The sequence below is a fragment of the Paraburkholderia sp. SARCC-3016 genome (assembly GCF_031119615.1).
GTDB lineage: Bacteria > Pseudomonadota > Gammaproteobacteria > Burkholderiales > Burkholderiaceae > Paraburkholderia.
The window spans coordinates 1-112883 of record NZ_JAVHZD010000005.1 but is presented as its reverse complement, the minus strand read 5'-3'; the positions used below and the strand labels follow the sequence as shown (position 1 = coordinate 112883).

Annotated in this window: 109 protein-coding genes and 3 pseudogenes (1 of these 112 running past the window's edge); 59 read left to right on the top strand and 53 right to left on the bottom strand. The window is 63.9% G+C overall.

What is annotated here, in order from left to right; genetic code table 11:
- Positions 1-2385, bottom strand: the 5' portion of a protein-coding gene (locus QYH69_RS07125) for an FAD-binding and (Fe-S)-binding domain-containing protein (protein WP_308831297.1). 651 nt of this gene lie to the left of the window's left edge; 2385 of the gene's 3036 nt are visible here — the first part of the coding sequence; it begins with the start codon at positions 2383-2385; the stop codon falls past the left edge of the window.
- Between the two features lie 297 nt (positions 2386-2682).
- On the bottom strand, positions 2683-2937 hold the full coding sequence (locus QYH69_RS07120; RefSeq protein ID WP_075160201.1) for an H-NS family nucleoid-associated regulatory protein: 255 nt from the start codon (positions 2935-2937) through the stop codon (positions 2683-2685).
- Positions 2938-3476: 539 nt separating this feature from the next.
- Here QYH69_RS07120 and QYH69_RS07115 point away from each other — a divergent pair.
- Positions 3477-4115, top strand: a complete 639-nt coding sequence (locus tag QYH69_RS07115; RefSeq protein ID WP_308831190.1) for a LysE family transporter — start codon at positions 3477-3479, stop codon at positions 4113-4115.
- Here QYH69_RS07115 and QYH69_RS07110 read toward each other — a convergent pair.
- The 3 genes from QYH69_RS07110 to QYH69_RS07100 all read right to left on the bottom strand — a co-directional run bounded on the left by QYH69_RS07110 (position 4090) and on the right by QYH69_RS07100 (position 7685).
- Positions 4090-5760 carry an acyl-CoA synthetase gene (locus QYH69_RS07110; protein WP_308831189.1) on the bottom strand — a complete coding sequence of 557 codons (1671 nt, stop codon included), beginning with the start codon at positions 5758-5760 and terminating at the stop codon, positions 4090-4092. The genes QYH69_RS07115 and QYH69_RS07110 overlap by 26 nt on opposite strands.
- Before the next feature lie 151 nt (positions 5761-5911).
- Entirely contained in the window at positions 5912-6220 is a 309-nt protein-coding gene (locus QYH69_RS07105) for a hypothetical protein (RefSeq protein ID WP_075160198.1), read from the bottom strand.
- A gap of 208 nt (positions 6221-6428) precedes the next feature.
- On the bottom strand, positions 6429-7685 hold the full coding sequence (locus QYH69_RS07100) for a M23 family metallopeptidase (RefSeq protein WP_308831188.1): 1257 nt from the start codon (positions 7683-7685) through the stop codon (positions 6429-6431).
- 588 nt (positions 7686-8273) lie between these two features.
- Here QYH69_RS07100 and QYH69_RS07095 point away from each other — a divergent pair.
- Complete coding sequence (locus tag QYH69_RS07095) at positions 8274-8903, top strand: LysE family translocator (RefSeq protein ID WP_308831187.1); 630 nt, start codon at positions 8274-8276, stop codon at positions 8901-8903.
- 242 nt (positions 8904-9145) lie between these two features.
- Entirely contained in the window at positions 9146-10123 is a 978-nt protein-coding gene (locus QYH69_RS07090; RefSeq protein ID WP_308831186.1) for a 2-dehydropantoate 2-reductase, read from the top strand.
- Positions 10124-10247: 124 nt separating this feature from the next.
- On the opposite strand, the gene QYH69_RS07085 is transcribed toward QYH69_RS07090, so the two are convergent.
- The 3 genes from QYH69_RS07085 to oxlT form a co-directional block, all read right to left on the bottom strand.
- Complete coding sequence (locus tag QYH69_RS07085) at positions 10248-11699, bottom strand: aldehyde dehydrogenase family protein (protein ID WP_308831185.1); 1452 nt, start codon at positions 11697-11699, stop codon at positions 10248-10250.
- A gap of 53 nt (positions 11700-11752) precedes the next feature.
- On the bottom strand, positions 11753-12781 hold the full coding sequence (locus QYH69_RS07080) for a LysR family transcriptional regulator (RefSeq protein ID WP_308831184.1): 1029 nt from the start codon (positions 12779-12781) through the stop codon (positions 11753-11755).
- 104 nt (positions 12782-12885) lie between these two features.
- Entirely contained in the window at positions 12886-14223 is a 1338-nt protein-coding gene (gene oxlT, locus QYH69_RS07075) for an oxalate/formate MFS antiporter (RefSeq protein ID WP_308831183.1), read from the bottom strand.
- Between the two features lie 375 nt (positions 14224-14598).
- Between oxlT and QYH69_RS07070 the strand changes: the two genes are divergently transcribed.
- Together QYH69_RS07070 and QYH69_RS07065 are read left to right on the top strand one after the other, a co-directional pair.
- Positions 14599-15543 (top strand): LysR family transcriptional regulator, encoded by a 945-nt coding sequence (locus QYH69_RS07070; RefSeq protein ID WP_308831182.1) that lies wholly within the window; start codon positions 14599-14601, stop codon positions 15541-15543.
- A 99-nt stretch (positions 15544-15642) separates the two neighbouring features.
- Positions 15643-15945: a hypothetical protein gene (locus QYH69_RS07065; protein WP_075160191.1), complete on the top strand. Its 303-nt coding sequence runs from the start codon at positions 15643-15645 to the stop codon at positions 15943-15945.
- A gap of 86 nt (positions 15946-16031) precedes the next feature.
- Here the strand turns inward: QYH69_RS07065 and QYH69_RS07060 are convergent, their stop codons facing one another.
- The 4 genes from QYH69_RS07060 to frc form a co-directional block, all read right to left on the bottom strand.
- Positions 16032-16805: a hypothetical protein gene (locus QYH69_RS07060; protein ID WP_308831181.1), complete on the bottom strand. Its 774-nt coding sequence runs from the start codon at positions 16803-16805 to the stop codon at positions 16032-16034.
- A 44-nt stretch (positions 16806-16849) separates the two neighbouring features.
- Positions 16850-17665 (bottom strand): fumarylacetoacetate hydrolase family protein, encoded by an 816-nt coding sequence (locus QYH69_RS07055; RefSeq protein WP_308831180.1) that lies wholly within the window; start codon positions 17663-17665, stop codon positions 16850-16852.
- A gap of 89 nt (positions 17666-17754) precedes the next feature.
- The gene (locus tag QYH69_RS07050) at positions 17755-19947 is read right to left on the bottom strand and encodes an acetate--CoA ligase family protein (RefSeq protein WP_308831179.1); all 2193 of its coding nucleotides are present in this window, start codon (positions 19945-19947) and stop codon (positions 17755-17757) included.
- 148 nt (positions 19948-20095) lie between these two features.
- Positions 20096-21343, bottom strand: a complete 1248-nt coding sequence (frc, locus tag QYH69_RS07045) for a formyl-CoA transferase (protein WP_308831178.1) — start codon at positions 21341-21343, stop codon at positions 20096-20098.
- A gap of 456 nt (positions 21344-21799) precedes the next feature.
- Here frc and sucC point away from each other — a divergent pair, with 456 nt between their 5' ends.
- Together sucC and sucD are read left to right on the top strand one after the other, a co-directional pair.
- The gene (sucC, locus tag QYH69_RS07040; protein WP_308831177.1) at positions 21800-23059 is read left to right on the top strand and encodes an ADP-forming succinate--CoA ligase subunit beta; all 1260 of its coding nucleotides are present in this window, start codon (positions 21800-21802) and stop codon (positions 23057-23059) included.
- 1 nt (position 23060) lies between these two features.
- Positions 23061-23939, top strand: a complete 879-nt coding sequence (gene sucD, locus QYH69_RS07035; RefSeq protein ID WP_308831176.1) for a succinate--CoA ligase subunit alpha — start codon at positions 23061-23063, stop codon at positions 23937-23939.
- 188 nt (positions 23940-24127) lie between these two features.
- Here sucD and QYH69_RS07030 read toward each other — a convergent pair whose 3' ends face one another.
- Together QYH69_RS07030 and QYH69_RS07025 are read right to left on the bottom strand one after the other, a co-directional pair.
- Positions 24128-24850 (bottom strand): GntR family transcriptional regulator, encoded by a 723-nt coding sequence (locus QYH69_RS07030; RefSeq protein WP_308831175.1) that lies wholly within the window; start codon positions 24848-24850, stop codon positions 24128-24130.
- Complete coding sequence (locus QYH69_RS07025) at positions 24828-25052, bottom strand: hypothetical protein (protein ID WP_075160184.1); 225 nt, start codon at positions 25050-25052, stop codon at positions 24828-24830. The genes QYH69_RS07030 and QYH69_RS07025 overlap by 23 nt, the downstream gene beginning before the upstream one ends.
- 641 nt (positions 25053-25693) lie before the next feature.
- On the opposite strand from QYH69_RS07025, the pseudogene QYH69_RS07020 reads away from it, so the two are divergent.
- Positions 25694-26983: pseudogene (locus QYH69_RS07020) on the top strand (OFA family MFS transporter); the annotation flags it as partial.
- Positions 26984-26993: 10 nt separating this feature from the next.
- Positions 26994-27122, top strand: coding sequence for an oxalate:formate antiporter (locus tag QYH69_RS07015; RefSeq protein ID WP_308831174.1), 129 nt, complete (start codon positions 26994-26996; stop codon positions 27120-27122).
- Between the two features lie 117 nt (positions 27123-27239).
- On the opposite strand, the gene QYH69_RS07010 is transcribed toward QYH69_RS07015, so the two are convergent.
- The 4 genes from QYH69_RS07010 to QYH69_RS06995 form a co-directional block, all read right to left on the bottom strand.
- Positions 27240-28457 carry a sensor histidine kinase gene (locus QYH69_RS07010; protein WP_308831173.1) on the bottom strand — a complete coding sequence of 406 codons (1218 nt, stop codon included), beginning with the start codon at positions 28455-28457 and terminating at the stop codon, positions 27240-27242.
- Positions 28458-28538: 81 nt separating this feature from the next.
- Positions 28539-29300: an ABC transporter permease gene (locus QYH69_RS07005; protein ID WP_308831172.1), complete on the bottom strand. Its 762-nt coding sequence runs from the start codon at positions 29298-29300 to the stop codon at positions 28539-28541.
- The gene (locus QYH69_RS07000; protein ID WP_308831171.1) at positions 29297-30226 is read right to left on the bottom strand and encodes an ABC transporter ATP-binding protein; all 930 of its coding nucleotides are present in this window, start codon (positions 30224-30226) and stop codon (positions 29297-29299) included. Before QYH69_RS07000 ends, QYH69_RS07005 begins: the two co-directional genes overlap by 4 nt.
- 69 nt (positions 30227-30295) lie before the next feature.
- Positions 30296-31864 carry an alkaline phosphatase family protein gene (locus QYH69_RS06995; protein WP_308831170.1) on the bottom strand — a complete coding sequence of 523 codons (1569 nt, stop codon included), beginning with the start codon at positions 31862-31864 and terminating at the stop codon, positions 30296-30298.
- A gap of 483 nt (positions 31865-32347) precedes the next feature.
- Here QYH69_RS06995 and QYH69_RS06990 point away from each other — a divergent pair, with 483 nt between their 5' ends.
- Positions 32348-32755, top strand: coding sequence for a DUF3564 family protein (locus QYH69_RS06990; RefSeq protein ID WP_308831169.1), 408 nt, complete (start codon positions 32348-32350; stop codon positions 32753-32755).
- A gap of 51 nt (positions 32756-32806) precedes the next feature.
- Here QYH69_RS06990 and katE read toward each other — a convergent pair whose 3' ends face one another.
- Positions 32807-34909, bottom strand: coding sequence for a catalase HPII (gene katE, locus QYH69_RS06985; RefSeq protein WP_308831168.1), 2103 nt, complete (start codon positions 34907-34909; stop codon positions 32807-32809).
- Between katE and QYH69_RS06980 the strand changes: the two genes are divergently transcribed.
- Positions 34903-35103 carry a hypothetical protein gene (locus tag QYH69_RS06980; protein WP_308831167.1) on the top strand — a complete coding sequence of 67 codons (201 nt, stop codon included), beginning with the start codon at positions 34903-34905 and terminating at the stop codon, positions 35101-35103. The two genes, katE and QYH69_RS06980, sit on opposite strands and share 7 nt — an antisense overlap.
- Here the strand turns inward: QYH69_RS06980 and QYH69_RS06975 are convergent.
- Positions 35100-35477: a DUF3022 domain-containing protein gene (locus tag QYH69_RS06975; protein WP_308831166.1), complete on the bottom strand. Its 378-nt coding sequence runs from the start codon at positions 35475-35477 to the stop codon at positions 35100-35102. The two genes, QYH69_RS06980 and QYH69_RS06975, sit on opposite strands and share 4 nt — an antisense overlap.
- 176 nt (positions 35478-35653) lie before the next feature.
- Between QYH69_RS06975 and QYH69_RS06970 the strand changes: the two genes are divergently transcribed.
- The 4 genes from QYH69_RS06970 to QYH69_RS06955 all read left to right on the top strand — a co-directional run bounded on the left by QYH69_RS06970 (position 35654) and on the right by QYH69_RS06955 (position 39844).
- The gene (locus tag QYH69_RS06970; RefSeq protein WP_308831165.1) at positions 35654-36040 is read left to right on the top strand and encodes a hypothetical protein; all 387 of its coding nucleotides are present in this window, start codon (positions 35654-35656) and stop codon (positions 36038-36040) included.
- 205 nt (positions 36041-36245) lie between these two features.
- A complete protein-coding gene (locus QYH69_RS06965; protein ID WP_308831164.1) occupies positions 36246-37364 on the top strand; it encodes a ligase-associated DNA damage response exonuclease in 1119 nt (372 codons plus the stop codon).
- A complete protein-coding gene (locus QYH69_RS06960; RefSeq protein WP_308831163.1) occupies positions 37361-39073 on the top strand; it encodes an ATP-dependent DNA ligase in 1713 nt (570 codons plus the stop codon). Before QYH69_RS06965 ends, QYH69_RS06960 begins: the two co-directional genes overlap by 4 nt.
- A 189-nt stretch (positions 39074-39262) precedes the next feature.
- Positions 39263-39844: a TetR/AcrR family transcriptional regulator gene (locus QYH69_RS06955; RefSeq protein ID WP_308831162.1), complete on the top strand. Its 582-nt coding sequence runs from the start codon at positions 39263-39265 to the stop codon at positions 39842-39844.
- 165 nt (positions 39845-40009) lie between these two features.
- Here the strand turns inward: QYH69_RS06955 and phaP are convergent, their stop codons facing one another.
- Complete coding sequence (phaP, locus tag QYH69_RS06950; protein WP_308831161.1) at positions 40010-40567, bottom strand: TIGR01841 family phasin; 558 nt, start codon at positions 40565-40567, stop codon at positions 40010-40012.
- 59 nt (positions 40568-40626) lie between these two features.
- Entirely contained in the window at positions 40627-40827 is a 201-nt protein-coding gene (locus QYH69_RS06945) for a hypothetical protein (protein ID WP_308831160.1), read from the bottom strand.
- Between the two features lie 377 nt (positions 40828-41204).
- Between QYH69_RS06945 and QYH69_RS06940 the strand changes: the two genes are divergently transcribed.
- Positions 41205-41624 carry a GFA family protein gene (locus tag QYH69_RS06940; RefSeq protein WP_308831159.1) on the top strand — a complete coding sequence of 140 codons (420 nt, stop codon included), beginning with the start codon at positions 41205-41207 and terminating at the stop codon, positions 41622-41624.
- 82 nt (positions 41625-41706) lie between these two features.
- Here the strand turns inward: QYH69_RS06940 and QYH69_RS06935 are convergent, their stop codons facing one another.
- The gene (locus QYH69_RS06935) at positions 41707-41859 is read right to left on the bottom strand and encodes a DUF6496 domain-containing protein (RefSeq protein WP_308831158.1); all 153 of its coding nucleotides are present in this window, start codon (positions 41857-41859) and stop codon (positions 41707-41709) included.
- A 198-nt stretch (positions 41860-42057) separates the two neighbouring features.
- On the opposite strand from QYH69_RS06935, the gene QYH69_RS06930 reads away from it, so the two are divergent.
- The gene (locus QYH69_RS06930; RefSeq protein WP_308831157.1) at positions 42058-42633 is read left to right on the top strand and encodes a DUF1349 domain-containing protein; all 576 of its coding nucleotides are present in this window, start codon (positions 42058-42060) and stop codon (positions 42631-42633) included.
- Between the two features lie 141 nt (positions 42634-42774).
- A complete protein-coding gene (locus QYH69_RS06925; RefSeq protein WP_308831156.1) occupies positions 42775-43557 on the top strand; it encodes an alpha/beta hydrolase in 783 nt (260 codons plus the stop codon).
- A 49-nt stretch (positions 43558-43606) separates the two neighbouring features.
- Here QYH69_RS06925 and QYH69_RS06920 read toward each other — a convergent pair whose 3' ends face one another.
- Complete coding sequence (locus QYH69_RS06920; protein WP_308831155.1) at positions 43607-44500, bottom strand: LysR family transcriptional regulator; 894 nt, start codon at positions 44498-44500, stop codon at positions 43607-43609.
- A 157-nt stretch (positions 44501-44657) separates the two neighbouring features.
- On the opposite strand from QYH69_RS06920, the pseudogene QYH69_RS06915 reads away from it, so the two are divergent.
- From QYH69_RS06915 to QYH69_RS06900, 4 genes and pseudogenes are all read left to right on the top strand, one after another.
- Positions 44658-45920, top strand: a pseudogene (locus tag QYH69_RS06915) (MFS transporter); the annotation flags it as partial.
- Between the two features lie 166 nt (positions 45921-46086).
- Positions 46087-47061, top strand: coding sequence for an amidohydrolase family protein (locus tag QYH69_RS06910; protein ID WP_308831154.1), 975 nt, complete (start codon positions 46087-46089; stop codon positions 47059-47061).
- 201 nt (positions 47062-47262) lie between these two features.
- Positions 47263-47427: a zinc ribbon domain-containing protein gene (locus tag QYH69_RS06905; RefSeq protein WP_308831153.1), complete on the top strand. Its 165-nt coding sequence runs from the start codon at positions 47263-47265 to the stop codon at positions 47425-47427.
- A gap of 241 nt (positions 47428-47668) precedes the next feature.
- Complete coding sequence (locus tag QYH69_RS06900; RefSeq protein WP_308831152.1) at positions 47669-48448, top strand: DUF4410 domain-containing protein; 780 nt, start codon at positions 47669-47671, stop codon at positions 48446-48448.
- Positions 48449-48559: 111 nt separating this feature from the next.
- On the opposite strand, the gene QYH69_RS06895 is transcribed toward QYH69_RS06900, so the two are convergent.
- A complete protein-coding gene (locus QYH69_RS06895) occupies positions 48560-49483 on the bottom strand; it encodes a LysR family transcriptional regulator (RefSeq protein WP_308831151.1) in 924 nt (307 codons plus the stop codon).
- A gap of 423 nt (positions 49484-49906) precedes the next feature.
- Here QYH69_RS06895 and QYH69_RS06890 point away from each other — a divergent pair, with 423 nt between their 5' ends.
- Positions 49907-50962, top strand: a complete 1056-nt coding sequence (locus tag QYH69_RS06890; RefSeq protein WP_308831150.1) for a methyl-accepting chemotaxis protein — start codon at positions 49907-49909, stop codon at positions 50960-50962.
- A gap of 30 nt (positions 50963-50992) precedes the next feature.
- On the opposite strand, the gene QYH69_RS06885 is transcribed toward QYH69_RS06890, so the two are convergent.
- Complete coding sequence (locus QYH69_RS06885; RefSeq protein WP_308831149.1) at positions 50993-51400, bottom strand: hypothetical protein; 408 nt, start codon at positions 51398-51400, stop codon at positions 50993-50995.
- 454 nt (positions 51401-51854) lie between these two features.
- Between QYH69_RS06885 and QYH69_RS06880 the strand changes: the two genes are divergently transcribed.
- From QYH69_RS06880 to QYH69_RS06870, 3 genes are all read left to right on the top strand, one after another.
- Positions 51855-52073, top strand: coding sequence for a hypothetical protein (locus QYH69_RS06880; RefSeq protein ID WP_308831148.1), 219 nt, complete (start codon positions 51855-51857; stop codon positions 52071-52073).
- 214 nt (positions 52074-52287) lie between these two features.
- Entirely contained in the window at positions 52288-52536 is a 249-nt protein-coding gene (locus tag QYH69_RS06875; protein WP_308831147.1) for a hypothetical protein, read from the top strand.
- Between the two features lie 310 nt (positions 52537-52846).
- Entirely contained in the window at positions 52847-53296 is a 450-nt protein-coding gene (locus tag QYH69_RS06870) for a hypothetical protein (RefSeq protein WP_308831146.1), read from the top strand.
- Between the two features lie 92 nt (positions 53297-53388).
- Here QYH69_RS06870 and QYH69_RS06865 read toward each other — a convergent pair whose 3' ends face one another.
- From QYH69_RS06865 to QYH69_RS06855, 3 genes are all read right to left on the bottom strand, one after another.
- A complete protein-coding gene (locus QYH69_RS06865; protein ID WP_308831145.1) occupies positions 53389-53802 on the bottom strand; it encodes a DUF3331 domain-containing protein in 414 nt (137 codons plus the stop codon).
- A 258-nt stretch (positions 53803-54060) separates the two neighbouring features.
- On the bottom strand, positions 54061-55041 hold the full coding sequence (locus QYH69_RS06860) for an AraC family transcriptional regulator (protein ID WP_308831144.1): 981 nt from the start codon (positions 55039-55041) through the stop codon (positions 54061-54063).
- 146 nt (positions 55042-55187) lie between these two features.
- Complete coding sequence (locus QYH69_RS06855) at positions 55188-57518, bottom strand: PAS domain-containing protein (RefSeq protein WP_308831143.1); 2331 nt, start codon at positions 57516-57518, stop codon at positions 55188-55190.
- Positions 57519-57753: 235 nt separating this feature from the next.
- Here QYH69_RS06855 and QYH69_RS06850 point away from each other — a divergent pair, with 235 nt between their 5' ends.
- Together QYH69_RS06850 and QYH69_RS06845 are read left to right on the top strand one after the other, a co-directional pair.
- Positions 57754-58440 (top strand): response regulator transcription factor, encoded by a 687-nt coding sequence (locus tag QYH69_RS06850; RefSeq protein ID WP_083615395.1) that lies wholly within the window; start codon positions 57754-57756, stop codon positions 58438-58440.
- Positions 58441-58569: 129 nt separating this feature from the next.
- Complete coding sequence (locus QYH69_RS06845; protein ID WP_308831142.1) at positions 58570-58965, top strand: response regulator; 396 nt, start codon at positions 58570-58572, stop codon at positions 58963-58965.
- Between the two features lie 48 nt (positions 58966-59013).
- Here QYH69_RS06845 and QYH69_RS06840 read toward each other — a convergent pair whose 3' ends face one another.
- Entirely contained in the window at positions 59014-59451 is a 438-nt protein-coding gene (locus QYH69_RS06840) for a hypothetical protein (RefSeq protein ID WP_308831141.1), read from the bottom strand.
- Between the two features lie 67 nt (positions 59452-59518).
- Between QYH69_RS06840 and QYH69_RS06835 the strand changes: the two genes are divergently transcribed.
- From QYH69_RS06835 to QYH69_RS06820, 4 genes are all read left to right on the top strand, one after another.
- Positions 59519-60088 carry a TetR/AcrR family transcriptional regulator gene (locus QYH69_RS06835; RefSeq protein ID WP_308831140.1) on the top strand — a complete coding sequence of 190 codons (570 nt, stop codon included), beginning with the start codon at positions 59519-59521 and terminating at the stop codon, positions 60086-60088.
- Between the two features lie 57 nt (positions 60089-60145).
- Positions 60146-61027, top strand: coding sequence for an SDR family NAD(P)-dependent oxidoreductase (locus QYH69_RS06830; RefSeq protein WP_308831139.1), 882 nt, complete (start codon positions 60146-60148; stop codon positions 61025-61027).
- Between the two features lie 75 nt (positions 61028-61102).
- Entirely contained in the window at positions 61103-61792 is a 690-nt protein-coding gene (locus QYH69_RS06825) for an NAD-dependent epimerase/dehydratase family protein (protein ID WP_308831138.1), read from the top strand.
- Positions 61793-61898: 106 nt separating this feature from the next.
- On the top strand, positions 61899-62912 hold the full coding sequence (locus QYH69_RS06820; RefSeq protein WP_308831137.1) for a TIGR03571 family LLM class oxidoreductase: 1014 nt from the start codon (positions 61899-61901) through the stop codon (positions 62910-62912).
- A 17-nt stretch (positions 62913-62929) separates the two neighbouring features.
- On the opposite strand, the gene QYH69_RS06815 is transcribed toward QYH69_RS06820, so the two are convergent.
- On the bottom strand, positions 62930-63571 hold the full coding sequence (locus QYH69_RS06815) for a cupin (RefSeq protein WP_308831136.1): 642 nt from the start codon (positions 63569-63571) through the stop codon (positions 62930-62932).
- 226 nt (positions 63572-63797) lie between these two features.
- On the opposite strand from QYH69_RS06815, the gene QYH69_RS06810 reads away from it, so the two are divergent.
- Positions 63798-65066 (top strand): M20 family metallo-hydrolase, encoded by a 1269-nt coding sequence (locus tag QYH69_RS06810; protein ID WP_308831135.1) that lies wholly within the window; start codon positions 63798-63800, stop codon positions 65064-65066.
- A 91-nt stretch (positions 65067-65157) separates the two neighbouring features.
- A complete protein-coding gene (locus tag QYH69_RS06805) occupies positions 65158-65883 on the top strand; it encodes an urea carboxylase-associated family protein (protein WP_308831134.1) in 726 nt (241 codons plus the stop codon).
- A gap of 57 nt (positions 65884-65940) precedes the next feature.
- Here the strand turns inward: QYH69_RS06805 and QYH69_RS06800 are convergent, their stop codons facing one another.
- Positions 65941-66468, bottom strand: a complete 528-nt coding sequence (locus QYH69_RS06800; RefSeq protein ID WP_308831133.1) for a MarR family winged helix-turn-helix transcriptional regulator — start codon at positions 66466-66468, stop codon at positions 65941-65943.
- Between the two features lie 377 nt (positions 66469-66845).
- Here QYH69_RS06800 and QYH69_RS06795 point away from each other — a divergent pair, with 377 nt between their 5' ends.
- From QYH69_RS06795 to QYH69_RS06760, 8 genes are all read left to right on the top strand, one after another.
- Complete coding sequence (locus QYH69_RS06795; RefSeq protein ID WP_308831132.1) at positions 66846-68108, top strand: amidohydrolase/deacetylase family metallohydrolase; 1263 nt, start codon at positions 66846-66848, stop codon at positions 68106-68108.
- Positions 68109-68170: 62 nt separating this feature from the next.
- Positions 68171-70579: a xanthine dehydrogenase family protein molybdopterin-binding subunit gene (locus tag QYH69_RS06790; protein ID WP_308831131.1), complete on the top strand. Its 2409-nt coding sequence runs from the start codon at positions 68171-68173 to the stop codon at positions 70577-70579.
- Positions 70576-71406 (top strand): FAD binding domain-containing protein, encoded by an 831-nt coding sequence (locus QYH69_RS06785; protein ID WP_308831130.1) that lies wholly within the window; start codon positions 70576-70578, stop codon positions 71404-71406. The genes QYH69_RS06790 and QYH69_RS06785 overlap by 4 nt, the downstream gene beginning before the upstream one ends.
- Positions 71403-71939, top strand: a complete 537-nt coding sequence (locus QYH69_RS06780) for a 2Fe-2S iron-sulfur cluster-binding protein (RefSeq protein WP_308831129.1) — start codon at positions 71403-71405, stop codon at positions 71937-71939. Before QYH69_RS06785 ends, QYH69_RS06780 begins: the two co-directional genes overlap by 4 nt.
- Positions 71940-71993: 54 nt before the next feature.
- Entirely contained in the window at positions 71994-72779 is a 786-nt protein-coding gene (locus QYH69_RS06775) for an SRPBCC family protein (RefSeq protein ID WP_308831128.1), read from the top strand.
- A 5-nt stretch (positions 72780-72784) separates the two neighbouring features.
- Entirely contained in the window at positions 72785-74059 is a 1275-nt protein-coding gene (locus QYH69_RS06770; RefSeq protein WP_308831127.1) for a DUF1116 domain-containing protein, read from the top strand.
- 89 nt (positions 74060-74148) lie between these two features.
- Positions 74149-74526: an oxalurate catabolism protein HpxZ gene (gene hpxZ / locus QYH69_RS06765; RefSeq protein ID WP_308831126.1), complete on the top strand. Its 378-nt coding sequence runs from the start codon at positions 74149-74151 to the stop codon at positions 74524-74526.
- A complete protein-coding gene (locus tag QYH69_RS06760; protein ID WP_308831125.1) occupies positions 74523-75788 on the top strand; it encodes an amidase in 1266 nt (421 codons plus the stop codon). The genes hpxZ and QYH69_RS06760 overlap by 4 nt, the downstream gene beginning before the upstream one ends.
- Positions 75789-75794: 6 nt before the next feature.
- On the opposite strand, the gene QYH69_RS06755 is transcribed toward QYH69_RS06760, so the two are convergent.
- Entirely contained in the window at positions 75795-76352 is a 558-nt protein-coding gene (locus tag QYH69_RS06755) for a MarR family transcriptional regulator (RefSeq protein ID WP_308831124.1), read from the bottom strand.
- 444 nt (positions 76353-76796) lie between these two features.
- On the opposite strand from QYH69_RS06755, the gene QYH69_RS06750 reads away from it, so the two are divergent.
- From QYH69_RS06750 to QYH69_RS06735, 4 genes are all read left to right on the top strand, one after another.
- Positions 76797-77693, top strand: a complete 897-nt coding sequence (locus QYH69_RS06750) for a transporter substrate-binding domain-containing protein (RefSeq protein ID WP_308831123.1) — start codon at positions 76797-76799, stop codon at positions 77691-77693.
- 21 nt (positions 77694-77714) lie between these two features.
- Entirely contained in the window at positions 77715-78359 is a 645-nt protein-coding gene (locus tag QYH69_RS06745) for an amino acid ABC transporter permease (RefSeq protein ID WP_075160140.1), read from the top strand.
- On the top strand, positions 78356-79015 hold the full coding sequence (locus QYH69_RS06740; RefSeq protein WP_308831122.1) for an amino acid ABC transporter permease: 660 nt from the start codon (positions 78356-78358) through the stop codon (positions 79013-79015). Before QYH69_RS06745 ends, QYH69_RS06740 begins: the two co-directional genes overlap by 4 nt.
- A 104-nt stretch (positions 79016-79119) precedes the next feature.
- The gene (locus tag QYH69_RS06735; RefSeq protein WP_308831296.1) at positions 79120-79866 is read left to right on the top strand and encodes an amino acid ABC transporter ATP-binding protein; all 747 of its coding nucleotides are present in this window, start codon (positions 79120-79122) and stop codon (positions 79864-79866) included.
- A 2-nt stretch (positions 79867-79868) separates the two neighbouring features.
- Here QYH69_RS06735 and QYH69_RS06730 read toward each other — a convergent pair whose 3' ends face one another.
- The 6 genes from QYH69_RS06730 to QYH69_RS06705 all read right to left on the bottom strand — a co-directional run bounded on the left by QYH69_RS06730 (position 79869) and on the right by QYH69_RS06705 (position 85463).
- Positions 79869-80834 (bottom strand): glycosyltransferase family A protein, encoded by a 966-nt coding sequence (locus QYH69_RS06730; protein WP_308831121.1) that lies wholly within the window; start codon positions 80832-80834, stop codon positions 79869-79871.
- Between the two features lie 283 nt (positions 80835-81117).
- Positions 81118-82161, bottom strand: a complete 1044-nt coding sequence (locus QYH69_RS06725; RefSeq protein ID WP_308831120.1) for a sulfate ABC transporter substrate-binding protein — start codon at positions 82159-82161, stop codon at positions 81118-81120.
- A gap of 134 nt (positions 82162-82295) precedes the next feature.
- The gene (locus QYH69_RS06720) at positions 82296-82832 is read right to left on the bottom strand and encodes a cupin domain-containing protein (protein WP_308831119.1); all 537 of its coding nucleotides are present in this window, start codon (positions 82830-82832) and stop codon (positions 82296-82298) included.
- A gap of 206 nt (positions 82833-83038) precedes the next feature.
- Complete coding sequence (locus QYH69_RS06715) at positions 83039-83893, bottom strand: peptidase S11 (protein ID WP_308831118.1); 855 nt, start codon at positions 83891-83893, stop codon at positions 83039-83041.
- Positions 83894-83958: 65 nt separating this feature from the next.
- A complete protein-coding gene (locus QYH69_RS06710; protein ID WP_308831117.1) occupies positions 83959-84930 on the bottom strand; it encodes a peptidoglycan DD-metalloendopeptidase family protein in 972 nt (323 codons plus the stop codon).
- Positions 84931-85238: 308 nt separating this feature from the next.
- Positions 85239-85463 carry a hypothetical protein gene (locus QYH69_RS06705; protein WP_308831116.1) on the bottom strand — a complete coding sequence of 75 codons (225 nt, stop codon included), beginning with the start codon at positions 85461-85463 and terminating at the stop codon, positions 85239-85241.
- Positions 85464-85643: 180 nt separating this feature from the next.
- On the opposite strand from QYH69_RS06705, the gene QYH69_RS06700 reads away from it, so the two are divergent.
- Entirely contained in the window at positions 85644-86159 is a 516-nt protein-coding gene (locus QYH69_RS06700; RefSeq protein WP_308831115.1) for a BspC domain-containing protein, read from the top strand.
- Positions 86160-86222: 63 nt separating this feature from the next.
- Here QYH69_RS06700 and QYH69_RS06695 read toward each other — a convergent pair whose 3' ends face one another.
- Genes QYH69_RS06695 through QYH69_RS06685 form a run of 3 tightly spaced genes read right to left on the bottom strand, consistent with a single transcriptional unit; the run spans position 86223 to position 89735 of the window.
- Positions 86223-86960, bottom strand: coding sequence for an MmgE/PrpD family protein (locus tag QYH69_RS06695; RefSeq protein WP_308831114.1), 738 nt, complete (start codon positions 86958-86960; stop codon positions 86223-86225).
- Complete coding sequence (locus QYH69_RS06690; RefSeq protein ID WP_308831113.1) at positions 86953-88308, bottom strand: MmgE/PrpD family protein; 1356 nt, start codon at positions 88306-88308, stop codon at positions 86953-86955. Before QYH69_RS06690 ends, QYH69_RS06695 begins: the two co-directional genes overlap by 8 nt.
- Positions 88305-89735 (bottom strand): MFS transporter, encoded by a 1431-nt coding sequence (locus QYH69_RS06685; RefSeq protein WP_308831112.1) that lies wholly within the window; start codon positions 89733-89735, stop codon positions 88305-88307. The genes QYH69_RS06690 and QYH69_RS06685 overlap by 4 nt, the downstream gene beginning before the upstream one ends.
- A gap of 238 nt (positions 89736-89973) precedes the next feature.
- On the opposite strand from QYH69_RS06685, the gene QYH69_RS06680 reads away from it, so the two are divergent.
- Positions 89974-90693, top strand: coding sequence for a GntR family transcriptional regulator (locus QYH69_RS06680; RefSeq protein ID WP_308831111.1), 720 nt, complete (start codon positions 89974-89976; stop codon positions 90691-90693).
- 187 nt (positions 90694-90880) lie between these two features.
- Positions 90881-91852, top strand: a complete 972-nt coding sequence (locus QYH69_RS06675) for a hypothetical protein (RefSeq protein WP_308831110.1) — start codon at positions 90881-90883, stop codon at positions 91850-91852.
- Between the two features lie 146 nt (positions 91853-91998).
- Here QYH69_RS06675 and QYH69_RS06670 read toward each other — a convergent pair whose 3' ends face one another.
- Together QYH69_RS06670 and QYH69_RS06665 are read right to left on the bottom strand one after the other, a co-directional pair.
- Entirely contained in the window at positions 91999-92415 is a 417-nt protein-coding gene (locus QYH69_RS06670; RefSeq protein ID WP_308831109.1) for a DUF302 domain-containing protein, read from the bottom strand.
- Positions 92416-92528: 113 nt separating this feature from the next.
- On the bottom strand, positions 92529-93377 hold the full coding sequence (locus tag QYH69_RS06665; RefSeq protein WP_308831108.1) for a TlpA disulfide reductase family protein: 849 nt from the start codon (positions 93375-93377) through the stop codon (positions 92529-92531).
- A 329-nt stretch (positions 93378-93706) separates the two neighbouring features.
- Here QYH69_RS06665 and QYH69_RS06660 point away from each other — a divergent pair, with 329 nt between their 5' ends.
- Both QYH69_RS06660 and QYH69_RS06655 read left to right on the top strand, forming a co-directional pair.
- Complete coding sequence (locus QYH69_RS06660) at positions 93707-94324, top strand: glutathione S-transferase (RefSeq protein WP_308831107.1); 618 nt, start codon at positions 93707-93709, stop codon at positions 94322-94324.
- 23 nt (positions 94325-94347) lie between these two features.
- Positions 94348-96579 (top strand): pyridoxamine 5'-phosphate oxidase family protein, encoded by a 2232-nt coding sequence (locus tag QYH69_RS06655; protein WP_308831106.1) that lies wholly within the window; start codon positions 94348-94350, stop codon positions 96577-96579.
- 27 nt (positions 96580-96606) lie between these two features.
- Here QYH69_RS06655 and QYH69_RS06650 read toward each other — a convergent pair whose 3' ends face one another.
- From QYH69_RS06650 to QYH69_RS06640, 3 genes are all read right to left on the bottom strand, one after another.
- Entirely contained in the window at positions 96607-98067 is a 1461-nt protein-coding gene (locus tag QYH69_RS06650; RefSeq protein WP_308831105.1) for a mechanosensitive ion channel family protein, read from the bottom strand.
- 324 nt (positions 98068-98391) lie between these two features.
- Positions 98392-98802 (bottom strand): FKBP-type peptidyl-prolyl cis-trans isomerase, encoded by a 411-nt coding sequence (locus QYH69_RS06645; RefSeq protein ID WP_308831104.1) that lies wholly within the window; start codon positions 98800-98802, stop codon positions 98392-98394.
- A gap of 102 nt (positions 98803-98904) precedes the next feature.
- Positions 98905-100299 (bottom strand): mercuric reductase, encoded by a 1395-nt coding sequence (locus tag QYH69_RS06640; protein WP_308831103.1) that lies wholly within the window; start codon positions 100297-100299, stop codon positions 98905-98907.
- 267 nt (positions 100300-100566) lie between these two features.
- Between QYH69_RS06640 and QYH69_RS06635 the strand changes: the two genes are divergently transcribed.
- The gene (locus QYH69_RS06635; RefSeq protein WP_308831102.1) at positions 100567-100809 is read left to right on the top strand and encodes a hypothetical protein; all 243 of its coding nucleotides are present in this window, start codon (positions 100567-100569) and stop codon (positions 100807-100809) included.
- Positions 100810-100845: 36 nt separating this feature from the next.
- Here the strand turns inward: QYH69_RS06635 and QYH69_RS06630 are convergent, their stop codons facing one another.
- Positions 100846-101856: a LysR substrate-binding domain-containing protein gene (locus QYH69_RS06630; RefSeq protein WP_308831101.1), complete on the bottom strand. Its 1011-nt coding sequence runs from the start codon at positions 101854-101856 to the stop codon at positions 100846-100848.
- Between the two features lie 112 nt (positions 101857-101968).
- Between QYH69_RS06630 and QYH69_RS06625 the strand changes: the two genes are divergently transcribed.
- The 4 genes from QYH69_RS06625 to QYH69_RS06610 all read left to right on the top strand — a co-directional run bounded on the left by QYH69_RS06625 (position 101969) and on the right by QYH69_RS06610 (position 105358).
- Positions 101969-102283 carry an NIPSNAP family protein gene (locus QYH69_RS06625; protein ID WP_075160119.1) on the top strand — a complete coding sequence of 105 codons (315 nt, stop codon included), beginning with the start codon at positions 101969-101971 and terminating at the stop codon, positions 102281-102283.
- A gap of 22 nt (positions 102284-102305) precedes the next feature.
- Entirely contained in the window at positions 102306-103292 is a 987-nt protein-coding gene (locus QYH69_RS06620) for a D-2-hydroxyacid dehydrogenase family protein (RefSeq protein WP_308831100.1), read from the top strand.
- A gap of 129 nt (positions 103293-103421) precedes the next feature.
- Entirely contained in the window at positions 103422-104738 is a 1317-nt protein-coding gene (locus tag QYH69_RS06615) for an MFS transporter (RefSeq protein ID WP_308831099.1), read from the top strand.
- 224 nt (positions 104739-104962) lie between these two features.
- Complete coding sequence (locus tag QYH69_RS06610) at positions 104963-105358, top strand: hypothetical protein (RefSeq protein ID WP_308831098.1); 396 nt, start codon at positions 104963-104965, stop codon at positions 105356-105358.
- Between the two features lie 153 nt (positions 105359-105511).
- Here QYH69_RS06610 and QYH69_RS06605 read toward each other — a convergent pair whose 3' ends face one another.
- Positions 105512-105802 (bottom strand): DUF4148 domain-containing protein, encoded by a 291-nt coding sequence (locus tag QYH69_RS06605; RefSeq protein ID WP_308831097.1) that lies wholly within the window; start codon positions 105800-105802, stop codon positions 105512-105514.
- 523 nt (positions 105803-106325) lie between these two features.
- On the opposite strand from QYH69_RS06605, the gene QYH69_RS06600 reads away from it, so the two are divergent.
- Positions 106326-107060 (top strand): FadR/GntR family transcriptional regulator, encoded by a 735-nt coding sequence (locus QYH69_RS06600; RefSeq protein WP_308831096.1) that lies wholly within the window; start codon positions 106326-106328, stop codon positions 107058-107060.
- Positions 107061-107114: 54 nt separating this feature from the next.
- Here the strand turns inward: QYH69_RS06600 and glcF are convergent, their stop codons facing one another.
- From glcF to QYH69_RS06580, 4 genes are all read right to left on the bottom strand, one after another.
- A complete protein-coding gene (glcF, locus tag QYH69_RS06595) occupies positions 107115-108344 on the bottom strand; it encodes a glycolate oxidase subunit GlcF (RefSeq protein WP_308831095.1) in 1230 nt (409 codons plus the stop codon).
- A 79-nt stretch (positions 108345-108423) separates the two neighbouring features.
- Positions 108424-109491: a glycolate oxidase subunit GlcE gene (gene glcE, locus QYH69_RS06590; protein ID WP_308831094.1), complete on the bottom strand. Its 1068-nt coding sequence runs from the start codon at positions 109489-109491 to the stop codon at positions 108424-108426.
- Positions 109491-110990: a glycolate oxidase subunit GlcD gene (gene glcD / locus QYH69_RS06585; protein WP_308831093.1), complete on the bottom strand. Its 1500-nt coding sequence runs from the start codon at positions 110988-110990 to the stop codon at positions 109491-109493. The genes glcE and glcD overlap by 1 nt, the downstream gene beginning before the upstream one ends.
- Before the next feature lie 276 nt (positions 110991-111266).
- Positions 111267-112157, bottom strand: a complete 891-nt coding sequence (locus tag QYH69_RS06580) for a LysR substrate-binding domain-containing protein (protein WP_308831092.1) — start codon at positions 112155-112157, stop codon at positions 111267-111269.
- A gap of 172 nt (positions 112158-112329) precedes the next feature.
- Between QYH69_RS06580 and QYH69_RS06575 the strand changes: the two genes are divergently transcribed.
- Together QYH69_RS06575 and QYH69_RS06570 are read left to right on the top strand one after the other, a co-directional pair.
- Positions 112330-112692, top strand: a complete 363-nt coding sequence (locus QYH69_RS06575; RefSeq protein WP_308831091.1) for a hypothetical protein — start codon at positions 112330-112332, stop codon at positions 112690-112692.
- A 113-nt stretch (positions 112693-112805) separates the two neighbouring features.
- Positions 112806-112883: pseudogene (locus QYH69_RS06570) on the top strand (electron transfer flavoprotein subunit beta/FixA family protein); the annotation flags it as partial.

Here is a 112883-nt window from a genome sequence, read left to right as displayed (position 1 = left end):
CTCGAAACCGACACGCGTCAGCACATCGGCTGCCGCCGAGGCGATCTCGGGCGTGAAATGGTCGTTGAACGTATCGACCCACAGAATGACCTTATTTGCCGATGCACCGCGCGCGTTGAGCGCGCTGCCTGTATGGCCGGCTGCGTTTGAGGTCGTCTTCTGCTGCTGTTGCGCTGCGATCTGCCGGTACGTGCGTCGCGCAAATGCGGGCAGCCGGCGCGCCTGTGCCACGCCCGCGACCCATTTGCCGATCGGGCCGATCAGCGGCGCCGACGTCATCAGATTCGCGAGCGGCGCGAAGCGCGCGGCAAACGGCGCCCATTCGCCGATGCGCCCCATAAACCATGCTTGCCGCGGACGAGGATGCTTTTCATAGTAATGCGAGAAGAACTCGGCTTTATACGACGCCATATCGGTATGCGTCGGACAATCGGATTTACAGCCCTTGCACGCAAGGCAGGTATCGAGCGCCTCCTTGATCTCTTCGCTTTGCCAGCCGCCCTTGATCGTCTCGCCTTGCAGCATCTCCCAGAACAGATGTGCGCGGCCGCGCGTCGAATACGCTTCCTCGCGCGATGCGCGATAGCTCGGACACATCGTGCCGCCTTCGAGCGAGCGGCATTTGCCCATGCCGATGCAGCGCTCGACGGCACGCCGGAAGCCATCGCCCTCGCGGCTCGCGAATGTGAGCTTCGTTTGTATCGTGACGGGCTTGTACGTCGGACCCATGCGCAGGTTCTCATCGGCGCGGTAGGGATGCACGACCTTGCCCGGGTTCATCCGGTGCTTAGGATCCCAGATCGCCTTGAACTGCTCCATCGCCTGCATCAGTTCGTCGCCATACATCACCGGCAGGAATTCGGCCTTCGCCTGACCGTCGCCGTGCTCGCCCGACAGAGAGCCGCCGAACTCGACGACCAGATGCGCCGCCTCGCGCAGGAATTCGCGCCAGTGGCCGATGCTCTCGTGCGTGCGCAAGTCGAATGTAATGCGCGCATGCACGCAGCCGTCGCCGAAGTGGCCATATAGCGACGTCTCGTAGCCGTAACGGTCGACCAATGCCTGAAATGCGCGCAGATAATCGCCGAGCCGCATCGGGTCGACAGCAGCGTCCTCCCAGCCGACCACCGGATCGGGACTGCCGGGCTCGATCGTCAATGCGACCGCCGAGGCACCCGTCTCGCGAATCGACCACACCTTGTTTTGCAGCGCACGCGCCTCGACCAGCTTCGTCGACACATTGGGACCGGCCTGCCCTGCTTCGAAATAACGCGCCGCTTCCTGTGCGGCGTGCACAGCGGCCTCCTGCGTATCGGCGCCGAATTCGAGCACGACCCACGCATCGCCCGGCGGCAGCAGCGAAATTTCCTCGGCCTTCAGGCTGCGCGCCTGCAAGCCGCGAATCATCACGCGATCGAGTCCTTCGATCGCGATTGGCTTGAAGCGCATGAAATGCGGCACGGCATCGGCCGCGACGTAAATATTGTCGAAGCCGACCACCAGCATCACGCGCTGCGCCGGACTATGCACGAGGCGCACCTTCGCTTGCAGCGTGACAGCGCATGTGCCTTCGGTTCCTACGAGTGCGCGCGCAACGTTAAAGCCGCTTTCGGGCAACAGTTGATCGAGGTTGAAACCCGAGACACGGCGCTTGATCTGCGGGAATTTCGCGCGAATCTGCGCTGCGTACCGGTCGCGCAGCGCTTTGAGCGCCGCGTAGATCTCGCCCTGACGACCGCCTGCGGCAATGATGCGCGCGAGTTCGTCTTCGGATGTGGGGCCGACCCAGAAACGCGCGCCATCGTAAGTCAGCACTTCGAGTGCTTCGATGTTTTCGACCGTCTTGCCGGCCATGACCGAGTGCGCGCCGCACGAGTTGTTGCCGATCATGCCGCCGAGCGTGCAGCGGCTATGAGTCGCCGGGTCCGGCGCGAACGTCAGGCCATGTTGCTCAGCCGCGTCGCGCAACGAATCGCAGACCACGCCCGGTTCGACGATCGCCGTGCGTGCCGCCGGATCGACCGACACGATGCGGTTGACGAATTTGCTTGCATCCGCAATTACCGCTACGTTAACGCACTGCCCGCTCTGCGATGTGCCGCCGCCGCGCGGCAGAACCGGCACGTCGTTGCGCTCGCAGGCGGCGATCGTCGCGATCAGATCGTCGAGGTCTTGCGGCACGACGACGGCGATCGGCACCTGCCGGTAATTCGACGCATCGGCTGCGTAAAGCGCCTTCGAACCCTGATCGAAGCGCACTTCGCCTCGCACGCGCCCGCGCAGATCGGCTTCGAGCCGCTGCAGCAGGGCGGCGCTGCCGCTAAACGGCTTCGCCGGTTGCGCGCGCGCCGCGCGTGGAGTTTCGTCGATCAGCTGGTCTTCGATTGAATTCACACTGTCCTCGCTTATGCGGACCCGCCGGCAACGGAACACCAAGGCTCAGCGCGTTCGCTCGCCGACCTCTGCGATCGGCGCCCCACCCACCCATGCGCACCGTAACATTCACAGGCGCTCTGTCAAATGCGTCACATGCAGGGTCCGATCCGCCACATTGCAAGCAGCGGAAGAGTCACGCAGCTTTCACATTGCGGCGGTAGAGTCCGGCCTGCGAGTCATCTCGCAACGAAACTCCTAGCAGTTTTTTCAGCCCGCACAAGCGGGCTTTTTTTTTCGCCGATCCGCCTAGCAGCGAAAATGCTCGATATCCTGCCCCGCGTTGATCGCGCGCGTGAGCCAGTCGGGGCGCTCGCCCTTGCCGTCCCATGTGTTGCCGTAAGCGTCGCGGTATTTCGGAGTCGCCGCATCTTCGGTTAGCGCTGCGGCCAACGCTTCGATTGAAATACCGTACTCTTCCATGCGGCGTCTGATCCACACGATCAGCCGGTCGCGCGCCTCACCGTCGGCGTCGAACAATCGATGTTCCTCTCGTTCTTTCATAAAGTATCGATATCGCGGCTCGATTTGCGCGCGTTATAAAACACAAAGGCTTCGCCATTTCAGCGAAGCCTTTAGACGAACCTGGCGGACGCCGCAAGCGGCCCTGACGATACAGGAATACCGGCCATACCCAACAAGCCTGATTGACGGCGAATGCCGGCCCGCGATTTACCTTGCGCGTCAGATGAGTGGTGTGCGTGAATCATATGCGGCATGGCCGTGGCGAGCGTTCGCTGATGGAACCCAGTGCGTCGCGGGTCGCTTCTCTGATTTGCCTGCGATTCTACACTGATTTTACGCAGCGCCAGGTGACGGATAATCGTGCAGTGCAACGGCAAGAACCGCGCCGGCTCGACGTTTGCGGGCAGCGCGCCGGCTTTGCCGCCGTTGTAAATTCTTTATTGACCCGAGCAAAACATATTCTTTTGCACAGCGCTGGGGCAGCGGCCCGTCGAGGACATGCTATCGTGCAAGCCTGTTCGTCGTGTCGTCGCGCCTGCATCGCGATTTGGCAAAACCATCTCACGGGAGACATTTTTATGACCGCTCAAGCCGCCATTGCCGCGATTCTCGGCGCACTGCTGATCGGCGCAATGAGTCCCGGCCCCAGCTTTCTCGTGGTTGCACGCAACGCTATCGGCCTGTCGCGGCGCGACGGCCTTGCCACCGCGCTAGGGATGGGCATTGGCGGCGTGTTCTTTAGCGGCATCGCGCTTTTGGGTCTTTACACCGTATTGGCCGCGGTCGAATGGCTATATGTCAGCTTGAAAATCGCTGGCGGCCTTTATCTGATTTATATCGCGTCGAAGATATGGCGCGGTGCGGCCGCGCCGCTCACGTTCGACGGCATGAAGACCGACGCGCGCGGCGATGCGCGGCGCTCGTTCTGGGTCGGTCTGTCGACGCAACTGAGCAATCCGAAAACTGCGATTTTCTATGGCAGTATCTTTGCCGCGCTGCTGCCGCAACACCCGCCGGCATGGTCCTATGCCGTGCTGCCGCCTGCAGTGTTTGCGATCGAAGCCGGCTGGTACACGATCGTTGCCGTGTTCTTTTCGAGCCGCCATGCGCGCGAGCTTTACGCGAAAGCGAAGAAGGGCATCGATCGTCTCGCCGCAACCGCGATTGCGGCGCTCGGCCTACGGCTGATTTTTACCGCGCACCGCGCGGGACTGTGACAGGGCTCGAAACATCGATTGCGTGTGCCGACTTTACGCGCGCACGCAGTTCGAACTTCTGGATCTTGCCGGTAGACGTTTTCGGTAATTCACCGAAAAACACGGCTTTGGGCACCTTGTAGCCCGCAAGCAGCATCCGGCAGTGCGCGATCATCTCATCGGCTGTGGCGCGCGCCCCCTCTTTGAGCTCGATAAACGCACACGGCACTTCGCCCCACTTCGCATCGGGCATCGCGACCACCGCCGCCACCGACACCGCCGGATGCCGGTACAGCGCGTCCTCCACTTCGATGCTCGAGATATTCTCGCCGCCCGAGATGATGATGTCCTTGCTGCGGTCGGTAATGCGGAAGTAGCCGTCCGGCATCAGCACGCCGATATCGCCGGTGTGAAACCAGCCGCCGCGGAACGCCTCCGCGGTCGCGTGCTGGTTCTTCAAATAGCCCTTCATACAGATATTGCCGCGAAACATGACCTCGCCGTGCGTTGTGCCGTCGCGCGGCACCGGTTCGAGCGTTTGCGGATCGAGCACGGTCGCGGCGGCCTGCAGGTGATATCGCACGCCCTGGCGCGCGTTCATGCGCGCACGGTCATCGTCGCATAGTGCGTCCCAGCCCTGCTGCTTCGCGCAGACCGACGCGGGCCCATACACCTCGGTCAAGCCGTAGACGTGCGTGAGATCGAAGCCGATTTCCTTCATTCGCGCGATGACCGCGGGAGATGGCGGTGCGCCTGCCACCATCGTCGACACCTGATGCGTGATCCCCTCGCGCCATTCGGCAGGTGCATTTGCAAGTGCGCTCTGCACGATCGGCGCGCCGCAATAGTGCGTGACGCGCTCGCGACGAATCAGGTCGAACACCGTCTTCACGTCGAACTTGCGGAGGCAGACGTTGACACCTGCGCGCGCCGCGATTGTCCACGGAAAACACCAGCCATTGCAGTGGAAAAGCGGCAGTGTCCACAAATACACGGCGTGCTTCGGCATATCCCATTCGAGAATATTGCTGAGCGCGTTCAGATATGCACCGCGGTGGTGATAGACAACGCCCTTCGGATCGCCCGTCGTTCCTGACGTGTAGTTCAGCGCGATCGCGTCCCATTCGTCGGCGGGCGGCGTCCAGACGAACTGCGGGTCGCCGTCGAGCAGGAATGCTTCGTAGTCGGTCGCGCGAGAAAAAGCGCGTGCATCGGCAGGCACCGTATCGCAGACACTGACGATGCGCAGCGACGGCAATTCGAGCGCGGCGCGCTGGGCGAGTTCGGCGAATTCGCTATCGACGATCAGCAACTTCGCCTCGGCATGGCGCAGCATGAAAAGAATCGATGCGATATCGAGCCGCGTATTGATGGTATTAAGCACGGCGCCGGCCATCGGCACGCCGAAATGCGCTTCGATCATCGCGGGAATATTCGGCAGCAGCACTGCCACCGTGTCGCCGCGGTCGATGTTCGCGCGTTGCAGCGCGCTTGCGAGGCGGCATGCGCGCTCGTGGGTTTCGCGCCAGTTGCGCCGCACCTCGGCATATACGATGGCCGGGCGTTCGCCGTAAATCTCGGCTGCGCGCGCAATGAAATCGATCGGCGTGAGCGGCACGTAGTTCGCGTCGCAACGGCCAAGGCCTTCGTCGAACATGTGCGTCATCGCGTCTCTCCTCGAACGTACGCACCGTCGCACCGCCACGGTCGAATTCCGGCTGTGCGACGCAACGCGAGCTTCTTTCAAACGACGGTGGAGCGCCGCACGCGTTGCAATCGCTGCATGGCGCACTGCAATAGAGATAACGGGAGAAGAGTCAGACCCGTGGCAGGTCGTCCATGAATTTCTCGACGTGGCCGTCGGGAATATCGGTGTCGATGCCGTCGAGGCCATCGGTGTGGGCAACGGTTTTGATTTTCGGCCCGAGCAGTTTCATTCCGCCCAGCGTAAATAGCGACCAGACCGCATTTCCTGCATGGATCGCATGGACGACGTCCGATACCTCGACGATCTCTTGCGGCGACAACCACTCGTTCGTTTTTGGGTTAACGAGTGCCCAGCGAACGTGGGTGACGCGGTCCGTACTCGGGTTAATGCGTACGGCATCGATAGCATAGGTAGCCATTTCCACCTCCATCATCGTCGTCAGGGCATCGTAGCACTTCTACGTTCGAGAACGAACACTCCTCTGTGCCGCACGGCGTAGACCGTGCCCGGCGCGCGGAATTCTAAGGATGACGGAGGGTCCTGTCGCGCGGAGCAGGCGGCGGCGTGTCAAACATGCCCGCTGTCCGCGTGGCCGCAGGCGAATCGCGCCGCGCACCGCATTGCGCTTAGAACAGCGGCGCGGGCCGGGTCGAAGCAAGGCGCGTGCTGCTTTCCGATATCGCGGTCAATTGCTCCTGCGCGGCTCCCGCCGCCTGCGTCAGCGCGAAGCGCTGCGCGGGGGTGAGCGGCGCTGCGAAGTCGCGCCCGGTCAGCTTGAGCGGGTCGACAGGCTCGTCGTTGATTCGCACTTCGTAATGGAGGTGCGGGCCGGTTGCGACACCGGTGCGGCCGACCGCGCCGATGCGCTCGCCTTGCGAGATTTTCATGCCCTCGCGCAAACCGCGCGCGAACGAAGACAGATGCGCGTAGCAGGTCGTATAGCCCTCGCCATGATCGATCACGATGTGACGGCCATAGCCGCTGCGCACGCCGACGAATTCGACCGTGCCGGCCGCAGCCGCGAGCACCGGAGCCCCGGAACGAGCGGTCAGGTCGACACCGGTATGAAAGCGTTCCTCGCCGAACACCGGATGCATGCGCACGCCGAACGGCAAGCTGATCCGATCGTAGTTGACCGGCATCGCGAACGGCTCGCCAGGCAGCAGACTGCCGTCGAACGCGTAGTACTCGCCGTGCGTGCTGCCGGGCGCGACGAACCAGAGCGCTGTGTATGTGCGATCGCCGAGCTGGACTTCCGCAGCAGTGAGGCGCGGATGACGCGTAACCGCATCCGACTGATCGGCGCGCTCGTAGATGATGCGAAACCCGCCGCCGGGCATCGTGGCGAACGGCGCGTCGAGCCGGCCCGCGAACAGATGCTCGAGTTGCGCGACGATATCGGCCGGCAAATCGGCTTGCGTCAGCGCGTCGTGTAAATCGTGCTCGATCGGTCCCGAGCGCGTGACGAAGCGCGATTCGTCACCCGCCTCGAACGGCGCCCATGGCGATGCACTGGCAAGCGGGAAGCGTGTCGCGTCGCCGCCCGCTTCGCTATCGGCGTTGCCGTCGACCCGCGCATTCGGGTTCATCGCGGCAGGCCAGTTGCGTACCGCGTCGACGTATTCGTCGGGTACGCACAGCGCGGGTGCCGAGCCGCACATCGACGCAAGGATCGGCGCACCGTAGCGCAACGTCGTATCGGATGATGCCGGCGTATCGCCGCGGGTCGCCCACAGCGATCCGATCGCATTGCGCAGATCGGATGCATCGGTCGCGACGTTCGCTTCGCGCTGCGGCTCGTTCGCTGTGTCCGCCGATTGATCGGCTTGCGTCGCGCGCGACGGTACGTTCGTGGTACCGCTCAACGGCGTGTGCAAGGCCATGTGGGCGGCGACGAGTGCCGGCGCGCCGGAAGCCGCGGGAAGTCCGCAACTCGCTGCAATGCCGATCAGAAATGCCGCGCGCGCAGCGGCGGTGAACAGCGGATTATGTTTAAAACGCGCTGGAAGCGAAGCCTCGGGGGACGTACGCTGACCGTGCGCGAGAGAAGAACGTAGGCGTACCGTCACGTGGATATCTCGCAGTCGAAACAGAAAGGCTGCGGGCGTGAGCGGCAGTGCGATTAACGCACGGCATCAGCGTGACGTACTACGAATGAAGTGAACGGATTCAACCGATCTTTACGACGAACACATGAAAGTTCACCTCATTGCGCCACGCAGCCCGGCAAAGAAGGCAACAGTCTAGTGGCGAATGCGCATTACGTGAATAGGACATTTCCTGAGTTTTTGTATGAAAGCACACACGTGTCAATCATCCGAACATACGCGACGCGCTAAAACGCAAGGATGCTGCCGCTACAATGAGAGTCCTTCATTGCTGAAACGACACATGCGCATGAGGCTAAAAGCACGAAGCTCGCGCACGGTGTTTCCAGCCCTTAATTTCGTTCGACACAACATACGATCATCATGTCCTTCACCGCCTGGCTCTTTTTCCTGCCTGCATGCTTTGCAATCAACATGGCTCCAGGACCGAACAATCTGTTGTCGATCAACGTTGCGGCACGCCATGGATTCACGACCGCGTTCGTCGCAGGCACGGGCCGCCTCGTCGCATTTGCCTTGATGCTGGTGCTCGCCGCAACGGGTCTCGCGGTCGTACTGCACGCGTCGGAAGTGTTCTTCCTCGCAATCAAACTTTCCGGCGCCGCGTATTTGATCTGGCTCGCCATTCAATTGTGGCGAAGCGATGCGGCGGCGCTCGATGCGCAACGCGAACACGAAGATGCGTCGCTCCTTCGCATCGCGCGTCAGGAATGCCTGGTCGCCGCGGGAAATCCGAAAGCCATTCTCGTGTTCACAGCGTTTCTGCCTCAATTCGTCGATATCGCGAAGCCGATGCTGCCGCAATTCGCCGTGCTCGGCGCAAGCTTTCTCGTTCTCGAATGGCTCGCTATCGGGCTCTATGCGGGAGCCGGCATGTACCTCGGGAAATGGCTCACGCGCGCCGGCGTGCGGCGCTGGTTCAATCGCTGCTGCGGGATGTTTCTCGGCGCAATCGGTGTGAGCTTTCTGCTGGTGCGGCGCGCGCAAAGCTGATGTTCTCGATCCTCGCCCGCAGGTCGTCGGCACGCATAAGTAATTGCTAATGCATTTGGCGAGAAACTTTAACTGTCTTCAATCGATGCAGCCCCCTATGCTGACTATATCGCCTGTTACGGATGCGTGACGCTCGACGCGCTTTGCGCTCGCAGCACGCACCGAAAGATGCCGGCATCGGCAAGTACTATTAAGCCGGCACAGGAGGCAAGCGGGTTTTCAATGTCATTAGGGCGAACATCATGAAGATCTGTGTTTTTGGAGCAGGGGCGATTGGAGCGTTGATGGGCGTGCAACTCGCGCGCGCCGGTGCGGATGTCAGTTTCGTTGCGCGTGGTCCGCACCTCGCTGCGATGCGCGAGCACGGCGTACGCGTATTGATGGACGGCGAAGAAGTGTCCGCGCGCGTTCGTTGCACGTCCGACCCGAGCGAACTCGGCGTACAGGATTACGTGCTCATCACGCTGAAGGCGCACTCGGTTCCGGGCGTCGTCGATGCGATGCAGCCGCTGCTCGGCAAGCACACCGCGGTCATCACCGGCGTGAACGGCATTCCGTACTGGTACTTCTATCAACATGGCGGCAAGTTCGCGGGCACGCGGCTGTCGAGCATCGACCCGGACGGCACGCAATGGAACAAGCTTGGGCCGGAACGCGCAATCGGCTGCGTGCTTTATCCGGCAGCGGAAATCATCGAACCGGGTGTGATCAAACACGTCTACGGCAAGAAGTTTCCGATCGGCGAACCGAGCGGCGAGCGCACGCCGCGCATTCAGGCGCTTCATGAAATGATGCAGGCGGCCGGCTTCGATGCGCCGATTCGCGACAAAATCCGCGACGAAATCTGGCTCAAGCTGTGGGGCAATCTGTGCTTCAACCCGATTAGCGCGCTAACGCATGCGACGCTCGATCTGCTCGCGGGCGATCCAGGCACGCGCAACGTGTGCCGCACGATGATGGCTGAAGCTCAGCGCATTGCCGAGCCGCTCGGCGTGCACTTCCGCGTCGACATCGAACGGCGCATCGACGGTGCGGGTTCGGTCGGTGCGCACAAGACGTCGACGCTCGTCGACCTCGAGCATGGCCGGCCAATGGAGATCGATCCGCTTCTAACCGTCGTGCAGGAAATGGGCCGCCTCGTCGGCGAGCCGACGCCGACCATCGACGTGGTGCTCGCGCTCGTCAAGATGCGCGAACGAATGGCGTTGAGCGGCGCGTAACAGCACGAGAAAGTCCAACGACGCGATTGACCGGCGGGGATCGAATGCAGCAATGCGTTCGATCCCCGTTCTATTTGCGCGCCACCGGCCATTCAGTCATACGCCGCTATCCTGATCAGTGATGTCAATGATCGATTGCGAGCCAGATCGACTTCGGCTCCGTGAAGTTTTCGATCGCGATGTCCCCGTGTTCGCGGCCGAAGCCCGAGTCGCCCGCCCCTCCCCATGGCAAACGTACATCGGTATAGCCATACGTATTGATCCAGACCGTCCCCGCACGGAGCGCATGCGCAACGCGATGCACGCGGCCGATATCGGCGCTCCATACGCCTGCCGCGAGGCTATACGGCGTGCCGTTGGCAATCCGGATCGCGTCGGCCTCGTCGTCGAATCTGATCACGCTTGCAACAGGTCCAAAGATTTCCTCCTGCGAGATACGCATCTCGTGCTCGACGTTTGCAAAAACAGTCGGTTCGACGAAATAACCGCGCTCGCCGATTCGCGTGCCGCCTGTCACGAGCGACGCACCTTCGTTCTTGCCAATGTCGATATAGCCGAGCACGGTTTTCATCTGCGCATCGGAAATCAGCGGTCCCATGCCCGTTTCGCGCTGGGTCGGGTCACCTACCTTGATCGACTGCGCACGCACGGAGAGGCGCTCGACGACATCATCGTAGACATCTCGATGCGCAAGAATGCGCGAGCCTGCCGAGCACACCTGCCCTGTATTGAAGAACACGCCCGATGCTGCCGCGCGCACGGCGCTGTCGAGATTCGCATCGGCAAAGATCACGTTCGCCGACTTGCCGCCGAGTTCTAGCGTGACGCGTTTGAAGTTGCTCGCCGCGCCCTGCAGAATGCCTCGACCGACCGACGGCGAACCGGTGAACGTCACCTTATCGACGCCCGGATGCGCGACGAGTGCATCGCCGACCACACTGCCCTTGCCCGTCACGACGTTGAATACGCCCGAGGGCACGCCTGCTTCGAGCGCGAGCGCGGCCACGCGCAGCGCCGATAGAGGGGTGATTTCCGCGGGCTTCGCGATCAGCGTGCAGCCGCACGCGAGCGCCGGCGCGATTTTCCACATACCGATCATCAGCGGAAAATTCCACGGCACGATCGCGGCGACCACGCCGACGGGCTCGCGCACCGTGTAAGTGAGCGCGTCGGGCCGGACCGGCACGACTTCGCCGTGAATCTTGTCGCACCAGCCCGCGTAATACGCGAGCGTATCGATCGCAGCCGGAATATCCTGGCGCAATACCCCGGAAATCGGCTTGCCGCCGTCGAGGCTTTCGAGTTCGGCGATTTCGTGCTGATTCTCGCGCAGCAGATCGGCAAAGCGCGTGAGAACGCGCGCGCGCTCGCCCGCACGCATGCCGTTCCAGACGGGAAGCGCCGCGCGTGCCGCGCGCACCGCAGCGTCGACATCCGCGGCGTTGCCTCGCGCGACGCGCGCAATCGGCTGTTCGGTGGCGGGGTCGATATCGACCGAGTATTCGCCGCTCGTGGGCGGCACGCGTTCTCCATTGATTAGCAGATCATGCTGCCGAAGGTCGGATTCAGTGCCCATGGTTGTACTCCTTGCAAAGACAGATCCCGGGCCTACCGAAGCGTCGAATTTTTTCAGGCTTGTCTGGACGTGCGCAGCGGCGCTGCGCCAGCGGCTGCGGCCGGCGCAGAGGCAACGGACGCAGGCGCGGCCGATGCAGGCTCGGACGACGCATGCCCGTCGCCGCGCGCCGTACCGGATGTGCGGCCCGGTGCGCGGCCGCGGTCGCAGAAGAGCGACCACACGGCTTCGGCATTGGGCCGCAAGGTCCGGTTGCGGTGCCGCACGAGCATCGTCGTGAACGATACTTCAGGCAGCAAGGGACGCGCCACGAGCCGCGCGGCGGGCGCCGGCCAGTGCGCGCCAACCGGCAGCACGCCAATCCCGAGCCCCAGTTCGATCATACGCAGCACCGCCGCGACGTGCCCGCATTCCTGCATGCGCCGCACGTGCACACGATGTGCGCCGATCCCGCGCTCGACCGCGGCACGGCTGCCCGCGTCGCCATTGAGCGTGATCAGCGACGCGTCGCCGAGCGCACTCCACATCAGCGTCGTGCCGCGGGCAAGCGCGTGCGTGTCGGGCAGAACAGCGCAAAGGGGAGTGGAAAATAGAGGTTGGGCCAGCAAAGTATCGTTGCTGTGCGCGTCGAAGTCCGAGACGACGCCGAAATCGACATCGCCCTGATCGACACTAGCGAGCACGGCGTCCTGCGGCTCATCTTTGACATCGACGACAAGACCGGGAAAGACGGTCGCGCAACGGGCAATGCATTCAGGTACCCAGCTCGACGACAGCACGGGGTTGCTCGCCACAATGACGACGCCCGTATGGCCGTGGTGCGCCGCGCGCTCCTCACGCAATGTCAGATCGATTTCGTCGAGCAGTTGCCCGATGCGCCGCGCAAGGCTCGCGCCAGCCAGCGTCAGTTCGACCTGGCGCGTGGTCCGATCGAACAGTCGCAACGAGATCGCTTCCTCGAGTTCGCGGACGCAGCGGCTTACGGCCGACTGCGTCAGATCGAACTCGCGCGCGGCGCGCGTAAAGCTGCGCTGGCGCGCGACAGCGACGAACACCTTCAGTTGCTGCAATGAAACGTTCATGTGTACGCCGCTTGGCTCCTGTGAGGCGAAATGGTCGGCCTGTGATTGCCGCGAGTTACCGCTCGATTGCAGGCCGGCTCATTTGCGTCCTCATTTTTACGTCATTACTCGCCCGTTTGCTCGGGCCACGTGCTCAGTCGTGACGGACCACCACTTTTGGTGGCATCACTCACGAGCGGGTCGCTCGCCTCGATCCAGCGTGCCCGCATCGGCGCAAGCACGAACTTCGCCGAGACGCCGGCCGCGATCGTGATCACCGCCGACACGATGAACACGAGGTTCCAGCCGCCCGTCGCCGCGAGCACCGATGCGACCGGCACGAGCAGCGATGCGGTGCCCTTCGCGGTGTACAGCGTGCCCGCATTGGATGCTGCGAATTTACTGCCGAACGTGTCCGCGCAAATGGCCGGGAAGATCGAGAAGATCTCGCCCCAGAACAGGAAGATCAGCGCGGCGAACGTCATGAACGCATACGGATTCGTGCCGTATTCCATGAGCCCGAGAAGCGCGAGACCTTCGCCGATGAAAATCGCGAACATCGTGTTTTCGCGGCCGATCTTGTCCGAAATGAAGCCGCACAGCGGACGCGTGAAGCCGTTGCAGATATTGTCGATCGACAGCGTCATCGTGAGCAGCGGCAACGTTGCGCCGAACAACGTCATTGGCAGCTTGGCGAGACCGAAGTCCTTCGCGATCGGACCGAGTTGCGCGGTCGCCATCAGGCCGCCCGCCGCAACCGCGACGAAGCACAGGTAGATGACCCAGAACACCGGCGCCTTGATCATCTGACCAGGCGTGTAGTCGGTCTTCGACACCGCGAACTTGCGCTTGATCGCCGGCCCCTTATGCGCCTCAGGCTTCCTCAACAGCATCGAGAGGATGAAAATCACCACGCCCTGCAAGATGCCGAAGAACAGGAACGTGTGCTCGTAGCCCTGCGCCGTGATCATGTTCGCAATCGGAATCACCGTCACGGCCGCACCCGCGCCGAAGCCCGCTGCCGTCAGACCCGCAGCAAGACCGCGACGATCGGGGAACAGCTTCAGCGCATTGCCGACGCAGGTGCCGTAGACGCCGCCCGCACCGATGCCCGCGATCACCGACGCCACGTACAGCTCGGGAAGCGTAGTCGCAAACGAATTCATCACCCATGCAAGACCTGCGCAGATCGCCCCCACTGCGACGACGGGACGCGGACCGAACCGGTCGACGAAATAACCCTCCAGTGGAACGAGCCACGTTTCAGTCAGGATGAAGATGGAGAAGGCAAGCTGGATTGAAGCCTGGCCCCAGTGATGACGCGCATTCATCGGTGCGACGAATAGCGTCCACGCGTATTGCAGATTGGCGACTAACGCCATGCACAAGATGCCGACGAAGAGTTGGCACCAGCGGTTCCGCCAGAACGCGGGGGCCGGAGCCTGCCGAGAGATGTCTTCCATTGCTTTGTCTCCGATATGTTTTCTGCAACCGGCCGGATTGCCGGATTACATGCATGCCACTTTGTAGTTCTACCCCGATCGTTACGCCGGGTCTAAAAACGGCAATTGCCGGTTCACTGCTATACGCAAACGGTTAAACGCAAGGCCTCATTCCGTCAGTCCCAAAAAAATCAGCGGCCCAAACATTCGTGCGAGCTCCGTTTCAATTTCAACAGCCTCATTCCCGGTCTAAGCGTTAACCCGCGCATCAAGCAAGCTGTAAACCCCATGTACACAGGCAGACGCCGCCATTTAGCTCGATGCTAGGGTCATTGCTGAATTACGGATAATTAAATCTTGTTACCATGTCGATTCATTCCAGCTTATACATCGGCCATGACGATGAGAAACGCGACACTCCGCCAGTTGAAGGTGTTCGAGACTGTCGCCCGGCATCTGAGCTTCTCCCGCGCAGCGGAAGAACTTCATCTTACGCAACCCGCAGTCTCCACCCAGGTCAGGCAGCTCGAAGAGCACGCGGGCCTGCCGCTCTTCGAACAGCTCGGCAAAAAGATCTATCTGACGACGGCCGGCAACGAGATGCTTCACTACAGCCGGACGATCATCCAGCAGTTCCACGAAGTCGACGAAGCGATGAGTCAGCTTAAGGGCGTCTCGGGCGGCAAGCTGAACGTCGCGGTGATCAGCGCGGGCGATTATTTCTTCCCGCGGTTGCTCGCCGAATTCACGCGCCGCTACACGGGCGTCGAGTTGAACCTTGCGGTGCACAACCGCGAGGAACTGCTGCATCAACTGGCGACGAACCAGACGGACCTTGCGGTGATGGTGCGCCCGCCGCACGAAATGGACGCCATCAACGAAGCGTTCGCGCCGCACCCGTATGTGATCGTCGCGCCGCCGGACCATCCGCTCGCGGGCAAACGTCACATCAAGATGGCGCAGCTCGCCGAGCAAGCGTTCGTTGTGCGCGAGCGCGGCTCGGACACCTGGAATTCGATGGAAGAAGGCTTCGCGGGACGCCTGACGAACCTGAAGATCGCCATGGAGATCAAGAGCACGGAGACGATCAAACAGGCCGTGATCGCCGGCATGGGCATCGCGTTCCTCTCCGCGCACACGATCAGCCTCGAATTGCAGGTCGGCCATCTCACGGTGCTCGATGTCGAGGGTTTTCCCGTAATGCTGAACTGGTACGTCGTCCACCGGAAGAACAAACGCCTGCCGCCCGTCGCGGTCGCGTTCAAGCAATTCCTGATGGAAGAAGGCGCTAACCATATAGAGGAGATCACGCGTGTCACGCGGCTGATCACCCATAAGTGATTCCATATGGAATCCAAATAAAACTTTAACTATTGCAAATCCATCAGGGCTTCTATGCTTGAGGCGAGTCTTATCACTCGCCAGCTCAGGAGTCCCGCCATGAATCACACTTCGGTTGCCACGCTCACCGCTTCGCCCGCTGCTCGCGTCGCCGCGAACAGCCCCGAAGATCCCAGCCTGTGCGCGTACAACAGCGCTTTCAGCGACCTCGGTCTGCGTTTTCGCTGGGACAGCGAAACGCTCGACGTGTTGAAGCAGGAATTCAACAGCGAAATCGCGCGTATCACCGCCTATATCGAGCGGTTCCATGCGCATCTGCTGAAGGCGTACGACGCCGATTTTCTCGCTCAGCTGATTTTCCAGAAGAAGTCCGAGTTTTACCGCGAAGCAGCCGCCGAATAATGCGGCTAGCACCGCGCGAGCATTGGCTAACGGGTGCGCAATCGCGAGCACCCGTTCATGCCGATCGGATCCGCGCGGACATCGCTTCATCGCGCGAGGCTCCCGCTACGGGCGTGCGTGCGGACGCGCATGTGGCTGCGCACGCGCTGCCCGTAGTGACGTCGTACACGAACGCGCGACAGGCTGCCGATGTTCATACCGCCGCTGCGGCGCTTCGATGCAACCGTCAGCGTCCAGCGCTGTGTGAAATCGTCGGCCGCCTGCACTTGCATGACATCGGCACGCCATTCGACGCGAAACAGCGTCTCGCGCTGCCGCGCTGAACTGCACCGCGCGCGCGCCGACCGCGCGGTGCGCCGCCGGCGGCCATGCGCTGCCGCATGCAGCAAGCCGTAGCGATCATCCACCGTCATCGCGAGATGCACGCCCAATGCGGCTGCGAGACCGCCCGCGGCGAGCAGAACCGCAAGCCCGATGACCGGCGATGCTTCAGTCACGAAGCCATAGCCGAGCCAGATGCACAACAACAATGCGACAAAATCGACGACGGCACAGCCCGGGCATGCGCTGATGTGCGCGTGCACTGCGTCGCGCATCGCATTGCGTAGTCTGAAGAATGCAATTGCCGACGCGGCCAGCAGCAACGCGCCGGCAAACACGGCGATGTAAAGACCGATGCGTTCGCCGCTATCTTTCGCCGTCAATATCGCCGCCGACGAAAAATATCGCGCAAAGGCACCGGCGAGCGACACGAGGCCCACACCGCAGCAGCCGATCGTTGCAAGCGCAACCATCGACTGCCGCCTGCCGCTCAATTCACTGATATCTCGCTGACCGGAATCGGCCATTCCATTCGGCATGTTGTCTCCACGATCCATCTTCCCGATCTTCTGTTCATGCCGTGTCAAACCGCGCCGGCGGCGGCAGGCGCCGCTTGCCGCACGCTATCGCCCGCTGCCGCGAGCCGGTTCGTCAAGGTGCCGATCCCGTCGATCGTGACCGACACCGATGCGCCATCCTTGATCGAGCCGACGCCGAGCGATGTGCCACAAGCGATGACGTCGCCGGGCTCGAGCGTCATATCCTGGGAAATCATGCTGACCTGCTCCGCCGGCGTGAACACCATATCGGAGAGCGGATAGTTCTGACGTTCGACACCCTCGAGTGTCGTCACGACACGTGCCGAGCGCCAGTCGAAATCCGTTGCGATCGCGGGGCCGATACAACAGAAAGTATCGAAGCCTTTCGCTCTGCACCATTGAGGAAAGTGCGGATTCTCGTTCAGCAGTTCTGCAGCCGTCACGTCGTTGACGATCGTGTAGCCGAAGATCGAGGCGCCCGCTTCTTCAACGCTCGCATTGCGGCAGCGCTTGCCGATCACAATGCCCAGTTCGCCCTCGTAGGCGATCTTCCCCGCATAGTGCGCAGGCCGCAAAATCGGCTCGTCGGCACCGATCACCGATTCAGCGGGTTTGATCAGAAACAGCGGATGCGCGGGCACCGGCTTTTCGAGCTTCGCAGCCAGTGCATGGAAATTGTTCCACAGCGCAACCACTTTTCGCGGCGCGCATGGCGCCAACGGTTTGAGCGCGCGCACCGGCAGTACCGCACCGGTCGGCACCGGATGTTCGAGGCTCAGATGCTCATGCAGATCTGCGCCGTCCACCTTGCCGAACACAATACGACCGTCGCTCGACACAAAACGCATCCAGGTTTCCATACTTACTCCGTTGCGCAAGCGACGCGGCTCCTGATGATTGTGAGAGAGCCACGCCGCCGCTTGTTGCACACACAACGATCCGGCCCGCGTCAGATCTTCCCCGCGCCGCGCGCCCACTTGTACTTCGCACCGAGTACCGCTACCGGAATTTCAGTCGAATAGGCATAGGCCGGTACGCCGCGTTCGTACAGATATTCGGCCGCTTCCTCGACCTGCACGTCGCCCGCGAGCGACGCGACGATTGGCTTTTCGATCCCCTTCGCTTTCATTTCCTCCTTCACTTCGATCACGAGCTTCGCGAACACCATCGGCGGCGTGATGATCGTGTGCCAGTAACCGAGGATGATCGAGTGAATACGCGGATCCTCGAGACCGAGACGTATCGTGTTTGCGTACGTGGTCGGCGGCTCGCCGCCCGTGATATCGACCGGATTGCCTGCGGCGCCGAATGGCGGAATAAACTTGCGGAATGCCGCGTCCAGATCGGCAGGCATCGTCATCAACGAAAGGCCGTTGTCGACGCAAGCGTCGGACAGCAGCACGCCCGAGCCGCCCGCGCCGGTGATGATCACGACGTTCTCGCCCTGTGGCGTCGGCAGCTTCGGAATGCCGCGCGCAAACTCGAGCAGATCGCGCAGCGATCGCGCGCGGATCACGCCGCACTGCCTGAACACATCCTCGTAGATGCGGTCGTTGCCGGCGAGCGCACCCGTGTGCGAACTCGCCGCGCGTGCGCCGAGGCTCGTGCGGCCCGCCTTCAATACGACCACCGGCTTTTTCTTCGACACGCGTGCCGCCGCTTCCGCGAATGCACGTCCGTCTTTCAGATCCTCGCAGTGCTGCGCGATGATTTCGGTATGGTCGTCCTGCTCGAAGAACGTCAGCAGATCGTCTTCGTCGATATCCGATTTGTTGCCGAGACCGACGATCGCGGACACACCCATTTTCGCGGAGCGCGAGAACCCGATGATCGCCATGCCGATGCCGCCCGATTGCGACGAAAGGGCAGCCTTGCCCTGCACGTCGTACGGCGTGCAGAAGGTCGCGCACAGGTTCTTCGGCGTGTAGTAGAAGCCGTAGATGTTCGGGCCCATCAGGCGGATGTCGTACTCGCGCGCGATGCGCACGATCTCTTCCTGACCTTCCACATTGCCCGTTTCGGCGAAGCCGGACGGGATCAGCACCGCGCCCGGAATCTTCTTTTTGCCCACTTCGGTCAGCGCGGCCGCAACGAATTTCGCCGGGATCGCAAACACCGCGACGTCGATATCACCCGGTACGTCGAGCACGCTCCGGTACGCCTTGCGGCCGAGAATCTCTTCGGACTTCGGATGAATCGGCAGAATCTCGCCCTGATAACCGCCGTTGATGAGGTTCTTCATCACGGAGTTGCCGATCTTGCCGTCTTCGGCCGACGCTCCGATCACCGCAATGCGGTCGGGCCGCATGATGCGGTTCATCTGCCGCACGATGTCCTGCTGGCTCGGCCGGTAACGCGGCGCCGGCGGCGCGAGGTCCAGCACGATGCGCACGTCCGCCGCAATCGCGCCGTCCTTGCTCGCGAAAACCGGATTAAGGTCGAGCTCGGAGATCTGCGGAAAGTCGGAAACCAGGCGCGAGACGTTTTCGATCAGCGCCGCAAGCGCTTCGCGGTCGACCGCGTCGCCGCCGCGCACGCCCTTCAGAATCTCCGCCGCGGCGATGCTGTCGAGCATCGAGCGCGCGTCGTCGCGCGTCGCGGGAGCGAGACGAAACGTGATGTCCTTAAGGACTTCGACGAGCACGCCGCCGAGGCCAAACGCAACGAGCTTGCCGAACGACGGGTCGCTTACCGCGCCGACAATCACTTCCTGCCCGCCGCCTACCATCTGCTGCACTTGCACGCCGTGCAGGTTCGCGCTCGCGTTATAGCGCTTCGCGTTGTCCATGATCGTCGCGAAGCCGCGCTCGACTTCGGCTTCGCTCTTGAGGCCGACCAGTACGCCGCCCGCTTCCGTCTTGTGCAGGATTTCGGGGGACACGATCTTCAGCACCACCGGGAAACCCATTTGCGCCGCGATCTGCGCGGCCTCGCGCGCATCGGTCGCCAACCCTTCTTTCGGCACGGCAATGCCGTACGCGTCACATACAAGTTTGCCTTCCGGCGCCGTCAGCGAAGTTCGGCCTTCCGCTATTACGTTATCGAGGATGTGCTGGACGACGGCCTTGTTCGGCGCAGCCGCGTTATCGGACGATTGAGCGCCGCCGCGTTCCCGCAGCGAGAGGGAGTCTTCGTGTGCCATATCGCCATGTCTCCGATTCTGGTTATGAAGCCACCCGGCCTGCCAACTGCCGGTTGAAACACCAACTGAAGCGCCGACAGGCGACACGTGAACACGCGCGCCTGTCGGTTTTCCGCTATCGAACTTCGTGCAATCAAACCGTCGCGGTTCAGATCGCGCCCGCGGTACGCAACGCCGCGATCTGTTGCGCCGAATAGCCGAGCTCGGCCATTACTTCGTCGGTGTGCTCGCCCAGCAACGGCGAGCGCGTGACATCCGTGGGGCTATCCGACAGCTTGATAGGATTGCCAACGGTCAGATACTTGCCGCGCACCGGATGGTCGACTTCGACGATCGTGCCTGTCTTGCGCAGCGATTCGTCTTCGGCGATCTCCTTCATCGACAGAATCGGACCACACGGAATGTCGTACTTGTTGAGGATGTCCATCGCCTCGAACTTCGTCTTCGTCATCGTCCAGCGTTCGATCTCGGCGAAGATTTCCTTGAGGCGCGGCAGACGCGCGTTCGGCGTCGCATAGTCGGGATCGGTCGCCCACTCTTCCTTGCCGATCACGTTGCAGATCTTCGCCCACACAGGCGCCTGCGTGATGAAGTAGATATAAGCGTTCGGGTCCGCTTCCCAGCCCTTGCACTTGAGGATCCACCCCGGCTGGCCGCCGCCGGACGCATTGCCGGCACGCGGCACGGCCTCGCCGAAGGTGCCGTTCGGATACTGTGGGTACTCCTTCATGACGCCGGTGCGCTCGAGACGCTGCTGGTCGCGCAGCTTCACGCGGCACAGGTTCAGCACGCCGTCCTGCATCGCGGCGAGCACCTTCTGGCCGCGATTCGTCTTTGTCCGCTGGAACAGCGCAGTCACGATGCCAAGCGCGAGATGCAGGCCGGTGCCGCTATCGCCGATCTGCGCACCGGTCACGACCGGCGGACCATCGTCGAACCCGGTCGTCGATGCCGCGCCGCCCGCGCATTGCGCGACGTTCTCGTAGACCTTGCAGTCCTCGTACGGCCCGGGACCAAAACCCTTCACCGACGCGACGATCATCTGCGGATTGAGTTCCTGGATGCGCTCCCACGTGAAGCCCATGCGATCGAGCGCGCCCGGAGCGAAATTTTCGACAAGCACGTCGCAGGTCTTGATCAGCGTTTCGAGAACCTTCTTGCCTTCCGGGTTCTTCGTGTCGATCGTTACCGACCGCTTGTTGTGATTGAGCATCGTGAAGTAAAGGCTGTCCGCGTCCGGGATGTCGCGCAGCTGCTCGCGCGTCACGTCGCCGGTACCGGCCCTCTCCACCTTGATCACATCGGCGCCGAACCATGCGAGCAGCTGCGTGCAGGTCGGTCCGGATTGCACATGCGTGAAATCGAGAATGCGCACACCGTCGAGTGCCTTAGCCATGATTTGTCTCCTTCCCTTGCTTCACCTGTTCATGGTCGGATGTAACGGGCAATGCGCGATCCCGGCCTCCGATGCCGGTATTGGGGGATAAAACTCTAGCGGACATAAGTTGTCTCCTATGCGTTATCTGGCGGTTACCGAGGACGTTGCCGGTCTTGCCAGGCCTCGTCCCACGACGCGCATCTCGCATGCCCCGTTCAATACGGTATGTGATATATCACAATGCATCAAGCGTATTTTGATGCTGCGGCGCGCAAGCTCGAATCGCGTCAAGTCCTTTACTGGCAAGGTTTTGGGCTCGGTTTTTCAGCGCGCGCGACGCGCAACCGAGGGAAAATACCGACCGCCTTGATCCCTTGAACCGTTCTGATATATCACATACTATATTTCACAGCCCGTCAAGAGAAGTCTTTCCCCACTGCCCCGATCCCGAATACATCCAGTGAGGAGGAGTCTGTGAACATTCACGAATATCAGGCGAAGGAACTGCTGAAAGGTTACGGCGTCGCCGTGCCGAACGGCCGCGTCGCGTTCACGCCGGAGGAAGCGGCCGCGGCGGCACGCGAACTCGGCGGCGCGGTGTGGGTCGTCAAATCGCAAATTCATGCGGGCGGCCGCGGTGCGGGCCGCTTTGCGAACGATCCGAATGGCGCGGGCGGCGTGCGCGTGGTCAGGACAGTCGACGACGTCGCGCGGAATGCGGCGCAGATGCTGTCGTCCGTGCTCGTGACAAAGCAGACGGGTCCGGCCGGCCGGGAGGTGAAGCGCGTCTACATCGAGGAAGGCTGCGCGATCGAGCGCGAGCTGTATCTCGGCATGCTCATCGATCGCGCGACATCGCGCATCACATTAATGGCATCGACCGAAGGCGGCATGGAAATCGAGGAGGTCGCAGCGCGCACGCCCGAGAAGATCCTGAAGGTTGCGGTCGATCCGGCCACCGGCCTGCAGCCGTTCCACGCACGAAAAATCGCGTTCGGCCTCGGCCTCGCCGGCAGTCAGGTCAAATCGGCAACGCAGTTCATCCTGAACGCGTACCGCGCGTTCGTCGAACTCGATGCGTCGATCGTCGAGATCAATCCGCTCGTCGTGACCGCGTCGGGCGACGTCGTAGCGCTCGATGCGAAGATCAACTTCGACGACAACGCGCTGTTCCGGCATCCGTCGATCGAAGCGCTGCGCGACGAGGCCGAAGAAGATCCGGCCGAACTCGAAGCCGCAAAACACGGGCTCAACTACGTGACGCTCGACGGCAACATTGGTTGCATGGTCAACGGCGCCGGCCTCGCGATGGCGACGATGGACATCATCAAGCTCTACGGCGGCGAGCCCGCGAACTTTCTCGACGTCGGCGGCGGCGCGACGAAGGAACGGGTGGCGACCGCATTCCGGCTGATTCTGCGCGATCCGAAAGTCGAAGCGATCCTCGTTAATATCTTCGGCGGCATCATGCGCTGCGACGTAATCGCTGAAGGCGTCGTCAGCGCGGCGCGCGAGGTCGATCTGCGCGTGCCGCTCGTGGTACGCCTCGAAGGCACGAACGTCGAACTCGGCAAGCAGATTCTGCGCGACTCCGGTTTGCCGATCTTGTCCGCCGACCATCTTGCCGATGCGGCCGACAAGGTCGTCTCCTCGATTCGCCAGAAAGCGAACCACAACGCACAACCGCAGGCGCCGAAGCAAACCGTCGCGGTCCAACACTCGGGAGCACACTGACATGGCCGTTCTGATCGACCGCAATACCAAAGTGATCTGCCAGGGCTTCACCGGGTCGCAAGGCAGTTTCCATTCCGAACAGGCACTCGCGTACGGTACGCAGATGGTCGGCGGCGTGACGCCGGGCAAAGGCGGCTCGATGCATCTCGGACTGCCGGTGTTCGATACCGTCGCCGATGCCGTCGATGCGACGGGTGCGAGCGCATCGGTTATTTATGTACCGCCGCCCGTCGCCGCCGATGCGATTCTCGAAGCCGTCGATGCGCACGTGCCGCTCGTCGTCTGCATCACCGAAGGCGTTCCCGTCGTCGACATGGTGCGCGTCAAGCGCGCGCTCGCCGGTTCGGACACGCGCCTGATCGGGCCCAACTGCCCCGGCGTGATCACGCCGGGGCAGTGCAAGATCGGCATCATGCCCGGCCATATTCATCGGGCGGGGAAGATTGGCGTCGTATCGCGCTCGGGCACGCTGACCTATGAAGCGGTGGCGCAAACCACGGCCGCGGGCCTCGGACAAACCACCTGCATCGGCATCGGCGGCGATCCGGTGAACGGGACGAATTTCATCGACTGCCTCGAGATGTTTCTCGCCGACGACGACACGCACGGCATCATCATGATCGGTGAAATCGGCGGCTCCGCCGAAGAAGACGCCGCGCAGTTTCTCAAGGAGGCACGCACGAAAAAGCCGGTGGTCGGCTTTATCGCCGGCACCAGTGCGCCGCCGGGCCGCCGCATGGGTCACGCGGGCGCGATCATCTCGGGCGGCAAGGGAACGGCCGGCGCGAAGATCGACGCGATGCACTCAGCCGGGATTCATGTCGCGCAATCGCCGGCGGCGCTCGGTGAAACGATGGTGCAAGCGCTGCGTGGGCATTGACCGGCAAGCGCAAGCGAGCAGGTGAACAATACGGGCGCACGAATAGATGCGCCTTCACGAATATAACGAAACAAGCGGGTTCGCAGATGCAAAAAAGCCAGCGGGCGATCCACCCGCTGGCTTTGCTTCTTCCTTCCACGCAGCAGCGCGACGCACTATCGCGACGATCAATCGCGACGAGCGCTCGCTCAATCAAGAAAATCGCAATTCGCCTCGACGAAGTCCGCAAGATCGAGCGAATGCTGCCGCACGAGCCGCTCGGCAAGTTCGGTATCGCGCTGTTCGAGCGCCTCGATAATGCGCAGATGATCGACGATCGAGCGCGACGCGCGGTCGCTCTGCGAGATCGTCAGCCGGCGAATCGCGCGCACATGAATAAAGACATTCTTGATCGTCTCCAGAATCATCTGCGACTTCGACAACTCGACGATCGCCTGATGAAACGCGATATTCGCGTCCGAGTACTCGGCGATATGCTCGGCCGGCGTCGTATCGCGGAAGCTGTCGAACATATGGCGCAGCCGCGCGATTTCCTCGTCGGTGGCATGCAACGTGGCGAGGCGCGCGGCCATGCTCTCGAGCGCCGCCCACATCTGGATCATCTCGACGATTTCGCGCTTGCTCTTGCGCACGATATAGATACCGCGCCGCGGCACCATGCGCAGAAAGCCTTCCTGCTCGAGCAGCGTCATCGCCTCGCGCACCGGCGTGCGGCTCACGCCGAGCGTTTCGCTAAGCAAACGCTCGTCGAGCCGTATTTCGTCCTTCGACTGATAGATGTCCGCGTCGGCAATCGCCTGGCGCAGCATCGCGTAGGCCTGGTCGCGCAAGCTGGCGCTTGCATTGATAGGTTGCAGCGCCAGCGTCAGCGGCGAGGACACTACGTTTTCAGTTTGAAGTTCCGACGACATTCATCGCCTCTTTCTTAACGGATGCACGGACCGGCGCCTGCACGATCGCGTCGCCGTGAGCGCCCGCGAGGCCAGCGTACCGACCGTGCTTCGCGGCGAGCGATGCAACATGCAGCGGAACCATATTAGTCAGCAAAACGGTCGCGGCAGCACCGAGACCCACGAAACCAACGGCAAGCAGCGCCAGAGATACGAAATCCATTTCAAGCTCCATACGATTGAGTGTTCAGAATGACTCAATCATATGCTGCGCTGCGGCATACGTCAATAACTTTGTATGTAGTATATCAAGCATTGTTGCTTTTTGAACTCGGTGAAAAACCTAACACGCCAGCGCCCGCCGCGCACGCCAGATTGACGAAATGCATGGATCATGTGCGCTACATTCAGCGTTTCGCTGCACCGCGAAAAAAGGGCACCACCCGCTTGGCACGCGCCGATGGAACCCCGGCTATCGTCTCACGCAGCCTTAGGATTTCGCAGTGCGTCATGACCGGTGCGCATCAGTTATATGTTTGCCGACCTCATATTGCCAACCGCGAGCGCACGCAATATCGTCTCGCAAATCGGCACGACGGCGTTTGTGCGACGCGCCGTCATATGCAGTCAAACTGCATATGCTATTCATGCGATTTTTGGGTCCGCTTTTTGGTCCGATAACAGGCCGTCGCGTCGAAAACCCTCAAGTTAAACAGCCGACGACCGATAACGAGCAAGACGCACCCCATCGGAGACCGACCACATGAGCAGTATTACAAAAGTCGGATCGTAGCCATGTCGTTCTGTGAGCCAAGGAGTTGGTAGAATGTTTTGTCTTCCTAAGACCGCTTGGCCTCCGACTTCGCCGTGCACCTGTGTATCGGCCAGGCCTACGCCTTCTCCGTGTTCAACGGACCGCTGACGAAGGTGATCGGCATTACGCAGTCCGCACCGGACGACTGGACGCTGACCACGCTGGGCTGGATTTTCTCGCTCGCGATCGTGTTTCTCGGCCTGTCGGCCGCGTTCGCCGGCAAGTGGCTCGAGCACGTCGGCCCGCGCCGCACGATGTTTACCGCGGCATGCTGCTTCGGCGGCGGCTTCCTCGTTTCCGCAGTCGGCGTGTGGACGCACCAGATCTGGTTGCTGTATCTCGGTTACGGCGTGATCGGCGGCATCGGCCTCGGTCTCGGCTACGTCTCGCCGGTATCGACGCTGATCCGCTGGTTCCCGGACCGCCGCGGCATGGCGACCGGCATGGCGATCATGGGCTTCGGCGGCGGCGCGATGATTGCCGCGCCGTTGTCAGTGGCGCTGATGAACCACTTCAAGAGCGCCACGAGCATCGGCGTCGCCGAAACGTTCGTCGTGCTCGGCATCGCGTACTTCATCTCGATGACGATCGGCTCGCTCGCGATCCGCGTGCCGCCGGCGGACTGGAAGCCGGCCGGCTGGACGCCGCCCGCGACCACGACGACGAAGATGATCACGCGCAACCACGTGCACATCGACCAGGCGCTCAAGACGCCGCAGTTCTACCTGATCTGGCTCGTGCTGTTCCTGAACGTGACGGCCGGCATCGGCATTCTCGGCCAGGCGTCGGTGATGATTCAGGAGAGCTTCAAGAGCACGGTGACGGCCGCGGCCGCAGCCGGCTTCGTCGGCCTGCTGTCGCTGTTCAACATGGGCGGCCGCTTCATCTGGGCGTCGGCGTCGGACTGGGTCGGCCGCAAGAACACGTACTTCATCTTCTTCGTGCTCGGCGCGGTGCTGTACTACTTCGTGCCGAGTTTCGCGGATTCGGGCAATATCGCGCTCTTCGTGCTGGCGTACTGCGTGATCCTGTCGATGTACGGCGGCGGCTTCTCGACGGTGCCGGCGTATCTCGCCGACATGTTCGGCACCGCTTTCGTCGGCGGCATCCACGGCCGTCTGCTGACCGCATGGGCCGCGGCAGGCGTGGCGGGCCCGGTGCTCGTGAACTACATCCGTGCGTATGAAGTCGCGCACGGCGTTGCGAAAGCCGATGCGTACACGCTGACCGTGCACCTGATGGCGGTGCTGCTCGTGGTCGGCTTCATCTGCAACCTGCTCGTGAAGCGCGTCGACGACAGGCACCATATGACCGAAGCCCAACTGGCCGCCGGGAAATAAAGAGGACCTTATGAACACCACGACTCAGGAGCATCCGTCCAGCAAGGGCCTGCTCATTATCTTCTGGCTGTATGTGCTGATCCCGCTCGCATGGGGCGTGACCAACACGCTGCTGCAGGCAGTCAAGCTGTTCGGCTGAGCGCACGACCGCTTCGGTTGAACGAATATAGAAAGGCCGGGTGAAATGCCCGGCCTTTTTTCGTTTGAATTCCCCGCTTTGCGTATCAACGGCATCCGCACTGCAGCGTGAAATGGTTCAACCGCCCGTATCGAGCCGCAGCGGAAAGATAATCTCGAACGTCGTCCCCTCGCCTTCGTGCGACGCAAATCGCAGATCTCCGCGCAGCGTGCGGCAGAGCTCGCGCACGATCGCGAGACCGAGCCCGACGCCCGGCACGTCCTCGTGCGTTGCGCGCTCGAATTCTTTGAAGACGCGTTCCTGATCGGCCGCACCGATCCCGACGCCGGTGTCGGACACGCGCAAGCACCACTGCATCTCGCCGCACGCGTGCATATCGAGTTCGACCTCACCGGCCTTCGTGTACTTGGCCGCGTTGGACAACAGATTGAGCGCGATCTGCTTGAGCTTGAGCCGGTTCGACACGATCGTCCCCAGTTCGCGATCGAACCGTTGCACGAGGCGCAAGCCTTTCGCTTCCACCGTGGGGCCGCACGAGGCAACCAGTTCGTCGAACAGCGCGCGCAGCTCGATGGCCTCGGTGGCGAATGGATTCGTATCGCCGAGCACGATCGAATATTCGACGAGTTCGTCGACGAGCGTCTTCATATCGCCGACCTGCCGGTTAGCGAGCGCGAGCGCCGCATCGGTCTTTGCCGGCGCGCGCACAATCATCTGCAACGCCATCGAAAACACATTGAGAAAGTTGCGCAGATCGTGCACGACGCTGCGCGTGAGCTGCATCCGCGACTCATACAATTCGCCGACGAGCTTCTGCTTGAGCAGCAGTTCATGATTCGCGCGTTCGAGCCGGCCCGTGTATTCGTCGATCTTGCGGTCGCGCTCGGTCATGACCTCGCGGATCGACGTGAGCGTTACGAAACTGATCGCCTCGTCGATGAAATGCCGCGCGCGTTCTTCGTGACGCCGCGTAAACGCCGGATACTGTTCCGCGTAGTTAAAGATCGCACCGAGCAACACCTGCCGCAGCAAATCGAGTTCGCGCACGAGTTCGTCGATGCGATAGCCCTGCTTCCAGCGCAGCCTGCCATGCAGTTTCGCGTCCTCTTCGATCGACGGCTCGACCTGGTCGAGATCCTGATCCTCGAGCGCGCTGCAGAGTTCTTCGAGAATGGAGGGAACGTGATCGGCCAACTGTTCGTACGTAAGGCGGTCCGACTCCGACAGATCCGCATCGTTGAACACGGCCTTCATCCATCGCTCGGTCAGACTGACGCGCCGTTCGCGAAGATGTTCCGCGAACAGACGCAGCGGTCGTGACGGTTTGAGAGCCATGGAAGCACCTCGCGACGGAGCATGGCGAAGGCGGACAGGCCTGCAACCAGCACAGCAGGCCCGCGACGAATGTCCATCCTACTACGACTTGAGGCGATAGCCCGTTTTAAAGATCCACGCGATCACCGCGAGAAACACCGCAAGAAAAAGGGCCGTCATGCCGAGGCTGATCGCGACGCTCACGTCGGCAAGCCCATAAAAGCTCCACCGGAAGCCGCTGATCAAATACACGATCGGGTTGAACAGCGCCACGATGCGCCAGCCCGGCGGCAGCATCGCGACCGAATAGAAGCTGCCGCCCAGAAAAGTCAGCGGCGTGATGATGAGGAGCGGCACGATCTGCAGCTTCTCGAAGTTGTCGGCCCAGATGCCTATGATGAAACCGAGCAGACTGAACGTGACCGACGTCAGCACGAGAAACAGCACCATCCACAGCGGATGCTGAATCTGCAGCGGTACGAACAGTCCCGCCGTCGCGAGGATGATGAGCCCGAGAATGATCGACTTCGTTGCAGCCGCACCGACATAGCTGATCACGATCTCGAGATACGACACGGGTGCCGATAGCAGTTCGTAAATGGTACCGGTGAAGCGCGGAAAATAGATGCCGAACGACGCATTCGAAATGCTCTGCGACAACAGCGACAGCATGATGAGCCCCGGCACGATGAACGAGCCGTAGCTGACGCCTTCGACTTCGCGGATACGCGAGCCGATCGCCGCGCCGAACACGACAAAGTAGAGCGAGGTGGAAATGACGGGCGCGACGATGCTTTGCATCAGCGTGCGCCCGGTGCGCGCCATTTCGAAGCGGTAAATCGCGCGGATCGCATGCAGGTTCATGATGATTGGCCTCGCACGAGGCTCACGAAGATATCTTCGAGCGAGCTTTGCGACGTCTGCAGGTCCTTGAAGCGGATGCCCGCATGGTTCAGGTCGTTGAGCAGCGCGGCGATGCCGGCGCGCTCGCGCTCCGAGTCGTAGGTATAGACGAGTTCGGCGCCGCCGTTGGCGATTTCGAGCCCATAGTCGGCCAGCGCCGCGGGTACGACGCCAAGCGGTGCTTCGAGATGCAATCGCAACTGCTTCTTGCCGAGCTTGCGGATCAGTTCCCGCTTCTCTTCCACGATCACGATTTCGCCGGCGTTGATGACGCCGATGCGATCGGCCATCTCCTCCGCTTCCTCGATGTAGTGCGTGGTCAGCACGACCGTTACACCGCTTGCGGTCAGCGAACGCACGAGGCGCCACATGTCGCGCCGCAACTCGACGTCGACGCCCGCGGTCGGCTCGTCGAGGAACAGCACGCGCGGTTCGTGCGACAACGCCTTCGCGATCAGCACGCGGCGCTTCATGCCGCCCGACAGCGTCATGATGCGGTTATCGCGCTTCTCCCACAACGAGAGGTCGCGCAGCACTTTTTCGATGTATGCGGGGTTCTTCGGCTTGCCGAACAGGCCGCGGCTAAACGAAACGGTGGCCCACACGGTTTCGAACGCATCGGTCGTGAGCTCTTGCGGCACGAGGCCGATCAGCTCGCGCGCGGCGCGGTAGTCGTGCTGGATATCGTGCCCGTCGACGACGACGGACCCGGCGGATGCCCTGACGATCCCGCAGACGATGCTGATCAGCGTCGTCTTGCCCGCACCGTTCGGCCCGAGCAACGCGAAGATTTCCCCGCGCCCGATCGACAGGTTGATTCCTTTGAGCGCGTGAAAGCCGGATGCGTAGGTCTTGGATAGATTGGATATCGATATGATTGGCGGCATGCCCGCGACGATAGCAGATATGGCCCTGCTATGTGCAAGCCAGTCATCGAAGATTCATCGCTGCGCGCGCTATTGCGGAAAGCCGAGCGCCGTTGCCTTCGCACGCAAATCGGAAAAGCGGCCGCCCGGCACGCTCCGCTGGAGTTCGCCCGAAGCCGTCGTACCCGAAGCCGTCGTACCCGATGCCGGCGTACCGGATGCAGCCGTACCCGACGCCGGTGCGCCGGTCTGCTGCGCATTGTCGATCGAGCCGATGCCGGTGCCACCCGCGGGCACGAGCGGACACGCCGCGCCGAACGGCCCCTGAGCAACGGCGACTGGCGGCGCATCGGTGCGCGGCGGATTGGTCAGATCGAGCGCGTACGCAAGGTTGAACGTAGTCGGGTCGCTCGCGCGCACGCCGAGCGGGTCGAGACCGAAACGCCACTGGAGCAATTGATGAATCGAGCTCGGATCGAACGGATAGCGCGCGACCTGATTCGCGCTCACGCGCGGACCGAGCAGCATGCACGGCACGCGGAAGCCCAGGCGTCCGTCGTTGCCGAGCGCCTGCTCCGCCGCGGATACGGGCTTGAGCGGCGACGGGACGTGCTCCATGAACCCGCCCCACTCGTCGTAGACCACGATCATGAGCGTCGAACTCCACGTCGGACTCGAGCGCAACGCCTCGTAGATTTGCCCCAGCAGCACCTGGCCATTGCGCACGTCCGCGTGCGGGTGATCGTCGTTCGAGATGCCCTGCGCTTCGCCGCCGAAACTCGGGTCCACCATGCAGAACGACGGCAGGGAACCGGCGGCCGCATCGGACAGAAAATCGCTGAACAGCTTCGAGCGGCCCACATAACGCGCGCCGTATAGCGCGGTGAACGGCACGTCGTGGAAATAGTAGGCCGATGTGATGCCCTTCGCGTCGAGCCGGTCCCAGATCGTCGGCAGCTGCGACGTATCGAGCGTATCGCTGAGGCGGTCCGTTTCGCCGCTATGCAGATACACGCGATTCGGAAACGTGTCCGCGAGAATGCCGCTCATGCAGTAGTCGCAAACCGTATAGAGCGGCACCGCGTTCCGATAGAAATCGAGGTCCGCCTGCTGGAAGAAGCCGATCGGCAGCAGATCGCCGCGCGTCTGGTTCGTATCGGGCGTGAGCAGGAAGCCGTTCATTGCGCCGTTTGCAAGGTGGACCCGGCCTGCATCGTACGCATGATCGGGGTCCGCGAACGAGCAGCCCTGAAAACCGTAGGCGGGGTTGGCCGACAATGCAAACGGCGCATGCACTTCGCCGAATGCGTCCGTGAATTGCCGGCCCGCGGGCAAACCTTCCGCATTCGGCACCCAGCCGAGCAGATGATCGAACGAGCGGTTCTCCATCGTCACGAGCACGATATGGTCGATGCCCGACGAACCGGGCGCAGGCAGCGCCGGGCGCGGCAGATTCGCGCGGTCTGGCGGAATCTGGCCGATCGCCTGGTTTGGCGGCGCCGTACCCGAACCGGGATCGCCGCCTGCGCCGCCCCCGCCGCCGCATGCCGACAGCGCGAACGAACCGACGATCGCCGCGACGATTTGCCTGCGTACGAGATCGGGTTGGCCGCAGGCTTGCGCAGCTGCATTCTGTTTGTCGATTGGCGACACGCTCATCATAGGGTCCTTTTTTTTGGCGATGGTCACGTGCGAAGCGCGGACACCAACGCACAGCGTCGAGAACGTGCGAACCCAGCATTCGACATGCCCGGTCATGCAAACCGGACAGATTCGGTCTCGTTGCGAAAGGCACGCGTACCGATACGCGTAAAAAAACGACGTTCGACCCGAAGTTCGTACCACGCAATTCCCTGCCGCCCTTTCCCGGGGCGCTGCGCGGAATTGCCGCGCGCAGTCGCAGAGCGCCTGGTGCGCGCCGCGTAGCAACTGTTGCGCGCTCGCATTAGAACGTCCGTTGCTTGACATGCGAGGTCGTGGAACTAGCCTTGAAATCGAGGACCTAAGTTTTGCTGCCCGCTTCAGATTTGAAAATGCGCTTGAAATCGCGCTTGAAAGCACACAGGCGCGACATACACGCAACGGTGCCAAGCAGGACGGACGTCGCCGCCGAACCACCGGGTTATTTCATGCGGAGGCTTTATGCGGCTGTCGATTCTGATCAATACGCCCGACCCGACCGCGGGCCACGACTACGCGGTGTTGTGGCTCGATACGGAGAACCGCGGCTGGGCACTCGACGCGCGTCGCGGCATCGAACTGCCCGCAGCGGGGGAAGTGCGCGACAGCGACGGCGTGCTCGCGCTATGCGAACACGGCTGCGACGAACCGTTCGTCACGCTGTACGGCATGCGGGTGGATCGCCGCGGCAATGTCGCGTCCGCGCAAGGACGCGCGCGCTGGACATCTTCGGGAGTACGGCACGGTCCGGTCGACGGATACTGGCGGCTGCGTGCGGTCGAACGACCAGCGACTGCGGCCCACCTGCCGCCAGCGGGCCAGCGGCCCGCCACGCATGTGGCCGAGCCGGGCCGGCCGCGTGGCCGCTGAAGTGACGCGCGGGACGTAGCCTTCGCGCCCCGCGCTCACGGCCGAACTGCTTTACGCCGGTACCGACTCCGCCATCGCACGCCGCGCCCAGACGCGGTGTTGCCCGGCGGTTTCGATAAACGTCTTCAACACCGCCTCGACATCGCCGTCGTCGCCGGTCGCGACGCCATCCGCCTGATCGGGCAGATGTGCGGCCTTCAATACGTCGCGGCCCGCGCCAAGCGCCGCGATTGCCTTCAAATGCTTGAACGCCTCGAGTAGGAAGTGTTGCGCATCGCCCGATTGCGCGAGCGTCTTCGCACTGGCCTCGCCGCCGCATACGATCACCGCGTCGAACATGATCGACGGCATTCCCGCGATCGTCGCATCGGGACTGGCGCCGGCAACCGGTGCAAGCGTGGGTGCGATCAGCAGCGGCGCGGCGCCTTCGTCTTCGAGTTTCTTACGCAGGGTCTGAAGCGAGGCCTCGTCGACGCCCGGGGCCGCGAGCAGGGCGATCTTGCGCGTCCTGATACCGGGCCTCGCGCGATTGAGCAGGCTCAACGCCGGCGACGGCCGCTGCTGGCCCACCGCTTTAGCGCCGTTTTTAGGCGCAGGAAGCCCGAGCCCCTCGGCTACCTTTTTCGCAAGATCGAGATCGCAATTAGCGAGGATTTCATTGACGACACGCGAGCGAATCTCAGGCCTCGTCACCTTGCCGAGTTCGAATTGATAAGCGGCAGCGATATGCTCCTTTTCGACGTCGCTCATGCTTTGATAAAACAACGCCGCTTGCGAAAAATGATCGGCAAACGACTCGCTACGTACGCGAACCTTCGTCCCGTCCACGGTCTCCGGATAACTCTCGAAGCCACCATTGCGCGGCGCGGGATCGGTTTCCTTCGGCCACGCGTCGTTCAATGAATTCGGCTCGTACGATGCCTGGCCGACATTGATTGTCTGCCGGTGCATGCCGTCGCGCTGATTGTTCACGTTCGGGGACAGCGGCCGGTTGATCGGAAGCTCGTGGAAGTTCGCGCCGCCGAGCCGGCTGATCTGCGTATCGGTGTACGAGAACAAGCGCCCTTGCAATAGCGGATCGTTCGAGAAGTCGATACCCGGCACGACATGCCCGGGGTGAAATGCGACCTGCTCGGTCTCGGCGAAGAAATTGTCCGGATTGCGATTCAACGTCATCTTGCCGACGATCCTGACCGGCACGATTTCCTCGGGAATCAGCTTGGTCGGATCGAGCAGATCGAAACCGAGCGTGTGCTCGTCTTTCTCTTCGATCAGTTGCACGCCGAGTTCGAATTCGGGGAAATCGCCACGTTCGATGGCTTCCCAGAGGTCGCGCCGGTGGAAGTCCGGGTCCTTGCCGGCGATCTTCTGCGCCTCGTCCCACAGCAGCGAATACGACCCGAGCACCGGACGCCAGTGGAACTTCACGAAGCGCGACCTGCCCTCGGCATTGACGAAGCGGAACGTGTGAACGCCGAAACCTTCCATCGTGCGCAGGCTACGCGGAATCGCGCGGTCCGACATCGTCCATAGCACCATGTGCGTCGATTCGGGGACGAGCGAGACGAAATCCCAGAACGTATCGTGCGCTGAGGCGCCGGTCGGCATTTCATTCGGCGCCTCGGGCTTCACTGCATGCACGAAATCGGGAAACTTGATCGCGTCCTGAATAAAGAACACCGGCATATTGTTGCCGACCAGATCGTAGTTGCCTTCGCTCGTGTAGAACTTCACCGCGAAGCCGCGCACATCGCGCACCGTATCGGCCGACCCGCGCGGTCCCTGTACCGTCGAAAAGCGCACATACACGGGTGTCTGCACCGCCGGGTCCTGCAGAAAAGCCGCCTTCGTGAATTCGGTCATCGGCTCGTAGACCTGAAACACGCCATGCGCCGCGGAACCGCGCGCATGGACGATGCGCTCCGGAATGCGCTCGTGGTCGAAGTGCGTGATTTTTTCACGCATGATGAAATCTTCGAGCAACGAGGGACCGCGCGCGCCCGCGCGTAATGTGTTCTGGTTATCTGCGATTTTTACGCCCTGATTCGTGCGCAGTGCCTCGTTTTCAGGACGTGCGCGCGACGCTTCGAGCGCCTGCGTTTTGGGATCTGCCGGCGAGGAACCGGCTTGAGCGTTACGAGGTTTGCTTGACATTCGATGCTCCTTTTCTCATCGTCGGGACGCATGTCGCGTTCCTGTGCGCACCAGGGCCACGAGGCCTGTCGATCGCGCATCCATCTGCTGCACTGCAACTGCTGTTCCCGAAAAGCCCGGCACCTCGCGGCGCCGACGACACGCCGCGCATGCCGCGCGATCTCGACGCCGCCGCCCTTGCGATGGCCGACTAGGCCCGCGCCGCTTCGTCGAGCATCGGCTCGCTGACATCGAGCGTCGCATTGCACGCGGCAGCCGGCGCCGTGCGTCGTGCATCGCGTGCCTTTTCACGCGCGATGCTGCACAGGCGCTCCCGCACACGCACGCGGTCCGCCGTGCTCATCGACGCGTAGCGGTTCATCGTGCGCGACCCGAGCACGACGCTAAGCGCGCAGCCCGCATCGAGAATGTTCATGTCCGCCGCCGACTCGACCCATGACACCTGGATCGTCATCCGTCCAGCCGAATCGGCCAGATGCGTAACCGACGTCGACGGTGAAGCGAAGCGGCGCGATAGCGCATGTTCGAGTTCGGTCAGACGCTGTTGCATATCGATCGATTGCTTCATGGCGATTCCTCCATTGCCAATGCGTGGCAGCGCAGTGCAGCGGGCGCAACGCCCGTTCCCGCCGGGTGCGGCATTGCATCCCGGCATTGCTCACCCACGCGGCACACCGCTTGCATGACAGAGACGAGACGAGCGGCATCCGCTCGTATCCATGAACCCCTCTCGGAGGACCGACGATGAACAGCACTATGAAAAAGCTTCTTGCATCAGTACTCGTAATGGCACTTTGCGGCGGCGCCTTTGCTCAGGGAGGTGCGGGCGGCGGCGCGGGGGGCGGCTCGTCAGGCGGCGGATCGGCAGGTAACGGCGCCGGGGTCGGCGCAGGCGGCGGCACGACCGGCGGTGCAGGCGGCGTTGCCACACCGGGCACTGTGCCGAACCGCGGCATGAGCCGGGGCACGTCGCCAGACGGCGGCTACGGCACCCCGGGCACGACGGGCACCGGCGGCGGCGTAGGCACGGGCACCGGTGCAACGCCCGCGCCGGCGAACGGCGGCATGGCCCCGGGCAACGGCGTGCAGCGGCCGGGCACGACGGGCGATACCATGCGCAATGGCCAATAGCGTGCGTTAGCACGGTATAACCGTGCGACAGGTGGCGCGTCGCCGTCGGGGTGGACGCGCCGCTTGACGTCTGTGCATTGCCGCGAACCAGACAGAAGACTTCGTCAGCACTGTCAAAAATTGACGCCCGGACAATTCGCCGCGGTACACTCAAGCGTCCACGCATTCCACGCGCGCGGCAGATCACGCACCACGGAGAGGACGATTGGCGAAACCGGATGACCTGATCGTCGCACGCCCCGAAGGCCTCTACTGCGCCGTGGGCGACTTCTACATCGATCCATGGCAACCGGTCGAGCGTGCGGTCATCACCCATGCGCATTCCGATCATGCACGCTTCGGTCATCGCCGATACCTCGCCACGGCGGCCGGCGCCGGTGTATTGCAGTCGCGTCTGCCGGGTATTAGCCTGCAGACGCTCGAGTACGGCGAGCACATTACGATTAACGGCGTCGACGTATCGTTGCATCCCGCCGGCCACGTGCTCGGCTCCGCGCAAGTACGCATCGAAGCGCGCGGCGAGGTGTGGGTCGCATCGGGCGACTACAAGCTCGACCCCGACCCTACCTGCACGCCGTTCGAACCCGTGCGCTGCAATACGTTCATCACCGAATCGACGTTCGGCTTGCCGATCTACCGCTGGGATCCGCCAGAGGCCGTCTTCGCGGGCATCGACGCATGGTGGCGGCACAACGCCGCGCAACGGCGCGCGTCGATCGTGTTCTGCTATAGCTTCGGCAAGGCGCAGCGCATTCTCGCGAGCGTCGACGCGGCGATCGGCCCGATCTTCTGTCACGGCGCGGTCGAGCCGCTGAACCGCGCGTACCGGGAAGCCGGCGTCACACTGCCCGGCACGCGCAGCGCCGCGGAGATTCCGGCCAGGGACAAGGCCGTCTTCAGCGAAGCGTTGATCGTCGCGCCACCGTCGGCGCAAGGCAGCGCATGGCTGCGCCGCTTCGGCGACTATAGCGACGCGTTCGCATCGGGCTGGATGCGTCTGCGCGGCACGCGGCGGCGGCGCGGTGTCGACCGCGGCTTCGTACTGTCGGACCACGCCGACTGGCCCTCGCTGCAGACCGCGATCGCCGCAACCGGCGCGACGCGCGTAATCGTCACGCATGGCCAGGTCGAACCGATGGTCCGGTGGCTGCGCGAGCAAGGCCTCGATGCCGGCGCATTCGCGACCGAATACGGCGGCGATAACGTCGAAGCCGACGTGCAAGGCGCAAACGACGACGCCGGTCCCGCTATGGCCACCGTGCCGGCAAACGCAAAAAATCTGCAGGCGGCCGCAATCGACGACCCGGAGGCAGCCACGCGATGAAGCGTTTTGCCGCGCTCTATGCGGCGCTCGACGCGACGACATCGACTCGCGACAAACTCGATGCGCTCACAACCTATTTTTCGGCAGCGCCGCCGGAAGACGCCGCATGGGCGTCGTATTTCCTCGCCGGCGGCAAGTCGCGGCAGACGGTGCCGACGCGGCTTCTGACCGACATTGCACGAGAACGCGCGGGTTTGCCCGCATGGCTCTTCGACGAGTCGTATCAGGCCGTCGGCGATCTCGCCGAAACCATTGCGCATGTGCTGCCGCCCGCCGCTCGCGCATCGGAGCTCGGGCTCACGCAATGGGTCGAGGAACGCGTGCTGACACTGCGCGGCACATCGCCCGACACGTTGCGCATCCGGCTCGTCGAGTATTGGGACGAGCTCGACTGGAGCGGCCGCTTCCTGCTGACGAAGCTGATCGGCGGCGGATTTCGCGTCGGCGTCGCGCGGCAGCTCGTCGTGCGCGCGCTCGCCGACGTAGCCGGCGTCGACCACAAGTTGATCGCGCAACGAATGGTCGGCTGGACCGACGCGCGGCAGCCGCCCGACGCGGCGCGCTACCTGCGCCTGATCGCACCAGCCGCATCGCCTTCGCCGCACGGCGAGCAGAGCGAGGACCCGCAGGACAGCGCCGGCGCAGCGACACCCGAAACCGCGCTCGAAGCCGAACGCGCGCTGCCGTACCCGTTCTTTCTCGCTCACCCATTACAGGCCGCCCCCGAAACGCTCGGCAACCCCGCGCACTGGCTCGTCGAATGGAAGTGGGACGGCATACGCGCCCAGATCGTCAAACGCGACGGCCGCGTGTGGATCTGGTCGCGCGGCGAGGATCTGATCACCGAGCGCTTTCCCGAAGTGGTCGCGCTCGGCGACGCGCTGCCGGACGGCCACGTGATCGACGGCGAAATACTCGCGTGGCAACCCGGCGCGCAAGCGCCGCTGCCGTTCGCGCGCTTGCAGCCGCGCATCACACGCAAATCGCTGACAAAGAAGGTGCTCGCCGATTCGCCCGCCGCGTTTCTCGCCTACGATCTGCTCGAAGCGCACGGCGCCGACCTGCGCATGACGCCGCTCGCCGAACGGCGCGCGAGGCTCGATGCATTGGCCGATTCGCTTGCGGACACGCTCGCGCGCGATCTGCTGCGCGTCTCGCCGCTTGTCGATGCCGACAGCTGGTCCGCACTGGCCGGGTTGCGCGAACAGAGCCGCGCGCGCGGCGTTGAAGGTTTGATGCTCAAGGAGCGACAGTCGCTTTACGGCGTGGGGCGCACGAAGGCGGCGGGCACATGGTGGAAATGGAAAATCGATCCTTATGCGATCGATGCCGTGCTCGTCTATGCGCAACGCGGACACGGTCGCCGCGCGAGCCTGTATACGGATTTCACCTTCGCAGTGTGGGACGAAGCGAATGGCATACGTACGTTAGTTCCGTTTGCCAAAGCGTACTCGGGCCTGACCGACGACGAAATGCGCGAGGTCGACGCGATCGTGCGCAAAACTACCGTCGAAAAATTTGGACCGGTGCGCAGCGTGACGCCGACGCTCGTCTTCGAAATCGGCTTCGAAGGCATCCAGGCGAGCACGCGCCACAAATCGGGCGTGGCCGTGAGATTTCCGCGCATGCTGCGCTGGCGCTCGGATAAGCAAGTCGACGATGCGGACACGCTAGCGATGCTCAAAGGCTTTATCGATCCGACAGCGTAATGACGGACGCGCAACCGTTAAGTTGACGGAGTCAACTAAAAGCCCACGAGGCAGGTCGACCGCGCAGTTCATTGAATCCACGTTTATGCACGGAGCAAAAGCGCGCACATTCATGGCGAAATGAGCTTTGCGCATTTTCGCCAACAATGTCAAAATAAATGCGTACCCGTTCGTTCAAAGAGGAAAGCCATGGCAGGAGTCCGACAGTTCGATGAAGACGCCGCGTTTTCCGACGCGCTCGAGGTCTTCTGGCGCAAGGGTTTCCGCGCAACGTCGATGCTGGATCTCGCCGAAGCCACCGGTGTGCAGCGCGGCTCGCTGTACAACGCGTACGGCGACAAGGAAGAAATCTTCGTGCGCGTATTCGAGCGCTATACGGGCCGTTTTCTCGCGGACGCGCGCAAGGCGCTCGACAAGCCGGACCTGCACGACGCGCTCGTCTCGTTTTTCACGTTTGCAATCCGTTCAATATCGCAGGGCACGCCCACGCGCGGTTGCCTGTCCACCAAAACGGCAGTCGAGATCGACCCCGATTCGCCCCGTTTGCGTGAAGCAGTGCAAACCATGCTCGACGATCTCGAAAGCACCTTGCTCGAAGTGCTGAACACGAAGGAAGCGCGCGCGCAACTTGCGGTTCCGCCGCAGCAGGCGGCCACGCTCATCGTCACGATGACGCGCGGCATCGCGGTCATGGAACGCGTCTACGAAGACCCGAAGCGCTTGCGTCAAACGGCATCGGCACTCGTCGATGCGCTCGTGCCGCGGCGCTGACCGCACTGAGGCGAGCGCCGTGGGCAACGCATACGAAACCCGCGCGAATGCCTACCGGCTGAGCGCTGAAGCATGCGGCCCGAAACCGCATAAAAAATGGCCCGCCAGATGGCGGGCCCGAAAAGCGCCTGGACGCGGGGATCGCGCCCGGGTTACTACACCGTTCTACTTCCTGCCAGCCACCGCCTGAGGCGCAGCAGACTGCGCGCGCTTCGCCGCGCCCGCCACCACATTCATATTCGACTCCGCCGTTTCGACTGCCTGGCGCGCGGTTTTGAACAGGCTGTCGTACCACGAGTTGGTTGCATGGATCATCGAGTTCAGCGCGGCCACGGCCGCTTCGGACCCGACCGGCGCGCTCTTTGCCGCTTCGTCGAAACCCGACTGCACCTTGCGCGTCTCACGTTCGTATTGAGCGCCGGCCTGCTCGGTCAGCGCGGCCTGCGTATTCATCAGGATATCGAACACCTGCCGGTTGTAGGCGGCGATCCGTTCAATAAGCGGCGGCACCCCTTCCGGCGTCTCGAAAAATGCCTGTGCCCCCTTGCCCGATAGCGCGCTTTGCCAGCGCGCCGCATTCACGTCGAGCGAAGTCTTCATGGTTTTCATGTTCAGTGTCACGAGCTTTTCGAAGCTGCTGAGCGCCTCGAACGCGAACCGGTACGTCGCATCGACATTCGCCTTCTGCGCATTCGCCAATTGCTCGGGAGAAACGTAAGTCATCTGGTATTCCTCATTGATGCGCGACACCGCTCTTCCGGGCACGGCATCGCCACGCTGGATTAACGAAGGGAGTGAAAGCGCGCGAGCAATGCATGACCGCGGTCGGTCACGCGCGGCAGCAGCCCTGTTTCACAGGCGCCGCTATCGAGTTCGACGAGCTTGCGTTCGACGAGCGTGTGAAGATCGGCCCTGTCGAAATCAATCGACTGTTCGGCGTGCTTGACGAGCATGAGCGTTGCAAACTCATGTGGGCTTAGCATGCGAGTCTCCTATCGGTGGCTGAGCCGCGAAACTGAACCGGCTGCGCCAGTAATCATTTAAATCTGACGATACTTCGTCCGTAGCGTCGAGCCGTATGGTCGTCACCAGGGACCCCATCCTAATGCGGCGATTCCGTTATTTCAATCGGTATGCCTCCCTCTTGATGCATCTTTTTTGCGATAGATCGTCGCGCCGGAAACTCTTGCATTGATCTGCAAATCGATGCGGCAATTCATGCCGTGATCGAACGCATTCATTAAACACTGCTGTCATGAAAGAGACACGCCCTTATGCAACGTCGTTTTAAATCAGATGGAATCCTTACGGTCCGAGGTTTGCTGATGGTTCGACGTTCTACGGAAACAGGGAGGTCGAAGTGGAATCGCTATCAGAAACAACGCCGCCAATCTCGGTCTATGAAGGCGGCTGCGCGTGCGGCGCGCTGCGCTTTCGCGCGCGAGGCGCGCCCAAACGGGTCGGCATGTGCCATTGCATGACCTGCCGACGCGTTCACGGCTCGGCATTCGGCTCCTACGCGATATACGAGAAAGACGATGTCGAGTGGTCGGGGTTGACGCAAGCCTGGGAAAGTTCGGCATTGGGCCGCCGCCATTTTTGCCCGGTATGCGGCTCGGTGGCGTTCATGGAATATACGGACAGGTCCGAAATCGATATGCCGCTTGGTGCATTCGATCGCACCGGCGTTTTCGAACCGACGTATGAACTTTGGTGCTGTCATCGCGAGCCGTGGCTGCCGCACGGCGTGCGTACCGAATTCGAACAGGACCGCGACTGACGTAGCGCCGGGCGCTGCCACTCGAACCACGTCAAGCGTTATAAGCGCGGTTCGAGCGGCAGTGCCTCGCCGGCAGCTGACCTCACTTGCCACTCTTCTTCGGGATTTTCGCGCCCGACTTGCGCGCCTCGTTCAACGCAATCGCGACGGACTGCTTTTGCGATCTACCCTGCTTCTTTTCCGTCTTGATGTTCTCGCTGACGGTTTCCCTCGACGTTCCTTTCTTCAGCGGCATGATGTTCTCCTGTTTGCGCGAAATAGCTGACTGAATGGCATCGCTCGATGCGCGCACGGCACACTGCCGACGCATTGCGCATCGAGCAACCGCCATTCCCACGCACGGCGGCTCCCGAGCCGCGCGCGACCGCCGGCGCGTGCTTTATGCTGGCAACTGCCCCCGCGCCCCGCGCCACGCCCCCCGAGGAGACAAAACGTGTTCGAACAATGCGAATGGCTGAATGAACCCGCGAGCTGGGCGCTGCAGAACGAGCGCCTGCAAGTCGAAACGGACCGCGCGACGGACTTCTGGCGCGAAACCCACTATGGCTTTACACGCGACACCGGGCATTGCTACGGCACGCATACCGCCGGTGATTTCACCGCGCAGGTTCACATACAAGGGCGATTCGAAACGCTCTACGATCAGGCGGGCCTGATGGTGCGCATCGACGCAACGCAATGGGTCAAGGCCGGTGTCGAATTTACCGACGGCGCATTGGTGCTCAGCAGCGTGCTGACGGTCGGCCAGTCCGACTGGGCGATCGCGACGCGCATCGACGGCGCCCAAGGCTTCTGGCTGCGCGCGAGCGTCGCTGAACGCGTTTTGCGCTTGCAGTACTCGGTCGACGGCGTGCACTGGCCGCTGCTGCGCCTCGCGCCGTTTCCGCATGCGGACAGCTATTTCGTCGGACCGATGTGCTGTACACCCGAGCGAGGCGGACTGGTCGTCGAGTTCGATTCGTTCAGCGTCGGCGCGCCGTCGGGCAAGGCGCTTCACGACCTGACCTAGCTCGACTGGCCGGCATCGCGCTGCCGGCACGGAATTTCTTGCAGGCATCGATTGTTATGCTGGCGGGAGCGGCCGGCGCGCGACGTCCATTTCGACACGCCGGCTTCGCATTGCACGATTGACTACTGATCCAGTTCAAGCATGCCGATCATTCACGCCAACGGTATCGACCTCAATGTGTCGATTGACGGAGAAGGGCCGCCGCTGCTGCTTTTGCATGGCCTCGGCGACCGACTCCAGCGCTGGGAGGAAGAGGTGCGGCATTTCAGCCCGTTCTTCACGACCGTCGCCTTCGACGCGCGCGGTCACGGCGCTTCGACGAGGCCCGCGCAATACACGCTGCAAGATCATATCGACGACGCGATCGCGCTTGCCGATACGCTCGGTTACGGCGAGATCAACGTGATCGGCACGTCGATGGGCAGCTACGTCGCGCAAGGCGTCGCCGCTGCGCAGCCGGAGCGCGTGCGCAGCCTCGCGCTGATCGTGCCGAAGTGCCATGGCAGGACATCGTCGTCGGCGCGCCTGCTTGCCGAGCACGCAGACGAACTGGCAAACAGGACGTTCGAAGAAAAGCAGCGATTCCTGCACGACCTGGCGTTCGGCCCTTATGCCAGTGCGGAACTGAAGCACGCGGCCGCGGAAAAGCGGTTTAGCGCGCCGCTTGGCGAATCGGAAATGGCGGCCGCGGTTGCGGCGCTAACGAATTTCGATCTGCGCGCGCTGCTGCCCGACATCAAGGCGCATACGCTCGTGATGTCGGGCAAGCACGACGTGCTGAACCCGGTGCAGGACGGGCGCGATTGCGCGGACCGCATCAACGATTCGGAATTCATCGAAATGAAGCGTTCCGGCCACTATCCGAACCTCGAGGAAGCAGAGCTTTATCTAACTGCGCTCGGTGAATTCCTCTCCGCATGGTGAGCGGCAGGCGTGACAAAATGAGCGATCAAGGCGCGCATGCCCACGCCCGCTACTCCGGGTCATAAGGCCTGATCAGCTCCGCAAAGCGGTCAGCGAGCGTCGGCCGTGCGCGCGCTGGCCAGATCGCGCTCAGTTCGAAGCGCGGCAACGCATCGCCATCGGCAATCTCGCATAAGCGCACGCCGCTGAATTGCAGCGTGCGCACCGACCTGGGCAGCAACGACACGCCGCAGCCCGCGGCCACGCACGCGAGCACGGTCAGCGACCGGTTCGCGTTTTGCACGATCTCGACCTCGCAACCGGCCTGGCGAAATGCGCTCAGAATGCCCGCGCGAATAACTGGCAACTGATCGTGAGGAAACCAGACGAGCCCGTGCTGTGCAAGATCGCGCAACAGCAAAGGCGCCTCGCCGTTACGCGGAAACGAATCGGGCAGCACCGCGAGCAGCCGTTCACGCGCGATGAGTTTTTCCTTCATCCTGCCGCTGACGGCCACCGGCGTATGCAAAAGTCCGAGGTCGATCTCGCCCTTCTCGAGCGCGTTGACCTGCTCCGCGTTACTCATCTCGCGCAATACGAGTTCGACACCGGGCACGGCTACGCGCAACGCCGCAATCGTGCGGGGCAGCACATCGAACAGCGCGGCCGATGCAAAGCCGATGGTCAGCCGTCCCGCGCGGTCCGCGCCGATTGCATGCGCACGCAACGAAGCGGCGTCGATACGCGCGACCGAAAGCCGGATGTCGTCGACAATTGCGAGTCCCGCGGGAGTCAACGACGCGCCGCGCCGGCTACGCTCGAAAAGCTTCACGCCCCACTCTTTTTCCATGCGCGTCAGCGCCTGGCTCAAGGCAGGCTGCGCCACGCCAAGCATATCGGCGGCACGCGTCACGCTGCCCGCGTCTGCGATCGCAAGAAAGTACTTCAGGCTGCGCGTTTCCATATCGCCGCAATATGAATATTGATCATTTTCATAATACAACGATATCCAACGAGTCCCTAGAATGCGGGGCATGGGCAGGCGCGACGCAGCGCGTCCGTCACTCTTCGAACAATGCAATGCCCGGCCGCAACGTGCTGCGGCGCCGCCTGGAGACGCGATGAACTGGTATCGGGAAATCTCGCCAACGGAAAAGCGCACCTTATGGACATGCTTCGGCGGCTGGGCATTGGACGCAGTCGATACGCAGGCGTTCAGCCTCGTGATTCCCGCGTTGATCGCGACCTGGGGAATCGGCAAGGGTCAGGCTGGCCTGATCGGCGGCGCGACGCTAGTCGCCGGCGCGTTGGGCGGCCTCTGTGCCGGCGTGCTGTCGGACCGCTTCGGCCGCGTGCGCGCGCTGCAGATCACGGTATTGTGGTTTTCGCTCTTCACGCTGCTGTCCGCGTGCGCGCAGAACTACGAGCAGTTGCTCGTGCTGAAGTCCCTGCAAGGGCTCGGTTTCGGCGGCGAATGGACCGCGGGCTCGGTGCTGCTCAGCGAAACGATACGGGCGATGCATCGCGGCAAAGCGCTCGGCATCGTGCAAAGTGCGTGGGGCTTCGGCTGGGCCGGCGCGGTGCTGCTTTACGCGATCGTCTTCTCGTCGGTCTCGCCCGCATGGGCGTGGCGCGTGCTGTTCGCGCTCGGCGCCATTCCCGCGGTGCTCGTGCTCTACGCGCGACGCAACGTGCCCGAGCCGCCGCGCGACACGAGCCCGGCGCACGACAAGGCGCGCACACCCGACTCCAGGCTGCCGGTGCTCGGCATCTTCGATCGTTCGGTGATCCGCACGACCATCGTCGGCGGCATGATCGGCCTCGGCGCGCACGGCGGCTACCATGCAATCACCACCTGGCTGCCGACGTATCTGAAAACAGAGCGGCACCTGTCGGTGCTCGGCACGGGCGGCTACCTCGCGGTCGTGATCGTCGCATTTATTTGCGGGTGCTTCGTGAGCGCATGGCTGCAGGATCGCATCGGCCGGCGCCTGAATCTGATCCTGTTCGCGCTTTGCTGCGCCATCACCGTCAACCTCTACGTCTTCCTGCCGATCGGCGACACTGCCATGCTCGCACTGAGCTTCCCGCTCGGCCTCTTTTCGGCCGGCATTCCGGCCACGCTCGGCGCGCTTTTCAACGAGCTCTATCCGCAAGGCGTGCGCGGCACCGGCGTCGGTTTCTGCTACAACTTCGGCCGTATCGTGTCGGCGGGCTTTCCGGTGCTCGTCGGCCATATGGGCAATTCGATGCCGATCGGCTCCGCGCTCGGTATCGATGCGGGCGCCGCGTATGGACTCGTCGTCGTCGCCGCGCTGCTGCTGCCCGAAACGAAGGGCCGCAAGATCGCCGAACCCGCTTTTCCACGCCACCCGGACGCCCAGCACCAACGATCCGATACAGCGCACGTGGCAGACCCGTCGTGCGAGACGCACAGGGCACACGAAGCACGCACGACGCCAACGCGCATGACGCAGGAGGCGCGCAAGACAGCCGCCGAGGCACATCGCGCGTAACCGCCATGGCGCGACACCGTTGTCAAAGACTTCCATGAACAGCAAAGCGATCGAATGCCCGTCCTCTCTGCTGCACGCCGCGTGCTCCGGCACGCAGGCGCCGGCCGGCGCCCCTCCCGGCTGGCTTGGCGCGACACGCCCGCCGCTTGTCGCGGTGGACACGCACGCGCACGTATTCGTGCGCGGCCTGCCGCTTGCCGCGCAACGCCGGCATGCGCCCGAATACGACGCAACGATCGAGACGTATGCGAGCTATCTGGCGCCCAATGGCCTCTCGCATGCCGTGCTCGTGCAACCGAGCTTCCTCGGCACCGACAACCGCTTCTTCGTCGACGTCATGCGGCGCTACCCGTACCGCCTGCGCGGCGTGGCAGTCGTCGCGCCTTCGGCCGGGGACGCTGAACTCGACGCGCTCGCGCAAGCCGGCGTCGCCGGCATCCGGCTGAACCTGATCGGCCTGCCGGTTCCGGACCTGTCGCAGCCCGCATGGCGCAACCTGCTTGCACACGTCAACGCGCTCGGCTGGCATGTCGAAGTGCATCGCGAAGCGGCTGACCTGCCGGCGCTTGTCGGCGCGCTGCTCGCGCAACGCTGCACAGTCGTCGTCGATCATTTCGGGCGGCCGTCGCCCGACCTCGGCGTTGACGACCCGGGTTTCCGTTATCTGCTGTCGGTGGCGTCGACGGGGCGCGTCTGGGTCAAACTTTCGGGTGCTTACCGAAGCATGAGATCCGGCAGTGTCGAAGTCGCAGGCGCGAGCGCCGGGGACATGCGCGATGCCGACGGCACCGGACTCGGCGCGCGACTCGCCGCGCCGCTGCTCGAGGCGTTCACACCCGAGCGACTCGTGTGGGGCAGCGACTGGCCGCACACCGAGCATCGGCAGCACGTCGACTACGACACAACGCGTATGGCGCTCGACGTCTGGGTGCCGGACGCCGCGCAGCGAGAGACGATCCTCACGCGTTCGCCACAAACGCTTTATCGGTTCGACGCGTACGCAGGATGAGCATGGCCGTGTTATCGCCGTGTTCTCGCCATACGTTCCCCCGCATCTTCGCCACCAAGGCACTAGAATAAGTTTGCGCGGCCAACGCTCGGCGAGCGACCCGCGCAGCGCGCGTTGCCACGCCTGCCACCGCCGCCGCGCGCTTGCGTGCACCTCTCCACTGCCCTCGCCTCTCTCGCCCGTTTCTGCAGGAGGTTTGCCATGCCGACCTACGAGTACCGCTGCGAACAGTGCGGCGAAAAATTCGAGCACGCCGAACACATCGGCGAGCACCCGACCGCCCATCCGGCCTGCCCCAAATGCGGCAGCGAAAAGGTTCAGCATCTGCCTACGCAATTCGTCGCGAAGACCTCGCGCAAGAGCTAGGTTGAACTCGCCGCGCGCCGTGTGCAGCAACGCTCACCGCGCGCTGACATAGCTCGACATAATTGATCGATAGCGGTAGCGCAGCGGGTCGACCATACTCGCTTGCGCGTGCCGGCCTTGTGAAAGCGTATGTGCAGATCCGATCGGCCAAGTCACGCAACAGGTGACATCGCCGCAACCATCGGACGAAACGTTCATACCTTCAGCGCACTTTTACGCATCATTCACAGGTCAGCCCATCATGTTCACGACACTCGCATCCATCGGCAAGAAAACCGCTCGCCACGCTTCGTCCGCCCTGCTGTTCAGCGCCATCCTGCTGACCGGTTGCGCAAGCGGCATCAGCAACGTCGCGAACGCAGACCCGAATCCGGCCTTGCCGCAAACGCAGATGCGGCCCGACGACATCTATGTCTATGCGTTCGTCAGCAGCGCCGACCAGGTGAAGCTCGATAGCGGCGGCCTCGCGCACAAGCTCATGTCGCGCCTGTCCGGCAGCTCCGATGAACCGCAGCAGGCCGCCGACGCGCTTCGGGTACAGCAGCAGGTCGCCGACGAAATTGTCCGCAAGCTGCAAGCGATGGGTCTGCACGCGGTACGCGCCGACGCGCCGCCGCCCGCCGATCAGAACGTGCTGCTCGTGCAGGGCAGCTTCGAGAAGATCGATGCCGGCAATCGCCGCCGCCGCACGGTGATCGGTTTGGGCGCCGGCGAAAGCGATGTCGGCACGGCCGTGCAGGTGCTGTACAAGCCGGCCGGCGGCATGCCGACGCTGGTACAGAGCTTCGATGCGAATGCCGATAGCGGCAAGGCGCCGGGCGTTGTCGAAACAGCCGGCGTCGGCGCGGTGGCGGGACATATTGCTACGTCCGCGGCGGTCGGCGGCGGCATGCACGCGGTGTCGGAAACGAAGCATGACACCGTTGGCCAGGATGCGAAGCGCCTCGGGGACAAGATCGCGAAACAGATCGCCGACATCGGCGTCAGCGAAGGCTGGTTGCCTAACAGCACGGTCCGCTAACACGGTATCGAATCAGCGGCGCGAGATGACGCGAATCGGGAGCGGGAGCGACGCGCGCGCCGCCACCTGCTTTCCGGTCGCGCCTCTCGTTGCCCGCCGCGCGAGTCGGCGTCACTCCTGCCCGGCGTTGCCGTTCAGATCGGGATGCTGCTGCGCGAGTTCGCTGACCCAGCCGGTAAACGCCCGCAGCCGCGAACTCAGATTGCGGCGATGCGGATAGACGATCGACAGCGGCGTCGACGGGCTCGTGAAATCGCCGAGAATTTCCGTCAACGCACCCTTGTCGATCAGATCGGCCACCATGAAGCGCGACGGCTGGATAATGCCGTGGCCGAGCGCGGCGGCGCCGATATAGACACTGCCGTCGTTGACCGCAAGCACGCCCTTCATCTGTACCTTGACAGTCTCGCCGCCCACTTCGTACTCGAACGGGAAGGTCTTGCCGCTGCGCGCCGACACATAGTTGACCGCACGGTGCTCGTTCAGATCGTCGAGCGTTTTCGGCGTGCCGTATTTCTCGAGATACGCGGGCGCCGCGCAGGTGACAATGCGCGCATTGCCGATCCGGCGCGCGACGAGGCTCGATTCCTCGAGCCGCCCCATCCGGATCACGCAGTCGGCGCCGTCCTGGATCAGATCGATATTGCGATCCGCAAGCCCGAGCCGCACGTCGATTTGCGGAAACTTGCGGTAGAAATCGTCGAGCGCGGGCAGCAGCAGCGCACGTGCCAGCGTGCCCGACGTATCGACGCGAATCGTGCCGGCCGGCGTCTCGCGCTTGTTCGACAGCGACGATTCCGCGTCGGCGACATCCGCGAGAATGCGCACGCAGCGATCGTAGAAGAGCGCCCCGTCTTCCGTCACGTTCACCTGGCGCGTCGAGCGGTTCAACAGTCGCACGCCGACATGCTCCTCGAGCGCCTGAATGGTTCGGCTGACCTTGGCCCGCGGCAATTCGAGCGATTCCGACACCTTCGAAAAACTGTTTGCTTCGACTACACGCGTGAATATCTCCATTGCCTCCAAGCGGTCCATTTATCTGCCCTATCGTTGTTGCGCGCCATACGCGTATTGATCCGGAAAAGCCGGACGCTTCGACAAACACTCGCCCCCCACCCGACCTGCATGGAAGCGGTTTCATCTCTTATCACGCAAGATCTTACGCCAGCATGACAAAAAACTCATGAACCGCACGGGCAGGCGCATCGGAGCGGGATCGCCGCGAGCGGCACAAGCCCATAGCGTGCCGGCGCGGCGCGCCCCATTCCAGCCCACCGATGCACCGAAAAAGCCTGCATCAACACTTTTCGCACAAGCCCGGTGCAGCCGGAAAATCGACGAATGTTTTAAAGCGAAATTTATTCAGGGAACCTTAAGTATCCAGTTCGGCTTGCCGTAAACGCGAATTAAATAATCGACGTTACTGAGCGCTCAACCTTCCGCAACCGGATTCCCATTATGTCCACCCTGTTGGAGAAGCGTCGTGACCCGTCACAAGGTTCGGCGATCGCCGAACTCACGCGCGAAGTTCGCAAGATCTCACGAGACAAGATTTCGGATATCGATCTGATCAACCGCGAAGCGACCTATCTCGCGATCAACGCGCTGATCGAAGCGGCGCGCGCGGGCGAAGCGGGCCGCGGCTTCGCAGTGGTCGCGAACCAGGTGAAAAACGTGTCGGGCCGCATCGGCCAGCTGACCGGCGAACTCGGCAAGGAACTGAACGGCCTCTCCGAACGCATGGTGACGGAACTCGAGCGACAGCAGGGTCAGCGCCTGACCGACCTCGCGCTCAACATGATCGACGTAATCGACCGCAATCTCTACGAACGCTCGTGCGACGTGCGCTGGTGGGCGACCGATGCGGCCATCGTCGATTGCCTGATGAGCGGCTCCGACGAAGCGGCCGCCTATGCGTCGAAGCGGCTGTCGGTGATTCTCGATAGCTATACGGTCTATCTCGACATCTGGGTGCTCGATCTGCAAGGGCGTATCGTGGCGAACGGGCGGCCCGCCCAGTTTCCGGTCGCGGGCACGGTCAACGCGGCCCAGCACGAATGGTTCGCCGCCGCGCTGCGCACGCGCTCCGGCGACGAATACGCAACCGCCAACGTCGACACGCTCCCTCACCTGCAAAGCGCGCAGGTCGCGACTTATGCGACCGCAGTCCGCGAACACGGCACGGCCGACGGCCGCATCGTCGGTGCGCTGGCGGTGTTCTTCGACTGGGCGAAGCAGGCGTCCGCGGTCGTCGGCAGCGTGCGTCTTACCGATGAAGAACGCACGCGCACACGCTGCATGATCGTCGACGCGAGCGGCCGAGTGATTGCGGATTCGAAGGAAGCGGACCGCGATACGGCGCGCTTCGATCTGCCGCCCAACCGCGAAAACACCGGTAACTATCGGAGCGCGAACGGGTCGCTCGTCGGGTACGCGCTGACGCCGGGCTATGAAACGTATCGCGGCATGGGATGGTATGGCGTGATCGAACAACAGACGAATAGAGCGGCCTGACCATATCGGACCGCAAATCGGGACCGCAGATCAGGACGACCGCTGCCAGTCGTTCCACAGCCGCACACCCGCATCGTGCGAGACGAGCACCGCAATGGCCAGCGCCTTCAACGCGCACTCGACGCTGGACAGCGCGAAGCCGATGCGGTCATAGCGGAATTCGCTCGGCAACGCGGGCACGATGGCCAGCACGCTCGCTCCGCATACGAATAGCGCGATGAGCCGTGCGAACGGCGCGATCGATGCGCGGGTGCAGGCACATGTAATCAGGATCACGAGCAGCGCCTTCGAAAACACGAGCGCGGCGCTCTGCGCGCCGGACACACACGCCGCGAGTTCGAACGGCGTTTCGATTAGCGACCAGACGAGCACGGCGCCAAGCGCGGCGCGCAGCACGGTCAAACCGCGACGATCTTCAGGATTCGACAACAGGAACATGGACAGCCCCTCCGGATGGTTGCGCGCACTTCGCTCGCCGCCTGTTTACCGTCTCATTGCAGTGTTTTATTCCGCCGGCAAGTCAGTTCCTTGACGAGCGTCGCGGTGCGTGCGGCCGGGAGCCTCGCTGCGGATCCCGTGCATATCACAGTAGGACGAGAATGCCCCCTGCGATTTTTTACGCGTCGTGCAACTTCACAAATCGCACGACAGCATTGCTGTTTGCGTATCTTGTCGAGCGTAAGGGCCGGCCCAAGGTCCAGAGGAGCACACATGGCGCACGCGCGAAGCAGCACAGCACAGCCGTCGCCCACGCCGACCGGCGATGGCGGGCATTTGCGAAACGCGCATTTCGTTTGCGCAACGAGCCTCGAGCCATGCGTTTCAACATGAGCACATCGCTTCGTTCGGCCCGCTTCTTGCGTGGGCATGTGCAACAAACCCGGAGACCTACATGGATATCCTCAAACTGGCCCAGGAGTCCGGCATGCTCGTCGTGCTGGATGCACGCATCGGCAACGCCGAGTATCACAGCGTGCATGGGTCCGTGTCGTCGCTCGTCAATTTCGCCCGAGCGATCATCGAGCAGCGCGTGCGCTGCGAAGACCTTCCTGCGCCGCCTGGCAGCCGCGACGTAAAAGATTGCACGCCAGCCGAAGACACGGTTTCGTAAGCCGCTCTGCTGGTCGGACCCGGTGTTCCGCCACGGACAGGTCCGCTCTCATAGCCTAAAGCCTATGGTATCCATGAAAAACATTAACTGTCATCTTGGATGCGCCGCCCTACTCTTCAGTCATTGCCGCAAGAAAATTCGATGCGGCAAGCGCGCGAGGCTCGCTGACGCTCATCGACATTGGGCGGCGCGCGACTGAAGGAAGGAGACTGTCATGAAACGCGGCGAAGCATGTCTGCATAGGCTCGTCGATAAATGGCTCGCGCCGGCGACCGTGCTGAGCGTGCGGGTCGTGCGTTCGGGCCGCATGCCGGCGCAACGCGCGCGCTTCGTTTATATCGAAGCCATCGCACCATCCGGCAGCCGCGGCATGTTCTTCTTTCGTCATCAGGACGGCTGCTGGCGCGTGTTTCCACCGCACGACGCGCGCCCGTCGCTGTGCGTCGACGCGCTTGCGGCATAAACGGAAAACCCGCGATCAGGTTCAATGCCGTCACGCATACGTGACCGACGCGGAACGCAAACTGGAAGCGCGCGACACGCTACCGACACCGACCGGTGCGAATCTCAAAGCAAGCGTGCAGCGCCAGAAGACGCAAAACGACACGCAACCGATACTGCATACGACGCCGCAAAGCGCACGGCGCCAACTCATTCGCTCACGAGGTTTCTCAAGAAGCGCACGCCGGATCTGACGCCCCGCTTCCAGCGCCTTGCTGCATCTGTTCCAAAGCCTCAGTGCTGTGCTGCTCGAGAAGGACTGGAGAAGGATCATGGACACACGCCGACTCGCCCTGTTTCGCCGCGGGATGTTTTTTAGCGCGGCATGCGTCATGGGCGGCGTCTATGTCGGCATGCCGGCCGGCTTTGTCGATGCGTTCGGCAAGCTCGGCGCGCAAGCGCAGACGCCATTGGAAACGCTCGCAGTCGAACAGGTGAAAGTGGACGCCGATCAGATGGCGCCGGTACGCCGCGAAAGCGGGGCGCGAGAACTCGCACGCAATCCGTCGCACAGCGATTCCGCGCGTGATGCTGCACCGCTGCGGCCGCTGCGAGCACCACACGGACAACCGTCAGGTTCGATGCAAGGCGAGCCGCGCCATCAGGGAATCTGGGAATCGAAGGACGCATCGGCGGCGCGCGCCACGGGCCGCGATGCGCACGAGCGCACGCCCGGCGTGGTGCGCAAGATTCGCTACGAAGACTTCAAGCACTGGACCTGAGGCCTGAATCGAAGCAAGGCCGCACACCACACAACCGGTTCAGGCCTCGATGCCGCCGGAGCGCGAAGCGATCCGGCGCGAACCTCTCCTTCTCAAAGCCAGCACCCCGACGGTGGCGCGGGCATGGCCTCGTTCACCGCACTCGCCAGCATCATCGCCTGCGAATTGGTCGGCATCAGTTTCGCCGCGCGCGGGCGGAAGATCGCGTCGCCATATGAAATCGGCCGGCCGCTCAGCGCGCACACGCCATCGCGCCGCGCAATCGCCACGACCCACGGCTGATCGGGATAGCAGCACGAGGTCGGATCGCTCCAGCTGACCGTGAGCAGCCGCTCGCCGACCCGTTCGACGAGCCGCGCCGTGCCCGTGCACGGTGCATCCGCCGACAGGCGCAACGGGCCGCATCTGATGCGCCGCGCGCGCGGCAAACCGCTCGCGCCTTGCGACAGCGACGACAGCAGGCTCAAAGTTTGGGACCACGGATCACAACGGGCAACGTCTGACATTTTCAGGCTCCTGGCATCTGCAGCGGCGACGCGGCACTGCCTTGTCACATGTCCTCACAGCGACGCCCGGCCGCAACGCGGCTGACGTCCGGGCGCCGGCGGCCGTGCGGACCGCGGCGGCATCTGGCATGCGTTCTCTCGTCGAGCAAACGCACAAGACAGGATTCCCGACGATGGGCAGCCGCACGCGCCGCGCGGGCGGCATGCGCCGAAGGGGCGAGCGCGCCGCAGCGAGCGCGGCGCAGCCAGCGCAACGGGTCACGCTCCGGCATGGTGTGTGTCCCTCCAGCGCTTAGGCGTCGAGCCGACCATGCGCTTGAACACAGTCGTGAAGTGGGCCTGCGAGCGAAAGCCCGCGAGCTGAGCGGCATCGAGCAACGAATACTCTTCGTCGGCGAGCAGATGCTGGGCACATTCGATGCGCCGCCGCAGCAGATACTCATGCGGACGCAGACCGGTCGCGGCACGAAACTGCGCGGCAAAGTGCATGCGCGTGAGCCCGGCCGCATTCGCGACGTCTTCGAGACCGATCGCCTCCGCAAGATGCGCGTCGATATACTCGACCGCGCGCTTCAGGCGCCATTTCGGCAACGCGGACCTGCGCATCTTCGGCTGGCCTGGCTGGCCACCCGCGGGCGTGCGCGAGCGCAGTTCGAGCAGGCGGCTCACGAGCGCCAGGTTGATGCTGTCGACGTACATCTGGCCGAACGACGTGAACGCTTCGTCGGCAAGCAGCAGTGCCTGGCCGAGCCGTTCGATGCACGGATCGTGGGACACGGCCGGATCGTCGATCAGCGCGCTCATGGCCGACTCCTTGCCCGACACTTCGCGGTGGCACGCATCGAGCACCGCCTGCGGCACATACAGATGCAGCACGTCGCACGCCGTATGAAACACCGCGCGCGCCGAATGACCGGGAGAGGTGACCTGGAACATGCCGGGCATCACGCGTCCCTCGAACGTGAGACGGCCGTCATGCAGGAACGTGATGTCGGTCGAACGCAGATTCACGCCGACCGTATAGCTGTCCGGCGGCGTCGTTGCCGATAGCTCCTGGGGCGGCAAACCCGCGCCGATGCCCGCTACGGCCCAGCGCGACAACGCCAGGTGAGCGGACACCGCGGACATCGCGGATGACGCGTCGGCCGTCGCCGGCAAGCGCCACGCGTCTTCGGTACGTATGCAGGATTTCAGCGAATCCGCCAGCGACCCGCCGGCGGTCAAAGACGATGCTTCCATGGTCCACGCTCCTCGTATCTTCAACGATCGAATGCCGAAACGGGAAGCAGATCGCCTCGCCGCCGTATGGCTTCAAAGGTAGTGGAGAAAAGCGTGGCGCTCTATCGTACAAAGGTTCCCTGCATCGGTGTATAGGTGTCATCGACCTATACTTTGGTACCATCCACCGCAACTGAAAGCAGAGAAGAACAATTCGGGAGCACGAAACTCATCGTCGCGCCGAGCCCCGGTTGCGCGTAAGCACGGATTTTGCCGCCGTGCGACTCGACAATCGAGCGGCAGATCGACAGGCCCATGCCCATGCCGTCGGCGCGCGTCGTAAAGAACGGCTGAAAAAGCCGCTGCAAATCCGCCTCGGCGATGCCGGGGCCGCTGTCCTCGACATCGACCCGCACCTGGTTTTCCTGAGTGCAGGACGAGCACACGGCGAGACGCCGCGGCCGGTTCACGGTCGATGCCATGGCCTGGATCGCGTTCATCATCAGATTGATGACGACCTGCTGCAACTGCACACGGTCGCCGACAATCGTCAGCGCGCCTTGCGCAAGCTGCAAGCGCAGGTCGATCGCATGCACGCCGATCTCGCGTTGCACGAGTACCGCCGACTCCTCGAGCAGCGCATTGAGGTCGAACGGCACGCGGTTCGGCGCACTCTTCTTTGCCAGCGCGCGAATGCGCTGCACGATGCCGCCCGCGCGCCGCGCATCGCGCAGCATGTTGCTCAGCGCTTCGCGCACCTCGTTCAACTCCGGTTCGTCGCGCTCGAGCCAACGCATGCCCGCATCGCCGTTCGTCATGATCGCGGCGATCGGCTGACTCACTTCATGCGCGATCGACGCGGACAGCTCGCCGAGCGTCGTTACGCGGGTCACGTGCGCAAGCTCCGCGAGCGAGCGATGCAGCGCGTCCTGCACGTTGCGCGCCTCGGTCACATCCATCAATGCGCCGCGATATTCGTTCTGCTCATCGCCCTCACGGTCCACACGCGCAACCACATGCGCGACGAGATGCACGCGTTTGACATCGTCGTCAGCCATCAATAAGCGAAACTCGGCGTCGAGGTCGTTGCGATCGGCGGCCGCGGTTTTCATCAGCGACGATACGCGTACGCGATCGTCGGGATGCACGCGCGCGAGCATCGCCTCCAGCGACGGCTCGGCCCCGTCCGGATAGCCGAAAATTCGGTATGCCTGCTTCGACCAGAACATCTCGAAGTGCGGCACCGAAAAACCGATACTGCCGGTCTGGCTCAGCGTCTCGGCTTCGGCGAGGAACGACTCGCTGCGCGCAAGCGCTTCGGCCGCGCGCTTGTGCTCTTCGATATCGGTCGTCACGCCGTACCAGCGCACGATGCGGCCTGCGTCGTCGATGAGCGGCGTCGCGCGCAGCAGCGACCAGCGCCATGTGCCGTCGCCGCGCCGCACCCGCGACTCGTTTTCGAGCGACGTGCCGGTCGCGAGCGCGTGCTGCCAGTCGTGCTGCATCTGCGGCAGATCGTCGGGATGCACGAGCGTATGCCAGCTGTCGCCGATCCGCTCGAGCGGCACGCCGAATTCCGACCAGCGCTCGTTGACGAATACCGGGTGCCCGTCCGCCGACGACACCCACACCATCGCCGGAATCGCGTCGATCGCCGCGCGAATCTCCTGCTGTTGCCGCCCGATCTCGATCTCCATGCGCTTGCGCTGCGTGATGTCGTTGTTCGTGACGAGCACCGCGAGCGGCTGGCCCTGCGCGTCGCGCTGCAGCGTCCAGCGGCTCGCGACGATCAGCTCGCGGCCATCGCGGCACGTCTGCGCGAGTTCGCCCTCCCAGCGGTTCGTGCGCAACAGTTCGGCGAACATGACGGCGAGCGGCCGCGGAAACGCGGTGCGCACGACTTCATGCGGCGCGCGGCCGATCGCCTCGTCGGCCGACACGCCATAGAGCGCATGCGCCCCGCGGTTCCAGAAGCAGATGCTGCGTTTCATGTCGTAGACAATGAGCGCATCGCTCGTCAGATCGAGCAGCGTCACCTGCTCGCGCAACACGTCGGTGGCGGCGATGTTCTTCAGCGTCAGAAAGCCGGTGATACCGATCGCCGCGAGGCTCACGATAAAGCGCCCGACCGGCGCTCCCCCATAGGCGCCGCCGTGCGACATCACGAATGCGATCACGGTCATCGACATCAGCGTGGAACACACGGCGATCATCGAGCGCCGCGAACAGATCGGCGCGACGATCAGCACGACGACGACATAGAGGACCGCGATGGCGATGTCGAGCGGCGTCAGCGCGTCGAGCGTGAAGATCGCGGCAGCGATCGCCGCCGCGATGGCGATGCGCGAGCGGATTCTGCGCGGTGAGTCGGGTTCGGGATACTGGCAACGCAGGCGCGTGCCCCCCGGCATCTGACGTTGCGTCTGCGCCGCCACGCCGGCGCCGCCCGGCCGGGCCGCGGCGCGGCGGTCGGAACCGGCGCGGAATAGATCGGACATTTTTTATGCGTCTCCAGAATTTCATCGGCACACGACGTTCGATTGCTGGATGCGCGCGACGATCAGACATGCGAAGATATTGCCGCAGCCTGATTTCGCCGCGCCGGTTTCCTTCCTGCGACGCGCGGGCCGAACCGCACACGGGCGTCGCGCACCTTCAATGTCGGCGGGATCCCGTAACCCAAATAGCGGCCAACGGCGCCGCATGCACGCAAATACAAACGCGAATTCGATTATGGCCCAACTTCCACATGCATCCGAGAAGGCCGCCGCATCCCGCGACGGCAACAGCACGCCGATCGATCCCGACCCGGTCGTCTTCGTCGTCGACGACGACGATTCGTTTCGCGGCGCGCTCGCGAACCTGCTGCGCTCGGTCGGCATGCACGTCGAAGCATTCGCGTCCGCGCACAGCCTGCTCACCGCGAACTGGCCCGATGCACCCGCGTGCATCGTGCTCGACGTGCGGCTCAAAGCGGACAGCGGGCTCACCGTCCAGAACGACCTGGCCCGCGCGGGCGTCGAGTTGCCGATCATCTTCATGACGGGCTATGGCGATATTCCGATGACCGTGCAGGCCATGAAAGCCGGCGCCGTCGACTTCCTCACCAAACCGTTTCGCGACCAGGACCTGCTCGACGCAGTCACGCGCGCGATCAGCAACGACCGCGCGCGGCGCGAGTCGCGCAAATCGCTCACCGAACTCAAGCAGCGCTTCCAGTCGCTGTCGGCACGCGAACAGCAGGTCATGACGATGGTCGCAAAGGGCCTGCTCAACAAGCAGATCGCGGGCGAACTGGGCTTGAGCGAAATCACCGTAAAAGTTCACCGCGGCCAGGCGATGAAGAAGATGGGCGCGCGCACGCTCGCGGACTTGCTCCATCAAGCAGTGATATTGAAAATCCGCGAAGAGCAGGCTTGATGCGAAGCGTCGCACGGCATGCACCGCCCCGCACTTATACCTATATATAGTTGTGAAGCGAGGCGCGTCCGGTAACCTGTGATGGCTCGTTGCGACAGCAACGGTATTTTCTTGTAATCCAGGTTCGCAATGCCGAGTTTGCTTCCCTCTCAGGTGGTGTCGATTATCGACGACGACGAATCTGTTCGCCTCGCCACCGCCAATCTCCTTCGCTCGTTCGGCGTGCAAAGTCGCACTTTCATATCTGTGGAAGCGTTTCTGTCATCCGGATGCATAGACAACACAGCATGTGTCATCTCCGACATGCAGATGCCCGGCATGAGCGGCATCGACTTGCAGACCACGCTGCGCGAGCGGCACTTGCCGATTCCGATGGTGTTCATCACCGCATTTCCCGATCATGAACTGCGTAGCGTCGCCGAAGCGAATGGCGCCACCTGCTTTCTGACGAAACCTGTCGACGGCGAAACGATTCTCGCGTGCATCGACCGCGCGATCAATCGTCGAGGCTGCAGCGGCCGTTAGATCGATAGGCCTCGAATGATATGCGACGCGTCACGCGGCGCGGCTGCACTATACGTTGGTATAGACGCATCGCCTTCGCGCCGGGGCAAGCGGCGCGTCGCAATCTGTGGTTGCTGCACAGGTCGGCGCGGTCGCAACACGCTGCAATACCCAACGTGACGGCTTCAACGCCGCGAGATACACAATCGACTGCTGCAAATCGAAATGCTCGAACGTCAGGCCAAGCGCTGCGAGCACCAGCGTGCCGACTGCAGCGCCCTGCCAGACCGGCGCCATCGTCGCGAGCAGCATCATGACCGCGATGCACGCCACACGCGCGAGCGCAATCACCATCGGCACGACGGACAGGCCGCGCATGAACGCATCGTCGAACCACAACATCGCGATGGCCGCGACGAATAACAGCAGCGCGACGATCGAGCCGATCATGCCGGCCAGGCGATTTCGTGATCGACGCGAGCCGTCGTCGAGATTCGTCGAAAGCACTTGCGGCGCGCGCGTTCATCACGTTATTATTGAGCTCATACTCATTTATTAGCCGCAACGTTTCCGCATGGCCCGACCGAGAAGCGAAGACAAACGCAATGCCATTCTTGCCGCCGCGATCGAAGTAATCGCGGAGCAAGGGCTCGGCGCGCCGACGTCGCGCATCGCAAAGCTCGCGGGTGTCGCGGAAGGCACACTGTTTACGTACTTCGATACCAAAGACGATCTGCTCAACCAGATCTACCTCGAACTGAAGGCCGAAATGCGCGAGGTCATGATGGCGCAATATCCGAAGGCGGGCAGCCTGCAAGCGCGCGCGCGTCATGTGTGGCAACGCTTCGTCGAATGGGGCGTTGCGAACCCGGCGAAGCGGCGCGCGCTCGCGCAGCTGTCGGTGTCCGAGCGCGTTTCGGAACAGGCGAAGACGGCCGGCATGCAGGCCTTCGCCGACGTCAATCTGCTCGTACAGGAAAGCATTGCGAAGGGCGTGCTGCGCGATCACCCGCCCGCCTTTATCTCGGCCATCATGAGCGCCCTCGCGGAAACCACCATGGAATTCATGACCCGCGACCCCGCTCATGCCGGGCGCTATCGCAACGCCGGCTTCGAGGCGTTCTGGAATGCGATTTCGAAGTGAGTTTTTTTTGCCGTTTTAATTGAGTGAGTACACATTCATACGGAGGTTGAAATCACGATGTCTACTGAAACCCGGCCCAAGGTCTGGCTGATCACCGGAAGCGCGCGCGGCCTTGGCCGCGCAATCGCGCAAACCGCACTCGCAGCGGGCGAATACGTCGTGGCGACCGCACGCGATCCCCGCACGCTCGCCGATCTGGCCGACCGCTACGGAACACAGATGCGCGCGGCGGCGCTCGACGTCACCGATGCGTTAGCCGCCGCGCAAGCGGTGCAGACCGCGCTCGACGCGTTCGGACGTCTCGACGTGCTCGTCAATAACGCGGGCTTCGGTCATATCGCGCCATTCGAGCAAACGCCGGCCGCGGACTTTCGCGCGCAGATCGACACGAACTTCTACGGCGTCGTCAACGTGACGCGCGCGGCGTTGCCGGTGTTGCGGCGGCAAGGCGCAGGCCACATTTTCCAGATCTCGTCGGTAGGCGGACGCACGAGCGCGGCGGGCCTTTCCGCGTATCAGGCGGCGAAGTGGGCAGTCGGCGGTTTCACGGAGGTGATCAGTCAGGAGCTCGCGCCGTTTAACGTGCATGTCACCGCGCTCGAACCCGGCGGCATGAAAACCGAGTGGAGCCACGAAGCAGGCCGCGCGATTCCGCCGCTATTTGCCGAATACGAACCGTCGGTAGGCAGGCTGCTCGAGCTGCTGCGCGATCATGTCGGCAACGAGGCGAGCGACCCGGCGAAAGTCGCGCAGCTGATCCTGCGGCTTGCGTATCACGATCATTTGCCGCCGCATCTGCTGTTAGGCAGCGATGCGCTGCACTACTGCGGCGCAGCCGAAACCACCCGCGCGGAATATGCAATGCGCTGGCGCGAAGTCAGCGCATCGACGGACTTTGCGGCGAGCGGCCCGGAACCGGCGTTGCCGGTGCTCGCGTAAATGCCTCCCGCGGTTGGACCGCTTTTGTTCGACGCTATTGAACTGTCGTGTCACGAGGCCCGAAGGAGGCCCGCCATGAGAATCCTGATATTCGGTGCGACCGGCATGGTCGGCCAGGGCGTGTTGCGCGAATGCCTGCGCGCACCCGACGTGCAATATGTGCAGACGGTCGGCCGCACGCCGACCGGCCAGCTCGATCCGCGGCTCTACGATCTCGTCCATCGCGACTTCACCGACTTCCGTTCGATCGAGGGATCGCTGCGCGGCTTCGATGCGTGCTTCTTTTGTCTTGGCACGTCGTCGCTGGGAATGAGCGAAGCGGACTATACGCGCATCACGCACGACTTCACGATGGCCGCCGCACAAACGCTCGCGCGCCTGAATCCGCGCATGACCTTCGTGTTCGTCTCGGGCGCGAGCACGGACAGCACCGAACAAGGCCGCACGATGTGGGCGCGCGTCAAGGGCCGCACCGAAAACGCACTGCAGCGATTGCCGTTCAAGGCCGTCTATCTGATGCGCCCCGCCGTCATTCAGCCATTGCACGGAATTCGCTCGAAGACACGCATTTATCGCGCGCTCTATGCGTTGCTCGCGCCGCTGCTCACACCGTTGCGCATGCTGCTGCCGAGCCTCGTGCTGTCGACGCAGGACATCGGTCTCGCGATGCTCGCGCTTGCGCGCGAGGGCGCGGCGCAACAGGTGCTCGAAACACGCGATATACGCGAGCTGAGCCGGCATAAGATCGAGGCAGTGGTCGCCTAGCGGGACGGCCGCCGGCAACGCGCCTTCTTCGCGCAACGAGGCGCGGTGATACCATCGATGCACATCGAGCACGTCTGTGCCGCCCTGCCCCGACCGAAAGCATCCGATGCCCGCTCACGCCGACGGCCCCGCCGACCACCTTGCCGACCGCCTTGCCGACACCCGCGCAAACAGCACCTCGAACGAACCGGTCGAACGGCGCGTATTTCGCGCCGGCCATCTGTCGATCGGCTTGACGTTGCCGCTGCTGCCGGCCGGGCAGATCGTCGCGGACTTCAACGAACAGATCGCACTCGCGCAACGCGCGGACGCGCTCGGGTATCGCGCCTTGTGGGTCCGCGACGTACCGCTCAACAGCGCCGACTATCCGGACCCGGTCGGACATCTGGACCCGTGGGTACTGCTCGGTGCGCTCGCATCGAATACGGCACGCATCGCGCTCGTCAGCGGCGCGATCGTGCTGACGCTGCGCCATCCGCTGCATATCGCGAAAGGCGCGATCTCGGTACAGAACCTGTCGCGCGGCCGCTTTATTCTGGGCCTCGGCTCCGGCGACCGGCCGCCCGAATACGCAGCATTCGGCGCAAACGGCGACGCGCGCCGCGAACTGTATCGGCGGCATTGGGAGACGGTAGCGGCCGCGGTCGGCCCGGCCGCGCGCGTGCTTCCCGACGCAGCGCCCGACGGCGCCCCCGAATTCACGCTGCTGCCGCAAGCGCCGCGGCCCGTGCCGCTGCTTGCGGTCGGGTCGGGCGGGCAAAGCGTCGACTGGATCGCGCGTCATTCGATCGGCTGGATGACCTACCATCGCGAGCCCGATGCGCAGCAGGCGCGGCACAGCATGTGGCGCGCCGCCGTCGAACGATCGGTGCCCGGCCAATTCCGCGCATTCGGCGCGGCGCTGCGGCTCGAACTCAGCGACGCGCCCGACGAGCCCGCGACGCCGCTCGCGCTCGGTTATCGCGCCGGGCGGCACGCGCTCGCCGCGTTACTGCGCGCGATGCGCGAGCACGGCACGCATCATGTTTCGCTGAATCTGCCGTCGTCGCCGCGAGCGCCGCGCGAAGTGATCGAAGAACTTGCGCAATACGTGCTGCACGAATTTCATACGGAAGGCTGACGCGCAAAGCACTTGCCTCAAGCGGTCCGCCACAGTTTCGCCAACGGCCCTTCGCGCCCCGTCAACGGGTCCGATGCCGGAAACACCACCTGGCGCATCGCCTGCAGCTGCGCCGCGGATAAACCGACACGGCTGATACCGATATCCTCATCGGGCGGATACGCACCGACCACCAGAAAATCCGCGCTTGCCTCGAGCTTGCAATGACCGGTGCCGGCCGGCAGCACCACGACGTCGCCGGCATTTACCCGCACCTCGCGCCCGATCGGCTCGGGTCCGCCGAGTACGAGCCGCGCGCTGCCGCCCGCGAAACCGAGCACCTCGTGCGTCGACGGATGAAAATGGTGGAAGCTGTAAATGCCATTGCGCCATTGCGGCGGCCAGCCGTTACGCGCGAACGCCTGCTCGAACGATGCAGCAGGGTCGCTGCCCGAAATCGGCACGGCCGCACGATAAACGAGTACCGGCAAGCGCTGGTTATTCGGAATCCAGCCGTTGGGCTCGAAGCTCAGGGTTTCAGGCTGCACGGGATGCGTCGACAAGGATTCGCCGGCCGATGCGCCGCTCGCCGCGCGACTCAACGCGGCCGGCAACAGGCCGCCCGTGATCCCGCCGGCGGCGATAGCGGCGCTGACGCGCCGGCGCTTCGTGTTCGTCATTTCGACGCTCTCCATGATGGCCCGGATCGGGAATGCTCGACATCGCGGTTCAGCTTAGACGAAAAATAACGGGGCCGTCGCTCACTCGGGCACGCATTCCGGCATACATCATGCTTGAAGCATCGCCTCGTGCGCTTCGTGACAGCGATCGCACGCTTTCACTATTCTTGAACTGGCATCGCATCAGCGAGGCGACGCGCCTGCGGCGCACGGACACGCAAACGACATGACCCCACTCTCCCACGACACGACAAGCGCACTACGCGCAGCGCAGCATGTCGACGCCACCCGCCTGATCGACGCAATCGATGCGCTCGCAACGATCGGCGCGCGCGGCGACGGCGGCGTCGACCGCCCCGCGCTGTCGGCACTCGAGTTCAGCGCACGGCGCGGCCTTATCGAACGCGCAGAGGCGCTCGGCTGCACGGTCTCGACCGACGCCTGCGCGAATCTCTTTTTCCGCCGCGCCGGCGATGAAGACCTGCCGCCCGTCATGACCGGCAGCCATATCGACACGCAGCCGACCGGCGGCCGGCTCGACGGCGCGTACGGCGTCCTGGCCGGATTCGAATGCCTCGCCGCGCTTGCCGACGCGAATATCCGCACGCGCCGTCCGCTCGAAGTCGCGATCTGGACCAACGAGGAAGGCTCGCGCTTTCAGCCTGGCGCGATGGGCTCGAGCACGTTCGTCGACCCGTCGCGGCTCGACGGTTACCGGAAGGTCAGCGATGCAGCCGGCGTCACGTTCGGCGCGACGCTCGATGCGCATCGCAGCGAATTTCCCGCGCTCGCGACGCGTACCTTGGCCCCTGTCCATGCCTTTATCGAACTGCATATCGAACAGGGACCACTGCTCGAACTGGCCGCCACGCCGCTTGGCGTCGTGACCGGTATTCAGGGTGTGCGCTGGCATTCGGTCCGCTGCAGCGGCGCGGCCGCGCACGCGGGCACGACGCCGATGCAGGTGCGCCGCGACGCGATGACGCTCGCGGTTCGCGTGCGCGGCGCAATCGAAGCGTTCGCGCTCGAACTCGGCGGAGAAGCGGCACGCATCACGTTCGGCAGCTGGCACATCGAACCGAACTCGATCAATACGATTCCGTCGGCGGTCACCTTCACAGTCGACTTCCGTCATCCGGAGCCCGCGGTGCTCGCACGCTTCGACGCGGCGCTCGCCGACTGCATGGCGCAACACGGCGCCGACGTGCATCTCGAACCGCTGTTCGAGCACGCGCCCGTGCATTTCGCCGACTCCGCCATCGCGCGCGTGCAAGCGGCCTGCGATGCGTTGGGCGTGCGCTCGCAACCGATCGTCTCGGGCGCGTTTCATGACGCGCTGCATCTCGCGAAGCACTGCGCGAGCGCGATGATCTTCGTGCCGAGCCGCGCCGGCATCAGCCATAACCCGCTCGAAGCCACCGCGGACGAACATCTCGTGCTGGGCACGCGTGCCCTCGCGCACTGCCTCGTCGAGCTTTGCAACGAAGCGCCCTGACCTGAAGACCCGCAACACCGTGACGACCCGACCCCGAAGCTCAACGCGGGTCTTCCGGAACCCGACACCACCCGTACAAAAGGAACCAGCAATGACCGCATCCACCCTCGCCGCCACCCTCGCTGCCGCCGAAACCCACGCGCACACGCACGACGACAACGGCACCGCACTCGGCGAAAACGCGACCTTGCACGAGCCGATTTCCGCCGACGGCACGCCCGAACCCGGCCGCACCTACACCGTTCCGGCGCGCTGCGGCCGCGCCGTGCGCGTGAAAGCGGGCCAAACGATACGCGTGACGAACACGCACGGCACGCAGGTCTGCGATACATGGATTTTCAACGCCGCGCATCTGAACGAGTTCCTGTCGTTCGAGCATACGCGCGCCTTTATCGACAAGGTGATTCCGCAAGCAGGCGACCCGCTCGTGACGAACCAGCGCCGTCCGATCGCCGAGCTGATCGCCGACACGTCGCCGGGCGTGCACGACACGCTGATCGCCGCCTGCGACCTGTACCGCTACCGCAACTTCGGCGTAACGGGCTATCACGACAACTGCGCGGACAACATGCGGCTCGCACTCAAGGCAATCGGCCTGCGTGCACGCGAAGTGCCGCAGCCGTTCAACCTGTGGATGAACATTCCGGTGAAGTCCGACTATTCGATCGAGTGGCTGCCGGCTGTATCGAAGGCCGGCGACTACGTCGACATCAAGGCCGTGATGGATTGCGTGTTCGTATTTTCCGCATGCCCGCAAGACATCGTGCCGATCAACGCGCTGCATCCGGTGGAAGTGGAATTCACGGTGCTCGCATAGTCTCGGTACGCAGCCGCGCGGCTGCGTGGCCGGTGAGCCGCGCAGCCGCTTTGGCGATCAATCCTGCGGCAAGCGGAACGGCACCACGCTGTTCTCGTTGTTCGCCTCGACGAGCCGGATCAGTTGCAGCATGAACAGGTCGCGCTCGTCGGGCGGCAGATGCTCGATCGTGCGGTCGTGCGCACGCTGCACCGCGGGCGCCATCTTCGCAACGAGGCGCTTGCCCTGCCGTGTCAGCTTGACGAGCTTCACGCGCCGGTCGTAGTCGGCCTGGCGGCGCTCGATCAACCCGCGCCCTTCGAGACGCGGCATCACCTCGGCCACGCTCGAACGCTCGAGGCCGATTTCAATGGCAAGCGAGTTCTGATCGATCTCGCCGAGCGCGTCGAGCGCCGTCAGCAGGCTGTACTGCACGGGCGTGACGTCGAATTCCGCCGTTTCCTCGGCAAACAGAAAACCGTGAATCTGATGCATGCGGCGAATCAGGAAGCCGGGCCGGCTGAACAGCGGCGAACGCGCCTGCCATGCGCGCAACGCTTCGCTGACCGAAGGTGCGGCGGTTTCATCGTTGATCGTGGTCGACATGGGTCTTTGGTCCTGGGCAAACAAGCTGGCAAAGAAGCCGGCAAACAGGCCGGCAAATGCGCTCGCTCGCGCGCACGCCGCAACACCGGATGCGCTGCATTCTAGCGAATCGGCGCGCGCGAATAAATAATCGGGGTACACCACACAATTCACCATAATCATGCGCGACGCCTTGATCCGGTGCGCGGCCGCACCACCGAGGCGTCGACGGCGGGCACGCAAGCGCGCCGCAGCCTGTCCATGCAAATGCCGTGCGGACCCTCACGCACCGCATGAGGTAGCGGCGCCTCGCACGCTTTGCCCGCCCGCATTGAAAACCGGCATGGTATTTGCGGTACACCACGCATTTCTCACAGCCAACCAGCCCGATATCCGCTATGACCCAGGTTCTACTGAAAGGCGGCCGAGTGATCGATCCCGCAGCCGGTCTCGACGCGACGCTCGACATCCTCGTCGAAGGCGAGCGCATTGCCGCGATCGGCCCGGACCTTGCCGCGACCGCACCGATCGCCGAAATCATCGACTGCAAGGACCGGCTCGTGCTGCCGGGCCTCATCGACACGCACGCGCACGTCTATCAGTACGTGACCGGCCGCTTCGGGCTGAACCCCGACATGTGCGGCGTGCGCTCCGGCGTCACGACGCTCGTCGACCAGGGCGGCCCCAGCTGCATCACGATTCCGGGGTTTCGCAGCTTTATCGCCGAACCGTCGAAAACGCGCGTGCTCGCGTTTATCTCCGCCTATATCGTCGGCGGCCTCGAGGGACACTACTACCCCGAGCTTTATCGCCCCGAGTGTCTCGACGCATCGGCGACCGTGAAAGCCGCACGCGCGAATACCGACCTCGTGAAAGGCGTGAAGGCGCATGCCGAAATCGGCGGCTTCGCGCGTTGGGGCCTCGACGTCATGAAGATCGCGTCGCAGATCGGCCGCGACGCGCAACTGCCCGTTTATATCCATTTCGGTCAGCTGTGGCCCAAACCGGAAAGCGGCGGCGTGCCCGTCAATCCCGATTCGATCTTCAATCAGGTCGTCGAAACGCTGAAGCCCGGCGATATCCTCGCGCACCCGTTCAGCCGCCATCCGGGCGGCTTCGTCGAGGAAAACGGCAAGCTGCATCCGCTCGTGCCCGAAGCGATTGCGCGCGGTCTGAAAATCGACGTCGGCCACGGCTCGCACTTCAGCTTCAAAACGGCGCGCATCGTGCTCGATGCGGGCGTCGTGCCCGACACGCTCGGCGCCGATATGCACGGCTACAACACGCACCTGCCGGCGCCGGCAGGTACGCCCGATAGCCACCCGGACGAAGAGCACTCGTTCCTCGGCCGCACGCAATTCAGTCTCGTCAGCGCGATGACGAGCATGCTCGCGCTCGGATTGCCGCTCGAACAGGTGGTGCGGATGGTCACGTCGAACGCGGCGCGCATGATCGGCATGGAAGGCCAGCTCGGCACGTTGAAGCCGGGCGGCGTGGCCGACATCAGCGTGCTCGAAGACCGCCGCGGCCGCTGGGTGCTCGAAGACAACGAGGGCACGCAGGTCGTCACGGACCGCATGCTGACGCCCGTGCTGTGCGTGCGCGACGGCGTACGCTACGACGCGAACTCGCCGAGCCTGCCGCTCGCGCGGGCCGCGTAAGCGCAAGCACGGCGCAACACCGGCTTTCGATCTCCACTTCACGCCGCGAGGAACACTCCAAGATGATCAAACGACCCGTCAGGCAACCGTCGGACCGCCCGCAAGGCATCGGCGCGTCGCTCGAGCGCAAGGAAGACGCGCGCTTCATGCACGGGCGCGGCGAATACGTCGGCAACATCCGCATGGTCGGCATGCTCGACGTCGCGTTCGTGCGCAGTCCGATCGCGCACGGTCATATCGTCGGCATCGAAAAGCCCGTGGGCCAGGAGCACACGGTGTATACGCACGCCGATCTCGACGGCGTGCAGCCGATCGTCGCGAACTCGGGGCTGCCGGGCTTCAAGTCGTCCGAACAGCCTGTTCTCGCGCGAGGCAAGGTTCGTCAGGTTGGCGAAATGATCGCGATGTGCGTGGCCGCCACACGCGCCGAAGCCGAGGATATCGCCGCGCAGGTGTTTGTCGACTTCGAAGAGCTGCCCGCGGTCGTCGATATGCTCGACGCGCGCAGCGAAGGCGCCGCGCTCGTGCACGAGCATTGGGGCGACAACGTATTCCTCGAAACCTTCGTCGACGCGAAAAACGAAACCGACCTCGACGACATCCGCCGCACCGCACCGATCCGCGTACAACGGAAGCTGCGAACGTCGCGCCAGAGCATGGCGCCGATGGAAGGCCGCGGCGTCGTCGCGCACTGGGACAAGCGGCTTGCGCAACTGATCGTCCACACGTCGGCGCAGATGCCGCATATCACGCGCACGGGTCTCGCGCAGTGTCTCGGTCTCGACGAAGGCCAGGTGCGCGTCATCGCGCCCGACGTGGGCGGCGGCTTCGGCTACAAGGGCATTCTGCTGCCCGAAGAAGTGTGCTGCGGGTGGCTCGCGATGCAGCTTGAGCGGCCGATCCGCTGGCTGGAAGACCGCCGCGAGCAATTGACCGCGAACGCGAATTGCCGCGAGCACGACTACGACATCACCGCGTATGCGCAGCGCGACGGACGTCTGATTGCAGTCGAATGCGAAGCAACCGTCGATTCCGGTGCGTATTCGTCCTATCCGTTTTCGGCGTGCCTCGAAGCGGCGCAAGTCGGCAGCATTCTGCCCGGCCCGTACAAGATGGACCGCTATCGCTGCCGCACGTGGTCGGTCGCGACCAACAAGCCGCCGATCCTGCCGTATCGCGGCGTCGCGCGCACGGGCGTCTGCTATGCGATCGAAACGATGATGGACGCGATTGCGGTCGCGGCCGGTCTCGAGCCGCACGAAGTCCGGCTGCGCAATCTGGTCGAACCGCATGAAATGCCGTTCGACAACATCACGAACAAGCATTTCGACAGCGGCGACTATCCGGAAGCGGTGCGCCGCGCGGTCGCCGCGATCGACCTGCCCGCGGTGCGCGCGCGGCAGCGGCGCGGCGAGGCGGATGGACGCCGGATCGGCTTCGGCATCGCGGTGTTCTGCGAACAGGGCGCGCACGGCACCTCCGTTTATCACGGCTGGGGCATTCCGATGGTGCCGGGGCGCGAGCCCGCGGTGCTGCGCCTGACGCCCGACGGCGTGCTCGAAATACGCGCGGGCGTGCACTCGCATGGCCAGAGCATGGAGACGACGCTCGCGCAGATCGCCCACGACGTGCTCGGCATCGATACCGATCGAATCCGTGTCGTGCTCGGCGATACGGGCGTCACGCCCTACTCGACCGGCACCTGGGGCTCGCGCTCGATCGTGATGGCCGGCGGCGCGGTCGGACAGGCCGCGAAGGAACTCAAGCAACGGCTGCTGAAAATCGGCGCGTGGCTGCTGAAAACGCCCGTCGAAGACGCGAGCTGGCAACCGGGCGCCGTGCTCGGCGCCGACGGCGCAGCGTGCACGCTCGAGCAGATCGCGCACACGTGGTACCTGAAACCGCAGTTGCTGCCGCCCGATGTCGACCCGCGCGGACTCGAAGTCGCGACCACGTATCAGGCGAAGCGCGACACGGGCACCTTCAGCTATGCATGCCACGCGGTCGTCGTTGCCGTCGATACCGCGCTCGGACTCACGGAGATTCTCGACTACGTGATCGTCGAAGACGGCGGTGTGCTGATCAATCCGATGGTCGTCGACGGCCAGGTGTATGGCGGCGCCGCACAAGGCATCGGCACCGCGCTCTACGAAGCGATGCCCTATAGCGAAGACGGCCAGCCGCTCGCCTCGACGCTCGCCGACTATCTGCTGCCCGGCGCGACCGAAGTGCCGCCGATCCGCATCGAGCATATGGAAACGCCGGCTCCCTACACCGAGTTCGGCCAGAAAGGCATCGGCGAATCGGGCGCGATCGGCTCGACCGCCGCGATCGCGAATGCGGTCAACGATGCATTGCGGCCGCTTGGCGCCGAAGTGACGCGTCTGCCGGTCTCGCCGCGCGCCGTGCTCGAAGCGCTCGCGCAAGCGAGCGCCGCGCGCAGCGATGCCGCTAAAGGAGTACCCGCATGAAAGCCGCTGCATTCGACTACGAAAAGCCGCAGGCCTGCGACGATGCGGTACGCCTCGTCGCCGCGAGCGACGGCATCGGCAAGTTCGTTGCCGGCAGCCAGTCGCTCGGCCCGATGATGAACCTGCGTTTCGCGCAACCGGAACTGCTCGTCGATGTGCGCGGCATCGCCGCGTTGCGCACATGCCGCGATGAAGGCGAATTCGGCGTGCTGGGCGCGGGCATCACGCACGCGCAGATCGAAGACCGCATGGTCGACGACTACACGCAAGGTCTGATGGCCTACGTCGCGCGCGGCATCGCCTACCGCGCCGTGCGCAATCGCGGCACGCTCGGCGGGAGTCTCGCGCATGCGGACCCGGCGGCAGACTGGATCAACGTGATGTGCGGGCTCGACGCAGACTTTCTCGTGGCAGGCCCGCAAGGCGAACGCATCGTCAAAAGCGCCGACTGGATGGCCGGCGCCTTTACGACCGCGCTCGAACCCGACGAGCTGCTGACCGGCGTGCGCATCCGCAAGCTGACCACCGGCGCGCGCTGGAGCTATTACAAGTTCAACCGCAAACCCGGCGAGTTCGCCGAAGCGATCGCGCTTTTTATCGACGATAGCGCGGCAGGCATCTGCCGCGCGGTGATCGGCGCGCTCGACGGCCCGCCGCACCTGATCGCCGACGCGCGCGCATTGATCGATGCGCCGCAGCCGGCCACGCTCGAACCGCATCTGCTCGACGCGGGCCTCGAACCAGGCAGCTATGAATACCAGGTGCATCGCGTCGCACTCGAACGCGCGGCCGCGACGCTCCGCAAAGATGGCAGGAACCCGCAATGACCGACGCGCTGAAAAAACCGCTGCAACTGACCGTCAACCACACGCCGGTCGCCGCCTTCGTCGAACCGCGCACGAATCTCGCCGACTTCCTGCGTGAAACGCAACTGCTGACCGGCACCAACATCGGCTGCGAACAGGGCGTCTGCGGCGCCTGCACGGTGCAGATCGACGGCGCGCCGGCGCGCTCGTGCATCACGCCGGCCATTGCGTGCGCGGGCGCGCAGGTGCGCACGATCGAAGGCTTCGACAACGACGCGCTGATGAACGAGCTGCGCGCCGCGTTTTCCGCCGAGCACGCGCTGCAATGCGGCTATTGCACACCGGGCATGCTCGTGACCGCGCGCGACATCGTGACCCGTCTGCCCGACGCCGACGATGCGCGCGTGCGCTACGAACTCGCGGGCAATCTGTGCCGCTGCACCGGCTATGTCGGTATCGTCCGCGCGATCCGCCGCGTGCTCGATGCGCGGCGCGCGGCGGCCGCTGCGCCCGCCTCCCGGGCGTCGACCACGGCCGCGGCCAGCGCGGTTTGACCTGCTGCGAAAACGTAACCGCCGCCTTCTAATCTTTGCCGCTCGCGAGACTCAATGGAAATCGAACAAAGCTTTACCGTCGCCTATCCGCTCGACGACGTGTGGACCTCGTTTCATGACACGCCCGGCATCGTAGCGTGTCTGCCCGGCGCGACGCTGACCGCGCCGCCCGACAATGGCGCGCTCAAGCTCGCGATGACCGTCAAGCTCGGCCCGATCGTCGCGAGCTTCGCGGGCGACGGCGAGATGGCGCTCGACGAAAACGAACGGCGCGGCAGCGTCAGCGGCGGCGGCGTCGATCGCAAGAGCGCATCGCGCGTGAAAGGCGTGGCCGCGTTTGCACTGCATGCGATTTCGCCCGAGCAAACGCGCGTGGAGGTCAAGGTCGATTACACGATTGCCGGCACGCTTGCACAGTTTTCGCGCGGCGGCATCGTGAAGGAACTCGCGACGCGCCTGACGGACGCATTTGCACAGAATCTGAAAGCGAAGCTCGATGCGCAGCAACATCATGCAGGCGCGCAAAGCGAGACGCAAAACACCGCGCCGGATGCGATTGCGCCCGCGGCCGACGCGTTGGAACCAGCCGACGCCGAACAGACGCCGGGCGCAGTTCCGACACGCGCCGAAAGTCACATCGCGCAAATCGCGGACGCGCCGCACGCGAGCACCACGGCAGCAAACGCCTCGGCGTCATCGAATCGCGCAGCGGCTCCTTCCACAGCGACGCCTTCTGCAGCGCCGCCGGCCAATGCGCCGCTCGATCTGGGCAATCTGTTCTGGAAAATGCTGTGGTCGCGCATACGCGGCTGGCTGCGCCCCGGCGTGGGTTCGCGATGAATGCGATGAACCACGATGCGCCCGGCCATGCCGGGACAGACGGGCGCGCGAATTCCCAGGCCGACGCAACGCAGCGTGCCCTCGCTCGCCTGTACGCGGTGCGGCCGCATTGGCACACCGTCGCGCGCGCCCGCGACGCCGTCGGCCTGCCCGACTTCACGCTGCTGCACGCGGGGCCGCCTTATGCGGACCCGTGCAATCCTGCGCCACCGGTACTGTCGTCAGCGGTGCTGTGCTGCCTCTACGAAAAATGGGCCACGACCGAAGCGCAAGCCGAACAGATGATCGCAAGCGGCCGGGTCAAGCTGGTCGGCGCGCAATCATTCGGCGTGGTGACGCCGCTTGCCGCTGTGGTGTCGCCGTCGACGACGCTCGTCGAAGTGGCGGACGCGAGCGCATCGAACGCCGCCCATGCATCGGCCGCACCGCGCCGCGCCTGGTCGCTGCTGGGCAGCGGCGCGGGCGCGCAGATCCGTTTCGGCAGCCGCAATCCGCAAGTGCTTGCGCGGCTGGCATGGCGCGATACGGTGCTTGCGCGCCATCTTGCCGCGGCGCTCGCGCGCATCGGCCCGATCGACCTGTTTCCGCTCGCGGCCGCCGGACTTGCCGGCGGAGACGATTTGCATGCGCGTACGACATCGGCAACCGCCGCGCTGCGTGCGCAACTATTGCCTTTCATCGACGAGCCGTCCGTCGCTGCGATGCTCGCCGATACGCCGCTGTTCTTTCTGACGCTGTGGATGGCCGCGTGTCATCTGATGATGTCGGCCGCAGCGCACCACACCGACGACGATGACAACGACAGCGCCGCATCGACACTGGTCGTCGCGTTGGCCGGCAACGGCCGCGAAGTCGGCGTACGGCTCGCGGGCACGCCGTCGGTATGGACCACGCATGCGGCCGCGGCGCCCGCCGGTCCGCGCCTCGACAGCGTCGCCGCGCACCTGCCCGTCGCGCCGCTGACCGGCGACAGCGGCGTGATCGACGCAGCCGGCTTCGGCGCGCACGCGTTCGCGCTGGCGCCCGAACCCGCAAGCGCATTCGCCGCGTGGCTGCCTGCCGGCTGGCGCGATTCGCAGCGCGCCCTGCTCGCCGGCCAGCATCCCGCATTCGATGGCAGATTGCATTGCGCACTCGATGCCGCCGCCGTCGTGCGGCGCGGCATCGAACCGCTCGCCGCCATCGCGATGATCGGCGCCGACGGACGCACGGGTCTCATCGGCCGCGGCGTTTATGCAGCGCCCGTCGCGCTGTTCGAGGCTGCGCTGCAGGCACGCTGACGCCGCGTCGCGAACCGCATGCACGCTCGCTCTTTTTCTGCAAAACTGAACGCCCGCATCACTTGCCTCGGACTCACGCGTTATTCCCTATGCTGATCAACGATCCTGTCACCTACGCTGCCGTCAGCGCCGCATTCGACGCGTACGAAACCGCGCTCACCACCAACGATGTCGAGATGCTCGACACGTTGTTCTGGAACAGCCCGCATACGCTGCGCTATGGGGCGACCGAAAATTTGCACGGATACGACGAAATTCGCGCCTTTCGCGCGCGACGGCCCGGCGCTAACCTCATGCGAACCGTCGTCGATCGTTCGATCACGACATTCGGACACGATTACGCCGTCGCGAACATCGCGTTCACACGCGAAGGCGAAGCGCGCATCGGACGCCAGTCGCAGACCTGGGTGAAGATCGATCAGGAATGGCGCGTCGTCGCCGCGCATGTAAGCTGGATGGACAGATGAACCAGAACACACTGCTCGAACCGGATCTCAATGGCGCCTTCGTCCGCGATGGCTTCAACGCGTTGCCCGCGCCGATTGCCGTAGAGCTGGCCGCGCATCTCGCGGCACGGCCCGCATCGGCTGCAGCCGCTCTAGCGGGCAAGCGTCTCGCGGTCAAAGACGTGTTCGACGTCGAAGGACTGCGCGCCGGCTGCGGCAACCCGACATGGGACGCCGCGCAGCCCGTCGCGACCTCCACCGCGCTTGCCGTGCGCATGCTGCTCGAAGAAGGCACGCAATGGGTCGGCAAGACCGTCACCGACGAACTCACGTACAGCCTTGCCGGCATCAATGTCCATTACGGCACGCCGCGCAATCCTGCGAGTCCGGCACGCATACCGGGCGGATCGTCATCGGGCTCGGCCGTCGCGGTCGCGGCCGGCTACGCGGACATCGGCCTCGGCACCGACTGCGGCGGATCGATCCGGCTGCCCGCAAGCTATTGCGGCATCTGGGGCATCCGGCCGACGCACGGCCGCATCGCCGGCAACGGATGCTTCACGCTCGCGCACAGCTTCGATACGGTCGGCTGGTTCACGCGCGACGGCCGATTGCTCGCCGATGTCTTCAACGTGCTCGCGCGGACCCGCGCGCGAACCTTGCCCGAACGCGTCATGCTGTGCCTGCCCGACGACATCGTCACACTGCTGCACGTGCGCGTCCGGACCGCCTTCGCCACGGCATTCGACGTCTTGTCGGAACGCTTCGAAATGAGCCTGCTGTCGTCGGCGAGCCTCAAACCCGAAACCTGGGCGCAAGGCTTCCGTGTGCTGCAGGCGGCCGAGATCGCACAACAGCATGGCGCATGGGCGATGCGGCATCCCGACAGCTTCGGCGCCGATATCCGCCAGCGCATGCAGGCCGCGGTCACGATCAACCCCGCACAGGTGCACGACGCGCAGCGCGTGCGCGTCGATGCGACCCGCTCGCTCGCGCGCGTCTTCGAGGAACCCGATACCTATATCGTGATGCCGACATTGCCGTGGATCGCGCCGCTGATCGGCACGTCAGGCGCGGAAGTCGACGAAGTGCGCGTGCGCTCGCAGCAGATGCTATGCATCGCCGGGCTCGGCGGTTTGCCGCAGGTCAATCTGCCGTGGACGTCGTTCGACGGCGCGCCGCTCGGGCTCTCGGTGATCGGCGCGCGCGGCGACGACGAAGGCGTGCTCGCGGTCGCGCAAGCGGTGCATGACGCGCTGGCGAGCGCGCAACCGGAGGCCTAGCCTCGCCTACTCGCGTGTACGCTCGCGCCTGATCGGCGTGCGGCTCAGTTCGTTGTTCGTTTCGACGAGCCGCACGAGATACTCCATAAACTGCTTGCGATCGCTGGCCGGCAGCGCCGCCAGCGTGCGTTCATGCGCACGCTCGACGCCGGTTTCGAGCCGCGCCAGCAATGCGCGCCCCACGTCGGTCAGCTCCGCGACCTTCTTGCGCTTGTCGGTGCGCGAGCCGCGCCGCTGGATAAAGCGCCGCTCGGCAAGCCGCGCAATCACATCGGCCGTATTCGCGCGATCGAGCCCGACCGCATTCGACAAGGCAATCTGCTCCGACGGCCCCATCTGATCGAGCGCCGTCAGAATGCTGTATTGCACCGGCGTGATCCCTTCCGGCGCGCACTCCTCGATAAACAGCGCGACGTGAATCTGATGCAGACGGCGGATCAGAAAGCCGGGCCGCGCATCGAGCGCGGTGTGCCGCCACTCGGACGGATCGGCCTCGTCCGCGCGCGCGGGCGCGGCAGGCGCTGCTTGAGCGGCAGTCCGTTTGGTGCGGGCGCGGCCGGTCATGGCGCGCCGCCATCCATGCCGTCATGGGTCGCCTCAGTCATCGTCCGATCTCCTCTAATTCGCGATTTCGTCAGTACACATCGTATCAGGAACAAATGGTTCCGGCGGCGGTACATCGCGTTGCATTTCGCGAGGTCCGCCATGGTTCCATTTTGCATTCGGGCGCATGCACCCGATCATCGAACGCGCTTCTCCTCGCCCGTCCAAAGCAGTGCAAAACACGCAGCGCGACGTGCATTACCGCGATGCTTTGGTGCGTCGTTCCGTTTCCTCGTCTGCCGCCGCCATATGCATCGCACACACACGCCGCGCGGACGCGGCAAACCTCATCACTGGCATGTCATTTGCATCGACGCGTTCGAACTCGTAAGTGTGCAAACAAATATCGCTGTTTCGCAGCGACGCCTCATCGACCGCCGCATCCAAACCGCAAAGGGGAATGACATGCCGTCCCGCTTCAAGTCCAGCATCACCGCCGTTACCGCCATCGCCACGCGACCGCGCGCATCTGCGCGGCGCGCCGTCGTCCTGACGCTGTTCGCGGCGCTCGCCGCCTCGAGTCTCGGCTTCGGCTTCGCGACACATGCCCACGCGGCGGGCGCCGACGACATCAAGGCACGCGGCTATCTGACGGTCGCCACCGAAGACGACTTCAAGCCGTTCGAATTCGTCGACGACGGCAAACCGACCGGCTACGACAACGAGATGCTCGCGCTCGTGAAAAAGAAGCTGCCGGTCGAAGTGCGGCAGCAGATCATGCCGTGGCCCGGCATCCTGCCCGGCGTGACGACGGGCAAGTACGACATGGCGGTCACCGCGGTGCTCGTCACCCCCGAGCGCAAGAACACGTTCGACTTCACGACGCCGCTCGTCGAATCGACGACCTACTTCGCGACGAAGAAGGGCTCCGGCATCAAGTCGGGCGACGACCTCGTCGGCAAGGTGGTCGGCGTGCAGACCGGCAGTGCGATGCTCGCCGATCTGAAGGCCTACGACGAGGGCCTTAAAAAGAAGCATGGCGGCCAGGGCATCAAACAGATCGTCGAATATCAATCGTATCCGGAGGCGTATCAGGATCTCGGCGTCGGCCGGCTCGATGCGGTTGCGAATACGCAAATCAACCTGAACTCGCTGATCAAGACGCGTCCCGACAATTTCGCGCTCGGCCAGGCGATCGGCCAGCCCGTCTATATCGCGTGGGCCGTGAAGAAAGGCAATACCGCTGCGCTTCAGATGATCAATGCCGTTCTGTTCGACCTGCGCAAGAGCGGCGAGATGTACGCGATGCAGAAGAAGTGGTTCGGCGCGAGCTTCGAATCGATGCCGCAGTCGATCAACTGATTGCGTAGACGAGCCCGCCTGATGACCGCATTCGACTATTGGAGCATCACGCGCGGCGCGCTCTCGACGATCTCGCTGTCGCTCGCGAGCATCGTGCTCGGCGTGCCGCTCGGCCTCGCGCTCGCGTTGATCCGCTGGGCACGCGTGCCGGTGCTCGACCGCGCGGTGTATTCGTACGTGAGTATCGTCCGCTCGTGCCCGACCGTCACGCTGACGCTGCTGATTTTCTTCGCGCTGCCGCAGTTCGGGTTGTCGCTCGATCCGGTGCCCGCGGCCATCGTCGCGCTGACCATCAGCACGTCCGCGTTCAATTGCGAAGTGTGGCGCAGCGCGCTGATCGAGTTTCCGCGCGATCAGTACGACGCGGCACTGTCGTTCGCGATGCCGCGGCTCACCCGCATGCGTCGCATCGTGCTCCCCCAGGTCTGGCGCGCGAGCCTGCCGGGCCTCGTCAACGAAATGACGCTGCAGATCAAATCGACGCCGGCCGTCGCCGTAATCGGCATCGTCGAAATCACGCGCGCGGCGCTGCGCGTCGGCTCGAATACGTACGAGCCGCTGCCGCCGTTCGTGTTCGCGCTCGTGCTGTACAGCGTGATCGTCTACGCGCTGCTGCGCGTGCAGCGGACCATCGAGTCGCGCGTGCGGCAAGGAGAGGCCGCATGATCCACGACTTCGCGACGATCTGGGCGCAGCGCGCCGACGTGCTGTCCGGCCTCCTCAATACCGTGATTCTGCTCGTTTCGTCGGCGTTTGCGTCGCTCGTGCTCGGCGCGCTGCTCACACCGCTGCTGATGTCGAAGCGCAAGGCGATTGCGCGCGCGGCAACGGCCTACGTCGATGCGATGCGCTGCGCGCCGTTCCTGCTGTTCGTATATCTGATTTATTTCGGGCTGCCGACGCTCGGCATCAGTCTGTCGAACTGGTGGGCCGGCGCGATCGCGCTGATTCTCTACAACACCGCGTATATGGCCGAACTGTTGCGCGGCGCGTGGCGTGAGTTGCCCGTTACGCTGATCGAATCGGGCAAGGCATACGGCTTTTCCGGTTTCACGCTGCTGCGCCGGATCATCCTGCCGCCGATCTTCCTGCGCGCGATGCCGATGATCGGCAATCAGATCATCCAGATCGTGAAAGACAGCGCATTTCTGACTGTGATCGCCGTCAACGAGCTCACGCATGAAATGACCGGCATCCAGTCGACCTATTTCATTCCGTTCGCGGCCTTCGTCACGGCCGTGCTGCTTTACTGGTGCGTCTGCCTCGCGATCGAGGCCGGCACCGGTGCCTTGAACAAACTTGCCGAGGAACGCCGCGCGTGAATTCCCCTACCGCTTCGTGGGCTGCCGCCCCGCCCACGCAACCCGCAACCCAACCCCTGCACGACGCCACGCTCGCCGCGCAAGACGGCGCACGCCCGGTCGTGATGCTAAGCGGCATCTCGAAGTCGTTCGGCAGCAATCAGGTCTTGCGCGACGTGTCGCTGCACGTCGCGCAAGGCGAAACGATCTGCCTGCTCGGGCCGTCCGGCTGCGGCAAATCCACGCTGCTTCGCTGCATCAACTGGCTCGAGACGCCCGATGCGGGCAGCGTGCATATTTCCGGCAAGCGCATGGGCGTGCGCGACAACACGCGCATCAAGATGAGCGATGCGGATCTCGCCCAGATGCGCGCGAAAATCGGCATGGTATTTCAGCACTTTGCGCTATGGCCGCATCTGACCGTGCTCGAAAACGTGATGGAAGCGCCGCTGCACGTGTTGCAGCGCGACCGGGCAAGCGTGCGCGCCGAGGCCGAAGCGCTGCTCGCGCGCGTGGGCCTCGCCGACAAGCGCGATCAGTTTCCGTCACGGCTGTCGGGCGGCCAGAAGCAGCGCGTCGGCATCGCACGCGCGCTGGCGATGAAACCCGACGTGCTGCTGTTCGACGAGCCGACTAGCGCGCTCGACCCGGAGCTCGTCGGCGAGGTACTCGCGGTCATGAAATCGCTTGCCGCCGAAGGCGCGACGATGATCATCGTCACGCACGAGATGGAATTCGCGCGCCAGGTCGCGACACGCGTCGTGTTTATGGACGGCGGCCAGGTTGTCGAGAGCGCGCCGCCCGAGGCGTTTTTCGGCGCGCCCAGGTCGCCGCGCGCGCAGCAGTTCCTTGCGCGCTTCAACAAGGGCTGACTTCAATCGGCGCGCTGCGGCACGCCGTGGCCCGGCTTCAGCGACGCAACGGCAATCCTCGCGAGGTGAAAATACAGTCGCCGGTCGAAGCCGTAGCGGTAGGCATACAGATGCGTGAGCGCGACGCGCAACGCGCGCATGGGCGCGCCGTTCTTCGCGTAGATCGACACGACGATCGGCACCATGCGCCGCAACGCGACACGGCGCGCGGGCTCGAGCGGCGGCGGCAACGCCAGATGCACGAGGAAATCGTACGCATGCATGGTCGCCGCGCCCATCGAAGCACGCGTCGCGGTCGTGATAGACACACCCGTCTTCCGGTAGTACGACACATACTCCTTCAGGTAGTACACGCCGCGCGCCGCGAGGCATAGCTGCGTGCCGAACACATATTCGCAGCCCAGACCGTAGCGCTCCTTGTAGCTGATGCGCTTGACCAGATCGGCATTCGCCATCCAGCCGTTGTTCGGCAGCATCTGGATCACGCCGGTGCGCCCCGGCAGCGGCTGCAAGCCTTGCGCGCCGGCCGTGCGGAAATACGCGACATTGAGCCGTGCGCTGCCTTCGATGTCGATCTTGCCGGCCTCGTCCACCTCGTACTGATCGCCGAACGCGACTTCGATCGCGGGGCTCAGCGCCCATGCGCGCAGCAGCCGGTCGACGCAATCGTGTGCGAGATAGTCGTCGTCGTGAATCAGCACGATCTTGTCGCCGGTTGCGCGTGCGAACAGGCTTGCGATATTGCGCGGCTGTTTCAGCGACGGCTCGTGTTTCCAGTAACGGATGCGCGGTTCGCCTGCGTAGCGCGTTTCGATCAGCTGCCTCGTGCGGTCGTCTTTCGAATCGTCGCCGATCAGTACTTCGATATTCGGGTACGTCTGCGCAAGACACGAATCGAGACACTGGACGATCAGATCGGGACGCTGATACGTCGGCAGACAGATCGAAACTTTGGTTTCCGTTGTCATGACGAAGTGACTCTCGTGATGGAACGCACTCGTGCCCGACACTTCACTGTCGAACAATTCGACGCGAGGGTCCGGCGGGGCGGACGAAAGTCATGCCCCGTGAATCGCTTATGTCCGCAAAGGCGTCAGCCGTTCGAGGTCTGAAAGTAGTACGTGATCGATCGCGCGCCGGATTAGTTCCGCGCTCGCGTCAGGTCGACGCGAAATCGATGTGCAGTCGCTGCGCAAGCCGCGGGCCCGCGCAGCGAAGGGACGGAAGGGGACGGAAGAAGACGGAAGCGAGCTACTTCCGGTCGACGATGATCCGATCGAACGTGCCGCCATCGGCAAAATGCACCTTCTGTGCGTTCTGCCAGTTGCCGAATACCTGCTCGACCGTGAAAGTTTTGATCGGCTTGAACTCGTTTGCATGCTTCGCGAGCACCGACGCGTCGGTCGGCCGCAAGTGATGCTTCGCCATGATTTCCTGCGCGGCGGGCGAATACAGGAAGTCGACGAACGCCTGCGCTTCCTTGCGCGTGCCGCGCTTGTCGACCACCTTGTCGACCACGGCGACGGGCGGCGCCGCAAGAATGCTCATCGACGGATACACGACATCGAAACCGCCGCCGCCCACGCCGCTATCGATCAGCGCCACCTCGTTTTCGAAGGTCACGAGCACATCGCCGATGCCGCGCTGCGTGAAGGTTGTCGTCGCGCCGCGTCCGCCGGTATCGAGCACGGGCACATTGCGGAAGATCGCTTTCTCGAAGTCGAGCGCCTGCGCATCGGTTGCGCCGTGCAGCTTCCTGTATCCCCACGCGGCCAGGTACGTGTAGCGTCCATTGCCGGCCGTCTTCGGATTCGGAATCACAACCTGCATGCCCGGCTTTGCAAGATCGTCCCAATCCTCGATGTGCTTCGGATTGCCCTTGCGCACGAGGAACACCATCGTCGTCGTATACGGTGCGCTGTCGTGCGGCAGGCGCGTACGCCAGTTCTCGGGCAGCAAATGCCCCTGCTGCGCGAGCAGATCGATATCGTTCTGCTGGTTCATCGTCACGACGTCGGCCGGCAGGCCCTGCAGCACCGACAGCGCCTGCGCGCTCGAGGCACCGTGCGACTGGCGCACGTCGACGGTCTCGCCCGTCTTCTGTTTGTATTCGGCGGTGAAGGCCGGGTCGATGTCCTTATACAGTTCGCGCGCCACGTCGTACGACACATTGAGCAGTGTCGTATCCGCATGCGCCGCGCGCGGTGCCGCTTGCCACAGCGCCAGTGCCGCAGCCGCCGCGAGCGCGAGGCGCGCAGCGGCGAGCGGTCGTGCTTGAGCCGTCTTGCCAGTCATTTCTTCTCCGGTGAGGGTCGTTTATAGACGAGTAACAGACAAAGTCTCGCCGACGGGCCGCACATTGGCCGCCGATCTGCGATCGATGTGCAATCGATACGGAGCCGTCGCCCGCTATTATTCGCGAAACCGCTTCACGGATGCTGGGAAAGCGGCATCCCGCCGGTGCCCGCATAAAACACGATCAGCGTAACGGGGCTATCACCGGTTACACCGCGATGGACGCTGCCCACCGTTTCGGGCAAGACCTGCCCGGCTTTGACCGTCTGTTTCTCGCCGTCCTCTTTTTCAACGGTGATCTCGCCGGACACCACATAGCCCGCGTTCGGCATCGGATGCGTGTGCCACGGCAGCACCGAATGCGCGGGAATCTCGATCTTCAGCACCGACAGTTGCGGCTGCCCGGACGGATATGCCTTGTAGCGCGTGCCGTCCCACGACTTTTCGGTCTTGAGCAGGGTTTCGACCTTGATGCCCGATGCAGGCTGTTGTGCGAAAGCCGTGCCCGCGAATGCGATGCCGATGCCGATGCCAAGCGCGGCGAGCGTGCCGCGCGCGAACACGCGGCGACGCCGCGCCGGATGGCGCGCCGGTGGATGATCGATATCGAAATTGTCGAAACGGTTTAAATCGGAAGACAGGCGGGCACGGGCCGCGGTACAGGCTTGCATGATCTCGTTTGCTCCTCGAAGGCTGATAAGGCGGTCCAGTCAGCATCGACATGACATCGGCATCGGCTCCGGACGAGTTCGAGCGAACCGATGTTACCGAAACCGCGCAATCAATAGAACGCGTGGCACGGATCGTTCATTCCCTTCATGGGAGCCGCCCGTTGGGGAGAAACGGGAACGAGGTGTTGCTATGTTGCCGCCACGGCCTAGCGGCGTTTGCGCGTCATTCTGTGCGTTGCGTGCGTGCGCGGTCCGTCGATCAGCCAGCGCCGCAGATCGATTGCATCCTGGAAGTGCGCGGTCGGTGTCGGGTCGCCGAGCAGCACGATCAGCGCCGCACGTCCGCGCACCTGCGTGACGATAACGAGGCAATGGCCCGCTTCGTTCGTGAAGCCGGTCTTCTGCAGGCCGACATGCCACGATGCGCGGCGCACGAGCGGGTCGGTGTTGTGATACATGAGCGGGCCTGCGCCGCCGAGCACCAGTTGCCCCTTCGACGTCGAGTACTTCCGGATCTTCGCGTAGCGATACGCGGCGCGCGCAAGCCGCGTGAGATCGCGCGCCGTCGAGACATTGCGCGGCGAGAGCCCGGCCGGGTCCACGAAATGGCTGCGCGACATATGCAGCCGCCGCGCCGTACGGTTCATCGCCCGCACGAAGCCGCCGCGCCCGCCCGCATAGTCGCGGCTCAACGCAAACGCCGCACGGTTCTCCGACGACATCAGCGCGATATGCAGCATGGTCTTGCGCAACAGCAGCGAACCCACGGGCAGACGCGAGCGCGACCATTTCAGACGGTCGACATCGTCGTGCGTGATGCGCGCCGGACGCAGCAGCGAGCGCTTCGAATCGAGCACGACCATCGCGGTCAGCAGCTTGGTCAGCGACGCGATCGGCAACCGTTCGTCGGCATGTTTCGCGTAGAGCGTCCCGCCGCTCGCGAGATCGACGACCATCGCCGCGCGGGCCAGCACGGCCGGCCGCGGCGCCACGCGCTTCGCGAGTGCGAGCGCGGGAACAAGGCACGCGAGGATCACGACGGCCGTGAGAAGCTGCCGCATGTGCGTCGCGCGCAGCACAGGTAGCCACGGCGGGACAGTCGGAACAGAACGTAGCGCGCCGCCCCTCATAGCAGCGCGGACAGGCGCTGCGCCTGCGCGGCGAAACGCTTGCGCTCGTCGCCATGCAGCCCCGAGCCGTGGCCGGGCAAGGCGACCGTGAGCGGGTCGCGCGGCACGTCGTCGACCCGCACCTCGAAATGCAGATGCGGCCCCGTGGCCCATCCGCTCGAGCCGACATAGCCGATCACCTGTCCGCGATGCACGCGGCTGCCGCGATGCAAGCCCTTCGCGAAACGCGACAGGTGCGCAAACGCGGTTTGATACGGCGGCACGTTATCGAGCACGACGATGCGGCCGTAGCCGCGCTCATGGCCGATAAACGAGACGGTGCCGCGCGCCGTCGCGTGCACGGGCGTACCCGTCGGGGCCGCGAGATCGACGCCGTCGTGGCTCTGCCAGCGGTGCGTCACCGGGTCGAGGCGCCGCAGCGCGAAGCCCGACGACACGCGCGTGTACGCCACCGGAAAGCGCGCAAACGACGGCGTCGTGCTCGTGCCGCTTTTCGTGTAGTAAAACGGTTTGCCCTGCAGATTGCGGTGCAGGAACAGATCGTGCGACGCATTGCCGCGCTGCACACGCACCGCGAGCGGCTCGCCCTTCGCTGCTTCTTTGGACCCGCCCGCCGCAGACGGCGCAAGCACCACGCTAACCGTATCGCCGTGCCGCAGATCGCGGCGAAAATCGATCACGCCAGAATACGAACGCTCGAGCAGCGATGCCGTGCGCGCGTCGACGCCGAGCAGTTGCATCGCGTCGTCGAAGCTCGTTTGCAAGGGCACCGTGCGAACGGTCATCGGCGGCGGCGCGGCGGTGGCGCCTGTTGCCGCGCTTGCGGCACTTGCGCCATTTGCACTGTTCCCGGCCGGCGCCGCGCGCGATGCATCGGCGTCGCGGCTCATCGGCTGAGCCGGCAACGCGTCCGCATCGTCGCTCCCGGCGAGCGGCCGCGTATGAGACACGGAAAACGGTTCGGTCATCAGCCACGCTGCACAGGCCGAACTGATCGCACAAAGAAATAAAACCTTGCCGGCGCGCGTCGAAAGCGCTGCCACTACGGGAAAAGGCATGGAAAAGAAGGCGGAAAAACAGGAAGCGGGATTGACGAGCCTGCTTGCGGCAGGTACGTATCGGCGTGTAGCGGTGATCGCACTGCCCTATTCGCGCTGTACGCACGCGTGAATAACGTGCGCGGCGAATCGACTGAATGGTTTCGACGGCATGGGGAGGCTGGCTTGGCCATGAGGTCGGGGAAGCCAAACCGTAAGGTGCGAATCTTAAGTGAAACTTAAACGAGGCTTATCTTGTCGCGGCGCGCACGATGCAGATGGCGCGCGCTGGCTTGCCACTTCGCCGCGATACAGTCGGCGACCGCCGCGACCGTCGCGTGCGAACGCACGGTCCACGCAGGCGGCCTCGCAAACACGCTGTCCTTGTTCGAACAGGCCGTCGCAAGCAACACGACGAGGCCCAGTGCCGCGAGCAGATTGAAAAATGGGAGGCGGCTTCTCATTGCATAATGCGCGGCAGCAGCGGAACTTTCGCCATACTAGATGGCCACATTGTCCAACGCGCGAGACGAACCGCCACACAGATCGACACACAACCGCTACGCACAGCGCGACACCGTCCAGTCGTCGTGGCTGCGCGGTGTTCATGGATTCAACAGCCTCACTCGCCTCTCTTACCCGTCATGAAAGGATTTGTCGTTCCCATCGCCCTTACCGGCGCTCTGCTGATTCTCCAAGCCGCGTCATCGCATGCCCAGGATGCGATTCCCGAGGACTACGCCTATCTCACCCACATCAACGTCCGCCCCGCGGTCATCAATTGCATTGCGGAAATAGACCGCTGGATCCGCACTGCAACACGCTACGACACGTTTCTCGCACCCGACGTGCGCCTGCTGAAGGCGAAGATTCGCGACGTCGACGCTAGCGCGCAGGCTTCCGCCACGCAGAGCACTGCACAACGCCCGACGCAAAGCACCGCACAAAACCTCGCGCAGAGCGTCCCACAGAGCGTGTCACAAAGCGCTTCGCAGCCCGGTGCCGCCGAGCCGCGCACATCGCAAGTCGATTCGACGGTGACGATTCACGGCTCGGCGAGAACCCGCAAGCGCAACGCGTGGGTGCCGGCGATCGCCAGGTGCGGTTTCTGGCATTCGCATGTCGTGTCCGTCACGCTGGAGCCGTTCTCACCGCGCTGATCGCGCAGCGAGAAAGGCTCATGCGCGGCTCATGCACGACTCATGCATGGGCTCATGCACGACTCACTGAGCCGACAGCCACTCGTCGCCGAGACCCTCGGTGATCGCCGCCGCATCGAACCGGTACGCCATCAGCGCAGCGAAACCGCGCCGGCCGTCGATCGAAGCGGGCGCACTCGTGAAGCCATGCTTCGCCATCAGCGCGGCCTCGATCGCATCGGCGGCCGCCTTGCCGACCTCGAGCCCCGCGAGCGGCAGCCCCGCGTTATGGGCAAGTCCCGCCGATTGCGTCGCCGCGATGCCGAGCGCGTTGCGCGTGCGCGTTTCGTCGAGCTTCAGGATGCGCGCGACCGCGAGCACGGCGCCGAGCACGCCGACAGCCGATGCAACGTTCCAGCGCGCGCGAAACTCGTCGCTGTCCACCGCATTGCGAATGCGCAGCGCGGCTTCGATGCCGACCGCGGCGGCGGCCGCGAGATCGTCGGCATCGGCCGACACCAGTTCGCCGATCGCGACGACGGCGGCCAGCACCGGCGTCGCCTCGGTCGCGGACGCCTCGTTCGCGAGCGTCGCGCCGAGCGCCCACGATTGCACGCGCGTGTCGTTCGGTCCGCTGCCCTGCGATTGCAGCAGCGCGGCGGTCTGCCGGCCCGCCTGATTCAGCGACGCGACCTTCGAACGCGCATGCCCGACGGCACGCGCCGCGGCAGCGACGGCCCGCGCGCCTCGTTCAGTGAGCGGGCCCGACGCGAACCGGACCAGCGCGTCGGATACGGCGGAGTGAGCAGCAGGGTTATGCATGATTCGATTCCTTCGTCGTGGTGCAAAGCGCGAAAAGTCCGTCGAGATTCGCCGCGTCGGCAAGACCATCGACAAGCGCCGCGAGCTTCTGCGCAGTGCCGTTGCCAAGCAGCGGATCGACAAGCAGGCGAACCTTGTTCAGCAGTTCGTCGTCGGTGAGCGGGCGCGCGATACTGCCGCGCGCATGCTCGACGTGATGTTTGACGCTCATGCCATTCTTCAGGCGCGCTTCGATGAACACTTCGTCGCGGTTCACGGACGTATCGGGCGCTAGCGTCGTTTTCGCACGCACGGCCTTGACGTCGTCCTGCACGACGCGCGCATCTTCGTACTGCGCGATGCCGACCACCTTGTCGCACAACGCGGCTGCCACGCCGTGAATGGCACTGAAGCGCGCCTGCAAGCCGTCCTTCGGCTGCGGGTTGCCCATCAGCTCGGGCACGAGCGGATGGCAACGCAGCGCGATCGTCTCGATGTCGGCCGGGTTCGAAATCTTTTCCGACAGCGCGAGACCGCCGTCGATCGCCGGATGCGCGACGATGCCGCACGGATACGGCTTGTATGTATTGAAGAGCAGTTCCCAGCGCTCGCCGAATGCACCGATCATCAGATCGAAATCGACTTTGGTCGACATCGAATGCGAATAGCCGCCTTGCGCTTCGAAGATATCGGCCTGCGAGCGTTGTCCCGCCTTCGCGAGACGCGCAGCCGCGATGCCATTCGACGCAGCCTTGCCCGGGTGATAGGGCTTCGTCATCGTGCCGAACGCCTCGCGATGGCCGACGAACATCGAGGCCGCGATGCCGACCGCGTCCGCGAGTTGCGCTTCGTCAAGACCGAGCAGCAGGCCCGCCGTGAACGCGCAACCGATCACGCCGCAGGTACCCGTGATGTGCCAGCCGCGGTCGTAATGCTCGGGCGAGATCGATACGCCGACGCGCAGTTGCGCCTCGCAGCCGAGCGCGAATGCACTCAGCGCCGCGGCGCCGGTCGGCTTCGTTTCGGGCGCGAGCGCGGTCAGCACCGCGAGCACCGACGCGGCCGGGTGAATCACGGTCGCAAGATGGGTGTCGTCGAAATCGTCGAGATGGCCGGCAAAGCCGGTCGCCAGCGCCGAGAAATGCACATCGACGCGTTCGGTGCGGCCCGGCACCGGCGCGAGCGCGGCCACGCGCAAGTCGCGCGCGGCCCCGAGAATCGCGTCGACGCCCGGATGACGCGACGCGCCGATCGACGTTCCGACCACATTGATGAACGAACGCCGGGCCTCCCGTTGGACGTCGGCGGGCAGCGGACGCTGCGCGAGCGCGTAAAGGCCCTGCGCGAATGCGGCGGCGGCAAAACTCATTGAGACAACTCCTCGAGACGAACGCCGTTGGTCTTCGGGCCGAGCACGCCGACCATCACGACGATCACTAACATGGCTGACGAAATCAGCACGAACACGGCGGTCACGCCCGACTGCTTGAGCAAGGCCGCCACCCAGAACCCCACGAAAATCGAACTGACCCGGCTCCAGCTGAACACGAAGCCGACTGCGCGGGCGCGGATGCGGGTCGGATACAGCTCGGCCTGGTACGTATGGAAAATGCCGATCAGCCAGTTGTTCGCGACCGTCACCGCGCTGCCGCAGATCAGGATCAGCGCGGGCTCGCGCGCCTGGCCGAACAGCACGCCGGCCACCGCCACGACGAGCGCGCAGCCCACCAGCTGCCATTTGCGCTCGAGCCGTTCCGCAAAAATCATTGCGCCGATCGCACCGAGCGGCGTCGCAAACGCGATCACCATCGTGTAGAGCAGCGAGTGCGTGATCGTGATGCCCTTCGAAAACAGCAGCACCGGCACCCACGAGCCGAAGCCGTACACGCCGAAGGTCTGGCAGAAGTTGAACAGCGACAGCATGATCGTGCGCGGCAGATAGCGGCCCTTCCACATCTCGGCCCACGCCCCCTTGTCCGTGTCCGATGCGGGGGCGCGCGCGGGCGCCCTTGCGGCATCGGCCTTAGGCGCGGCGAGCGGCCGGCCCGTTTCGGCGACCACGCGTGCTTCGATCGCATCGACGATCGCACCTGCTTCCTGAGTGCGGCCCTTGCTTTCGAGCCAGCGCGGCGACTCCGGCAGGCCGCGCCGCACGAACCAGATCGCGATCGCGCCGGCCGAACCGATGATCATGACCCAGCGCCAGCCCTCGAGGCCGAGCACGGTACGCGGCACGAGCGCATACGCGAGCACCGCGACGACCGGCACGGACGTGAGGATCACGAGAATGCTGAACGCCATGTAGCGGCCGCGCGTCTTGTACGGCGTGAGCTCCGAGATGTAGGTGTCGACCGTCAGCAGTTGCACGCCGATGCCCGCGCCCGCGACGAAACGCCATACGTCGAGCAGTTCCGGCGAAGTCTGGAAAGCCGCAATGAAAGTCGCGATCGAATAGATGACCATCGCCGCCGTAAATACGGCGCGCCGTCCGTAGCGGTCCGTGATCCCGCCAAGCGCGACGGTGCCGAGAAACATGCCGGCAAAGAACGAACCGAGAAAACTCGCAAAGCCGTTGACGTCGAACAGACTGGCCGTCGTCGCCCGGTACAGGCCGCTGTGAATCAGGCCGAGCGACACATACGCCGCCATGAAGAGTTCGTAGAACTCGAACCAGCCGCCGACCGCGATGCGCGCCACGAGCCCTCTGAAATAGCGCGTGGGCGGCAGCCGGTCGAGGCGCGCCGAAACGCTCGCATGACCGTACCCGGCGGTTGCAAGCTCCTTATCCATATACATCGACGTCTCCTGTCTTCCAATGGAAAGTGTGTGTTTTTAGAAACCTTAGTGTCGACACTTGAACGGAGTATGCGGCGAATTTCTAGTAAACTCAAGCGACACATTGACTAAGTGTCCACACTTTACGTGCGTAACGGTCGAGACAAGCGCTCGGGGCCGCGTGTCTCGGGCCGTTGCCGGTTTGTTAGAATCTGGCCCCGTGCAATGCATCGGCGCCAGTCGAGCGAGGAAACAGACAATGGTCAGGGATGGGGACAAAAACGTGGCGGCGGGCCTCGCTACGGGTACGACGCCGCTTGAGGAAGCCGATTCGCCACGCGTGGCCGAAATCGTCGAATGGGTCGCGCGCGGCATTATCGAAGGACGCCTGAGGCCCGGCGACGACCTCAATTCGGTGGACCTCGCGAGGCGCTTCAGCGTGAGCCGCACGCCGGTGCGCGAGGCGCTTTTCGTGCTGAGCCGCGAAGGGCTCGTCGACTGGTCGCCGCGGCGCCGGCCGCGTGTGTCGACACTCGATATCAAGGATGTACGCGAGATCTATCAGCTGCGCGCGGTGCTGTATGAACAGGTATCCTACGCAATCGTCGCGCAGGCCACCGACGACGACATCGCCGCACTGTGGCGCGCCCACAAGCGTCTCGCCGACGTTGCGGCGCGCGACGACGTGGATGGCTATTTCTGGGCGAATGTCGCATTTCGCGACGAAGAACTGCGCGTCTGCCGCAACAACATCTTCAAGGAAGTGCTCGACACGCTGAAGATGCGCACGAACCGGCTGCGCCATCTGAGCACGTCGTTGCCGGGCCGATTGCAGCGCTCGTGCGCCGATCATCAGCGGCTGTGCGAAGCGTATGAGGAACGCGACGGCACGCTCGCGGCGGCGCTCAACCGCTCGATCGTGCTCGGCGCGCTGCATGCGATCGAGCTCGCGTGGGAGAAGGAACCGGAGAAGTTCTGAATGCGTTGCATACGCAGGCGCGCCCGGTTGCGCCATGTGCATCGTGCGCCCGCTTGCTCATAGCACCACATCGCCGCGCCAATCTCTGAATAAATCACGCTAACGCGCGGCGATCGACCGATCGCGCCGGCCGCGGCCCTGCGACGGCGCGCGACGGGCTTGCGCGCCTTTTCCAGGAGCGTTCGCGATGATCGTCCTTCCCCCGTTGCATGGTCAGATGCATGTCGAGCCAGGCAGGACAGGTTCGGCGGAAATCCCCGCGCCGCTGCGTCGAATCGACACGCAAAGCGTCGAGCGTGTCCACGAGGCACAAGCCGAACATGGGCCGCGCGATGCCGGGACCGCCGCGAGCGGGCCGCGCGGTGCGGCGGGCTTTCGTGGCGCCGGACGGCAGACCGCTGCACCGATGGCTGCCGCCCGCACGAGCAGCGGCATGCTGCCCGATGCATACATCGGCGCGCCGCACGGCGACCTGACATTCGATCCACGGAACGCCCACGTGCTGATGGACGAGTCGAAGCAACAGTATGCGGCGGTCGGAAAACACTACTACGCGATCCGCAACGACCCGGCAAACGGAACGTGGCGCGTGGTTCAGCCACAGGACCCGACCAAACCCGGCATCCCGATCCGGCTTGACCGCGCGGGCGAATGGCGAATCCATCACGACGTCGGCCTGCCGGCCGGACGCCCGCTGCTCACGCGCGCGCAGATAGACAACGATCTACGTGAGACGCGAGCGACACTGGACGATCTGCTAGTCCGGCGCCTCGACGCACGGCAGAACATTCGCGATACGTACGACCTGACCGGCAGATACGAAACGTTTCGGCAGCAGATGCGCGCCGATCAGCAATCGCTACGCGACGATATCGACTTGCAGCAGGGCATGTGCGAGTTTTTCGCACGACAGATCGGGCGTGGCGATGCGGATCCCTCGTATCAGACCGCATTGGACCAGGCAAGGCTTCAGATCGACCGAAGACGCGCATCGATGCGATCGCTGCAGCGATTGATCGACGACGCCGACACGCACATCGGCACCTTGCGCTCGCGTATCGCGGGGACGAGTGCGCAGCTCGATCACATCCGCGAGTCGATCGCGCGGGCCGATCGGCGCATCAACGAACTCACGTCGCAATTGGGCGACTTCGAATAGCGATACGGGCGCGAAGAGCAGCCGCAGCGAATCGATCACCGGGCCACTGGCGTATCAGTGGCCGCCCGGCGTTCGCAGGAACCCGGATCGCGCAACAGGCCACAGGCGCCCGCGCCGCCAGACGGTTCGGGGCCACACGCGATGCGCTACTGCCCCGCCACCGCGCGCAGCAACGCCGGCACCGGCTGCAGCGGCGCAAGCAGCGCTGCGTCGACGCCGTACGCGACGAGCGTCTTCGTCACATCCTGATAGTCGATATGGACATGCCGATCGGCGTCCTCCCACACCACGGCCCTGAGCGGCAACTCGAGCGCCGCATGCGGGCGCGCGGCCATCACCGGCGTGCCGGCCTTCGGATTGCCGAACAGCAGGAGCCGCGTGGGACGCAACGGCATGCCGACGCCGGCAGCCGCTTCGCTCTGGTCGATATCGGCGAACAGCGTGAGTCCGCGCGCCGCAAGCGTGTCGCGCAGGCGCGCGACCGTAGTCGCGAAATCGTATCGACTTTGCAGCGTGACGAGCGATGCGGGACTCGCATCGGGTGTGTCGGCTCGGGCAGTCATGACAGGCTCCAACGAGTAAATGAAAAACATGACCGATGCGGCAAGCGCAACCCGCCGCGCTTTCTGGCTTGCACTGTGCCGCCGTGCATTCCCCGCGTGCGCAGCGCAGCCGTTCATCGCGCGGCCTCCTGCTTTTGGGCCGGCTCGGGCGGATAAAACTGTTCGAGCGCGGCTTCGAACGTCGCACGCGAAAACGGCCCGAGATGCCGCGCAAGCAGCCGGCCGCGCGCATCGTAGAACAGCGTGGTCGGAAAACCGGCCGCTTCGACGGCGCGCGCGACCGCAAGGTTCGGATCGAGCATCGAGTTCGCAATACGAATGCCTTGCGAGTCGAGATAGTCGTCGACCATCGCCTTCGCTTCGCCCTGATTGACGAACACGACGTCGATGCGCGCGTGCTCGGCCTGTGCCCGCGCAAGCACCGGCATCTCGGCCCGGCACGGCGGGCACCACGTCGCCCACAGATTGACGACGAGCGGTTTGCCGTCGTTGCGCGCGAGCGGCTGCAACTGGCCGGCGCTGTCGACGAGCGAAACCTGCGGCACGCTTTGCGGCGCCTGCGCGAATTGAGCGGACGCGCTCGCCGCGCTCCAGGTCGCGACACCGGCCGCCACCGCAATCAACAGCGGCCTGCGCAACGCGCGGCGGCGAAGCATGATCCACGCGAGCACGCATACGCCGGCAGCGGCGCCTGCAAGCAGGTCGAAACCGAGATCGCGGAAATCGAGCATCTTGCCGATGCTGCCTTCATAGCCGGGCAGATAGCGTCCGACGAACGCGAGCCGCGCCACGACGAGCCCGACAATCAGCGTGTTGAAGATCGACTGGTCGATCCTGGCCGAGACGCCCTCGTCGCCGCCCGTTCTGCGTCTGGTCGCAAATCGGCCGGCTGCCAGTGCAGCGACCACGCTCGCAAACAGGATCAGCGGCCCTGCCGGCAGTGAAACGAATCCGAGATTCATCGGTAACCACGCCTCGTCGAGGAATAAAGAAGCCCGCTTCGAGTGTAGCCGCGCGCGACGCGCCGCGGCATGCCCGAACGGATCATCGATATGCTTGCGCGGCTCAGACGCGCGGCAGCGGGCTGCCACGATCGACCGCCATCAGCCGCAACAGGCCGCAACCGGCGCGACAGGCCGCTCACGCCCGTCCGACGGGCTTCCCGCGCATTCTTCTCGTAACGAGAAAAATGCTTTGGGCTCGCCGCGTATTCAGAATTGCGCGCCCCGTTCCTACACTGCCTACGAGCGATCCGGATTGTCCGGACCGTCCATCAAACACGAGACCGCCCATGAAACTGTATTACCACCCACTGTCCGGACATTCGCACCGCGCCCATCTGGGTCTGTCGCTGCTCGGTATTCCGCACGACCTGATCGAAGTGAATCTGGCGGAAGCCGAACATAAATCGCCGGCATTTCTGAAGCTGAACCCGTTCGGACAGATTCCCGTGCTGATCGATGGCGACACGGTGATTGCAGATTCGAACGCGATTCTCATCTACGCGGTGCGCAAGTTCGGCAAGACCGACTGGCTGCCGCAGACGCCGGCCGGAGAAGCCGCGGTGCAACGATGGCTGTCGGTGGCGGCGGGCGAGATCGCTTACGGACCGTGCGCCGCGCGTCTGATCACGGTGTTCGGCCGCGCCTTCAACGCCGACGAAGTGATTGCGCGCGCACACCGCGTTCTGGGCCTGATCGACGAGACGCTGACGGGTCGCGCATTCATCACCGGCGAGGCGCCGACGATCGCCGACATCGCGCTATACAGCTACATCTTCGGCGCGCCCGAAGGCAACGTCGATCTGTCCGGTTACCCGCAGGTGCTCGCATGGCTCGCGCGCATCCAGGCATTGCCTGGCTTCGTCGAGTTCAAGGAGTCGGCGGCCGGACTCAGGGCCACGCAGTAAGAAAGCAACCGCGAAGGAGCGCAATGATGGACATGTCCGCACCCGTTTTGCTCGATGAACCCGGTTCGACCTGGCATGCAGGCGAAGTCGCGCTGCAGCGGCAAGCCGGCGTTGCCGACCGGATGAAGGACCTCGGACGGCGCGTGGTGCGCGACCATATGCCTGACCAGCATCGCGCGTTTTTCGCTCAATTGCCGTTCGTCGCGCTCGGCTCCGTGGACCGCGACGGCGACGTATGGGCAACGTTGGTCGCGGGCAAGCCCGGCTTCGCGCATTCGCCCGATTCGCACCGGCTGCGCGTCGACGCGATGCCGGAGCCGCGCGACCCGGCCGCCGCCGGCGTGCACGAAGGCGCCGCCGTGGCGCTGCTCGGCATCGAACTGCATACGCGCCGGCGCAACCGCATGAACGGCATCGTGCGCGAGTCGAGCGCGGCCGGCTTCGCGGTCGATGTCGGACAAAGTTTCGGCAATTGCCCGCAGTACATCCAGATCCGCAACTTCGCGTTCACGCGCGAGCCGGCGGTGGCGTCCGATGCCGAGCCGGTCATCGGCAACGAACTGACCGAACGCGCGCGCGAGATCATTGCGGCTGCCGATACGTTTTTTGTTGCATCGTATGCGGACCGCGGCGGCGCCGCTGCGGACCACCATGCCGACGGCAGCGGGCGCGGCATCGCGGGCAGCAACCGGGACAGCAACCCGGACAGCGAGGTCAAGCGCGCCGTTGCCGATTTGCGCCGCGAGGTCGACGTGTCGCATCGCGGCGGCAACACGGGCTTCGTGCGCATCGGAGCGGACGGCGTGCTGACCGTTCCCGACTTCGCGGGCAATCTGTTTTTCGCGACGCTCGGCAATATCCTCGCGAACGGCCGCGCGGGCCTCGTGTTCGTCGACTTCGCGACCGGCGACCTGCTGCAGATCACGGGCGACGCCTCGGTCGATGTCGATTCGCCGGAAATTGCCGCATTTCAGGGCGCCGAACGGCTGTGGCGCGTGAAGCCGCGCCGCGTGGTTTACCGTCCGCGCGCGCTGCCGCTGCGCTGGGCGTTCAACGAAGACGGCTGGTCGCTGAACTCGCTGATGACGGGCAATTGGACCGAAGCCGAACGCCGTCTGCAAGCGGCTGCGCTGGCCGATGCATGGCGGCCGTTCAAGGTCGCGCAAATCGTCGACGAAAGCACGACGATCCGGTCGTTTCATCTCGAACCGGTCGACGGCGCCGGCGTGATTCCGCATCAGGCCGGGCAGTATCTGCCGATTCGCGTCGCGCTGCGCGATCAAACGGATGCGCCAGATGCCGCGGGCGCAGCGAAGACGGTGCGCAGGACATACACGATTTCATCGGGGCCGGCCGACGGCGGCTATCGGCTCAGCGTCAAACGCGAAGGCGTGGTCTCGCGCCACCTGCACGACACGCTGCGCGTGGGCAGCGTGATCGAAGCGCGCGCGCCCGCGGGCCGCTTCACGATCGATGCGCATGAAGAGCGCCCTGCCGTGCTGCTCGCGGCCGGCGTCGGCATCACACCGATGGTCGCGATGCTGCGCCATATCGTCTACGAAGGTCTGCGCATGCGGCGCATGCGGCCCACGTGGCTGTTCCAGTCCGCGCGCACACTGCACGAGCGCGCGTTCACCGGCGAAATCGACTATCTCGCGAGCGTGTCCGGCGGCGCGGTGCAGGTGGTTCGCGCCGTGTCGGATCCGCAAGACGGCCGCCGCGGCAAGGACTTCGATCACAGAGGGCGCATCGACCTCGATCTGCTGCGCGCAACGCTGCCGCTCGACGACTACGATTTCTATCTGTGCGGGCCGGCCGGGTTCATGCAATCGCTGTACGACGGCTTGCGCCAGCTCAATATCGCCGACGAGCGGATTCATGCGGAAGCGTTCGGACCGTCGGGGCTCAAGCGCACGCGTGACGGAAAGGCCGCGGCCGCGACGACGCCGCCCGTCGCCGCGCATGCGCCGGCGACCGAACCGACGCGCGTCGTATTTGCGAAGTCCGGCAAGCAGGCGACATGGAACCCGGCCAGCGGTTCGCTGCTGGAATTGGCCGAAGCGCAAGGTTTATCGCCGGAATTCAGTTGCCGCGGCGGTAGCTGCGGAACGTGTCGCACCGCGATTCTCGAGGGCGCGGTCGCCTATGCGAGCGTGCCCGATTTCCCGGCCGGCGAAACCAAAGCGCTGATTTGCTGTGCGGTGCCGGCGCGCACGGAGACTGCCGCCGATGCGCCGCTCGTGCTGGACCTGTAACGCGGCACGCCGAGGCTCAGCGTGCGTTCAGGACGTCAGATCGTGCAGCTTGCGCATGCCGTCGAGCAGCCACTGAAGCACGCCTTGCTCCGTATGCGCGGCGGGCGCCACGGACGACGAAATGCGGCTTAGCTTGTCCTGCCGCCGCGCGAGCAGTTCGCACATTTCTCTCGCGACATCGGGGTTGCGCTTGAGTAGCGGCGTCAAGTCGTCCTTCTTCAACTGGTAGACGACCACGCGGCTCAACGCGGTGACCTCGACGCGTACCGGCATGCCCGCAAGCAGCCCCTGTTCGCCCATCGTGTCGCCGGGTCCGAGCCGCGACACCTCGACCCTGCCGCCGTTCGCATCGTCGAGCGTCACGCTCAGAATGCCCGATTCGACGATCGTCAGACACTCGGGCACGACTTCTTTCGTCAACAGCACGTCGTCGACTTCGTATTCCTTGCGCGTCAAAAGCGGCGCGAGATCGTGCAATTCGTCGCGGCTCAAGGTCGAAAACAGTTCGACGCGCCGCAGCAGCGCCTCGCGCGGATCGTCGATCATCGCCGGCGCGGCCGGCACGCTGAGCGGCCGCAAATCGACCCCCGCGGAAGCGAGATGCCGGTAGCACAGATCGAATAGCTCGTTGGTGACCGACGTCTTCTTGCCCATGTCGTCGACGAAGCCGGTCACTTCGTAGAGCACCGAATTGACGGTGCTGTGCTTCGCCGCCACATACGGCGCCGGGTCCGACATCAGCGACGTGACGCTTCTCACTGCCCGCTCGAGCGCGCCGATCACCGTCGCGGGCCGCTCTTGCGGCGAGATTTCGAGACTGACCTTCACGCCGTGCAGCGCACCGGGCCGGCTGTTATTCGTGATCTTCGTTTTTGCGGCCACCGCATTCGGGACGATCACGACATTGCCCTGCGAGGTCAGGAGATGCGTGGCGCGCCAGTTCATTTCGACGACGCGGCCTTCGACATCGTCGACCGACACCCAGTCGCCGATCTGGTAAGGCTCGGTCGTATTGAGCACAATGCCCGCGAACACGTCGCTCAAGGTGCTTTGAATCGCAAGACCGAGCACGATGGCCAGCGCGCCCGAGGTTGCGACGAGCCCGCGTATCGGCAGCTCGAGCACGAAGCCGAGCGACGCGACGATCGCCGCGAGAAACACGAGCGCGCCGAACACGTCCTGAAAGAGCCGCTGGCGTCGCCACGCGCGCGGCAACAGCAGCGTGTCGAGCGCCTGGCCGAGCAGGCGCGCGCCCATCAACCACCAGATGATTTCGAGCACCTGTCCCAGTACATGCTCCGACATCGAGCCGAAGCCGGGCGCCTGAGTAAACGGGCTCAGGCCCGACGCGAAGAGCACATAGCTGAGCGCCGCGAACAGCAGCAGCCGGACGACGAGCCGCGCGACTTCGTGCGCCGGCAGACGGAATCGCCATACGGCGAGATCGACCGCAAGGATCGCATAGCCGATGATCAAAGGATGGTCCAAGGCGCCTCCATGCGATGAGTGCAACGACGCCGGCCGCAGCCCACCCGATGATCGCCGCGGCGGCAGGCTGCCGCGCGGGTGCGCGACTGCTCACAGTAACACGCGAGACGAGTTTTTCGCTGTATGCCCCGTCGCACGCCGTGTTGCGCAGGACGGAACACGCGCGGCTTGCACGCTCACGGCGATTCGGGGGTGCACAGACGGAGATGCCGATGATCGACGCATGAAGGCCGCATGAGCATTGCTTGAACAACGCCTATGCGGCCTGCGGGATTCGACTGCGGGAATACCGAAACAAACGAACGCGCTCGAGGGCGGCCCGGCTTACTTGACGATGCCGACCAGCTCGACTTCGAAGATCAGGTCGCTGTTCGGCGGAATCACGCCGACGCCGCGCGAACCGTATGCGGTTGCGGCCGGACACGTGAGCTTCGCTTTCTCGCCGACTTTCATCGTCGCGACGCCTTGCGTCCAGCACGGAATCACGCGCGACAGCGGAAACTCGGCCGCACCGCCGTGTTTCGCGGAGCTGTCGAACTCGGTGCCGTTGGTCAGCGTGCCGCGGTAGTTGACGCGCACGACGTCGGCGGCAGTCGGCTGCGGACCGTTGCCCGGCGTCAGATGTTCGACCGTCACGCCGGACGGCAGCTTCTCGGTCGAGCCCTGGGCCGCGCATGCGCTGCCGGCAGCGGTGGCGAAAACGGCGGCGGTCAGCGCGCACAATGCAAATTTCATCAGATTCTCCTCGTGAATGGCCGGCGCTATTGTAGCGAATCGGATCGGGCCGGTTTGAATCACGCGGAGCTTGCACGCGCGCGGTGAAGCGTTGATGAACGCTCAGCCCGCACGCGCCGGCACGTTGCCGAGTAACCGTCCGAGCCCTTCCGCATAGGTGAGGTGTGCGATGACCGCATCGCGCAGCTTCGGATACGGCAGGCCCGCGAGCATCGCCGTCTGCATCGCGGCCATCACCTCGCCGGACTCCGCACCGAGCATCGTGAAGCCGACGATGCGATCGTCGTCGCCGACTAGCACCTTCATGAAGCCAAGCGTTTCATCGGTCGCTTCGCCGCGCAGCACGTGCGCCATCGGCAGCTTGCCGACGCGCACCGGCACCTCGCGGCGCGCGGCTTCGCGTTCGTTGAGGCCGACATGCGCGAGCGGCGGATCGGTGAACATGCAGTACGGCACGAGCCGGTCCTGCGTGCTGCGCGTGCCGCCCGCCATGTTGTCGCGCACGATGCGGAAGTCGTCGACCGAGACATGCGTGAAGTGCGGGCTACCCGCGCATTCGCCGATCGCCCATACGTCCGGCACGCTCGTCTGCAGGCGTTCATTGACGCGAATATAGCCGCGCTCGTCGAGCTCGACGCCGAGCCGGTCGAGCCCGATACCGGCCGTGTTCGGAATGCGCCCGGTCGCAACGAGCAGATGGCTGCCTTCGACGGTTCTTTCGCTGCCGCCCGCACGCGTCGTGACACGCACGTCCTTGCCCGACTTCCCGGTCACCTTCGTGGTCTGCGCATCGAGCAGCAATTCGATGCCTTCGCCGCGCAGAATGTTCTGCACTTCCTCGGCGATATCGGCGTCTTCGCGATGCATCAGATGCGGGTTGTGATCGACGATCGTCACGCGGCTGCCGAAACGCCGCAATGCCTGGGCCATTTCGATACCGATATAGCCGCCGCCGAGCACGATCAGATGTTCGGGCAACTGATCGAGTTCGAGCGCCTCGATATGCGTGAGCGGTTGCGCATCGGCGAGGCCTGGGATGTCGGGTATCGCCGCATGCGAGCCGACGTTGATCACGACCTGAGTGCCGCTTAGCGTGCGCGTGCCGCCTTCGTTGAGCGTCACTTCGATGGTCTTTGGCGAGACAAACTGGCCGCGGCCCATGATCAGTTCCGCCCCGCTCGATTGATAAAACGCCAGATGCGCGGCGTCTTCGCGCGCGATCATCTCGCGCTTGCGCTGCCGGACCTTCGCGAGATCGGTCTTCACGGCGCCCGTGATCGTGCCGAATTCGGCCGCGTGCTGCGCGAGATGCGCGACGCGTGCACTCCAGATTTCGTTCTTGCTCGGCAGACATGCCACCGCCGGACACGAACCGCCGACCCATTGACGCTCGACCACCGCGACGCGCTGGCCCGCATTACCGAGGTGCCACGCGAGCAGCTTGCCGCCCTGACCGCTTCCGAGGATGAGCGTGTCGACCTGTTCCAGTTTGGACATTCCTCTTCTCCGTCGTGACTTCATGAAAAGGCCCGTGCGAATTCAAAACGGGCAGGTCATTGTCGCGGTCCGTTGGCGCGGGTTCTGTACAAAACGCGCCACGTTTAGCGAGATCGCACTTTGCAGGTTCCCGCGCATTTCCAGATTGCGGATCGCGGGTCATCACTGTGCGCTCATTTAGCGGCATTACGTTCTTCGATATCCGGTTCGACGCGAACCGCGAGACGGATGAATCAGACGAATCAGCTTCGCCTTCAGGAGTAGAAAATGAGCTTTGCTCCCTCGTTATCGTTATTCATTGGCCTGGGCGTCATGGTCGGCGTGCTGTCGACCGTGCTGGCGATCGCGATCGACCGCATCGACGCGCGCGTTGCGCAACGTTCGTGTGAAAAAGCAATCGCTGCGCGCCGTGCGCGCAAGGAACGCGATGCCCAACGGGCATGGAAAACGCACCGCGACGCATTGCGCCATATCGCGATGGGTATCGCCGCCGCAAAAGCCGTCGACTGACCCCGGCGGCGGCGCGATGCCGTGGAACGGGCGCCGCTACGCTTTGCGCGGCGCAACCTCGCGTCCGGCCGCCGATGCATCGCCCAGCAGCGCCGGGTCGACGCGCACGCCCGGAAAACGGGCCAGTTGCGGCACCGCTGCGCGCACGAATTGCAGCATCGTCGCCGCGGCGGGCGACAGCGATTTGCCCTGCCTGCGCAACACGCCGACCGTGCGTGTCAGCACCGGCTGCGACAGAAGGCGCAGCTTTAGCGTATCGAGCGGCGCGCGTTGCGCGGCCAGCGCCGACATGATCGATACCCCGACTCCGCGCGCCACGAGCGTTTCGATCGTCGACGTATTCGATACGCGATAGCGCGGCTCGCGTACCTCCACGCTCAGGCCCGCTGTGCGGCTCAACTGATACTGCATGCCGAGGTCGGGACTGAAGCCGATGATCCGGTAACCGTCGATGTCGTGCCACGACAGTTCGCCGTCGCTTTCGGCAAGCGCGTGATGGGGGGCGAACACCACGCCGAAACTGTCTTCGAAAAGCGGCTCGAACACGAGTTCGGGGTCGTGCTCCCACGGGCTGCAAATGCCGAAGTCGACGTCGCCGTTGATAATGCGCTGCTGCACCGTTTCCGAATTGTCTTCGCGCAGATAGATGTCGATATTCGGGTACGCATCGATATAAGCCGCGACCGCCTCCGGCAGCAGCAGCGCCATCACCGACGGCACCGCCGCCACGCCCACCTTGCCGCGCTCGCGTTTGCCGAGCGCGCGCATCGTGCGGATCGACGAATCGAAATCCTGCAACAACCTTTCTGCCGAAGGCAAAAACTCGCGGCCCGCCTGCGTCAGATCGAGCCGGCGCGTCGAGCGGTCGAACAGCGCAACGCCGAGGTCGTCCTCGAGATGCTGGATCGTGAGGCTCAACGCCGACTGCGTGACGAACAGCGACTCCGCCGCGCGCGTCAGGCTCCGATGCAGCGCGACCGCAACGAATGCGCGGATATGGCGAATCGAAAGGCGTTTGGAAGTTTTATTCAGCGATTTGTCATTCATCGATTTTGCTCGTGAATCAAGCGAATTTTATCGATTGTATTACTCCATCGAGCGCCACTAGACTTCGCCGCATGACTCAATGAAGCAATGATCGATTGAAGGAGACACACGGATGTTGGTGGATTTGCGCCGCTACACGATCGTGCCCGGCCAGTTGAAGGCTTATCTGGCGCTGTACGAAAAGTACGGCTTGCCTGTACAACGCCGGCATGTGGGCGACCCGCTCGGCTATTTCATTTCCGAAGTGGGCACGCTGAACCAGGTCGTACACCTGTGGGGCTACGAAAGTTTTGAAGACCGTCAGCGGCGCCGCGCCGCGATGGAAGCCGACCCGGACTGGGCCGAATACAAAAAGATGACCGCCCAGGGCTATATCGAGCGTCAGGAAAATCAGCTCGTGATGTCGGCCCCCTGGTCGAAGATCTGAAAGACCCGCACGGAGACCACCCATGAAAGTGATCATTTCAGACGACTACCAGGATTGCGTGCGCACGCTCGATTGCTATGCGAAGCTGGCCGCGCAATTCGACGTCGAGATCCACAACGACACGCTCGAATCCATCGATGACCAGGCGAAACGTTTCGCCGATGCCGACGCACTGCTGCTGATTCGCGAGCGCACGCCGGTAACGGCCGAGCTGCTCGCGCGCCTGCCGAAGCTGAAGTTCATCAGCCAGACGGGCCGCGCCGCGAATCACGTCGATCTCGCCGCCTGCACGGCGCGCGGCATTCCCGTCTCGGCGGAAGGCTCGGCGACGACGGCCGCAGCCGAACTGACGTGGGCGCTCGTCATGGCATCGATGCGCAAGGTGCATGTCGAAGCGAACCGGCTGAAGTCGGGCCTCTGGCAAGGGCATCTCGGCATCGGGCTCAAAGGCCGCACGCTCGGCATCGCCGGCTACGGCAAGATCGGCAGCGTGGTCGGCGGTTACGGGCGCGCGTTCGGCATGCGGGTCGTCGCGCTCGACGATCACGAAACCTCGCGCGCGGCCGCACTGGCCGACGGCATCGAAAGCGAAAGCGACCGGCAGAAATTTTTCGCGCAGGCGGACGTAGTGTGTTGCCATCTGCGCCTGCTGCCGGCCACGCGCGGCTCGATCACGCTGCAGGATCTGTCCGCGATGAAGCCAACCGCGCTTTTCGTGAATACGAGCCGCAGCGAAGTGGTTGCGCCGGGCGCGCTCGAAACGGCACTGAAGGCAGGCCGGCCCGGTTTTGCCGCGGTGGACGTCTATGAACACGAGCCGATTTATGGCGCGGCCCATCCGCTGATCAAGCTCGACAACGTGCTTGCCACGCCGCATATCGGATACGTCGAAAAAGACACGTACGAGCACTACTTCGGCATCGCGATCGATCAGCTGCTCGCATGGCGCGAGGGCAAGCCGGTCAATGTGCTCAATCCGCAGGCGGTCGAGGGTGCCCCGGCCCGTTGAGCGCACGCTGGCCGTGCGTTTCGCCGGTGCGGGTTGCGCGCGGCGTACGGCAGTTGAAAGCCGGATGTTGTAGAAACCCAGAATTGCGCGGTCGTGAGAAGGCCGTTCGCGCCGCTTAGGAGACAGACCTTGGACCACTCTTTGGAAGCATCGACGATCAGCCGCGTCTACCGACGCCTCGTGCCGTTGCTGTTCGTGCTGCTCATCATCAACTACATGGACCGCGTCAACGTCGGCTTCGCCGCGCTGCGCATGAACCATGAGCTCGGCTTCAGCGCATCGGTGTTCGGCCTTGGCGCCGGCATCTTCTTTATCGGCTACGCACTGTTCGAAGTACCGAGCAATATCGCGTTGCATCGCTTCGGCGCGCGCATGTGGATTTCGCGAATCATGGTGACGTGGGGACTCGTTTCCGCGGGCCTCGCATTCGTCCATTCGCAGACGTCGTTCTATGTGCTGCGCTTTCTGCTCGGCGTCGCCGAAGCGGGCTTTATTCCGGGCGTCGTCGCATACCTCGCCTACTGGTTCCCGGTGCGCTACCGCTCGCGCGCAAACGCCGGCGTGATCATGGCCACGGCCGTCGCGTCGGCCATCGGCTCGCCGCTGTCCGGTCTGCTGATGCATGCGCTCGACGGCGCGCACGGCTATTCCGGCTGGCGCTGGATGCTGCTGCTGGAAGCCGTGCCGGCGGTCGTTCTCGGCTTTTTCGTGCTGTTCTGGCTCACCGACCGTCCGCAACGCGCAACATGGCTGCGCGACGATCAACGTGCGTGGCTCGTCAACGAACTCGAAACCGAAGCGTCGAAGCTCACGAAAACCGCCAGCCTGCCGTTTATGAAAATCGCGGTCATGGGGCGCGTATGGAGCCTGTCGCTGCTGTTCGTCTGCTTCCTGACCGCGTTTTATGGCGTGCTGCTGTGGCTGCCGCAGATCGTCAAGAACATGGGTACGTCGACCGATCTGCAGGTCGGCTTCCTGAGCGCGCTGCCGTTCTGCTGCGCGGCCGTGTCGATGTATCTGGTCGCGCGTCATTCGGATCGCGTCGGCGAGCGCCGCATGCATATCGTGATCTGCATGACGATCGGCGGCGTCGCGCTGCTTGCCTGCGCATTCGTGTCGCAACCGCTGATCGGTTTGATTCTGCTGTGCATCGCCGCGGCCGGCATCTGGGGATGCCTCGCGGTGTTCTGGACACTCACCGGCGAATTCCTGACGGGCGCCGCCGTGGCGATCGGCATTGCGCTGATCAACACGATCGGCCAGTTCGGCGGGTTGCTCGGGCCGTGGCTCGTCGGCATCATCAAGGACTTCACGGGGAACTTCGGCGCAGCGCTGATCGCGCTTGCCGTGGCCGCGTTCCTTGCCGCGCTGATCGCATTCCTGCTGCCCGAGCGCGCGACGGTGAAGGAAAGCGAGGCGCTGTCGGAGTCGAGCGCGGTGCAGTGAGCATCTGGCGTGACTGCGTTGAAGTCCCTGCATCGACCTCGCTGCATTAACCTCGCTGCATGAAACCCGTGCTGGAAATGCGCGCCGCGTGGCACCTCGAGTGCGCACGCGGCGCGCGCAAATGAAGTTCAAATGTGCGATGCTTGCGGCTCTTTCATGCGCCGCGCGGCAGCCCCGCCCGCCTGCCCTCCGTATGAGCCTGTTCCGCACGCATTGACGACCCGATGACCACACCGCCCCTTCTCGACTTCGCCGCACTGACCGAACTCGCCTCGCGCTCGGAAGCCGTGACGATTGCATGCGCGTGCCACGCGACGCCGACCGACGGCTGGCAAACGCTGCCGCTGTCGATGCCCGAAGCGCAATTGCGCGAAGCGGGCACGCTCGCGGAACAGCACCAGGACGACGCGACCTTCGCCGAATATCATCCGCACGGCACCCGTTACTGGTCCGCCGATGCGCCGATCGCACCGCGCTATTTCCCGTACAACCGCTGCACGGTGTCGGAGTGCACGGTGTGCGGGCGCAGCTATTTACGCTACGTCGAGGGCGGCGGCTATTTTGTCGATCAGCGCATACGTCAGTTGAAGGCGTCGTTGCTCGTTGATGCGGCGCTGTGAGCATCGAGTGGCGCGCGCCCGCGGCAAACAACATGAATCACGCGGTACGCGCCCCGAACCTCTCGACGTCCCACTCCACTTCGATCGCCCCGCACTTCGCCCGGTTGCGCTCCGGCAATCCGCCTTCGCGTACCGCGGACACCGCGGTGCCCGTCATTTCGACGTAGCGCCCGCGCCCGCTGCCGACGTTCCCGCGGTGCCCGGACCGTAGCCGGACGTTGCCGCCTGGGCCTGTTTCGCGGCAACGCGTGCCTCCGCAGCCTGAATCTCTGCCGGATATGAAGTTTCTGTATCGCCCTGATAGCCGGCAGCGCGCAACTGGGCCAGTTCGGCACGCACTTGCGCACGCGTGATGGTCGAGTGCTGCTGGGCGAATGCCGCGGCAGCCGGTACGGCAAGCGCCGAAGCAACGAGGGACGCAACTAGAGCATGTCGGATCTTCATGATGATTAGCCTCTCAATGAATCAGATAGTGACCTTCGACGATCGGATGCGAACTCGCATTTCGTCGTTGGCTAAAGTCTAGTCATCACGGGCCTGGCGTTTAAGGGTAAATACGGACAGACTATGTTTACGCACAACGCACTAATGGATGCGGACTAGCCCTGCGTCATACGGGGCTGCACCGCCTATTCTTGACACAGTTGTCTAACTATGACGGCATCGGCCGCGTTGGATGCGAAAGAAGGCGACCCGTCTTTCGGCAACGGCGGAAACGGTTCACGAGGCGATGGCAGGAGCGATCCGCCGGCGCGCCTTGCCGGTGGCGACGCGGCGGTTTCGCCTCACGCCCCGAACCACCACTCCCCCGCGTATCAGCCGCAATTGACCGGACTCCTGTTACTGGCTACAGTTGCCCGTTGAAAAACCGTCGGGTTTTCACGGGTCGAGGCGCGGATTCGAGCGCGGATTCGCGCACGGAACCAGGCGCAGGCCCAGGCATACAGTCCATCAATTCAAGGCTCCGATGTCCTACACCCCTATCGTTCCGCCACCGCGATTCCGGCTCTCCGACGCGGTCTGCGACCAGCTCGAGCAGTTGATCGTCGACGGAACGCTGCGGGCCGGCGAAACGCTGCCGTCCGAGCGGGATCTGGCACAGAAGCTCAATGTCTCGCGCCCGTCGCTGCGCGAAGCGCTGTTGCGGCTGGAAGGCAGCAAGCTGATTCAGTCGAAGACGGGCGGCGGCTACGTGGTTGCGAACTCCACCGCGCCGCTGATCGCAGATCCGCTCGCGCATCTGATGGCGCGCCATCGCAAGGCGGCCGGCGATATTCTCGAAATGCGCGAAGGGCTCGAGGCGGTCGCGGTCGAACTTGCGGCGGTCCGCGCAACGAAGACGGACATCCAGAGCATCAAGGAAGCGCTCGCCGAGCTCGAAACCGCATTCAGCAAAGATCACCCGTACGACGTCACGGACGGCGGAGCCACGCTGCCGCAGCTCGATGCCGCGTTCCATTTGCGGATTGCGGACGCCACGCACAACATCGTGCTCGTGCACGTGATGCACGGCATCCACAATCTCGTGCAGAAGTCGATCGAAGAAACGTACGCGACGTTTAAAAAACGTAACGCCGACCTCTTCTATCTCGTGCAGCAGCACCGCACGATTTACGAAGCGATCCGCAAGCACGATCCAGGCGCCGCGCGCAGCGCGCTCGGCACGCACCTCGAATTCATCCGCGAAAACGCTTCGCGCTAGGCGTCACCGTCGCGACCGTCGGACGATTCGCGACGGCCCCGCGGCCGCACACGCTCATGCGTGCGCGAGCGCGTCCTCGACGATCTCGATCCAGTGCCGTACCGGCGTTCGTCCCGCGGCCGAAAGATGCGCCTGGCAGCCGATATTCGCCGTTGCGATCAGATCCGGCTTGCCGCTCTCGAGCGCATCGAGTTTGTTGTCGCGCAACTGCTTCGACAGCTCGGGCTGCGTAAACGAGTAGGTACCGGCCGAGCCGCAGCATAGATGCCCGTCGGGCACCGCCGACAATTCGAAGCCGAGCCGCTGCAGCACGCCCTCCACCGCGCCGCCCAGTTTCTGGGCATGCTGCAGCGTGCACGGGCAATGGAACGCCACGCGGCGCTCGGCTTCGGTGATACGCAATGCGTCGAGATTCTCCGCCGACAACACTTCGACGAGGTCGCGCGTAAGCTCGCTCACACGCCGCGCCTTTTGCGCATAGCGCGGATCGTCGCGCAGCAGATGTCCGTACTCCTTGACGAAGGCGCCGCAACCGCTCGCGGTCTGAATGATCGCTTCGACACGGCCCGCTTCGATAGCCGGCCACCATGCATCGATATTGCGGCGCGCACGATCGAGGCCTGCCTGCTGCGCGTTCAGGTGGTAATCGGTCGCACCGCAGCAGCCGGCTCGCGGCGCGTTTTCGATGCCGATGCCGAGCTTGTCGAGCACGCGCGCTGTCGCCGCGTTCGTGTTCGGCGACAGCGACGGCTGCACGCAGCCCTCGAGCATCAGCATCTGACGCGCATGACGTCGCGACGGGCGTGCCTTCGCGGCAACCTGCTGCGTCGGAATCTTCTCGCCGAGCGCTTTCGGCAACATGGGCCGCACCGCGCGGCCCGCCTTCAGCAGCGTATTGAACACGCCGGGACGTGGAATCACATGGCGCAGCCCGGCGCGCAGCGCGCGCTCACGCAGCGGCCGCTCGATGCGGCTTTCGAGTTCCGCGCGACCGATATCGAGCAGCGAGTGATAGCGCACGCCCGATGGGCACGTCGTTTCGCAGTTGCGGCACGTCAGGCACCGGTCGAGATGTTCCTGCGTTTTTTCGGTCGCCGCCTCGCCTTCGAGCAATTGCTTGATCAGATAAATGCGTCCGCGCGGCCCGTCGAGCTCGTTGCCGAGAATCTGATACGTCGGGCACGTGGCATTGCAGAAGCCGCAATGCACACACGAGCGCAGGATTTCATCGGCTTCGTCGGCGCGCGGCAAACTGCGCGCGCGATCGGAAAGGTTCGTCTGCATGCGGTCCCTTGAATGGCTGCCCTTGCGCGGGCTCGTCTCATGAATTCGGGCGCGCCTGTTCGGTCGCGCGAATGCGGACTTACAGCTCGGCGTACATTCGGCCCGGATTGAAAATACCGTGCGGATCGAGCTTCTGCTTCAGTTGCCGGTGAAAACGCAGCAGCGCGGCCGGCAGCGGCTGAAACGGCTCGACGCCCGCAGCGGGTGTAAAGCACGTTGCGTGTCCGCCCGCCGATTCGGCGATACGCCGGATGCTCGAAGCGGGCGCATTGCTCTTGAGCCAGCGCTGCGCGCCGCCCCAGTCGAGCGCTGCCTCGCCGGGCAGCGCCTCGACGCCGATGTGATTCGGCACGGAAAGGCGCCACAAACATTCGGGACCCGCGAAAAACGGCAGCCGCTGTTCGCGCAGATCGGCCCAGAACGAAGCATCGATCGCGGCGCCGCCGATGCGCTGCGCGGCCGACTGCACCGAGGCCGTGCCGCCCTCGAGCCGCAGATAAAGCGCATCGCCGAGATGACACGCGCCGGTAACCGGTAAACCGGCTCGACGCCACTCGACGATCTTGTCGAGCGCATCGGCCGCGCTCATGTCGACGCGCAGGCAATGCTCGGCGCGCGGTTTCGGCAGCACTTTCAGCGAGACTTCGGCAATCACGCCGAGGCAACCGAAACTGCCGGCCATCAGACGCGACAGATCGTAGCCGGCCACGTTCTTCATGACTTCGCCGCCGAAACGCACATACTTGCCTTCGCTCGTAATGAGCCGGCAGCCGAGCACGAAATCGCGCACCGCGCCAACCCACGGACGCCGCGGCCCCGACAACCCGCTCGCGACGGCGCCGCCGACGGTCGCCTCGCCGCCGAATTCGGGCGGCTCGCACGGCAGCATCTGGCCCGCCTCGTCGAGCACCGCGTTCAGTTGCGCGACCGGCGTGCCGGCGCGCACGGTAATCACGAGCTCGGTCGGGTCGTAGCTGACGATGCCGCGATGGCTACGCATATCGAGCGCTTCGCCTTCGACGGGCCGGCCCAGCGACGCCTTCGTATCGCCGCCGCGAATACGCAGCGGCACGCGCCGCGCGGCCGCCGAGCTCACCTGGTCGATCAGCTCGATGCTGCCGTCGGCGGATTGAAGATCGCGGTGCATCAGAAGCGCTCCAGTTCAGGAAAGGGCAATGCGCCGTGATGCACGTGCATCGCGCCGAACTCGGCGCAGCGATGCAGCGTCGGGATATTCTTGCCGGGGTTCAGCAGGCCTGTTTCGTCGAACGCGGCTTTTACCGCATGAAACACGGTCAATTCGTCGCTGTTGAACTGCGAGCACATCTGGTTGATCTTTTCGCGGCCCACGCCATGCTCGCCGGTAATGCTGCCGCCCACTTCGACGCACAGTTCGAGAATGCGGCCGCCGAGCGCTTCGGCGCGGTCCATTTCGCCGGGCACGTTTGCGTCGAACAGGATCAGCGGGTGCATATTGCCGTCGCCCGCATGAAACACGTTTGCGACGCGCAAACCGTATTCCGTGGACAGGTCCGCGATGCCTTTGAGCACACGCGGCAACTCGCGGCGCGGAATCGTGCCGTCCATGCAGTAGTAATCGGGGGAAATGCGCCCGACCGCGGGAAACGCGTTCTTGCGGCCCGCCCAGAAGCGCTGGCGCTCGGCTTCGTTCTGCGCGAGCCGCACGTCGGTCGCGCCTGATTCGCGCAGAATCGCGTCGACGCAGGCGATGTCTTCGTCGACGTCGGACTCCGCGCCGTCGAGTTCGCACAGCAGGATCGCTTCCGCCTCGACCGGATAACCGGCCTTGATAAAGTCTTCGGCCGCGCGAATCGAGAGATTGTCCATCATCTCGAGGCCGCCCGGAATCACGCCCGCGCCGATGATCTTCGCCACCGCGCCTCCCGCTTTTTCGACGTCGTCGAAGCTTGCGAGCAGGACCTTCGCACTTTGCGGCTTCGTCAATAGCTTAACGGTCACTTCGGTCACGACGCCGAGCATGCCTTCCGAGCCCGTAAACAATGCGAGCAGATCGAAGCCCGGGCTATCGAGCGCTTCGGAACCGAGCGTCAAGCGCTCGCCGTCGATCGTGATCATGTCGACGCGCAGGATGTTGTGCACGGTGAGCCCGTATTTGAGGCAATGCACGCCGCCCGCGTTTTCCGCGACATTGCCGCCGATCGAACAGGCGATCTGCGACGACGGGTCCGGCGCGTAGTAAAGACCGTAAGGCGCCGCGGCATGCGAAATCGCAAGGTTGCGCACGCCGGGCTGCACGCGTGCGAAGCCGGCGTTCGCGTCGATCTCGACAATCTTGTTGAAGCGCGCCATGACGAGCAGGATGCCCTTTTCAAGCGGCATCGCGCCACCCGAAAGACCCGTGCCCGCGCCGCGCGCCACGACCGGAATGCGGCGCGCGTGCGCATATCTGAGCAGCGCCTGAACCTGCTCGACGCGTTCGGGCAGCGCTACGAGCAGCGGCGACGTACGGTATGCCGACAGGCCGTCGCATTCGAACGGACGCACTTCCTCGCGCGAATGCAGCAATTGCAGGTCCGGCAGCAGGTGCTGCAGTTCCGCCACGACCGTTTCGCGGTCGTGCGACGCGAGCGCTCCATCGAGCTTCTCGTCGTAAAGGTAACTCATTGCGTCTCCTTCGGCTGGCTGGTCAACTGGTCGACCACCCGACCAGTTATCAATGCTAGGGGCGTGTCAGCCACCCGGAAACCGGTAGAAACCCTGGCATCACGTGAAATTCGCCTGCGCCCCGCTTTGCACGCGTAAACGTATAGCTTCGGCAAAGATTCCGTTGTTCGGTGCCGAAATCACACGCGGATCGCGGTCTCGGAAACGTCGCGGCATCGCGCCATGCCGGGCGTGCCATCGGCCAGATTGACCGGAGCGTGTCGTGGGCGTGGGAGATTAATCGGCTTCTGCGGTCAGCATATCGATCAGTTCGCGCGAAAACTGCGGCAGATCCTTGACGCTGCGCACACAGATTTTCAGCTTGCGTTCGGACCACGCGTCATTCAGGTTCACGATGCGGATATTCATCGTCTTCGCATGCCGCGCCGCGACCGAACCGGGCACGATGCCGATGCCGACGCCGGCCTCGATCATCCGGCACGCGGCCTCGAAATTGCCGACCTGGATGCGCAGCTTGATGCGCCGCCCGAGCGCATCGGCGGCGATATTGATGAACGAGTGAATCGCGCTCGACGTCGGCAGGCCGATATAGTCTTCATCGAGCGTTTCCGCGAAGTCGACCGCGCTGCGTTGGGCAAGCGCATGATCGGGCGCGGTGACGAGCACGAGGCGATCGTCGCGATACGGCAGCATTTCGAGGTGCCCGGTATCGACGTTGCCCGCAACGATGCCGATATCGGTCGCGCCTTCCGTGAGCCCTTTGACGATTTCGCCGCTCAGTACTTCGCGCAGTTCGATATTCACGTCCTGGTGTTCGCGAAGAAACCGGCTCAACACAGCGGGCAAAAATTCGCTGATCGCCGTCGTGTTCGCCCAGACGCGCACATGTCCTTTGATGCCTTCGCCGTAATCCTGCATGTCGGCGGCCAGCCGTTCGGTTTCTTCGAGCACGAGGCGCGCATGACGCACGAAGGTTTCGCCCGCGGGCGTGAGCGTCATGCCCTGGCTCGTGCGATAGAGCAGACGAAAGCCGAGCCCTTCTTCGAGATTCTTGACACGGTTGCTCGCGGCCGGCGCGGACAGATGACAACGGCTCGCGGCGCGGGCGAGATTCTTCGTGTCGGCAAGCGCGGTCATGAGGCTCAGGTCAACGAAGTCGAAGTGCATGGGCGGTCGATGCGCAAAGGAAAGCTTCGATGGTAACGCGATATGCGCAACGCAAGACGCACCATGAGCGGCCACTACCTTCGACTACGCCGTACGGTCGACACTGGAAACGTCCGCAACCGGACATGTCGTCGCGCAACCGCGCCTCACTAACCTCTCAATAGGATTCAGCATGCCAATCAGTGGCCCGACAACCCAAACAACCAATAACGGCCCTTCGGTCACGACGGAGCAAATACCCTTTTACAAGCCGAGCTCGAACCTGATGCCGCCGGCGCCGGGCCAACAACCTGACGGCTACAACACGCTCGCCACGTTCAGCGGGCTGCCGGATGGCAACACGGCGAAGGCCGTCATTTCCCCGGATCACAAAGTGTTGCAAAGCCAGATGTTCGGTCCCGACGGAAAGCAGATCGGCATGTCCACTTTCGATGAAGATACCGGCGTGATCCAAACGCTCAGCCACCGCAAACCGGACGGCGGCGTCGAGGTGAGTGTCCTTAAAAACGGAAAACTGACGCCTTCCGAAACGTAATACGCACGACCCGGTTAGTCCACGCCTAAGCCCCCCTTCAGCAATTGACAATTCCTCTCGCACCCGGGTTCTGTCACAGTCCGAATGATTGAACCTGATCAGAGGAGCCAAGCTTGAAAATTCTGGTGCCAGTCAAAAGGGTGGTCGATTACAACGTGAAGGTGCGCGTGAAATCGGACCACACGGGCGTG

Bases quoted from the DNA above. Each gene is read 5' to 3' on its own strand.
- QYH69_RS06935 (WP_308831158.1), bottom strand. From the start codon at position 41,859: ATGCCGCTGAAGAAAGGAACGTCGAGGGAAACCGTCAGCGAGAACATC.
- QYH69_RS06705 (WP_308831116.1), bottom strand. From the start codon at position 85,463: ATGAGAAGCCGCCTCCCATTTTTCAATCTGCTCGCGGCACTGGGCCTC.
- QYH69_RS06905 (WP_308831153.1), top strand. From the start codon at position 47,263: ATGCCGACCTACGAGTACCGCTGCGAACAGTGCGGCGAAAAATTCGAG.
- QYH69_RS06885 (WP_308831149.1), bottom strand. From the start codon at position 51,400: ATGTTCCTGTTGTCGAATCCTGAAGATCGTCGCGGTTTGACCGTGCTG.
- QYH69_RS06770 (WP_308831127.1), top strand. From the start codon at position 72,785: ATGAACCACGATGCGCCCGGCCATGCCGGGACAGACGGGCGCGCGAAT.
- QYH69_RS06665 (WP_308831108.1), bottom strand. From the start codon at position 93,377: ATGAATCTCGGATTCGTTTCACTGCCGGCAGGGCCGCTGATCCTGTTT.
- QYH69_RS06970 (WP_308831165.1), top strand. From the start codon at position 35,654: ATGAACAGCACTATGAAAAAGCTTCTTGCATCAGTACTCGTAATGGCA.
- QYH69_RS06830 (WP_308831139.1), top strand. From the start codon at position 60,146: ATGTCTACTGAAACCCGGCCCAAGGTCTGGCTGATCACCGGAAGCGCG.
- QYH69_RS06845 (WP_308831142.1), top strand. From the start codon at position 58,570: ATGCCGAGTTTGCTTCCCTCTCAGGTGGTGTCGATTATCGACGACGAC.
- QYH69_RS06755 (WP_308831124.1), bottom strand. From the start codon at position 76,352: ATGACCGGCCGCGCCCGCACCAAACGGACTGCCGCTCAAGCAGCGCCT.
- QYH69_RS06710 (WP_308831117.1), bottom strand. From the start codon at position 84,930: ATGACCGAACCGTTTTCCGTGTCTCATACGCGGCCGCTCGCCGGGAGC.
- QYH69_RS06700 (WP_308831115.1), top strand. From the start codon at position 85,644: ATGAAAGGATTTGTCGTTCCCATCGCCCTTACCGGCGCTCTGCTGATT.
- QYH69_RS06750 (WP_308831123.1), top strand. From the start codon at position 76,797: ATGCCGTCCCGCTTCAAGTCCAGCATCACCGCCGTTACCGCCATCGCC.
- QYH69_RS06815 (WP_308831136.1), bottom strand. From the start codon at position 63,571: ATGACGAACACGAAGCGCCGGCGCGTCAGCGCCGCTATCGCCGCCGGC.
- QYH69_RS06865 (WP_308831145.1), bottom strand. From the start codon at position 53,802: ATGTCAGACGTTGCCCGTTGTGATCCGTGGTCCCAAACTTTGAGCCTG.
- sucD (WP_308831176.1), top strand. From the start codon at position 23,061: ATGGCCGTTCTGATCGACCGCAATACCAAAGTGATCTGCCAGGGCTTC.
- QYH69_RS06685 (WP_308831112.1), bottom strand. From the start codon at position 89,735: ATGTATATGGATAAGGAGCTTGCAACCGCCGGGTACGGTCATGCGAGC.
- QYH69_RS06610 (WP_308831098.1), top strand. From the start codon at position 104,963: ATGACCACACCGCCCCTTCTCGACTTCGCCGCACTGACCGAACTCGCC.
- QYH69_RS06910 (WP_308831154.1), top strand. From the start codon at position 46,087: ATGAACAGCAAAGCGATCGAATGCCCGTCCTCTCTGCTGCACGCCGCG.
- QYH69_RS06995 (WP_308831170.1), bottom strand. From the start codon at position 31,864: ATGAGCGTGTCGCCAATCGACAAACAGAATGCAGCTGCGCAAGCCTGC.
- QYH69_RS06960 (WP_308831163.1), top strand. From the start codon at position 37,361: ATGAAGCGTTTTGCCGCGCTCTATGCGGCGCTCGACGCGACGACATCG.
- QYH69_RS07100 (WP_308831188.1), bottom strand. From the start codon at position 7,685: ATGGCCTTGCACACGCCGTTGAGCGGTACCACGAACGTACCGTCGCGC.
- QYH69_RS06780 (WP_308831129.1), top strand. From the start codon at position 71,403: ATGACCGACGCGCTGAAAAAACCGCTGCAACTGACCGTCAACCACACG.
- QYH69_RS06795 (WP_308831132.1), top strand. From the start codon at position 66,846: ATGACCCAGGTTCTACTGAAAGGCGGCCGAGTGATCGATCCCGCAGCC.
- katE (WP_308831168.1), bottom strand. From the start codon at position 34,909: ATGTCAAGCAAACCTCGTAACGCTCAAGCCGGTTCCTCGCCGGCAGAT.
- QYH69_RS06675 (WP_308831110.1), top strand. From the start codon at position 90,881: ATGATCGTCCTTCCCCCGTTGCATGGTCAGATGCATGTCGAGCCAGGC.
- QYH69_RS06730 (WP_308831121.1), bottom strand. From the start codon at position 80,834: ATGACAACGGAAACCAAAGTTTCGATCTGTCTGCCGACGTATCAGCGT.
- QYH69_RS06600 (WP_308831096.1), top strand. From the start codon at position 106,326: ATGTCCTACACCCCTATCGTTCCGCCACCGCGATTCCGGCTCTCCGAC.
- glcF (WP_308831095.1), bottom strand. From the start codon at position 108,344: ATGCAGACGAACCTTTCCGATCGCGCGCGCAGTTTGCCGCGCGCCGAC.
- QYH69_RS06605 (WP_308831097.1), bottom strand. From the start codon at position 105,802: ATGAAGATCCGACATGCTCTAGTTGCGTCCCTCGTTGCTTCGGCGCTT.
- QYH69_RS07055 (WP_308831180.1), bottom strand. From the start codon at position 17,665: ATGGAAACCTGGATGCGTTTTGTGTCGAGCGACGGTCGTATTGTGTTC.
- QYH69_RS06860 (WP_308831144.1), bottom strand. From the start codon at position 55,041: ATGGAAGCATCGTCTTTGACCGCCGGCGGGTCGCTGGCGGATTCGCTG.
- QYH69_RS06805 (WP_308831134.1), top strand. From the start codon at position 65,158: ATGACCGCATCCACCCTCGCCGCCACCCTCGCTGCCGCCGAAACCCAC.
- QYH69_RS06895 (WP_308831151.1), bottom strand. From the start codon at position 49,483: ATGGACCGCTTGGAGGCAATGGAGATATTCACGCGTGTAGTCGAAGCA.
- QYH69_RS06955 (WP_308831162.1), top strand. From the start codon at position 39,263: ATGGCAGGAGTCCGACAGTTCGATGAAGACGCCGCGTTTTCCGACGCG.
- glcD (WP_308831093.1), bottom strand. From the start codon at position 110,990: ATGAGTTACCTTTACGACGAGAAGCTCGATGGAGCGCTCGCGTCGCAC.
- QYH69_RS06745 (WP_075160140.1), top strand. From the start codon at position 77,715: ATGACCGCATTCGACTATTGGAGCATCACGCGCGGCGCGCTCTCGACG.
- QYH69_RS06880 (WP_308831148.1), top strand. From the start codon at position 51,855: ATGGATATCCTCAAACTGGCCCAGGAGTCCGGCATGCTCGTCGTGCTG.
- QYH69_RS06835 (WP_308831140.1), top strand. From the start codon at position 59,519: ATGGCCCGACCGAGAAGCGAAGACAAACGCAATGCCATTCTTGCCGCC.
- QYH69_RS07115 (WP_308831190.1), top strand. From the start codon at position 3,477: ATGACCGCTCAAGCCGCCATTGCCGCGATTCTCGGCGCACTGCTGATC.
- QYH69_RS07050 (WP_308831179.1), bottom strand. From the start codon at position 19,947: ATGGCACACGAAGACTCCCTCTCGCTGCGGGAACGCGGCGGCGCTCAA.
- QYH69_RS06785 (WP_308831130.1), top strand. From the start codon at position 70,576: ATGAAAGCCGCTGCATTCGACTACGAAAAGCCGCAGGCCTGCGACGAT.
- QYH69_RS07065 (WP_075160191.1), top strand. From the start codon at position 15,643: ATGAATCACACTTCGGTTGCCACGCTCACCGCTTCGCCCGCTGCTCGC.
- QYH69_RS07060 (WP_308831181.1), bottom strand. From the start codon at position 16,805: ATGCCGAATGGAATGGCCGATTCCGGTCAGCGAGATATCAGTGAATTG.
- QYH69_RS06720 (WP_308831119.1), bottom strand. From the start codon at position 82,832: ATGCAAGCCTGTACCGCGGCCCGTGCCCGCCTGTCTTCCGATTTAAAC.
- QYH69_RS07095 (WP_308831187.1), top strand. From the start codon at position 8,274: ATGTCCTTCACCGCCTGGCTCTTTTTCCTGCCTGCATGCTTTGCAATC.
- QYH69_RS06580 (WP_308831092.1), bottom strand. From the start codon at position 112,157: ATGCACTTCGACTTCGTTGACCTGAGCCTCATGACCGCGCTTGCCGAC.
- QYH69_RS06725 (WP_308831120.1), bottom strand. From the start codon at position 82,161: ATGACTGGCAAGACGGCTCAAGCACGACCGCTCGCCGCTGCGCGCCTC.
- QYH69_RS07010 (WP_308831173.1), bottom strand. From the start codon at position 28,457: ATGGCTCTCAAACCGTCACGACCGCTGCGTCTGTTCGCGGAACATCTT.
- QYH69_RS06775 (WP_308831128.1), top strand. From the start codon at position 71,994: ATGGAAATCGAACAAAGCTTTACCGTCGCCTATCCGCTCGACGACGTG.
- oxlT (WP_308831183.1), bottom strand. From the start codon at position 14,223: ATGGAAGACATCTCTCGGCAGGCTCCGGCCCCCGCGTTCTGGCGGAAC.
- QYH69_RS07085 (WP_308831185.1), bottom strand. From the start codon at position 11,699: ATGGGCACTGAATCCGACCTTCGGCAGCATGATCTGCTAATCAATGGA.
- QYH69_RS06630 (WP_308831101.1), bottom strand. From the start codon at position 101,856: ATGAATGACAAATCGCTGAATAAAACTTCCAAACGCCTTTCGATTCGC.
- QYH69_RS06690 (WP_308831113.1), bottom strand. From the start codon at position 88,308: ATGAGTTTTGCCGCCGCCGCATTCGCGCAGGGCCTTTACGCGCTCGCG.
- QYH69_RS06920 (WP_308831155.1), bottom strand. From the start codon at position 44,500: ATGGAAACGCGCAGCCTGAAGTACTTTCTTGCGATCGCAGACGCGGGC.
- QYH69_RS06760 (WP_308831125.1), top strand. From the start codon at position 74,523: ATGAACCAGAACACACTGCTCGAACCGGATCTCAATGGCGCCTTCGTC.
- QYH69_RS06740 (WP_308831122.1), top strand. From the start codon at position 78,356: ATGATCCACGACTTCGCGACGATCTGGGCGCAGCGCGCCGACGTGCTG.
- QYH69_RS06990 (WP_308831169.1), top strand. From the start codon at position 32,348: ATGCGGCTGTCGATTCTGATCAATACGCCCGACCCGACCGCGGGCCAC.
- QYH69_RS06735 (WP_308831296.1), top strand. From the start codon at position 79,120: ATGCTAAGCGGCATCTCGAAGTCGTTCGGCAGCAATCAGGTCTTGCGC.
- QYH69_RS06575 (WP_308831091.1), top strand. From the start codon at position 112,330: ATGCCAATCAGTGGCCCGACAACCCAAACAACCAATAACGGCCCTTCG.
- QYH69_RS06945 (WP_308831160.1), bottom strand. From the start codon at position 40,827: ATGCTAAGCCCACATGAGTTTGCAACGCTCATGCTCGTCAAGCACGCC.
- QYH69_RS06870 (WP_308831146.1), top strand. From the start codon at position 52,847: ATGGACACACGCCGACTCGCCCTGTTTCGCCGCGGGATGTTTTTTAGC.
- QYH69_RS07015 (WP_308831174.1), top strand. From the start codon at position 26,994: ATGAACACCACGACTCAGGAGCATCCGTCCAGCAAGGGCCTGCTCATT.
- QYH69_RS06695 (WP_308831114.1), bottom strand. From the start codon at position 86,960: ATGCATAACCCTGCTGCTCACTCCGCCGTATCCGACGCGCTGGTCCGG.
- QYH69_RS06655 (WP_308831106.1), top strand. From the start codon at position 94,348: ATGATGGACATGTCCGCACCCGTTTTGCTCGATGAACCCGGTTCGACC.
- QYH69_RS07005 (WP_308831172.1), bottom strand. From the start codon at position 29,300: ATGAACCTGCATGCGATCCGCGCGATTTACCGCTTCGAAATGGCGCGC.
- QYH69_RS06635 (WP_308831102.1), top strand. From the start codon at position 100,567: ATGAGCTTTGCTCCCTCGTTATCGTTATTCATTGGCCTGGGCGTCATG.
- QYH69_RS06625 (WP_075160119.1), top strand. From the start codon at position 101,969: ATGTTGGTGGATTTGCGCCGCTACACGATCGTGCCCGGCCAGTTGAAG.
- QYH69_RS06715 (WP_308831118.1), bottom strand. From the start codon at position 83,893: ATGCGGCAGCTTCTCACGGCCGTCGTGATCCTCGCGTGCCTTGTTCCC.
- QYH69_RS07025 (WP_075160184.1), bottom strand. From the start codon at position 25,052: ATGGATTTCGTATCTCTGGCGCTGCTTGCCGTTGGTTTCGTGGGTCTC.
- QYH69_RS06800 (WP_308831133.1), bottom strand. From the start codon at position 66,468: ATGTCGACCACGATCAACGATGAAACCGCCGCACCTTCGGTCAGCGAA.
- QYH69_RS06925 (WP_308831156.1), top strand. From the start codon at position 42,775: ATGCCGATCATTCACGCCAACGGTATCGACCTCAATGTGTCGATTGAC.
- phaP (WP_308831161.1), bottom strand. From the start codon at position 40,567: ATGACTTACGTTTCTCCCGAGCAATTGGCGAATGCGCAGAAGGCGAAT.
- QYH69_RS06660 (WP_308831107.1), top strand. From the start codon at position 93,707: ATGAAACTGTATTACCACCCACTGTCCGGACATTCGCACCGCGCCCAT.
- QYH69_RS07090 (WP_308831186.1), top strand. From the start codon at position 9,146: ATGAAGATCTGTGTTTTTGGAGCAGGGGCGATTGGAGCGTTGATGGGC.
- QYH69_RS06890 (WP_308831150.1), top strand. From the start codon at position 49,907: ATGTCCACCCTGTTGGAGAAGCGTCGTGACCCGTCACAAGGTTCGGCG.
- frc (WP_308831178.1), bottom strand. From the start codon at position 21,343: ATGGCTAAGGCACTCGACGGTGTGCGCATTCTCGATTTCACGCATGTG.
- QYH69_RS06820 (WP_308831137.1), top strand. From the start codon at position 61,899: ATGCCCGCTCACGCCGACGGCCCCGCCGACCACCTTGCCGACCGCCTT.
- QYH69_RS06855 (WP_308831143.1), bottom strand. From the start codon at position 57,518: ATGTCCGATCTATTCCGCGCCGGTTCCGACCGCCGCGCCGCGGCCCGG.
- QYH69_RS06975 (WP_308831166.1), bottom strand. From the start codon at position 35,477: ATGAAGCAATCGATCGATATGCAACAGCGTCTGACCGAACTCGAACAT.
- QYH69_RS07000 (WP_308831171.1), bottom strand. From the start codon at position 30,226: ATGCCGCCAATCATATCGATATCCAATCTATCCAAGACCTACGCATCC.
- QYH69_RS06670 (WP_308831109.1), bottom strand. From the start codon at position 92,415: ATGACTGCCCGAGCCGACACACCCGATGCGAGTCCCGCATCGCTCGTC.
- QYH69_RS06850 (WP_083615395.1), top strand. From the start codon at position 57,754: ATGGCCCAACTTCCACATGCATCCGAGAAGGCCGCCGCATCCCGCGAC.
- QYH69_RS07120 (WP_075160201.1), bottom strand. From the start codon at position 2,937: ATGAAAGAACGAGAGGAACATCGATTGTTCGACGCCGACGGTGAGGCG.
- QYH69_RS06825 (WP_308831138.1), top strand. From the start codon at position 61,103: ATGAGAATCCTGATATTCGGTGCGACCGGCATGGTCGGCCAGGGCGTG.
- QYH69_RS07105 (WP_075160198.1), bottom strand. From the start codon at position 6,220: ATGGCTACCTATGCTATCGATGCCGTACGCATTAACCCGAGTACGGAC.
- QYH69_RS07030 (WP_308831175.1), bottom strand. From the start codon at position 24,850: ATGTCGTCGGAACTTCAAACTGAAAACGTAGTGTCCTCGCCGCTGACG.
- QYH69_RS06810 (WP_308831135.1), top strand. From the start codon at position 63,798: ATGACCCCACTCTCCCACGACACGACAAGCGCACTACGCGCAGCGCAG.
- QYH69_RS06640 (WP_308831103.1), bottom strand. From the start codon at position 100,299: ATGTCCAAACTGGAACAGGTCGACACGCTCATCCTCGGAAGCGGTCAG.
- hpxZ (WP_308831126.1), top strand. From the start codon at position 74,149: ATGCTGATCAACGATCCTGTCACCTACGCTGCCGTCAGCGCCGCATTC.
- QYH69_RS06875 (WP_308831147.1), top strand. From the start codon at position 52,288: ATGAAACGCGGCGAAGCATGTCTGCATAGGCTCGTCGATAAATGGCTC.
- QYH69_RS06790 (WP_308831131.1), top strand. From the start codon at position 68,171: ATGATCAAACGACCCGTCAGGCAACCGTCGGACCGCCCGCAAGGCATC.
- QYH69_RS07070 (WP_308831182.1), top strand. From the start codon at position 14,599: ATGACGATGAGAAACGCGACACTCCGCCAGTTGAAGGTGTTCGAGACT.
- QYH69_RS06900 (WP_308831152.1), top strand. From the start codon at position 47,669: ATGTTCACGACACTCGCATCCATCGGCAAGAAAACCGCTCGCCACGCT.
- QYH69_RS06620 (WP_308831100.1), top strand. From the start codon at position 102,306: ATGAAAGTGATCATTTCAGACGACTACCAGGATTGCGTGCGCACGCTC.
- QYH69_RS06645 (WP_308831104.1), bottom strand. From the start codon at position 98,802: ATGAAATTTGCATTGTGCGCGCTGACCGCCGCCGTTTTCGCCACCGCT.
- QYH69_RS06680 (WP_308831111.1), top strand. From the start codon at position 89,974: ATGGTCAGGGATGGGGACAAAAACGTGGCGGCGGGCCTCGCTACGGGT.
- QYH69_RS07080 (WP_308831184.1), bottom strand. From the start codon at position 12,781: ATGAACGTTTCATTGCAGCAACTGAAGGTGTTCGTCGCTGTCGCGCGC.
- QYH69_RS07110 (WP_308831189.1), bottom strand. From the start codon at position 5,760: ATGACGCACATGTTCGACGAAGGCCTTGGCCGTTGCGACGCGAACTAC.
- glcE (WP_308831094.1), bottom strand. From the start codon at position 109,491: ATGCACCGCGATCTTCAATCCGCCGACGGCAGCATCGAGCTGATCGAC.